Source organism: Synechococcus sp. CS-1333 (genome assembly GCF_025128015.1).
Taxonomy (GTDB): domain Bacteria; phylum Cyanobacteriota; class Cyanobacteriia; order PCC-6307; family Cyanobiaceae; genus MW101C3.
Map to the genome: position 1 here is coordinate 1 of NZ_JAHLYO010000018.1, position 100,517 is coordinate 100,517.

Below are 100,517 nucleotides of genomic sequence, written 5' to 3' on the forward strand. Positions count from 1 at the left end.
AGGATAAAACTTTTCATTCCTACCAAGTTTTGCGTTGATCGAGCTTGTCATCTGATGATGATGAATCGAGAGAAGCAAAACACTGAAAGCCACCCGAAAGGGTGGCTTTTTTGTTGGTTGCGTGTTGGCTGGATGATGGATTGCTGGATTGGTGCAGCGGTTTGAAGGGGTGTGGGTTGTGATGGAGTGTGCTCAATGGTTGGAGGCTGTACTGAAGGGGTGTTGGTGGCTGAATGGCTTGTTGGGTGAATTGCTGAATCGCTGGTTTGTTGGATTGATGAATTGCGGGAAGGATGAAATGATTGGTCAGCGATGACGCTTGGGGTGAATCAAGGGGGAATCACGGGGGATCAAGGAGCGATGAGCACCTTGTCGACCTTGGTGTCAGGATGCCCGATAGAGCACATCTCTGAACGGCTGGAATGCTGTGCTACTGGTCGTGATTAGGTGGCTGTCCGGACGCTGCTAGGCAAGGATGGCGGCGAAAGACTGAACGACTGGATAGGCGCCGGCCTCACGGGACGGATTGCCAGGGCGGTCGCTGAGGAGGGGCTGCATGCCTGCTGCGTTGGCGGCGTGGAGTTCTTCGATGACATCGCTGATGAACAACATGTGGGCGGGCTTCGCTTCAAGTTGGTTGGCGATTGCGGCGTAGCTGTCAGCTTGCTGCTTGGTGCCTATGCGGGTATCAAACCAAGTCGAGAAGAGCGGCTGAAGATTGCCGGCAGTGCTGTGTGAATACAGCAACTGTTGGGCTTTCACCGACCCTGAGGAGTATACACCCAGTTCTATTCCCATGAGTTTCCACCGCCGAAGTGCAGGCGGGACGTCTTCAAACAAGGGGGCGCAGAGGTGGCCGTCTTGATAGCCGCGTTCCCAGATGAGGCCTTGGAGATCCTTCAGTGGAGTTAGTTTCTTGTCATTGCGGATCAGCCACTTCAGGTAGGGCCGCAGCTGCTTGGCGGGTGAACCCTTGCCCTCCATGCGTGCAGAAATGAGAAGACGACGAGCTTCGTCATCTTTTTCCTCCTCCCATGCTTCCTCAATGGATTGCAGCAGCTGCTGGACTTTGGGGTTATTAGCTTCATTGCCAAGAAAGCTGTCCAGCTGGTCTGCGGCATAGGGGAAAAGCGTGTCTTTGACGAAATCGAAGGGACAGGTGGTGCCTTCGATGTCGAGAAGAATGTGGCTGATGGCCACTCCGGCTGGGATGAGGGATGGCATGGTTAACGTTTCGGATTGAGGTATTTTGCCTCTGTCGCGGGAGAGTGTGGGGCTTGTTGATCCATGAGTCTGCTGGATGAACGTGATCGGTGAGTCGCCTCTGCCAGTGGCCTCATGTTGGAGTCGGGGAATATGCACTGCCACCGCGGCGGAAGCGGCGGGGCGAATGTGTCATGGCCGCGATGCCGAGAGAGCAAGCTTCGCGGCAGCCGCGCTGGCTCGGAGAGAGCCATGGCCAGGCCGCTTATGGGGAGGAGAACGACAGCCACTTATAGGCAGGACATCGACAGCCACTACTTCTAGGGAGGACGCCGACAGCCACTCAAAGCGGGTGCCGCGGCAGCAGGATCGATGGCTCTGGCATCCATTACAAGAGGGTGTAGATGAGGCTCTGAGCGCCTGCATGAATTGGGTAGCTGTCAGCGGATTTCAAGGTTGAGGAGCCTGGACTGGTAGCTCCGCCGCTGCTGGTTGCAGAGACTTGAGCAGGAGATCTCGCCACGTCTGATCAAGCAGGAACTCAAGAATTTCCACGTGCCGTTGGGCTGTGAACAGATTGCTGCCCCAGGCATAGAGCCCATGGCCGCCGACCAGCAGGCCATGGGGGGCGTCGTTGAGCAAAGGGGAGGCAAGGTCACTGAGCCGACGCAGATCCTGGTCGTTCGGTACCACTGGGAGCACCACACGGCTGTGATGGGTGGTGATGCCCTCAAGACCCTTCATCATCTCGAGTCCTTCAAATACAACCCCTGCAGGGCAAATTTCGTTTGGTTGTTGGCTCTGGAGAGCCAGGCGCGAGAGCAGGGTTGCCGCCGGTGAATGGGTGTGGAGCACCGCACCCGCGCCACAGGTCTGCACGATCTCCAGGTGCAAGAGCGTCTCTGCGCTGGCCCGTCCGTTGCCCTCCACCACAGCGCCTGCTTCGTTCACCTGCACCAGGTCGGCGCCACGAACAGAACCTTTGTGGATCCCGCTGGGGGCCATGAGTAGGCGCAGAGGATCCCTGTTCAGCACGCTACTGAAATTGCCACCGGTGCCATCACACCAGCCGCGGCGATGAAGGTCCCGGATCAGGCTTGCCAGGGCCTCAGCGGTTGTGGGTGGATCGAAAGGCATCGGCAGATCGCAGCACTTCAATGCTGGCAGGACGGGCACCAGTGGGTTCCTCGCCCACCCAGCCGCTCCCGTTGGATTGGTGTTCCGCACGTCCGGCAGGGCTGGCCGCCGCGTCGGTACACCCAGGCCATGCCGCCGTAGTTGCCATTGGTGCCGCTGAGATCTCTGAAATCGCTGAAGGTGGTGCCTCCCGCTCCGATGCTCGTTTGCAGCACCTGCACCACGGCCTGGTGGAGCCGGCGGAGCTGCGCCACTCCAAGCCTGCCACTGGGGGTGTGCGGATCGATGCCCGCGGTGAACAGAGATTCATCGGCATAGATATTGCCGATGCCGGCCACCAGCGCCTGATCCAGCAGCGCGTTCTTGATCGGCCGCTGCGACCCTTTCAAGCGTTGCTGCAGATAGGTGACGTTGAACGCCGGACTGAACGGTTCAGGACCGAGCCGGCTGAGGCCGTGCATCACCTGGCTGGGCTCGCTGCCCGCAGGAATCCACCACATCTGGCCGAAGCTGCGCGTGTCCACGAAGCGCAGTTCGTGACCCTGGAAGTCGTGGAACCGCACGCGCGTGTGGCTGCATGGTTCGCGCTCGTGATCAAGCCACTGAAACTGGCCTGTCATGCGCAGGTGCACACCCCACCGGCCGGCGGGCTCGCCATCGCGGCTGAGGCTGGCCAACAGATACTTGCCACGGCGCTGCCACAGACCCACCAGGGTGCCTTCAAGGGCACGACAGAACGCTTCGGGGTCGGCGGGATGGGCCACAGCCCTTGCTCTCAGCACACTGACGCGCTCCACCGTGAAGCCCGCCAACTGTCGCTCGAGGCCGAGACGCACGGTTTCGACTTCAGGCAGCTCCGGCAAGACGGTTTCTGGCGCGTTGCTTCAGGCTCCCATGCCGACCTGCCGAGCCCACAGGTGCGGGGCTGCCTCTGGGGTTGCCCGCGTCGAGGGGGAGTAGGCGGCCAGAGGAACGCCCACGCACAGAACAGCCCAAGGCTGTAGGGGGACTGATGGATCGAGCTGAAGAATCAAGCCCGAGATGGCAGTGACGTCTCTGATCTGCTGTTGTGCAGCTGGAGAATGGTGGATAGACCACTCAAGCCAGCTGCTGGATAGGGGCGGCCCCAGCAGTGGGGCCCGACGTGTTGGATTGGCCTGGGAAGCAATCGCCTGTAGATCAGACCGTGTGTGGGGGCAGCCCTGCAGATGCTGGATGTGCCCCCGGGATTGGGCTTCAGGCCTTCTCGAGCTCGGCTTCGGAGAAGTTGTTGGTATTGATGCCGCCTTCCGAACCGCTGAATCCGGTGTAGTTCACTTTCTCGAAGCGCACCACCACGGGGTAGCGGATGCCGGAGGTGTCGATCGACGCCACGGTGCCGACGTCGTTGAACCAATAGGACTCGGGTCGCTTGATGCGCACTTTGTCGCCGCGGGAGATGGCCATCGCTGCGCTGGAGAAGGTTGATTGCCAGTCGGAAGATACCCGAGGCCGGCGGGCCCAAAGGTGCCCGTGTCATGAATCGTCGTCGCCGGAGCAGGGCCGCCATGGGGGCGGGCGGAGCGTGGCACGATCGGCTGCTGCCGCCCCGCTGTTGTTGGAGCCTCCCATCCTCGATCTCGAGCTCCCAGATCCCCAGCGCGACGACATCAGCACGATGGAGTTCCTGGCGCGGCTGGAGGAAGCATGGGGGGTGTGCGACCGCTTCGACCTGCAGACGGAGATCTGGCGGGGACGCATCCTGCGCGCTGTGCGCGACCGCGAGGTTCGCGGCGGTGAGGGCCGGGGTACCGGCTTCCTGCAATGGCTCAGGGAGCGAGAGATCAGCAAGACCCGGGCCTATGGCCTGATCCAGCTGGCGGAGTCTGCCGAAAGCCTGGTGGGTGATGGGCCGCTGGAGCAAAGCAGCGTCAACAACTTCTCGAAGCGCGCCTTCCTCGAAACGGCCCAGGCCGACCCGGAGGTGCAGCTGATGATCAGTGAAGCGGCCAATGAGGGGCAGCAGATCACCCGCAAGCAGGTGCGGCGCCTCTCTGATGAATTCACAGCGGCCACGAGCCCGCTGCTGCCGGAGGAGATCCGCCAGCGCACCCAGGAGAACCTGCTGCCCCCGCGGGCCGTTGCACCACTGGTGAAGGAGCTGGCCAAGCTGCCCGAGGCCCAGCAGGACGATCTGCGCCAGGCGCTGCGGGATGAACCCGAGCTCGACCGGGTCAGGGACGTGACCAGCACGGCCCGCTGGCTGAGCAAGGCGGCCGAGGCCGGGGCTGCGGTGCGCGCCTTTCAGCAAGGGGAGCTGCAACTGGAGAAAGCCCTGCAGGAGGCTCAGCGGCTCGACGCTCTTGGTTTGCTGGCCGATGCGGTGGGGCAGGCGCAACAGCTCGAAAGTGCCGTGCTGAAGCTGCACACCAGCTGGCGACGGCTGGGGGGATTGCAGGAGCGCCTCTGGGTGGAGAGCGGCAGCAGCACGCCCCACCTGCGGGCCATGCTGACCGTTCTCCAGAGCCTGAGCGGAAGCACCCTGCGGGTGTCGTTGGGGGAGCTGGCCGGCGGCAAACGGGTGCGGCTGCAGCTGGTGGAGGAGAGCCCCGACCAGCTGGACGCACCGCCCTTGCCATGAGCCTGCCTGGCCACCAGATCTGGGGCCGCTAAGGTCGGGCCGCACCAGGGCTGTGGTCGGTTTGGCGATGGAAGCGCTCGAGGATTCCCTGGAGCGTCATTTCGGCTGGTCGCGCTTCCGGCCCGGTCAGCGCCCGGTGGTGGAGGCCCTCCTGGCGGGGCGCGACTGTCTGGCGGTGCTGCCCACCGGTGGCGGGAAGTCGCTCTGTTTTCAGCTGCCCGCCCTGGTGCGGCAGGGCCTGGTGCTGGTGGTGTCGCCGCTGGTGGCCCTGATGCAGGACCAGGTGGCGCAGCTGCAGCGCCGCGGCATCCCGGCCGCCTGCCTGCACCAGGGGCTCGATGCCGGGTCGCGGCGGCAGCTTCTGCATCGCCTCGCCGACAATCGCCTGCGCCTGCTCTACTTGGCACCGGAGCGGCTGCAGGCGGAAGCCACCCGCGCCCTACTGGAGGACGTGCTGGAGCAGGGCCGGCTGGTGGCGCTGGCGGTGGACGAGGCCCACTGCATCAGCGCCTGGGGCCATGATTTCCGCCCGGATTACCGCCGCCTCGGGCAGCTGCGCAGCCTCTGTCCCGGTGTGCCCCTGGTGGCGCTGAGCGCCACGGCCGCGCCGCGGGTCCGCGCCGACATCATCCGGCTGCTGCAGCTGCGGCGCCCCCTTGTGCAGGTGCGCTCCGCCCGGCGCTCGAACCTCGTGTACGCCATGCAGCGGCGCCCGCCGGATCCGCTGCCGCTGGTGCTCGACACGGTGGCGGCGGCGTCTGGAGCCGTGCTGATCTATGCCCGCACACGGCGGTCGGTGGAGCACTGGGCGGCGCGGCTTTCGGCTGCCGGGGTGGAGGCGATCGCATATCACGCCGGCATGGACCCTGAGAGTCGCCTGCTGGCGCTCGAACACTTCCAGCACCATCCACGGCCGGTGCTGGTGGCCACGGTGGCCTTCGGCATGGGTGTGGACCGCCCGGATGTGGGCCTGGTGCTGCATCTGGATCTGCCTGCCAGCGCGGAGGGGTACCTGCAGGAGTCGGGGCGGGCGGGGCGTGATGGCCAGCCCGCCCGCTGCCTGGTGCTCTTTGATCCGATGGACCGGCGCTCGCTGGGCTGGGCGATGCGCGCCTCCGGCCGGCAGCTGGCGCCGGAGCAGCAGGAGCAGGAGAAGTTGCGGCTGGAACTGGCCCAGCAGCAGCTGCGGCGCATGGAGGCGGTGGCGGAGGGGACGGGCTGCCGCGAGCAGGCCTTGCTGGAGGCCGTGGGCGAGCTGGTGCCCCCCTGTGGTCGCTGCGACCGTTGCCACAGCCGTGGGGTGTCGATCGACTGGTCGGCGCACGCGGCGCAGGTGCTGACCCTGCTGCAGGAGCGCCGGGGCCTGGATCTCCCCCGGCTGGCCGATGACCTGGCCGATCATTCCGGTGCCGAGGACACCGCCGCTGCGGAGGGAGAGCGCTGGGGTTGGCTGGCGCGCCGGCTGGTGCAGGAGGAGCTGATCAGCGAAAGCGACGACGGCAGCCAGCGGCTCTGGATCCGGGAGGCCGGACGCCGCTATCTGCAGGAGCCATGGCCGTTGCGCTGGGCGGCATGAGCGGCAGGCGGGCCGGCACGCGTGGGCTGGACGGGGCTCAGCCGCCGCCGACCCTGCAGAGGTCTCTCACCAATTGCTGTTCAAACTCGCTCTGCGGGGCATCCCAGCTCTTCCAGGCGCCGGCTTCGCCGGTGGCATTCAGCTTGCCGGCCGTGCAGTTGACCGCCAGGAAAATCGATTGGCCGGCGCTGTTCAGGGCCGGGGCCACCATGCTGCCGCCCAAAGGCTGCCAGTTGGCGAAGTCAACCTGAAGCGGGCCGTAGGTGCGCCATTCCGGCGGTTTGGGGCCGGCCGATCTGGCCGCAGTGGCCGCCGGTTTGGGACGGGGGGCGGGTGCTGCCGCAGCCGCTGGCCTGGGTTGGGGGGCTGCTGCTGCTGGGGCCGGGCGGGTGGCAGCGGGCGCGGGTTGGGTGGCGGCTGCCGCTGCCGGCCTGGGCTGGACTGCTGTAGCCGTGGCAGCAGGTGCGGGGCGCACGGGCGCCGGCTGGGCTGCGGGTGCCGGTTTGGGTTGGGCTGTCGCTGTCGGCGCCGGCCTGGCGGCCACTGGTGCCGGTTTGGGTTGTGGCGCTGCTGGTGCCGGGCGCGCAGGTGCGGGTTTGGCAGCTGCGGGCTTGGCCGGCGCGGGCTTGGCGGCGGCGCGGGCGGGTGCGGGTGTGCTGGCGCGCAGCACCAGGCGGCTGCCGGCCTGGATCTCGTCGGGCTGGCTGAGCTTGTTGAGCGCCATCAGCCGCGACATCGGCACCCCGTAGCGATCGGCGATGCCGGAGAGGGTTTCACCTGGTTGGACGGTGTGTTCGCGGGCGTTCCTGTTCACCGCTGCGGGACGGGCGGCGGCGGGGGCGCCGGGCACCACCAGGCGGGTGCCCTCGGCCACCATGTCCGGGTCGCGGATGCCGTTGAGCTCGATCAGGCGCTGCACCGTGGTGCCCAGCCGGTCGGCGATCTCGGAGAGGGTTTCGCCCGGCTTCACGGTGTAGCTGCCGCGCCCGCCAGCGGAAGAGCCGGCGCCGGAACTGGCTCCACCGGGCACGGTGAGGCGGGTGCCGGCCGTGACCAGATCCGGATCCTTGATGCCGTTCAGCTGCATCAGGCGGTTGAGGGACACGCCATAGCGCTCGGCGATCTCCGAGAGCGTCTCCCCGGGCTTCACCACGTGCTGGGCGGCCAGTCCCGGCAACGGGAGCAGCAGGGCGAGGGCCAGGGCGACGATGGCGCGGCGCATGGGCAACGGTCAGCTGGATGAACCTTAAGGAGAACCCTCTGGCGCGCCAGTCCCCCGGCGCCAAATCGTTGGTCCGGTTCAGCCCATCAGCCGCTTGATCAGGCCGAGACGGTCGCCGTAGGGGGGATAGCGCAGCGGCACATCGAAGCGGAACGGGCGCCGCAGCACGCTGCGCAGGTGCGAGAAGGTGTCGAAGCCCGACTGGCCGTGGTAGCGGCCCATGCCGCTGGGGCCGACGCCACCGAATGGAAGCTCGGGCACCCCCACCTGCATCACCACGTCGTTGAAGCAGACGCCCCCCGAACTGGTGCCTGCCAGCACCTGCTCCTGGGCGGCGGCACTGCTGCTGAACAGATAGAGCGCCAGCGGCTTGGCTCCACGCCGCACCCGGGTGATTGCCTCATCCAGCGAAGCCACAGGCAGCACCGGCAGCAGGGGACCGAACAGCTCCTCCTGCATCAGCGGATCGTCGGCCGCATCGACCGCCAGCAGAGTGGGGGCGATGCGCAGGCGCTCCGGATCGATCTGGCCGCCGGCCAGCAGCTGCCCCCGCTGCCTGGCGCCCTCCAGCAGGCCGCACAGCCGCTCGAACTGCGGGCGGTTGACGATGCGGGCCAGATCCGGCGACGCCAGCGGGTCGTCGCCGTAGCAGCGCGTGATCTCCCGCGTCAGCCGCTCCACCAGCGCCGGCCGCACTGAGTCTTCCACCAGCAGATGGTCGGGGGCGATGCAGGTCTGACCGGCGTTGAGCCCCTTGCCCCAGATCAGGCGACGGGCAGTGGTGTCGAGGTCGGCGTCGGCCAGCACGATGGCCGGGCTCTTGCCGCCCAGCTCCAGGGTGACCGGGGTGAGGTGACGCGCGGCCGCCTCCATCACCAGCCGGCCCACCCGGCCGCCGCCAGTGAAGAAAATGTGATCGAAGCGCAGCTGGAGCAGCGCGCTGGCCACAGCTCCGTCTCCTTCCACCACCTGCACCACATCGGGCTCCAGGTGGCGCGCCACCAGCTGGGCGATCAGGGCCGAGGTGTGCGGGGCCTGCTCCGACGGCTTCAGCACGGCGCTGTTGCCCGCTGCCAGAGCACTCACCAGCGGCTGGAGGGTGAGCGAGAAGGGGTAATTCCAGGGGCCGATGATCAGCACGCAGCCGAGCGGCTCAGGCATCAGCCGGGCCTGGCCCGGCCTCTGGCTGAGCGGCACCGGCACTGGCCGGGGCGCCATCCAGCGCCGCAGCTGGCGCTGGCAGAGGCGCAGCTCCTGACGGACGGCCACCACTTCGAAATAGGCCTCCACCGGAGGCTTGCCCAGGTCGGCGGCGAGCGCCGCAAGGATCGCCTCCTCCGCACCATCGAGCAGTGCCGTGAGCCGCGCGAGCTGCTCGCGACGCCAGGCCAGCGGGCGGGTGAGCCCCTGGCTGACCGGCTCACGCAGGCTGTCCACGGCGGGCATGGCCACGGCGGGCATGTCCGCCATGGGCATGGCGGTGGAGGCGGTCATGGGAGCGGGCGAGCGAGAGTAGCTCCAGCATGGCGGCTGCTACCCGGCCACGGGGCCGGCTGGAGCGGGTGTGGGAGCGGCTGGCGGCCACACCTCCAGCGCGATGGTGAGGGCGAGAAGGATGGAACAGCAACTCGATCTCCTGCAGTCAACGCCGCCGGCCGGCACCCCTCAGACGGTGACGCGGGAGGGACTGGCGTTGCGCTACTGGCCCTTGTGGCTGGCGGATGCGGCGTCCTGGCTGGTTCAGCTGCGGACCGACGTGCCCTGGCGCCAGGAGCACATCACCCTGTTCGGCCGCACCCATCCGATTCCGCGGCTCACCTGCTGGATGGGCGATCCCGGTTGCCACTACGCCTACAGCGGTGTTCACCAGGCGATCGAGCCCTGGACCGCCTCGCTGCGGCAGCTGCGCCGGCAGGTGGAGGCCGCCGCCGGTTGCCGCTTCAACTCCCTGCTGCTCAATCACTACCGCGACGGCAACGACAAGCTGGATTGGCATGCGGACGACGAGCCCGAACTTGATCCCGATCAACCGATTGCCTCCCTCAGCCTCGGGGCGGCGCGCAGTTTTCGGCTCAAGCCCCGGCAACCTTCCGCAGATGCAGAGTCACCGCTGAGCTTTGAACTGGGCGAAGGCGATCTGCTGGTGATGGATCCACCCACGCAACAGCACTGGTTGCATCAGGTGCCCCAGCGACGGCGGGTCGCACGTGACCGCATCAATCTCACCTTCCGCGTGATTCGAAGGGGAGCGATTGCACAGCGGTGATCTCGATCGGGGGGTGTGGTTGCAAGGGTGTTGAGCTGAGTCTTTGGCAGGGACTTCGTGAGTGAGTGCGCCTAGGCATTCGACAGCATTTCAATCAACGCCATTGCGGATCGATGGTTGCCCTCTGTGACAAGCAGGCAGGAACCACCACGGATACCTGGCAACGCCAGCAGCGGGCCATCCTCCCCAAGCGATCCGGCCCCAACTCCGCCCGTCGCCCCCACTGGGACGATCCTCCTGCTCCTCTGCGGTTGCAGTGCAAGCGTCGCCATCATGTTGGGGCAGTGGCCTGATGCTGTTCCGGGGTGTACTCAACGCGTGCAGAGACGCAGGGTGCGGTGGGCCGGTGTTGCGCAATCGGTTATGGCTGAACACAGCGTGCTGCAGTTGGGGGATCCGCGTCTTCGGCCGAGGCGGTCAGCCGCGCCGACGGCTACAGCCCCAGCTTGCGCCGCCCCTGCCACATGCCCACGCCGTAGCCGATCGCAGGTAGCAGCAGTGCAGGGCGCAAGGGCAACAGCAGCAGCAGGGCGATCCCCACCAGCCAGGGCAGCAGCAGCAGGCTGCCGAAGGCCAGCTGGCTCAGCCGCGAACGGCGAGCCAGGCTGCCCGAGCGCTGAACCAGCCGAGGCACGCCCTTGCCCAGGCCAAAGCCCAGCAGCGCGGTGAGAACGGTGAGCAGGATCGCGCCCATGGCGGGGTGGCAGCCGTTGAGAGTTTGCCGCCCGGGCGCTCCCGGCGATGGGGACCGCCTGGCCACACCTTGCCAAGGGGATCTGCAGCCCGAAGGTCCAAGTGAATGGCCGGAAAGGGTTGGGAGGAAGCCCTTGACGAGACTTGAACTCGTGACCTCTCCCTTACCAAGGGAGTGCTCTACCGCTGAGCTACAAGGGCATGTGGAAGGTGGGCCGGGTTGGATTTGAACCAACGTAGGCAGAGCCAGCGGATTTACAGTCCGCCCCCATTAACCACTCGGGCACCGACCCGCTCCACCCGAGAAACTTACCAGTCGACCTTCCCCATGCAGCTGCTCGTGCTTCACGGCCCCAACCTCAACCTGCTGGGGCGCCGTGAGCCTGGGCTTTACGGGGTCAGCACCCTGGAAGCCATCAACGCGGCGCTGACGGCCCAGGCAGCGGCGCAGGGGGTGGACCTGGCCTGTTTTCAGAGCAACCACGAGGGTGCCCTCGTGGACCGCATCCACGAGGCAGCCGGCGTCTGCGACGGCATCGTCATTAACGCCGGTGCCTACACCCACACGTCGATCGCCATCCGTGACGCGCTGCTGGGGGTGGCGTTGCCCTTCGTGGAGGTGCACCTCAGCAACGTCCACGCCCGCGAGCCGTTCCGGCACCACTCCACCCTGGCCGACCGGGCGGTGGGCGTGGTCTGTGGCTTCGGGCCCGCCAGCTACAGCCTCGGCCTCGACGGCCTGGTGGCCCACCTGCGCGCCCAGGAGCCGGCATGAGCACCACCGCTTCCCTGCCGCTGGCGGCCGGCGTGTCCGTGGCCGCACCTGCCCGGGTGAAATGGCTGACGGCGCCCAGCAGCGACGCCTGGTTGGAGCAGGCCCTGGCCCACCCCGAGCTGCTGTTGATCGACCATGCCCACTGCGAACGCAAGGCGGCGGGCGTGGCGCTGCAGCTGATGTTCCGCTACCCCTCCGACGGGGAGCTGGCCGCGGTGCTCAGCCCCCTGGCCCGTGAGGAGCTCGAACACTTCGAGCGCGTGCAGGCCCTGCTGGAGCGGCGAGGCCATGCCCTGCGCGCCCTGGCAGCCCCGCCCTACGGCGCCGCCCTGGCCGGCCAGGTGCGGCGGGGCGAGCCGCAGCGCATGCTCGACAGCTTCCTGGTGGCCGGCCTGATCGAGGCCCGCAGCCACGAACGCATGGCTCTGCTGGCTGCCCACAGCCCTGATCCGGAGCTGGCGGCCCTCTACGGCGACCTGCTGGCCAGCGAGGCGCGCCACTTCGGGGTCTACTGGGTACTGGCCGAAGCGCGCTTCAGCCGCGAAGCCACAGTGGAGCGGCTGGAGCAGCTGGCGCTGGCGGAGGTTCAGGCCCTCACAGGAGTGTTGGCCGATCCAGGGCTGGTTCGGATGCACTCGGTGGGCGTGGCCTGAGCCTGCTGGGCTGCCGCTTCCGGCTCGCCTCGCCTCAGACCGCGGCCAGCAGTTCGTCGAGCAGGGGGAACCGTTCGGCGATGGCCTCACCGGTGAAGGTGGCCACCCACCCCTCCGGGTTGTCGAAGAAGCGCAGGGCGGCGAAGTGGGGCTCGGGCCCCATGTCAAACCAGTGGGGCGTGCCCGCCGGAACAGAGATCAGGTCGTTGCGCTCACACACCACCTGCAGCACCTCATCACCGAGGTGAAGGCAGAACAGGCCGCGCCCTTCAACGAAGAAGCGCACCTCGTCCTCGCTGTGGGTGTGCTCCGAGAGGAACTTCTGCCGCAGCGCCACCCGATCCGGATGGTCGGGCGTGAGGCGGATCGCATCGACCGTGGGATAGGCGCCGCTGCTCTGCAGTCGGGCGATCTCCTCGGCGTAGAGCGCCAGCAGCGCGTCGGCAGTGGTGGCCTCGCCAGTGGAGGCCCGGGCCGGCCAGCGCTCGAAGCGGATGCCGCGGGCCTCCAGCTCCTGGCGGATCCGGTCGCCGTCGCTGGTGCGCAACGTGGGCGGGCAGGGGGTGGCGTCAGGGGCGGCGTTGCCATCGCTGGGCAGTTGGTGAATGGCAAGCAGAGTCATCGGGGTGCGGCACGGGCGATGGCTCCAGCCTATGGAAGCCCTGCGGGCCGGAGGTGCGGGTGTGTTGCGGCGCCGCCGCAAGGCCTGAGCACGCCACTGGCGCGTGGCCCATGGGCTGAGCCGCTGGCGCCACGGCGTGATGGGATGAACCCCACGGATGTGGTGGCAGCACCCAATGAGCGAGGCCCCCTCGGTGCCCCCAGGCTCCCCCGGTTTTTCCGGTTTTCCCGGCCTGCCAGGCCTTCAAGGCCTGCCCGACCCCACCGGCGCCGCTGCCTTGCCGGGGCTCACGCTGGTGGGTGTGGGTCCGGGCGATCCGGATCTGCTTACCGTGGCGGCGGTGCGGGCAATCGCCGCTGCCGACCTGGTGGCCTACCCGGTGGCCCAGGCGGGTGGGGAGGGAATGGCCGCGGCGATCGCGGCGCCGTGGCTGAATCCGGAGCAGGCCACCTTGCCGCTGGTGTTTCCGATGGTGGCGGAGCCTGAGCCGCGCCGTCAGGCCTGGCGGGCTGCGGCTGAGGCGCTGGCGGCCGCGGTGGCCGCTGGCCGCCGGGTGGTGCTGCTCTGCGAGGGGGATGTGTCGCTCTATGCCAGCGCCTCGTACGTGCTGCTGGCTCTGCGCGATGCCCACCCCGCCTGCCCAGTGCGGCTCATCCCCGGCATCCCCGCCGTGGCAGCGGCGGCGGCCGCAGGCCACTGGCCTCTGGCCCTGCAGGGGCAGGGGCTGCTGGTGCGCCCCACGCCCGATGCGCCCGGGGTGCTCGATACCCTGCTCGACGCCATCGCCCTGGAGCCCCCGCAGGCGCGCACCGGCCTGGCCCTGCTCAAGCTGGGCCACCGCTGGAGCTGGGTGCGGCCCCTGCTGGAACGGCGCGGGCTCCTTGGGGACGCCCTGTTCGCCCAGCGGGTGGGCTGGCCCGATCAGCTGGTGGTGCCGGCCGATGCGGTGCCCTCCGAGCAGCGGCCCTACTTTTCGCTTCTGCTGATCCGATCCGGCTGGCCGTCGGTACTTCCCTAGCGCCGGCGCCCCTCGGCTGTGACAGCCTTTGGCTGGCTTCCCCACCCCCCACCACCTGCTCCATGACCCCGATCGACTGGTTCTCGCTGCTGCATCCGGTGCTGGTCATCCTGTTTGTGTATCCCGTGGTGGGTGCCACGATCCGCCTCGGCCTGCTGGCCCGTGAGCGCCGGCTCAAGATCCACCCACAGCCGCCCACCGTGGGGGTGGAGCACGCCGACCATGGCCGCTGGCTCACCGCCGGCATCGTGGTGGCGGTGCTGATCGCCCTCCTCTATTCCTTCATCAGCAAGTTCGTGGTGCCGGAACCCCCCTTCACTGGCGGGGCCGGACGTCTGGCGCTGCTGCTGCTGGTGAGTGCCGGCACCTTCGCGAGTCTGCTGGGGCTCTGGCGGGCGAAGAAAGCGCCGCTGCGGGCCAGCTTCGCCCTGCTCACCTGGGTGGGCCTGCTGGGCCTCGGCAGCCAGCCGGAGATCTGGCGCCTCAGCGACAACCCGCTCAGCCCTGCCTTCTGGAGCTCCCACTACTGGGCCGGCGTGCTGCTCACGGGCCTGATGCTGTTCTCGCTGGCCTCCAAGGCGGAGATCTTCCGCTCCCTGCGGATGCGTCGCCTGCACATCACCGCCAACGTGCTCGCCTCCGTGCTCTTTGCCGTGATGGCGATCACCGGCACCCGCGACCTGCTGGAAATCCCACTCAGCTGGCAGAAACCGGCGATCTATTCCTGCAACTTCGAGCTGCGCACCTGCCCAGCACCGGCCCAGTCAAGTGTTGACGCTCCTGCCCCGTCAGCCAACACAGCGACGGTGTCAGCCGCTGCCGCTTCCAGCAGTGCCCTGGCCTCCGCAGGGGTGGGCGCGCGCATCAGCTGATGGCGCAGTTGGGCGGCGCCGGCGAAGCCCTGGCAGGTCCAGCCCATGTGCTTGCGGGCGATCTGCAGGCCTTTCGCCCCTCGGTAGGCCACCAGCGCCTGCAGGTGCTCGGCCGCCAGGGCCAGCCGCTCGGCCGGCGAGGGGTCCGGTGGCACCGGCCGGCCGCTCAGGGCCGCGTCGATGCGGCCCACCAGCCAGGGGGCTCCCAGGGTGGCTCGCCCCACCATGACCCCATCGGCGCCGGTGATGGCCAGGCAGCGCAGGGCTTCTTCGGGGGAGGTCACGTCGCCGTTGGCGATCACGGGAATGCGCAGGGCCTGCTTCACCCGGGCGATGGCGGCCCAGTCGGCGCTGCCGGAGAAGCCCTGCTCCCGTGTGCGGCCGTGCAGGGTGAGCGCCTCGGCACCGGCTTCCTGCAGACCGAGGGCGAAAGCCACCGGATCGGCGCTGCTGCCGCACCAGCCCAGCCGCGTCTTCACCGTGACCGGCACGCGCACCGCAGCCGCCACCGCCGCCACGATCTCCGCCGCCAGCGCGGGCTCGCGCAGCAGGCCGCTGCCGCCGCCTTTGCGCGCCACCTTGCGCACCGGGCAGCCCATGTTGATGTCGATCAGGAAGGCGCCCGCCGCCTCCGCCCGCCGGGCGGCCTCGGCCAGGGCCTGGGGACGGTGGTCGAACAGCTGCACCGCGATCGGCCCGCTCTCGCCGGCCAGAGCCTCGAACTTCTCACTGCCGTGGCCCCGCTCCAGGCAGGTGGCGTGCACCATCTCCGTATAGAGGAGGGCGTCGGGAGCCCAACGGCGCACGAAGCCCCGAAAGATCTGGTCGCTCACCCCCGCCAGGGGCGACTGGAACACCCGGCAGCGGAGCTGGCGCGGCTGGCCGCGGCCCTGAAGCTGAAGTGGAAGCGGTGGCAGGGTCATCAGAGGTTCATCTTCCCGCTGCCCAGGGCCGCCCTGACCCGCCGAACAACTGCCTCGTTGACCCGCCCGACGACGGCCTCGCTGACCTGCTGACCCGCCGCCTCGCCATGACTGCCCCCTCCCCCCATCCGCTCAGTCTCCAGTTGCTGCAGCTGATCCTCGACGACCGCACCAGCGACCGCTTCGTCTGCGAACTGGTCTGGCAGCGGCTGGGCTACGCACCCGCTGACGGGCTGGTGGATGGGCTGGCTTTTGAGGCTGACGTCATGGCACAGCCCACCATCGGGGCAGAGGTCACCACCAGCGCCGCACAGGGGCCAGCGCCGTGGCGCGCCACCGCCGCCACACCGGACGACTGGGCCCTGGCCTACCCGCAGGCGCCGCCGCTGATCGCGGAGCGTCCGGCCAGTGTGCGGCTCACCCGCTCGATTGCCGCCGCCCACAAGCAACTGCTCAAACACCAGCTGGGCTTCGCCGGCTACCGCATCGGCGAGCTGTTTCCCCGCCGCACCCGCCGCGCCACGGCGGTGAACTGGCTGCTGGCTCACCTGGCCGAGCGGGGCGAACCGCTGCCGGACACAGGGCCGCTGCCACCGCTGCTGCCGCAGCCGGCCGATCCGGTGGCGGGGCACCCGGGAGATCTGCCGGTGCAGTAGCCGGCGGACCGCCCCCGAGCCATGCAGGCCCCGCCCGTTCAGATCCCCATCGCCACCCCATCGAGCCGGTGATCCACGCCGGCCTCCAGGCTGGTGCAGTGGCCGGAGTCGTCGCGATGGAGGCGCACCATCTGGGCACCCCCCTTGAAACCCACGAAGCCATAGGAATCGCCGAGCTGATGGCCGCGGGCCACCAGCTCGTGGCCCACGTCTGGATTGAACTGCGGATCGATGTGGACCGCACCGCTCTGCATGATCAGCTTGAAGCGCGGGGCATCCACGGCCTGCTGGGGATTCATGCCCAGATCGAGGGCGTTCACCAGGATCTGGGTGAGCCCCTGGGGATGGGCGTTGCCGCCGATCACGCCCATCACGAATTCAGGCAGCCCTTCGCGCAGCACCATCGCCGGCAGGATCGAATGGCGCGGCCGGTGGCCGGGTGCCAGGGCATTGGGATGGCCCGGCTGGCTGGAGAACTGGGCGGCCCGGTTGTTGAGCAGCACGCCCGTGTCGCCCGCCACCAGCCCGGAGCCGAACAGTCCGCTGATGCTGGTCATCAACGACACGGCGTTGCCCTCGCTGTCCACGGCGCACACGTAGCTGGTGTCGCCCGAATGGCCGCCCTGGGGCCGGGTGGCCGGCCGGGCCTGGGCCGTGATGCGGCGGCGGGCGGCGGCCAGTCCGTCCGGGCTGAGCTGCTGCCGCACCAGTTCGAGCATCGATGGGGTGGGCTCCCCCACCCCATCGATCGCCAGCTCAAAGCCGAGGCGGATCGCTTCGATCTCATGGTGCAGCCGCTCCGCCTCGTCCATCGCGGCGAGGGGCAGGCCATCGAGGAGGCCAAGCGCATGCAGAGCCACCACCCCCTGGGAATTGGGTGGCAGGCCCAGCACCTCCCGGCCGCGGTAGCCCACGCTCAGGGGCTCCACCCATTCGGCGCGGTGCTGCTGGGCGGCCACGTCGGCTGTGGTGCTGGGCACACCGCCCGCGCTGATCGTGGTGGCGATCGCCTCGGCCACGGGCCCTTCGTAGAAGCCCTGGCGGCCCTCCCGGGCCACGCGCTCCAGGGAGTCGGCCAGTTGCGGCAGGCGCATCAGCTGGCCCGGCTGCGGGGGGCTGCCATGGGGAAGAAACACCTCGCGAAGCTCCGATGAGGCGCTCTGCCCCAGCATCGCGGCGCCAACGGCCCAGAACCCCGCGATCGATTCGCCCACCGGGTAGCCCTGGCGCGCATAAGCGATCACCGGTTCCCACAGCTCCTGCAGCGACTGGGTGCCGAACCGCTCCAGCAAGGTGCACCAGCCATCCACGGCGCCGGGAATGGTGACCGAGGCCGCGCCGTGCTCCGGCATCAAGGGGCGCGCTCCGATGCGCTCGAGGCTGGCGCCGCTCGGGGCCATGCCGCTGCCATTGAGACCCAGCACCCGCTGGTCCTGTGCCGACCACACCAGCACCATGGTGTCGCCGCCGAGGCCGCTCATCATCGGCTCGGCCAGCGCCAGCATCCCGGCCATGGCTACCGCGGCATCGGCGGCGTTGCCGCCCTGCTCCAGCACCCGCAGGCCCACGCGGGTCACCAGCGGCGAGCTGGAGGTGACCATGGCATGCCCGGCAAACACGGGCGAGCGGCGATGAAGAAAGGCAGGGTTGGCCATGGCAGCGCGCGGCTCTGGCGGTCAGGCCGCAGTCTGGTGTGGGTGGCGCCTCCGCCACAGCGGCTCAACGGTGTTGAAAGGTTCGAACGTGCAAGGTTCCTGCTTCCAGGTCTCGGAGTTGCGGGGTGACGCCGCCAACACTTCTCCAGGCCGGCCACAGCTGAGTCAGCCTGTAAGGTCGAAAAGAGATCGTTGATCGGGATATTACGTTTTGGCGCTACCAGTCGTCGCCGTCATCGGGCGCCCCAACGTGGGCAAATCCACTCTGGTGAACCGGCTGTGCCGCAGCCGGGAGGCAATCGTCCACGACGAGCCCGGTGTCACGCGTGACCGCACCTACCAGGAAGGGTTCTGGGGCGATCGGACCTTCAAGGTGGTCGACACCGGCGGCCTGGTGTTCGACGACGACAGTGAGTTTCTCCCGGAGATCCGCGAACAGGCCAACCTTGCTTTAGCCGAAGCGGTGGTGGCCGTGGTGATCGTCGATGGCCAGGCGGGGGTCACGGCGGCAGATGAATCGATCGCCGAATGGTTGCGCGGCCAGAACCGGCCGGTGCTGCTGGCGGTGAACAAGTGCGAGTCGCCCGATCAGGGCCTGGCGATGGCCGCCGACTTCTGGGGCCTGGGCCTGGGTGAGCCGTTTCCGATCTCGGCCATCCATGGTGCCGGCACCGGCGATCTGCTCGACAAGGTGATCGAATTCCTGCCTCCCGCTGACGCGGAGGAAACGGAGGAGCCGATCCAGCTGGCGATCATCGGCCGGCCGAATGTGGGCAAATCCAGCCTGCTCAATGCCATCTGCGGTGAGCCCCGGGCGATCGTCAGCCCGATCCGCGGCACCACCCGCGACACGATTGACACCACGATCGAGCGGGAGGGTCGTCTCTGGAAACTGCTCGACACCGCCGGCATCCGCCGCCGCCGCAGTGTCAGCTACGGGCCCGAATACTTCGGCATCACCCGCAGCTTCAAGGCGGTGGAGCGCAGCGACGTCTGTGTGCTGGTGATCGACGCACTCGATGGGGTGACCGAACAGGATCAGCGCGTGGCGGGCCGCATCGAGGAAGACGGCCGCGCCTGCGTGATCGTGGTGAACAAGTGGGATGCGATCGAGAAGGATTCGCACACCATGACCGCGATGGAAAAGGATCTGCGGGCCAAGCTCTACTTCCTCGACTGGGCACCGATGCTGTTCACCTCCGCTCTCAACGGTCAGCGGGTGGAGAGCATCTTCTCGCTGGCCCTGCTGGCGGTCGAGCAGCACCGGCGCCGCGTCACCACCTCGGTGGTGAATGAAGTGCTGCAGGAGGCCGTGAGCTGGCGCTCGCCGCCCACCAGCCGCGGTGGCCGCCAGGGCCGGATCTATTACGGCACCCAGGTGGCGGTGCGGCCACCGAGTTTCACCCTGTTCGTGAACGATCCCAAGCTGTTCGGCGACACCTACCGCCGCTACGTGGAGCGGCAGATCCGGCAGGGTCTGGGCTTCGATGGCTCGCCGATCAAGCTGTTCTGGCGCGGCAAGCAGCAGCGCGACGCCGAGAAGGAACAGGCGCGTCAGCAGGCTCGTTCCGCCACCCCGTGAAGCGGCTCCACTTCCTGCAGCACTGAATGGACTGGCTGAAGCAGCTCCCGATCGGCCAGTACGTCGATGGTGACAGCGGCTGGCTGCGCCGCGTCGATGCGCGCCTCAAGCTCGCCTGGACCCTGGCGTTCCTGATCACACCGATCCTGTCCGGCCCCGTCTGGCGGCTGGCGCTGGTGGGGGCGTTGCTGCTGATCACGGCGCTCTGCGGGCTGCCGTGGCGGCTGTGGCGCCGCAACCTGCCTCTCCTGCTCGCCCTCAGCCTGCTGGTGGGGCTGCTCTCTGCCTTGCTGCCGGCCGGTGGCGCGGGCACTGCTCAGCTCTCGCGCGATCCGGCCGAGCTGCGCCTGGCGCCGGCGCCGCCGGGGGCACCGCCGGTCGAACGCAGCGGTGAGCCCTGGGAGGTGCTGCGCTGGGGGCCCGTGCAGCTGGGGCCGCTGCCGCTGGGCCCACTGGTGATCAACCGCCGCTCGGCGGAACTCGGCCTCAACAGCGCCACCCTGCTGTTCACCCTCATCCACAGCGCCAACCTGCTGCTGCTCACCACGCCGCCGGAAGAACTGGTATGGGCGCTCAGCTGGGGCCTCACCCCCCTGGGCCGGCTGGGGCTGCCGGTGGAGCGGCTCGGCTTCATCCTGCTGCTGGCGTTGCGCTTCCTGCCCCTGGTGCAGGAGGAACTGCAGAACCTTCTGCGCTCGATCGCCACCCGGGCACTCAACCTGCGGCGACTGGGCTGGAAGGGAGTGCTGGGGCTGGGGCTGGCGGTGGCGGAACGGCTGCTGGCCAACGTGTTGCTGCGCGCCGAGCAGGGGGCCGATGCGCTGGTGGCCAGGGGCGGCCGCTGGGTGCCGCCGCAGCAGCTGCGGCTGGGGGTGCCCGTGGCCCGACGTCTGAATCTCATGGCCTGCTTGCTGCTGCTCCTGCTGCTTGGGCTGCGGTGGCAGTACGGTGCGCTGTGATTGGTAGCCGAACAAACCATCAGTGAGCGCTGAGTCGAGTACCGAGCGATATCTCAACCATCCCACCTTCGGGCTCCTTTACTGGGTGGCACCGGCCGGAGAGGGCCGCGATCTGTTCGCCACCCTTTACGCCCAGCGGATGTTCTTCCTGGTCACGGCGCAGCCGCGCGGCGCCCATTTCGAGGTGATTCCGCTGATGGATGCCCGCCACTACGCCGAGCAGAACCTGGCGCGGGCCCGGCGTGACCGCAGCGAAAAACTCGGCCACTGGCGCCAGCTGTTCGACCAGACCTTCATCTGAGATGGGCGCTGACGCTCCAGCGGCCCTGGCGTTGCGGTGGCAGGCCCTGCAGGAGCAGCTGCCGTCCGGTTCCCGCCTGCTGGCGGTGAGCAAGGGGCAGCCGGCCGAGCGCATCCGCGACCTGGCCGCGCTCGGGCAGCGCAGCTTCGGCGAAAGCCGCCTGCAGGAGGCCGAGGCCAAGCAGCTGGAGCTGGCGGATCTTCCCCCCCTGGATTGGCACTTCATCGGTCGCCTGCAGGCCAACAAAGCCCGTGGGGTGCTGCGCCACTTCGGCACCATCCACTCGCTCGACAACCTGCCGCTGGCGCTTCGCCTGCAGCGCATCGCCGCCGAGGAGGGCCTGCAGCCGCGGGTGTTCCTGCAGGTGAAGCTGCTGCCCGATCCAACCAAGGCCGGGTTTGAGCCCGAGGAGCTCGACCAGCTCTGGCCCCAGTTGCAGGCGCTGGCGCCGTTGCAGGTGGTCGGCCTGATGACGATCGCGCCGCTTGGGTTGGATGCAGCCGGTAGCCGTGCCCTGTTCAGCTCCTGCGCCGCGCTGGCGGCCCGGCTGGGGGTGCCGGAGCTGTCGATGGGCATGAGCGGCGACTGGCGCGAGGCGGTAGCGGCCGGCAGCACCTGGGTGCGGCTCGGCTCGGTGTTGTTCGGCCCCCGTGGGGCCTGACCGGGGCCCCACGGGGACTTCGGGGCCGCCCCGGGCCTGCGCAACGCGCTTGCCCCGGCCAATCACGGCGGGGGCCTGAGGCCGCCTTCGCTGGGGGCGGTGGGGGCGTTCGCCACCCGGCGGAAGCATGAATCCAGTGATTTCAAGGGTTGCGACCAGTTGCAACTGGGAGCGTGGGACGCTATTCAGGTACTGACCTCACGAAGGAACCAAAGGTGTCGTTGTTCTCCCGCCTCCGTGCCGTCGTCTCCGGTGACGACTATCTCGATGGCGAGTACGACGAACTTGACTACGACCCCGGTGACGACCAGGCCCAGACCGCCCAGTCGCGCGCCACGCAGGTCGGTAGCAGCAGCGCCCTGGCCCTGTCCTCCCCCTTCGGCTCCGACGACCTCTTCCCCGGCAGCAATGTGATCGGCATGCCGGGCCTGTCGGCAACGGCCGCGGAGGTGACCCTGATGGAGCCCCGCAGCTTCGATGAGATGCCCCGTGCCATCCAGGCCCTGCGTGACCGCAAGACCGTGATCCTCAACCTCACGATGATGGAGCCGGATCAGGCCCAGCGGGCCGTGGATTTCGTGGCAGGCGGCACTTTCGCCATCGACGGCCACCAGGAGCGGGTGGGCGAAAGCATCTTCCTGTTCGCGCCCAGCTGCGTCACGGTCACCACCGCCTCGATGGAGGAGCCCTCCTCTCCCACCATCGTTTCCACCCGCGACACCGGCTCCGATGCCGATGCGGCCCCCAGTCCGGCCTGGGGCCGCTCCGACTTCGCCGTCGGCGGCTGAGCACGTCTCCTGAGCACGTTTCCCGCCACCGCCACCGGTCCATGACCGAGCACGCCGGGGCCTCTGAGCCCCTCCTGTCGGGCCTCGGGATCATTGGCCTGGGGCAGATGGCCCAGGCCTTGCTGCTGCCGCTGCTGGAGCAGGGGGATGTTCGTTCTGCTGCCGTGCGGGCGGTGGTGGCCAGCCCTGCCTCCGCCGAGCGGCTCCAGCAGCAGTTGCAGGTGGCTGTCTCTGCCGCCGCCGATGGGCAGGCGGCTGCGGCCTGGCAGGCGCCGGTGGTGCTGCTGGCCGTCAAGCCGCAACAGCTCGCGGCGGCGGCCACGGCGGCTGCAGATGCGGCGGCGGCAGTTCGAGCGGCACACAGCCGATCAGGGGCGTCCGCCGCGGCATCGGCCACACCCCCAGCTTCTGGTTCAGCAGCCTCCGCCTTCCCAGCAGCGCCCTCAGAGCACGGTGACGCCTTCGCAGCCTCCTCCTCAGAGGACGGCTCCACATCCCAAGGGCACCGCGACGAGTGCCCCCTGCTGATTTCCGTGCTGGCGGGGGTCAGCCTGGCTCGCCTGCAGGCGTCATTTCCCGGCTGGCGCGTGGTGCGGGCGGTGCCGAACACTCCCTGCCTGGTGCGGGCCGGCATCACTGGACTGGCCTGGGGAGAGCAGCTCAGCGATGGGCAACGTCACTGCGTGCGCCAGCTGTTCGGCCGGGTGGGGCAGGTGCTGGAGCTGCCGGAGCCTCAGCTCGATGGGCTGCTGGCGGTGGCCTCCTCCGGGCCGGCCCTGATGGCGGTGGTGATCGAAGCCCTCGCCGATGGCGGCGTGGCCGCCGGCCTGCCGCGGGCGCTGGCTCAGGAGCTGGCGCTCGCCATGACGGGTGGCACCGTGGCGTTGCTGCAGCAGAAGGGCCTGCATCCCGGCCAGCTCAAGGACATGGTGAGCAGCCCGGCCGGCACCACGATCACGGCTCTGCGCCAGCTGGAGCGGGGCTCGGTGCGTTCGGCACTGATCGAGGCGGTGCTGGCGGCCGCTGAACGCAGCCGGGCGCTGGGCTGAAGCGGCGCCCGGTTCTCGGCTCCAGGCTCTCAGCTCCTGCCTCAGGTCGGGGTGTTGGGTTTGTCTGCGCCGATGCGTGGCTCGGTGCCGTCCATGATCCGGGCCAGGTTGCTGCGATGGCGCCACAGCACCAGCACGGTGGTGAGCAGGGCAAGGGCCAGATAGGCGGGCCGCAGCCCGGTGCCGGCGCTCTGGAAGGAGCCCAGCATCAGCAGCGGCAGGCCCACCGCCGCCACCACGCTGGAGAGCGACACGATGCGGGTGAGGGTGAGGGTGACGAGGAACAGCCCGAAGCTGGCCAGCCCCACCGCGGGCACCAGACCGAGCAGCACGCCCAGCCCGGTGGCCACGGCCTTGCCCCCCCGCCAGCCCAGCCACACCGGCCAGATGTGGCCGGCAAGGGCCGCCAGCCCCGCCGCCACCACCCAGGCATCGCCGGCCGCGGAGACGCCGAGTGGCTCCACCACCGCCTTGGCCAGCAGCACGGCGGCCGTTCCCTTCAGCACATCCACCAGGAACACCACCAGCGCCGGGCCCTTGCCCACCTGGCGCAGCACGTTGGTGGCGCCGGTGGAGCCGGAGCCCAGCTGGCGCAGATCGACGCCGGCGCACCATCGCCCCGCCAGCCAGCCGCTGGGGATCGAGCCGAGCAGGTAGCCCGCCAGCAGCACGGACAGGATCAGCAAGGGATTCACAGAAGCTCCTCGTCGATGGCCAGTTCCGCTGGAGTGGCGGCGAAGGCGAGCCAGAGCGGGAACTGCAGCACCGGGACGTCGACCACCTGTTCGGCCGCATCGATCACGATGAACGGCAGCTCGCCGCGCTCCTCGAGCCGGTCGGCGCGCTCGATCAGGGCATCAGGCCGCTCGAACAGCACCACGCCGCTGTTGGGCCCGAAATCTTCACGGCTGAGCCCGAGGCAATCCTGCAGGCCGCGGCGCCATTCCCCCAGCCGCTCCGGCTGGCCGGCCAGCACCAGGGTCTGGAAGCGCTCGCCGTAGAGCTCGCCGAGGATCGCCACCGCCGCCGCCACCGTGAGCGCATTGCGGCTGCGGCTGCCGGCGCTGGCGTGGGCGCCACGCCCGCCCTGATAGAGGAACCACTCCTCCAGCAGAGCCGCGGCAGGGGCTTCCAGGCTGCGGCGCAGTTTCCAGGGATCGGCGTAGAAATCGGGCTGGCCCTGGAAGCGCTCCAGCTGGCTGCGGATCAGGTCTTCGTCCTCGCTGAACAGCCCCGCCGCCGCCGGGGCGGAAGGGGCAGCCGCGGCGGCCACTTCCGCCGGCTGATCCAGTGGCGAGGGCTGCAACACCACCGGCTGCACCACCAGCTCCATCTGCTCGGCCTGGCCGGCCAGATCCTGCAGCGCCACCACCAGGTAGTCCTGGAAGCCCTTCAGGCGCCGGGCGATCGCATCGGCCTGACCATCAAAGCTGCTCACCAGGCTCTTCTGCAGCTGGTTGCGGCGGGTTTCCAGCTCCTGGATCTCCGCCTCCAGTGCCGCGCGCCGCTCCTGCAGCTCCCTGAGGGCGAGCGCCTGCCAGGGCTCGAATGGCTTGGCTACAGGGGCCGGGTCGGCCGCAGGCGAGGGCTCGGCCGCAGGCGGTTCAGGCACGCTCAGGGGCGGCGGGGATTGGTCCGGCGGCACGCTGGGATCGGTCATGGCGAGGTGCTGACGTGCAGCTCCAGTTGTTGGCGCAAGGTGGTGGCATCAAACAACACCGGCAGCAGGTGAATGCTGCGCTGTTCACGGAAATAGAACAGCACCGGCACCGGGTTCCAGAACACGGTCCAGGCGATCCATTCGTCGTAGGGGAAGCGGCGCAACAGCGTGGACTGACGCCACACCAGCAGGGCATCGCCGCTGAACTGCAGGCGCAGCAGCACGGCCTGCAGCAGCAGGAACAGCCCGAACAGCACCACCACGCCGCTGAGCCACAGCGCCCCCGACCACAGCGGCAGCAGGGCCAGGCCAGCCAGCCCGAGCACCACCACCCCCAGCGGCACCCCGTAGCGGGGTGCGAGCACCGTTCCGGCGGCGGGATCGAGCGTGGCGGCGGGGGAGGTCATGGCGGCGGCGGAGAGAGGCGGAGGTTCCATGCTGGGCAGCCGGCGGCCTAAGCGCCAAACAGCAGCTGGGTGAGCAGCACATCCATCAGGCTGACCGTGACCAGAATCATCACCACGGCGCCGGTGGTGCTGGTGCCCACCTCCTTAGGGCCGCCGCGTGTGGTGAGGCCCCAGCCGCAGGCGATCACGGCGATCTGCAGGCCGAACACCACCGCCTTGATCAGCATCGAGGGCAGGTCGCTGGCGGTCATCCAGCTGCGCACGGAATTCCAGAACACGGTGGGCGGGATCGAGAAGAGAAAGGTGCTGCTCACCTGGCCCGACCAGACCCCCACCACGAAGAACACCAGGCACTGCACCGGGGCCATCACCACCATCGCCAGCACCCGCGGCACCACCAGGTACTCCACCGGATCGGTCCGCAGCATGGTGATGGCGTCGATCTGCTCGGTCACCTTCATGGTGCCGATCTGGGCGGCGTAAGAAGTGGCCACCTTCCCGGTGAGCAGGGTGGCGGTGAGCAGCGGTGCGATCTCGCGCGCCAGCCCCACCGAAAGGATGCCTCCCACGGCCACGCTGGCCCCCTGCTTGGTGAGCTCTGCCGCCACCTGGATGTTGAACACGGTTCCTGCAGCTAGCGCCGTGATGAACACGATCAGAAAGCTGCCGGGCCCTGCCTCCAGCAGATGCTCGAACAGGTCGTTGACGTTGATGCGCCCCCTGCCGATCGCCGCCACGGTCTGGCCGCCGATCAGGCAACTGCTGCCGAGGCGGTTGAGCCAGCGCGGTGACTTCATGGCTGGGCCTGAAGCAGGTGGGCGCCACGCTCAGGCCAGCGCCGCATCACGATCAGCCCCAGCACCACCAGCGTGGCGGGGATCAGGCCCATGCACAGGCGGATCGCGATCAGGGCCGTGTCGGGTTGGACGATGCCCCTGGCCGCCACGTAGCCACTCAGGCTCATCAGGTTGCCGAAGAAGAACAACGCCAGGCTGATGCAGATCTTCTGGGTGAACACCATCCAGGCGCTGTAGAGGCCGGCGGGCTTTTCAGGATCGGCGTCGATGGCATCCGGCAGCAGCGCCCAGGGGATCAGGTAGGCGGTGGAGGCGCCCAGACCCACCACCAGGATGGCCACCAGCAGCGCCACCAGCCGCAGCCCGTTCATCCAGGAGCCCACGGGCGAGAGGTCGGGATCGAGGGGGATCAGCAACATGGCGAGCAGGCATCCGCCGATCCAGAGCGCCGTGCCCCGGTGCAGCGCCTGGATGCGACCGTAGCGGTGGGAGAAGCGGTTCCAGATCTGCAGCCCCACGAGAGTGCTGATCTGAAAGGGCAGCAGGATCCAGTTGCTCCAGCTCTCCGGCAGCCGCATCACCACCGGCAGGTAGATGAGGGCGGCGGTCTGCATGATCTGCAGCGCGCACCAGAGCATCAGGTAGAGGCCGAGCACCTTGATGAAGCGACCGTTCTCGCGCACCCGGCGCAGCATGCGGCGGGTGGACCCTTGCTGGCTGTTGGGCCGCTGGCAGTGGCGGGCCGCCGGGGCGATCCCCCAGGCGCAGACCAGGGTGAACACCGCGATGATGCTGCCCGACAGCACGCCCACCTTGAAGTAACTGCCGGGGTCCTGGTGGTTCTGGAGCAGCAGCCCTCCCAGCACGATGCCCACCAGCCCGGCGATGATCGAGCCGGTGAACCGCGCCGTGTTCAGGCGGGTGCGCAGGCCGGTGTCGGTGGTGAGCTCGGCCGCGAGGGCGGAGTAGGGCAGGTTGACGCAGGTGTAAAGGCTGTTGGCCACCACCGAGATGGCCAGGAAGATGCCGAACTTCACCCAGAGGCTTCCGGGCGGAAGCCACCACATCATCGCCATGGCGATCCCGAGCGGAATGGCGCTCCAGAGGATCCAGGGCAGGCGCGGGCCCCAGGGGCTGCGGGTCTTATCGCTGAGCCAGCCCACCACCGGATCGTTGATGGCATCCCAGAGGCGGGCCAGCATCAGCACCAGCCCCGCCATCCAGGCGGGCAGCCCGGCGGCGGCGGTATAGAAGATGAACAGGTAGAAGCCGATCAGCGACGCCGCCATGCCGGTGCCCGCATCGCCGAGGCCATAGGCCACCAACATGCGGCGCTGGAACCCCCTGGGTGCATCGATGGCGTCACTGACGCCGGTGGTGGAGCTCATGGCCGCAGGGTTGGCGGAAGGGACGACCGGATCAGGAACAACGGTCAACGGCCGGTGGCTTCACGCAGGCCATAATGCTTCAGCCGCAAAGGCAGTGGCACCGTGGGCCACACCAGGACGGCAACCGAGTGATACACCTGTATCCCTGCGGGCGTAGTTTAGTGGTAAAACCTCAGCCTTCCAAGCTGATGATGCGGGTTCGATTCCCGCCGCCCGCTTTCTTTTCACCAAGCTTCTTCTCTGTTCGGCAGGCTTCCTGGCTGCTCAGCAGAACGCCGGGCTGTTTTCCCCTTCGTCCGCCATGCCCGGCGATGGGGAAAGGGACGGCGCGGGCGGAGGCAGGGCGGCCAGGGGCGGCGCGGAATTGTTGTCTTTGAAGGTGGCGGCGATGGTGGCGAAGCGATCGGCTACCTGGCGGAAGGCTTCCACGATCACAGGATCGAATTTTCGGCCGACCTGGCTTTCGATGAAGCGGGTGGCTTCCTCATGGGAGAAGGCCTCCTTGTAGAAGCGTTTGGAGATGAGGGCGTCATACACATCGGCCACGGCCATCAGACGGGCGGACAGGGGGATGGCTTCTCCTTGCAGCCCCTCGGGATAGCCGCTGCCGTCCCAGTTCTCATGGTGGTAGTGGGCGATCTCGCGGGCATAGCGCAGAAAGCTGCTGGGGACATCCAGCAGACCTTCTGCTTGCGCAATGATGTGGGAACCCAGCTCCGAATGCTTCTTCATCACCGTGAATTCTTCAGGGGTGAGCTTGCCTGGCTTCAGCAGGATGTGATCAGGAATGCCCACTTTGCCGATGTCATGAAGCGGTGTGGATTTATAGAGCAACTCGATCATCTCTTTGTTTAGCTGGCTGGCGTATGGGGAGTGCCGGTGTAAGTGCTCAGCCAGAATCTTCATGTAGTTCTGGGTGCGGCGCAGGTGCATTCCGGTTTCGCTGTCGCGGGTTTCCGCCAGTGATGCCATCGCCAGGATCGTGACGTCCTGAACCTTCTGGACCTCGCGGGTCTGGCGCTCCACTTCCTCGCGCAGGTAACGGTTGTGATCAGAGAGGAGGTCGCTGGCGCGCTTCAGGGCCACATGGGTGGACACTCTGGCCAGCACGATGTCGGGGGAGAAGGGCTTGGTGATATAATCCACGCAGCCATCAAGAAAGCCTCGCTTCTGATCAACTTCCTGGTTCAGCGCTGTGAGGAAGATCACAGGAATGTCCTGAGTGGCGGGATCAGCCTTGAGCCGTAGGCATACCTCATGGCCATCAAGATCCGGCATCATGATGTCCAACAGAATCAGATCCGGCTGGGGCGTCTGCAGGGCCAACTCCAAGGCAAGTCCGCCACTGGTGGCCAGGCGCACTTTGTACAGCCCACGCAGCAGGCCGTTCATCACCTGCAGGTTTTCCGGCGTGTCATCCACCACCAGCACGGTGGGCTTGCTTTGCCCAAGGCTGTCGGCGAGATGGGTCATGGATCAGGCCTGCAGCAAGGGAGGAACGCGTTGTTGCACGGCCCTGCGCGCCGCCGAGAAATCAAAGCGCATCAGCTCCGCGGCCATGCGCTCAAAGCCCGCCGATCCCAGGGTCGTGATCAGGGCCTCGCGGTGCTGGCTGATGAATTCCAGGGCTTCCCCATCAAAGGCGGCCAGCAGAGCATCGAGCTGCCCCAGCAGGTGCTGCTGCTCCAGGCTCAGCACTGCTGTTGCCGGCCCTTCCTGTGAGGGGGCGGTGCCCTCTGCCGGCTCCATCGCGAAGGCCGCGCGGATGCACGCCATGGTGAGCTGCAGCTGAACCTCAAAGGTCTGCCTGGTGTGGCTGTGGCAGAGCTGCTGGTTGAGTTCGAGCTCCAGCCGCGTGGCGGCCTCCGCCAGGGAGGTGGCCCCCAGATTGGCGGACGCCCCTCTGAGGGAGTGCACGATCAGTGCCGCCTCCTTCAGATTGTTGCTGTTAAGGGCGGCCTCCAGCCGCTGGGCCGCATCCGCCTGGCTGTGCACCAGGCTCTGCAGCAGCTGACAGTAAAGAGCGCGGTTGCCAGCCACCCGCTTGAGCGCTCCGGGCAGATCAAAGCCTTCCAAGGCCAGTCGATTCAGCTGCGGACCTCCCTGTTCCGCACCATTCAGCTCCGAGCTATCCAGTCCCGGATTCTGCGGCCGTGATTCTTCATCGGCTGGCGCGGGCTGGGGGACGGCCGGCTGGGCAGAGGCTGGAGCTGGTTCACCTGGGCCCTGACAGTGGCGGCCGCTCCAGTGGTGCAGCCGTTCGTAGAGGTGGTCCGGATCGATCGGTTTGGTGATGAGGTCCTGCATGCCGATGCGCATGCAACGGTCGCGCTCCTGCCGCATGGCGTGGGCGGTCATGGCGAGCACGGGTAGCTGCTGCCAGCGGGCATCGGCACGGAGGCGACGGGTGCATTCCCAGCCATCCATTTCGGGCATGTTCAGATCCATCAGCACCAGGTCGCAGGGGGGAAACGGCTGCTGCTCCAGCCAGGCCAGAGCCTCCACACCATTGCTGGCGCCGCTCACCTCCACACCGGCCATGGTGAGCAACTCAGAAACGATCTGCTGATTGATCGGGTGATCCTCCACCACCAGTACCTTCAGGCCTTGCAGACCCCACGCCAACTCCTGGCCCTGTGTGGAGGCTGACGCCGCCGCCGCCGATCCCGCGCTGTCGCCGCCATCGAACATGGCAGTGAGATGGTCCATCAGCTCAGAGGAGCGGACCGGCTTGCACAGGATTCCATCCAGCAGCCCCGGAGGGGTGAGCTGGCAGGCGTCTTCGCCGCCGTAGGCCGTGATCAGCAAGATCCTCGGCTGCTGGATCCCCGGGTTGGCGCGGATGTCTGCGGCCACCTGCAGGCCATCCAGCTGATCGCCGAGTTGCCAATCCAGCAGGACCAGGCCATAGGGCTGCTGGTGGGCGTTGGCTTCGTGCACCATGGCCAGGGCTTCGGCGCCGCTGCCAGTGGCATCACAGCGCAGGGGGAGTGGGTGCAGCAGTTGCGTGATCACCTCACGGGCCAAGGGGTTGTCATCCACCACCAGCACGCGCATCTGGCCCAGGGCCTCCGGCAACGCCTGCGGAGTGGCGCAAGCACCGAGACGAAAACGGCAGCGGGCAGTGAAACAGGACCCCTCACCAGGCACGCTGTTCACCGCGATGGAGCCGTCCATCAGCTCCAGCAACCGCTGGCAGATGCTCAGGCCCAGGCCGGTGCCGCCGTACCGGCGCGTGGTGGACAGCTCTGCCTGGGTGAAGGGCTGGAACAGGTTGCCCATCTGGGCTTCGGTCATGCCGATGCCGGTGTCCTGCACGCGGAACACCAGCTCCACCTCCAGCTGCTGAGGTTGCTGTTCGCCGACGCTCACCTGCAGCTGGATCTGGCCCTGCTCAGTGAACTTGGCGGCATTGGAGAGCAGGTTGAGCAGCACCTGGTTGAGGCGCAGCGGATCGCCGTTGAGGCAGGTGGGTACGTCGTCGTCGACGCGGAAGAGGAGTTCGACGCCCTTGGCGAAGATCATGTCGGCGATCAGGGTGGCCACATCGGAGAGCACCGCATCGAGCTGAAAATCGACGGCCTCAAGCGTGACTTTGCCGGCCTCGATCTTGGAGAAATCAAGGATGTCGTTGATGATCCCCAGTAACCCCTGGCCTGCGTTGCTGATTTTCTGCAGGTAGTCGCGCTGGTGCGGGTTGAGCCCCGTTCGCAGCGCCAGATGCGACAAGCCGATGATCGCGTTCATGGGTGTGCGCAACTCATGGCTCATGCGCGAGAGGAACTCGCTCTTAGCCCTGTTCGCCTCCTCCGCCTCCTGGCGCGCCTGCTCCAGCTGGATTTTCTGGGCGCGCAGGCGGGTGATGTCTTCCCCGGAGCCCAGAAGAGCGATCGGTTGGCCCTCAGCGCCATCAAGCAGGCTCAGGTGCCAACGCATCAAGCGGGTGCCGCGTTGGTTGGTGCAGACGCGGTACTCCAACGCTCCCTCTGGGGGAAGCCTGGAGGCGGCCGCCTCGTTGAGCCAGCGGCGCAGCAAGGGCTGATCCGCGGGATCCACCACATCGGTGAGCCAGTTGAGGCCGCTCCAGGAATCGGAGGCGATGCCGATCAGCGCACAGCCGTTGCTGTTGAGCAGGGTGACGCGGCCCTCGAAATCAAGCGCCAGCAGGGTGGTCTGCGCCGTCTGGATGTAAGCGTGCAGTTGCTCCTTGGTGTTGCGCAGGTTGCTGGTGCGCTCCTTGATGCGCAGGGCCAGCGCATTGATGGTGCTGGCCAGGGAGGCGATCTCATCGTGGCCTCTCACCACCACCGGGGTGAGGCTGGCTTCATCGGCAGGATCGAACCCCTGAATCGCCTGGTGCAGCTTCTGGATCGGACCTGCAAGGCGCCGGCCGAGCGCCACGCCGGCCATCGTCACCAGGATGGCGGTGGTCGCCAGCAACATGAGCAACTGCTGGGTGAGCAACTGGCTGTCGAGCCGTGGTTCTGCCTCGGGGATGGTGACGAGCACCGCCACATCGCTCTGCGGGATCTGCCGCCAGGCACCGAGCTTCAATGTGCCGCTGCCGGTGCGCAGGTAGCCGGCCCCGCCGTTGCCCAGTTGGCGCTCCGAAAACGTCAGACCACCGCTCAAAGAAGGTTGGTAGCTCAGAGCCTCGGAGTCCTTGGTGGCCTGCCCCATCGGCACGGAGAGGAACTGCCACCCGTCGCCCCGGCGTTGTTCGATCACCAGATCCGCCTCAGCGCCGTGACTCAGTCGCTCATAACGCCTGTTGATCACCTCGCGGAAGGAGGCGGCCTCCAACCGCCCCACCAGCAGCAGATTCTGATTGGCGTGGTCCTTGAGCGGCACGGCCATCCAGGTGGCTGGTTCCTCCGTGCAGGGATCCTGCTTGAGGGGCAGCACCGTCAGGTGGCTCCAGGTTCCCATTCCTTCCACCAGCTTGTTGAGGCCGCAGTTACGCAGGAGCGGACCCGCCAGCGACTTGCCGATCAGGGCGAGATTCACCGCTGCGCCGATGACCCGGCCTGAGCCGCGATCGATCAGCAGCAGTTCTTCAAAACTGAGCCGGGAAGCCTGCTGTGCCAAAATCCGCTGGGGCGGGACGGGCTGCCGATGGAGTTCCATAGCCAACGCATCAAGCTCGAGGCCCTTGCTGGTGAGTATGGCCTGCAACTGCTCCACCTTGCCGTTGGCCATCTGCTCGGTGGCATCCAGGTGGTGGCTGAGGATGCGCTCCCGGTAGGCGCTGAGCGCCACCACCTGGGAGAACAGCATCGGGGTGAGACCCACACCAAGCAGCAGCACGGTGAGCCGGCTGGAGAGCGTGAGGGTGCCAAACCGCTCACGCCAGGTCTGGACGGTGCGGACCGGCCGTGTCATTTCAGAGCGAGATCAATCGGCTCCGTGCTCACCCTCGGCAGGGGCACGCGGCCACGGATCAAACCCAGCTGCTTCTGCACGGCGAGCACGAAGGCCAGGTTGCGTTCGAGCTTGCCGCCGGGCAACAGCATGGGCCGCTGCTCCGAGAGTGAGAGATAGAGAAGGCCTTTTTCCCATTCGCGAAACACCTCAACTCTCACACCCTGTCGCTTGGCCATGATTTCCTGCGCTTCGGGATCGCGATCCGCCAGATCGTGGGCCTGCTGCCACGCCCGCACTAGGCGCCCTAGCACTTTCACGTTGGTGCGGTAGTACTGCGGATCCACCACAAGCACATCAAAAATTTCACCGGGAATCTCTGCACTTGTGAAGGCCGTGACGGCCTCGCCGCCGTCCAGGACCGCATCACTGAAGGGAGGGTAGAAGGCCGCCCCGTCGATCTGCCCGCTGACGAGACGGCGCCCCATGTCGGCCAGGGGCACAGCCACGATGCGTACATCGGCGAGGCTCATGCCATGACGGGCCAGGGCCCGGCTCAATACAAATGGGCCGAGGGTGCTGGGGGTGACGGCCACGCGCTTGCCCCGCAGGGCCGCGATCGTGCCGAGCGAGCGGCGCACGGCCACTTTGTCGCCACCACGGGATTCATCAAGGATCAGCACCACCACCGGGCAGCGTTTTGGCTGGCGGCTGCAGATGTCCACGGCTTCCACCGTGGTGAGCTGGGCGATCGGGAAACGGCCCTCTTCAAAGGCCTTGACAATCTCAGGCGGATCGGGAAAGCCCAGGGTGTCGATCAGAAGCCCCGCCTTCTGATCCAGCTGCTTTTCGTGGGCGAGGTGGAAGTACTGAAAGCCAGCCCAACTGGCAATTGGAATGGTGACGCGATCCGCTGCCTGGCAGCCGGTCACGCCGATGGCAAGGGCTGCAAGTGCCGAGAGCACTCGACGCAGGAACACGATTTGAGTCACTTATAGACTTAAACCTATTCGGACCCTGCTTGAAAAGCTGTTCATCCATCGTGAAAAGAGTGAGCTGAGGCAGAGGCCAGCCCAGCGCCCATAGGCTCAATCGCAGTGTGCGCTTCCCCGATGGCTCCCGACTCCTTCCAGTACGAGCCACTCGAGCGCTTCGGCGAGGGGCTTACCACCCGCCGGCCCTGGAACACGGCGGCCCTGGCCGGGGTGGAACTGCTCAATGGCCGCGTGGCCATGCTCGGCTTCGCGGCGGCCCTGATCGGTGAGGCGATCACCGGCCTGGGGCCCGCCGGCCAGTTGCTGGCGCTGCTGCGCTGGTATCTGCGCTGAGGCGCGTCAGCCGTCCTGGCGCACCCGCTTCACGGCCAGGCCCGCCTCGGTGGCGGTGACCCCAGCCAGCAGCACCAGACCCAGCAGCCCCACCAGCTGGTTCTGAGCTTCTGCAGCCGCCTCGGCGTCCTGCGCCAGTACGGCCCCGGCCACGAACCAGGCGGTGGCCAGCGCCGAGGTGATCCAGTAGGCCTTCCAGCGGCGCTGGTAGAGGTAGCCGGCGCCCAGCCCCGGCACCACGTTCAGCACCACCGCCACCCAGCCGGCGGAGGCGGCCAGGATCTGCTCACGGGTGGGGGCCATGGGAGGGGAAGTGAATGAACCCACTCTGGCGCTTGTGGAGGGGAGTGGGGATCTAGAGGTGATGGGAGTGGTGCAGTCGTGCGGGGTTCGGCGAACGGGGTTCCGCCACTTTCAGCCAGAAGGATCTCCTGGTGATGCGCAAGCCCTGCTTTGCGACTTCGCTTTGGATCCTGCTGCTGTGATTGCCAGCTCTAAGGGAAAATGCCTGGTGATCCGTTGCGTTGACTGAATAGGTTGGCTGGATTGGTGATGCTGGCCAGGGCTTTCGAAGAGCAGTGCAGAAAGCGCCTCACTGGACCTGGGGCTCCTATTCATGGCAATAGCTACTCGCACGACTAACTCGACGGCTTTCCTTTCTTCGGCTTTGGCTCAGGTATCACCTTCCACCAGACCGATACGCCTACTTTGCGGCGCTCCAGCATGAAGCCAGGGCGAGGGCTATGGCTGGTGCTCCAGCTGGAAACAGTGCTGCGAGATAGGCCGAGCAGGTGAGCCAGTTCATCGCTGGTGATCCAGGCTCCCAGCTTGGCCGCTTCAGCTAAGCCACGGGCGACCGCCAGGGGATTCGACCTGGGCGTCGGCTGTATGGCTGCCACCAAGGCGGCTAGGGCCAGGATGCTTTCGCTGCTAGCTGTTGCTGGCGGCAACGTTAGGGCTTTACGCTGATCATTGGTGCCTTTTGATGCCATCACTGACAGGGCCTCAATGCTCACACTGGTGGTAGCTTCTGGCTGTACTGAGGCCATGAAATTGGAGAGGGTGCAGCCCTTCCTCTGTAAGTGCTGGTGCAGCTGATCGCCCAGGCGGATGAGATCACCGGGCCACACCGTACGTGTGCTCGATTCCCTGATCAGATCGACCCCCAAGGCGGAAGCACGGGATTTGACGGCCTTTCGGCTAATCCCCCAGCGGCTGCAGCAGTCGTCGAGAGGGAGATCAACACTGGCTTCGCTTGTCACTGATGGCACTAGCTGACATTATTGATAACTCCATCATGCCGGTCCGCGGGAGGTTCGCCATCGACCGGGGATCTATCAGGCGCTTGCTGCAAAGGACGAGCAGCCAGCTGGACGTCACTGCATGGATTCGATCAGCAAGTAGGAGCAATCATCCAACCAAGTGGCACTAGCACAGGCAGAAGAGGAAGGCACTCTATGCGGAGCAGACAACTGCCTGATTGACGAGAACGGGCATGAGGCGCCATCGCACAGGCTTGATCTGCGCAGCCATTGATTGGCACTGCAGCGATCAAGCTGACCTCGGCTAGCCGAAATGAATTGAACCCGTCAACGAAGATGCGGATTCCTTCCCGTTCAGCGGGGGACGGGACAGCCCTTGGGCCCTAACTCTTCGGCAAGATGCTGCTTGGCTGATTCCATGGCGGCACTGGGGATATCGGATCTTTGCGTGAAAATCTCGGTTAACCAATCAGTGGCGTCGTTGCGGGAGAGCAAACCGATATCCAACAGCGCACATACCGTGATACCGCTTCCGACAAGAAAGCCATACCAGTAACTTTGCTTGTCCCGAATGTCGGCGCGAACATGAAGTGGCAGCAACATGCTCGATGTCGCGACTAAGCTGATCGTTACTCGCTTTAGGTTTCTGGTCAGGTTGGCTGAGTCCAAGGCGACCCAAATCATCTGCTCTTTGGCTGCCAGAGTAGGCGGCTGGATTCTGCAGTTGCCACTTGCCCCGCCAGCGACCAGGCTGTACCACTGAGGCGCCAAGATTTAGCTCTTGTCTGTCGGATGTAGCGCCTCACACCACGCCTGCCATCCTTCTGTGGGTTGCAGCACAAAGGCGCAACTGCCCATCCTTTCACCGATCAGATGGCAGCGCCGGCAGCGGGCGTTCCAGCCGGTTGGGGATGCCCTTCACGCCACCGGGCAGGGTTTTGCGGGAACGGGGGCCGCTCCAGGAGGCGAGGTAGATCCGCGCCTCGTCGCCCAGTTGGCGCAGGTCGGAGAAGTTGGCATTGATCACCTGGGCCCCCGAGCCTTCGCCCGTCTCCAGGTTCAGGGCCCATTGGCCGTCGGTGGGGGTGGCGCTGGCCGGCTGGCCGAAGAAGAAGCGGGTGCCCTCCACCTTTGCGCCGTCGAGATTGGCGCCGCACAGATTGGTGCCGGCCAGATTCGCCTCGCTCAGATCGCAGTTGCTCAGGTTGGTGCCGCGCAGGTCGGCGCCGTTGAAATCAATGCCGCGCAGGTCGGTGTCGGAGAGGTCCACGCCCCGCAGCACCTGGTGCAGGTTGATCACCGGCACTCCCGCGAGCCGGTCTTCCTCGTAGTTGCCTTCGCCATCGAGGATGGCCCGCCCGAGGCGGTGGTCGCGCCGCAGGGGCGTGAGCAGGCGGGCGTGGGAGAGGAAGCGCAGGATGCGGGCCTTGCCCTGGCTTTCGATGCTGCCAAGCACCGCCGCCAGCCGCCCCTCCGCCAGCATCCGCTCCAACGGCCAGTCCTCCAGCAGTCCGTCTTCATCGCTGATCAGCTCGGAGATGCCCTGGATGAAGCTGTCGATCGTCTGCCCCTGGGTGATCCGGTTCTGCTGGGTGGTGAGCCGTTGATCCACCTGGAACTGGCGCCAGGCGATCACCAGGGCCACGAACGCCACCAGGATCTGCCCGAAGGCGCCGATCACCCCCTCCCCGATGGCGCCGATCGCCTCCCAGTCACCGCTGCGGTAGACCCGCACCAACGGATCCCACCAGCCGAACAGCACCGACAGCACCACCAGCGCCAGCACCAGCGTCAGCAGCGCCACGGTCTGAACCGTGGCCTCGTCGTCGAGGCGGGCGCGCAGCTGGCTCCATAGAGGAGGCGCCAATCGCACCAGCGCCAACACCAGGCTCACCAGCGCCGCCGCCAGGGCCAGCCAGGAGAAGCCCAGCACCAGGGCCAGCAGGGTGATCCCCGCGGCGATCAGCAGCTGCAACGCCGGCAGATCTCTCACGCCCGCCCAGAAGGCATGGCTGTGGAAGGGCATCGCTGGGCGTTCATCAGCCGGCGGGGTCATCGGATCAGGCCGACTGGAAGTAGAAGCCGGCCGCCAGGATCAGGTAGGCCGCCAGCAGCAGCACGCCTTCCAGCCAGTCGGAGCGACCATCGATGGTTACCAGGTTGCTCACCACCACCGCCGTGATCACCGCCACCAACTCGTAGACATCAAAGCTCAGAGGCAGGGGGTGGCCCAGCAGGGGGCCGATCAGCACCAGCGCCGGCACTACCAGCAGTGCCACCAGCAGGGTGGACCCCAGCGCCACCGACACTGACAGATCCATCTTGTTCTTGCGGGCCATCGAAACGGCCGTGAGGTATTCGGCCGTGCCCCCCAGCAGCGGCAGCAGCACCACCCCCGTGAACAGGGCGGAGAGGCCGAAGCCTTCGGTGACGGTTTCGATCACGCCCACGAACAGCTCCGACTCGTAGGCCAGGGCGACGGTGGCCGCCACCAGCACCGTCAGCCACACCCACGGATTCGGGGCATGGGGCTGGTCTTCGCCCAGATCCGCCTCCGCCACCTCATAGAGGCCACGGTGCGTTCGCAGCGAGAACAGCAGGGTGAGGGCGTACACGCCCAGCAGCACCCAGGCCACGAAGGCCCCGAACGGTTCGGTGCTCTCCGCCTCCTGGCCGCCCGAGAGCACCGCCAGGCTTGGAATCAGGATCGCCAGCACCGCCAGGGTCATGGCGGAGCCGTTCACCCGGGCCACCACCGGCTTGAACTCCTGCTCCTGCCGTCCGATGCCCCCCACCAACATCGAGAGGCCAAGCGCCAGCAGCAGGTTGGCCATCACCGTGCCGGTGATGCTGGCCTTGACGATGTCCACCAGGCCGGCCTTGAGCGCCACCAGGGCGATGATCAGCTCGGTGGCGTTGCCGAACACGGCATTGAGCAGGGCCCCGATCGAGGGGCCGAACACCAGCGAGAGCTCTTCGGTGGCGGTGCTCAGCCAGATAGCCAGGGGCAGAATCGCCACCGCCGAGGTGACGAACACCGCCAAGTCACCCCAGTGCAGTGCTTCCGCCGCGATCGAGACCGGCACCATCGCCAGCAACCCGATCGAGGCAACCCGGCGGATGGTCATGGGGACAGCGCTCAAGCGGGCAGACAGAAGTTAGGTGGAGGTTGGTGCTGCCGCGCTCCAGGCCTGGGTGCGCTCACCCAGGCACTTCGCAGCGATGCGCTTCCCGCCTGCGCCGGTTCAGGCCATGGCCACCAGGGGGCGAGCCTCCTGGCGGCGTTCCCCTGAGGCGGCAGCCGCCTTGCGCAATTGCTCGCAGAGCCGATCCGGATCGGCGATGGCTTGGATGCCCCGGCCGGCGGTGGCGAGCAGCTGGGGGTTGGCGCAGAGGTTTTCGAGCATCTCGGCCAGGAAGATGTCCGGGTTCTGCACCAGCCCCGCCGCGATGCGCCCGCAGTGGCCGCCAATGCTCCAGCGGATCACACCTGCCGGATCGGTGACCAGCACCGCCGGGCGGTGCGCCAGCCGCTCCTTGATGCGCTCGGGATCACGGCTGAAGAATAAGGCCTCCGCCTCCTGCGACGTGCAGCGGATCAAGGCGGCGGCTTCCGCCAGCGGCTGGAAGCGCCGCAGCACCTCCGCCGTGGGCCCCGCTTCAGGGGGCAGACCCCAGTGCTCCGCCTGCCAGTTCACATCCAGCGCCACCAGCACGCTGCTGGGTGCCGTGCGGTTGAGCACCATGCGCAGCACCTGGTGCTGGCTGGCGCCGAGCAGGGCGTCGCTGGTGATCAGCAGCCAGAACGATTCGTTGATCTCCGGCAGCATCGCTTCGGTGAGGCCGGCCGGCGTGTGGCCGCCCGGGCCGGGAGCGTCCTGGTTGCTGGTGTCTTCGTTGCCGGAGTCTTCGTGGCGGGCCTGTGGGGTGTGAGCGTCTGCGGTGGGGGTCTCCTCTGCGTCATGGAGCGCCTGGGAGAAGGCCACCACTTCGGTGTGGGCGTGAGGACGTTGGGGTGTGGTGAGGGTCATGGCTGGGTGTGGGTGAAGGGAGGGGAATGTGTTCGTGGCGTTGGCGGCTGGTTGTGCGCCGCGGTCAGTCGTTCTTGCTGGCGAAGCGATGGAAGCGATCAGCCAGGTCGTGAAAGAAGGCATCGCTTTGCTGCAGCAGCGCGTCCCAGTTCTCCTGGCTGCTCTGCTGCAGTTGCTCCAGCTGGGCCGTGGCCTGGTTGCGGGCGTTGCTGAGATCGTCGAGGCGTTGCCGGGTGGTGCTGCGCACGGAGTCGGCCAGGCCGCTCATGCCCTCCTGCAGCTGCTCGATCTGCGCCGACCAGGCCTCGATCTGCACGCGTTTCTTGTTCAGAACCGCTTCCTTGAGTTGAGCATTGGCCCGGTCCTGATCGTTGCGGCTGTCGTTGCTCATCGGTGCATCGTTCAGCTGTGCGTTGTTCATCGGTGCGTTGGTGGTCGTCATGGTGCGTGTCTCCGTGATGGCAACATCGAACGCGCTGCTCCGCTGGCTGCACCGGAAGTGCCGCGGTTCGGCGGAATCGGAGGGGAGATCCTTTCCGCCGTTCAGTGACACCGGCCCCTGTGGGGCTCGGCGCTTGAGGGTCGCAACAGGGCGGGGCCGTTGGTTCAGATGCTCAGGCGATGGTTGTCAGACCATTCGGCGAGCACTGAACGGATGAAAGGGAACGAAGCCTTTGAAACGGCGGAAGCGCTTGGCGCGCTCGTTAGCTTCAACCTATTCGTTGTGGCTGAGACGTCAACATCTCGCTGCTGCGTTGCAGCGCCCGTTTGGCATCGTGGTGCTGTTCAGCCGCACCCCACGCCTGCGCGCCCCGCCGATGCCCCTTCCCGGCCAACCGATCCTGCTGCTCGGCGGCTTTCTGATCAGCGCCGAGGCCTATGCGCCGATGGTGGCGCGGCTGCAGCAGCTGAGCGGTCAGCCCGTGCAGCTGGTGGCGGTGGGCAAGCCCGAATGGCTGCTGACCGTGTTCGCCTTCGCCTGGGCGCGCATCCTCGATCGGGTCGCCGCCGCCGCTGCGGACCTGGCGCAGCAATCCCCCACCGGCAGGATCACCCTGATCGGCCACAGCTCCGGCGGCATCATGCTGCGGCTCTTCCTCGATCACGCCCCCTTCCAGGGCCGCTCCTACGACGGCAAGGCCCTTGCCGACACGCTCGTGATGCTGGGCAGTCCCCACACCGCCCTCAAGGCCACGGTGCTGCGTGAGCTGGTGCAGCAGCGCCTGCCCGGTTCGCCCTTCGCCGATCGGGTGCAGTACGTGTCGGTGGCGGGAGATCTGGATCTGGCCACCGCCAGCCCGCTGGCCCAGCGCCTGGCCCCCACCGCTTACCGCAACAGCACCGGTGATGCCGCCGATCGCGGCGACGGTCTGGTGCCGGTGGCCTCCGCCCTGCTGGCCGGCTCCACCCCGCTGGTGCTGGCGGGAGTGGCCCATGGCGGTGCCTTCGGGCCGTGCTGGTACGGCAGCCCGGAGGCGGTGGAGCGCTGGTGGGAGCTGGCTCAGCCCGCCGCCTCCAGCAGCTCCGCCAGCGGCACGAAGCTGTAGCCGCGCCGGCGCAGCGCCGGAACGATCCAGCGCAGGCTGGCCTGGGTGCGCGGGCTCAGCTCCGGTGTGTCGTGCAGCACCAGGATGCCGCCGGGGTGGGCGTTGAGCCGCACGAAGGCCTGCACGAACCACAGCGGTGGCTGATAGGTGTCCCAGGGAAAGATCGAGCCCAGCACCAGCCGGTAGCCCCGCTCCGCCAGCCAGCCCAGCATCGCCGCGTGGAACCAACCCCGCCCCGGGCGGCACCAGCGCCAGCGCAGCGTCTGCGGCGCCGCAGCCCGCTCCACCCCCGCTTCGGTGTCACCCAGCTGGCCCAGGAACGCCGCCTGATCGAGCCCGGCGGAGCGCACATCGCGCCAGAGGTGGTTGCCGATGGCATGCCCCTGCTCCAGGGCCCGACGGGGAAAGTGCGGGTCGTTGGGCAGATGGGAGCCGATCAGGAAAAAGGTGGCCGGCACCTCCAGCTCCCGCAGCAGCTCCAGCAGCGCCTGTGAGCCGGCGCCACTGGGCCCGTCATCGATCGTGAGCGCCAGCCGCCGCTGCCGGCCCGCGCCACAGAACACCACCGCCGGGTTGAGCGGCGCCAGCAGCGTGCGGATCACCAGCGACGGCAGCAGCACGATCAGGGCCAGCGTGATCATGGCCAGCGCAATGAGAGCCAGGATCAACAGCCGCTCAACCAAACCCGGTTCTGCCCGAGCGCCGCTGACGTGGCCTGCCGGGCAGGGTCACCGGCCACAGCCACCAGCGGCCCTGGTCGCCGCCGGCCGCCAGCCGCCTGCCGTCGGCGCTCCAGGCCAGGCACTGGGCGGTGCCGGGCAGCTCGAGGCTGTCGGGGCGCCACTGGCGCAGCGCCCCATCCCAGAGCCGCACCCGGCGGCCGGCAGCCATTGCCAGCAGCAGCCCTCTGGGCTGCCAGGCCGCCGCATCCAGCCAGCCGGCGCCGAGCGGTTGCGGCGCGAAGGCGATCGGCCGCACCCCGGAGCCGCCCAGTTCCCACAGCAACAGCTCGCCGGCCTGGCCCACCGCCATCAGGAACTGCCCGTCGGCGCTGAAGCCGATCGCATCGAGGCTGGTGTCGCTCAGGCCCTGCAGCAGCTCTTCGCAGCCGGCGCGGAAATCAAGCAGCAGCAGTTCGCCGCCGGCCGTGGCGATCGCCAGAAACTCGCCATCCGCCGACCAGCTCAGCGCCGTGATCGCCTGCTGCAGCTCCCCGCAGAGCCGCTCCCGCAACAGGGGCTGCGTTGAGGTCATGGCGCGTTGCCGCTCAGGCCACGCAGGCGGTGAAGCCCGCCCGCAGGCCCTCGGCATCGAGATCGCGCCCGATGACCACGAATTCGGTGCAGCGCCGCTCGCCTTCTTTCCAGGGGCGATCGAAATCGCCATCCAGCAGCATGTGCACCGCCTGGAACACATAGCGCTCCTCCTTGCCTTCCAGCTGGATGATGCCTTTCATCCGGAACAGATCGGGTCCCCGCTCGGCCACCAGATCCGACAGCCAGGTGCCCAGCTTGTCGAGATCCATCGGCCGCTCCTCCACGAACGCCACCGAGCCCACGGCGTCGTCGTGCGCGTGGGCATGCTCCTCGGCCAGCAAGCCGGGATCGAGGCTCAGGGCCCGCTCCAGCTCGAACGCCCCCACGCCGAGAAGCTGATCGATCGGGGCATCGGCGTTGCGGGTGGTGAGCAGCCGCGCCATCGGGTTGATCGCCCGCACCCGTTGCTCGATCGCCTGGCGTTCGGCCTCCTCCACCAGATCCGCCTTGTTGAGCAGCAGCACATCGGCGAAGGCCAGCTGTTCCTGCACCTCCTCCGCCTCCCAGTGCTGCTGCACGTGCACCAGATCCACCAGGGTGATCACGGCATCAAGCCGCAGCTCATCCCGCAGGTCTTCGTCCACGAAGAAGGTCTGGATGACGGGGGCGGGATCGGCTAGGCCGGTGGTTTCGATCACTAGGTGATCGAAGCGATCCCGCCGTTTCATCAGATTGCCGATGATGCGGATCAGATCGCCACGCACGGTGCAGCAGATGCACCCATTGTTCATCTCGAAGATCTCTTCGTCGGCATCGATCACGAGCTGATTGTCGATGCCCACCTCACCGAATTCGTTCACGATCACCGCCACCTTGAGGCCGTGTTCGTGGGTGAGGATCCGGTTCGGCAGGGTGGTTTTGCCGGCGCCGAGATAACCGGTGAGCACGGTCACCGGCTGGCGATCGGCCGCTGGAACGACGCTGGTGAAGGCCAAGGCGAGGGCGGGGGCGCGGCGGGTACCGCAGAGCCCCATCAGAGTGAGAATCGTTGTCGTTGTAGCAGTGGTGCTGCCGCCTGGGTGGGGATGGCTGACCTGGTGATCGCCGGCGGCGGACCAGCGCCCGTGGCGCACCCGCCATCCGCATAACTCAGAGCGCCTTCCCGTTCAGCAGGTGGGGCGCGAGCATCAGCATCAGGCTGCGGCTCTCCAGCGGCGCGCCGTCGTGCATCCAGCGGCTGGGCTCATGGGGGATGTCCTGACCGGCCGGCAGGGCCGTGTCGATCACCCGCAGCCAGCCTTCCGGCGCCGTGGGCAGCTCGAAGTGCATGGGCTTGCTGTAGGCGTTCAGCCCGCACCAGAGCAGGGGACCGTGGGCGTGGTCGTGCAGGCTCCAGGCCAGCGTGTGCGACCAGCTGGCCCAGTCGGGTTGCTGCAGCGCCACGCCGTGCCACTCCCGCCACAGGTGATCGCCGGGCAGGCCGGCCCCCTGGACCCCTTCGGCGTAGGGGGTTTCCGGGTTCAGCAGGCTGAACAGATGGGTGCGCAGGTGCACCAGCCGTTGCAGGAAGAGCCTGAGGCCGAGGTCTTCGCCATCGGGGCGCCAGTTCATCCAGCCGAGTGGATTGTTCTGGCACCAGGTGTTGTTGTTGCCCCCCTGGCTGCGGCGCACTTCATCCCCCATCAGCAGCATCGGCACGCCCGGGGCCAGCAGCAGGGTGGCGAGCAGGTTGCGCAGCTGGCGGTTGCGCAGATCGTTCACCCCGTGGTCGGTGGTGGGACCCTCCACACCGTGGTTCCAGCTGTTGTTGTGGTTGTCGCCGTCGCGGTTGTCTTCGCCGTTGGCGAGGTTGTGCTTGCCGTTGTAACTGACCAGATCCGCCAGGGTGAAGCCGTCGTGGGCGGTGATGAAGGTGATGCTGCGCCCCACCGCCGGCGGGCGACCGCCGTAGAGATCGGGGCTGCCGGACAGGCGCTGGGCCATCGCCCAGCAGCAGCTCTCGTCGCCCTTCCAGAAGCGGCGCACGTCGTCGCGGAAGCGTCCGTTCCAGGTGCCCATGCGCCGCGCCGGGAAATCGTGGAGGCGGTAGAGGCCGCCGCAATCCCACGGCTCGCTCACCATCTTCAGATCGCTCAGCCGCGGATCCGCCTCCAGTTCCTCGAACAGGGGCGGCTGGTCGAGCGGCGCCAGGTTCTCGCCGCGCGACAGGGCGATGCCCAGGTCGAAGCGGAAGCCATCGATGCCGAGTTCCAGCGCCCAGCAGCGCAGCGCTTCCATCATCAGCTGCCGCACCAGCGGGCGGTTGGCCGCCACCGTGTTGCCGCAGCCGGTCACATCGAGGTAGTCACCGTCGGGGTTCTGGTGGTAGTAGAGGCGATCGGCGAAGCCGCGCCAGCTGAGCGTGGGGCCATCCTGGTTGCCTTCGCTGGTGTGGTTCAGCACCACATCGAGCACTACCTCCAGGCCGGCTTGGTGGCAGGCCAGCACCAGCGCCCGCACCTGGTCGCGGGCCTGCAGCGGGTCGTCGCCCAGCAGGTAGCCGTGATGGGGGGCCATCCAGCTGATCGGGCTGTAGCCCCAGTAGTTGTGGCGGCCGGGCGGGGCATCCTGCGGGTCGAAGGCCATCACCGGCAGCAGCTCCAGGGTGGTGACCCCGAGGCTCTTCAGATAGGGGATGGTGTCGATCAGGCCCAGCAGGCTGCCGCGCCGCTCCGGTGCCACCGGGCTGCTCTCGCCCTGGCTGAAGCCGGCCACGTGCAGCTCATAAACAACGGTGCGCTGCCAGCTGTGGCGCGGGCGGGGCGCGGCGTTGAAGTCGAACAGGTCGCGTTCCGTGACCACCCCCTTCAGGCAGGAGGCGGTGTTGGGCGCGGTGCCGGTGGCGTCGGCGCGGCGGTACCGCGACCAGCCGCTGATCGCCCGCGCGCAGGGATCGAGCAGCACCTTGGAAGGGTTGAAGCCGTGTGCCCCCGGCTGCAGCGGCCCGTACACGCGATAGCCATAGCAGCAGCCGATGCCCACCCCCACCACTTCCACATGCCAGTGATCGCCGGAGCGATGGCGGGCATCGAGCGGAATGATGCGGAAGGGTTCGGGCGCGTCGCCGTCGGCGAAGAGCAGCAGCTCCACCCGGGTGGCCAGCGGTGCCACCACTGAGAAGTTCACTCCCCGCACGGTGACGGCGGCGCCGAGGGGCCAGGGGTGTCCCAGGTGGGTCGAGGACACGGGCTGTGAAGTGCTGCGGTTCAAGCTAGTCGTGTGTTGCCCCTCTGGTGCGGATGTCGGCGTTCTTGCCCGCGGCGTTGGAGGAGGGGCGGCCGCCGCAGCAGGTGCTGCCCGGGCTGTGGGTGTTTCCCCCCAACCGCGACACCCAGGGGGGCACCGCCTGGCTGCTGGCATTGCCACAGCGCCCGCCCGTGCTGATCGATTGCCCGGCGCTGACGGCGGCGAACCTGGCGGCGCTGGCGGGGCCGCCGGGTGTGATCGTGCTCACCGGCCGCGCCGGCCACGGCCGCTGCCACCGCCTGCAGGAGGCGATCGGCTGGCCGGTGCTGGTACAGGAGCAGGAGGCCTACCTGCTGCCAGGGCTGCCGGAGCTGCGGCCCTTCGGCGCCGCCCATGACCTTGCTGACGACCTGCGGCTGCTGTGGACCCCGGGCCCCTCACCCGGGGCCTGCGTGCTGCATGCCACCGGCGCCCACGACCTGCTGTTCTGCGGACGGCTGCTGGTGCCGCTCGCCCCCGGGCGCCTGGGGCCGCTGCCCACCGCCCACACGTTCCACTGGCCGCGGCAGCAGCGCAGCCTGGAGCGCCTGCAGCACTGGTTGCCGGCGGGGTCGCCCCGCTGGATCGCCACCGGTGCCGGCCTGGGTGCCCTGCGCGGCGAGAAGTTGGTGCCCGGCACCGCTCCAGCGGCACAATGAGAGGTGATCAAGGGCGGCCAATCGGGAAAAACCTTGGCCAAGCAAGCGGTTTCGGTTGCCCAGGTCGCCCTTCCCCCATACGATTAGCCCGCCAGATGATCCGGCCGAGTGTCCAGCCGTTGGTTGGTCTCCGTGGTCGGTTCGTTTTCACCGCATGGCGGGAACGGCTTCTTCCGCTCCGCCCCACTCCCGCCCCTCTCCAGTTTTCTGCCCCCAGATTCCCGCCCAATGAACAAAGCTGACCTCGTCAACCTCGTTGCGGCTCGCACCGAGCTCACCAAGACCGAAGTGTCGAAGGTCGTCGACGCCGCCATCGAAACCATCATTGATTCGGTGGTCGAAGGCAAAAAGGTATCCATCCTCGGCTTCGGTTCCTTTGAAGCCCGTGAGCGTTCCGCCCGTCAGGGTCTGAACCCCAAGACCGGCGAGAAAATCGCCATCCCCGCCAAGCGCGTGCCCGCCTTCACGGCCGGCAAGCAGTTCAAGGATCAGGTTCAGGGCTGATTCCTCCCGCCTCCACCGGTCTGCCCTCTCACCTTCAGGGGCTGATCACAACGGGAGAGCAACAGCGAAGCCGCCACCACCGCGGGCGCTTCGCTCCGTCTCCCACGGGCCCCCTGCACCGCGGCAATCTGCGCACCGCCCTCGTGGCCTGGCTGGAAGCCCGGCTTCAGGGGGGTGAGCTCCTGCTCCGCATCGATGATCTCGACACCCCGCGCAACCGCGCCGGTGCCGAAGAGGCGATCCTGGCCGACCTCCGCTGGCTGGGCCTTCACTGGGATGGCCCGCCGGTGCGCCAGAGCGAGCGCACCGGCCTCTACGCCACGGCGCTCTCCGCTCTGCGCCGCCGGGGTTTGCTCTATCCCTGCCGCTGCAGCCGCCGCTTGCTGGCGGATGTGTCTGCGCCGCAGGGGGCGGTGTCGGTGTATCCGGGCTTCTGCCGCACGCGCACCCACGGCTGGGGCGTGGAGAACGGCCGCCTGCCCAGCTGGCGCCTACGTCTTCAGGACGCTCCGCTCTGTTGGCCGGAGGCGATCGCCGCTCCCGGCCGGCTTGAGGCGGCGCGCCAGGTGGGGGATGTGGTGCTGCGCCGCGCAGATGGCTTCCTGGCGTATCACCTGGCCACCGCCGTCGATGAGCTGGCGCTGGGCATCACCACGGTGGTGCGCGGCGAAGACCTCTGGGCTGCGACGGCGCCGCAGGTGGCCGTGATGCAGTGCCTCGGTGCCACGCCCCCGACCTACTGGCATGTGCCGCTGTGGCGCGATGCCCGCGGCGAACGGCTGGCCAAGCGATCGGGAGCGGAGGGGGTGGCGGGGCTGCGCGCGCAGGGGCTCGATGCGGCGGCGGTGATCGGCCTGCTGGCCGCCAGCCTGGGCCTGGTGCCGGCGGGAAGCCGCCTGAGTGCCGCGGAGTTGCTGCAGAACCTGAGCAACGAGGCGTTGAAACGGCGTTTATGCGGGAAGGCTTAAGGAAGTGGCGTCAATCCGGGGGGGCGGGCCGTCCACACTGAAATCAACACGAAAACGGGGATTGATGGGCGAACCCACACAGGCGGGCCTGCCAAAGGCGGTGCTGCCGTCAGCGCGGCGAGAGGTGGAGGCGCAGCGATGCCCGCGTTGCGGCGGCAGTGGCGTGCTGCGCCTCAGCGACCAGAAATTCCGCACCTGCCTGGATTGCCTCGGCCAGGGCCGACTGCCCCAGTTCAGCGTCGAGCCCTCGCTGGAGTACAGGCTGCGCCGTCAGGACGCCCGGGCGCTCAACGCCGACCCGCTGTCTTCTGGCGCCAGATGAAGAAAGCGGCAGTGGCCACCACAACGGCCAACGGCGCTGCGGTGAGCAGGAGCAGGATGACGGCGGTCCAATCGGTATACATCGCTGCAGGACGAACGTTGATCCATCATTCCAGCCGCCCTGCCACGCGGCGGTCGCAGGCCGTTGTGATGGCTGCTACCCGCCGCCTGGGCCGGACGGCGCTGCTGCTCGGTCTGGGCGCCGGCCTGCTCCTGCCCGCCGCCGTCCGGGCTGATGTGCGCTTCGACGACTGCGTGACCGGCAGCGACGGGAGCGTCACCTGCGACACCCGGCCGGAGGGCAACACCTTGATGGATGACGAAGCCGCCCGCTTCGGTCTGCTTGACGGCGGCGATCCGGGCTGGCCTGAGTTCGACCCGGCGGGCGATGGTGGCATGGGCGATGGCTTCGGCGACGGCTACTGGCCCTGAGCCGCAGCCGGCTTTCCGGGAAGGGCAGAACGCAAGGGTTGAAACCCAGCGCCACCCCCAGGCCCGCGCCCCTTGCCTGGCGCTCAGCAGATGCGCGGCAGCTGCTCGCCCCGGCCCAGAGCCAGGCGCCGCTGCACGCCATAGGCGTTGCGCAGCAGCACTGTCCCCCTGGCGATGGCGGGCAACAGGCGGTTGCCAGCCCCGGACTCGCTGTCTCCAGGCATCCCGGCGTCAGCCACCGCGCCGATGATCGCGGCCTCGGGCTGGAAGCCCTGCAGCACGGCCAGGGCCTGCGCCGCCTCAGCGGCGGGCAGGAACAGCACCAACCGCCCTTCGTTGGCCATCGCCAGCGGATCCAGGCCCAACAGCTCGCAGGCGCTCGCCACCGCCGGCGCGATCGGCACCGCCTCCTCTTCGATCTGCAGGAGAAGGCCTGTGTCGCGGGCGATCTCAAACAGGGCGCTGGCCAGCCCACCGCGGGTGAGATCCCGCAGGGCGTGCACCTCCAGCCCCTGCCCCAGCAGCGCCTGCACTGATGGCAGCAGCGAGGCCAGGTCGCTGCAGAGCTCCGTGCGGAAGCCCAGTTCGTGGCGTGCCGCCAGGATCGCCACCCCATGGCGTCCCAGATCGCCGCTCACCAGGATGGCGTCGCCCGGCCGCACCGCCGGCGGGCCGATGGCCGGACCCGGCCCCAGGCTGCCCACACCGCTGGTGGTGATGTACAGGCCGTCGCCCTTGCCCCGTTCCACCACCTTGGTGTCGCCGGTCAGCACCGGCACACCGCAGGCGGCGGCGGCCGTGCGGATCGAGGCGACCACCTGCCGCAGTGTGCCCATCGCCAGGCCTTCCTCCAGGATCAGGGCCAGGCTGAGCGCCAGCGGCCGGGCCCCCACCATGGCCAGATCGTTCACGGTGCCGATCACCGCCAGCCGGCCGATGTCGCCGCCGGGGAAGATCAGCGGCCGCACCACGTAGGCATCGGTGCTGAAGGCCAGCGGACCCGGGCCGGCCTTGAACGTGGCCGCGTCATGCAACACCCCATCGCCCGGCCCGAAGGCCGGCACCAGCAGCTCGGCGATCAGCTGCTGGCTGAGGCTGCCGCCGCCGCCATGACCCAGCTGCACCCGCTCAATGGCCTCGCTGTCGTCGGGGCTGGCGCTGGCCATGGGTCAGGGCTCCGCCTTGTCGGACAGGCTGCTGGCCTCCACCGCCCGGGCCAGGGGCCTGGCTGCTGCAGAGCTTTCCGCCCGATCGCCGTGGTGCCAGTAGGCGGCACACGCCCCTTCCGATGACACCATCGGCGCTCCGAGCGGGCGCTCCGGCGTGCAGGTGCGGCCGAAAGCCGGACAGGCGGTGGGCCGGGCCAGACCCTGCAGCACCTGGCCGCTGATGCAGGCCGCGGCAGCATCGGGCCCAGGCCGATGCTCGGTGGCCTGGCTGGGCAGCCGGGCGGCGTCGAGGGCGGCGTAGGGGGGGCGCAGCCGCAGGCCGCTGGCGGGAAACAGGCCGAGGCCACGCCACAACTGATCCACCGGCTCGAACACCCGGGCGATCAGGGCCCGGGCTGCCGCGTTGCCCTGCGGGCGGCAGGCACGGCCATAGGCGTTCTCCACCCGGCCCTCGCTCCGCTCCAGCTGTCGCACGCAGCGCAGCAGCCCCTCCAGCAGATCCACCGGCTCGAAGCCCGTGACCACCACCGGCACATGGAAGCGGGCACTCAGCGGCTCCAGCTCCTCGCTGCCCATCACCGCGCAGACATGGCCGGCGGCCAGGAAGCCTTGCACGCGGTTGTGCGGGGAGGCCAGCAGGGCCTCCATCGCCGGAGCAATCCGCACGTGGCCCACCAGCAGCGCCAGGTTGCTGCTGCCACAGCACCAGGCCTGATGGGCCAGCAGCGCCGTGGCCGGTGCGGTGGTTTCAAAGCCCACCGCGAAGAACACCACCTGCTGCCCTGGGGAATCGCGGGCGATCGCCAGCGCATCGAGGGGCGAGGTGACGACCCGGACGCAGGCCCCCGCCGCCCGCAGATCCAGCAGGCTGCGGCCATCGGAACCGGGTACCCGCAGCATGTCCCCGTAGGAGCAGAGGATCACCCCCGGGCGGGCTGCCAGCTCCAGGGCGCGATCGATCGTGGCCGCCGGGGTGACGCACACCGGGCAGCCGGGGCCGTGGATCAGCTCCAACCCCTCGGGCAGCAGCCGGTCGAGGCCGTGGCGCAGCAGCGCGTGGGTCTGCCCGCCGCAGACCTCCATCAGGGTCCAGGGGCGGCTGATGGCCTGCTGCAACTGCCCCACCAGCTGCTGCACCGCCTCCGGCTGGCGGTAGGGGGCGAGTGGGTTCACCCGGCCCCGGGCGCCGGCAGGGCGGCCAGCTGGCGGTAGTGCTCCCAGCGGGCGTCCACCTGCTGCTGGGCCAGCAGCGCCAGGCGCTCTGCCTGCTCCGGATCGCTGTCGCTGAGGCTGCGAAAGCGGTTCTCGCGGGCCATCGCTTCAGCCACCGGCAGCGAGGGGGTGCGGCAATCGAGCACCAGGGGATTCAGGCCCGCAGCGCTGCGGCGCGGGTCGTGGCGGTAGAGCAGCCAGCGGCCCGACTCCACGGCCTGCCGTTGCTGGCTCATGCCCTTGGCCATGTCGATGCCGTGGGCGATGCAGTGGGAGTAGGCCAGGATCAGCGAAGGCCCCGCAAACGATTCGGCCTCCAGGAAGGCCCGCAGGGTGTGCTCGTCGCGGGCGCCCATCGCCACGCTGGCCACGTAGACGTTGCCATAGCTCATCGCCATCAGGCCCAGATCCTTCTTGGCGGTGCGCTTGCCGCCACTGGCGAACTTGGCGACGGCACCGATCGGGGTGGCCTTCGACATCTGCCCGCCGGTGTTGGAGTAGAGCTCGGTGTCAAGCACCAGCAGGTTCACGTCCTGGCCGCTGGCGAGCACCTGGTCGATGCCGCCCGCGTCGATGTCGTAGGCCCAGCCGTCGCCGCCGATCATCCACACGCTGCGCTTGGTCAGATCGTCGGCCAGGGCGAGCAGCGCCTCGATCTCCGCCTGCCGCTCCGGCGCCTGCTGCACCTGCCCCAGCCGCCCGCGCAGCTCCACAACCCGCTGCCGCTGCTCGAAGATCCCCGTTTCCCCGCTCTGATCCGCCTGGATCAGAGCCTCTGCCAGCTCCGGCGGCACCGGCGCCTCGCTGCCCCCGTCGCCGGGTTCGGCCAGGCGACGCAGCAGGCGCACGGCGGTGGTGTGCCGCTGGTCGTAGGCCACGCGGAAGCCCAGCCCGAACTCGGCGTTGTCTTCGAACAGGGAGTTGGACCAGGCCGGCCCGCGGCCCTCGCCGTTGCAGCTCCAGGGGGTGGTGGGCAGGTTGCCGCCATAGATCGACGAGCAGCCGGTGGCGTTGGCCACCACCATCCGGTCGCCGAACAGCTGGGTGGCGAGTTTGATGTAGGGGGTTTCGCCGCAGCCGGCGCAGGCGCCGGAAAATTCGAACAGCGGCTCCTGCAGCTGCTGCTGGCCGATGTGGCGCAGGTTCAGCTGGCTGCGCTCGGTGTCGGGTAGCTGCAGGAAGAACTCCCAGGCGCCGCGGGCCTGCTCGCGCAGGGGGCGCTGCGGCGCCATGTTGATGGCCTTGTGGCTGGGCGTGTCCCGCTCGCGTGCCGGGCAGACCTCCACGCAGAGGGCGCAGCCGGTGCAGTCCTCAACCGCCACCTGCAGGGTGAAGCGGTTGGCGCTGCCGTGCGGTTCGCGGGCCGGCGCGCTCAGGAAGCCCGGCGGTGCCGCCGCCAGCGCGGCTGGCTCCACCACCTTGGCGCGGATCACTGCATGGGGGCACACCATCACGCATTTGCCGCACTGCACGCACAGCTGCTCCTCCCAGACCGGCACGCTGTCGGCAATGTTGCGCTTTTCCCAACGGGCGGTGCCGCAGGGGTAGGTGCCATCGGCGGGCAGGGCGCTGACCGGCAGCTGATCGCCCTGGCGGGCCAGCTGGGGCACGATCACGCTGCGCACGAAGGCGGGGGCGGCGGCGAAGCGATCGGCCTCCGGCTCGGGCGGGCCGGCTGGGTCCTCCGCCGGAATCGGCACCGGCAGCAGCCGTGCCAGGGCGGCATCGACGGCCTGCAGGTTGCGCTGCACCACCGACTCTCCCTTGTGGCCGTAGCTGTGGCGGATCGCGGCGCGGATCGCCTCCAGCGCCTGCTCCAGCGGCATCACCCCGGCGAGCGAGAAGAAGCAGGTCTGCATCACGGTGTTGATGCGTTCGCCCAGCTCGAAGTCGCGCGCAATCGCGGCGGCATGGATGGCGAACACGCGCAGCTGCCTGGCGCGGATCCGGGCGCGCACCGCCGCTGGCAGCAGCTCCCAGATCTGTCCGGCCTCCCAGGGGCTGTTCAGCAGCAGGGTGGCGCCGGGGCGCGCCGTGCTCAGCAGGTCGAAGCGGCTGAGGAAATCCCACTGGTGGCAAGCCACCAGATCGGCCCGCCCCACCAGGTGGGTGGCGTGGATCGGTCGAGGCCCGAAGCGCAGATGCGACTCCGTGACCGAACCGGATTTCTTCGAGTCGTAGACGAAGTAGCCCTGGGCGTGCAGGTCTGTTCCCTCGCCGATGATCTTGATCGTGTTCTTGCTGGCGCCCACGCTGCCGTCGGCGCCGAGCCCGTAGATCACGGCCTGGAACTCCCCCTCCGTTTCGGCGCGGAAGCTGGTGTCCACCGGCAGGGAACGGTGGGTGAGGTCGTCCTCGATGCCGACGCTGAAGGAATGGGGCGCCGCGTGGCCGCGCAGGGCCTCCAGCACCGCCTTCACCATCGCCGGGTTGAACTCCTTCGAGGCCAGGCCGTAGCGCCCGCCCACCACCCGGGGCTGCGGTCTGGCGTCGGTGGCGGCGGTCCGCCCCCAGCAGCGCCGCACCGCATCGCTCACATCGAGGTACAGCGGGTCGCCGCCGGCGCCCGGTTCCTTGCAGCGATCCAGCACGGCGATCGCGCGCACGCTGGCCGGCAGCGCCGCCACCAGCCGCTCGGCGCTGAACGGCCGGTAGAGCCGCACCTTCAGCACCCCCACCCGCTCGCCGCTGGCGATGAGGGCATCGACCGTGAGCTGGGCCGTCTCGCAGCCTGAGCCCATCAGCACCAGCACCCGCTCCGCCAGCGGATCGCCGTGATACTCGAACAGCCGGTAGGCGCGCCCGGTGAGTGCGGCGAAGCGGTCCATCGCCTGCTGCACCAGCGCCGGGGCGGCGTCGTGGAAGGGGTTGGCCGCTTCACGGGCCTGAAAGGCCACATCAGGGTTGTGGCTGGTGCCACGGATCACGGGATGGTCGGGGCTCAGCCCCCGGGCCCGGTGGGCGGCGATCAGCCCCACCGGAATCAGGGCGGCCAGGGTGGCATCGGAGAGCGGCACCACCGTGTGCAGTTCGTGGGAGGTGCGGAAGCCGTCGAAGAAATGCAGGAAGGGCAGGCGCGTGTTCAAGCTGGCCAGGGTGGCGATGGCGGCGAAGTCGCCGGCCTCCTGCACCGACGCCGAGCAGAGCAGGGCGCAGCCGCTGCCGCGGGTGGCCATCACGTCGCTGTGGTCCCCGAAGATCGACAGCGCCTGACCCGCCAGGGCCCGGGCAGCCACGTGCACCACCGTGCTGGTGAGTTCACCGGCGATCTTGTAGAGGTTGGGCAGCATCAGCAGCAGCCCCTGTGACGCCGTGAAGGTGGTGGCGAGCGCTCCGGCCTGCAGGGCGCCATGCAGCACACCGGCGGCCCCCCCCTCGCTCTGCATCTCCACCACGGTGGGCACGCTGCCCCAGAGGTTGGGGCGGCCGGCCGCGGCCCAGCCATCGGCCCATTCCCCCATCGGCGTGGCCGGGGTGATCGGGTAGATCGCCATCACCTCGTTCAGCCGGTAGGCCACGCGCGCCACGGCTTCATTGCCATCGACGGTGACGCTGCCATCAGTGCGGGGCAGGCTCATGACTCCACCACCACGCTGAGCGCGAAACCCACGTGCACAAGCAGCAGATCGCCGGGGCGGGCCTCCGGCACACAGGCCAGGCTCACCTCCCGCTGCACGCCGGAGAACTCCACCACGCCCACCCGCCAGAGCGCGTCGTCGTCGCTGTCTTCGCCGTCGCCGCCAGCGTGCTGCGCGAGGTCGGCCGGGCGGCGGTGCTCGATCCGGATCAGCTCACCCGGCACAGCCAGACACATCACGCACCTCCGCCGCCAGCGGCGGCCTCCGCAGGGTCTGCTTCTCCTCTATAGAGCGAGAAACGGCGCCTGAACCCCCGGCTCTGTGCCTTCCTCACATGCCGACCAGGCCAGCGCCAGCAGCTGGCCGAGGGCGAGGCCGCCGTCGTTGCAGGGCACCCGCTGGGGCCACACCGCTTCAACGCCGGCGTCCGCCAGCGCCGCCACGGCCAGCTCCAGCAGCAGGCGGTTCTGGAAGCAGCCGCCGCTCAGCAGCAGGCGCTGCAGTTGCAGTCGCTGCGCCAGCTCCACCAGCAGGGCCGCCAGGGCGCGGTGAAAGGCCAGCGCGATCGACGGCACGGGGCGGCCGCGGGCGAGGTCGTCGAGCACGGAAGTCAGCAGGGGGTGCCAGTCGAGCAGCCACGGTGCGGCCACGCCGCTGGCAGCGGCAGCAGGTGCTGCGGCGCAGATGGGGAGGCTGTAGGCCGGCCAGCCTGGCGGTTCCGGTGCATCGCGCGCGGCCTCGGCCGCCACCTGCAGCCGCAGTGCCCCCTGCCCTTCGAAGCTGCAGCGCTGCACCAGGCCGAGCAGCGAGGCGAGGGCGTCGAACAGGCGGCCCATGCTCGTGCAGAGCGGCGCCTTCAGGCCTGTCTCCATGAGGCGCTCCAGCAGTTGCTGCTCCCCGTCGCCGAAGGCGGCCCGGGTGGCCGGCGGGGTGTGGGCCTGGCTGTCCGCCCCGAAGGCGGCGACCAGCAGCCCGAGTGCGGCGCGGCGCGGTTCCCGCAGGGCCCGTTCGCCGCCGGGCAGGGGGAAGGGCCGCAGCCGCGCCAGGTGCGTGAAGCCGAGAGCGGCGCCCGCCCGCGGGGGCTCCAGCCGCAGGCACTCGCTGCCCCAGAGCAGACCGTCGGGGCCGAAGCCGGCGCCATCCCAGGCCACGCCTGTGGCCGGCAGCGGCAGACCGTGCTCCGCCAGGCAGGCCAGCAGGTGGGCGTGATGGTGCTGCACGGCGAGCACCGGAAGACCGCCCCAGGCTTCCGCCAGCTCGCGGCCGAGGCGGTGCGCGCTGTAGCCGGGGTGCAGGTCGACGGCGAGCCGCGCCGGGCGCAGCTGCTGGCGTTCCAGCCAGCTGAGCAGGCTGCCGGTCAGCCGCCGTTCGCCGGCCAGCGTGCCGAGATCGCCGAGATGGGGCCCCAGCAGTGCCTGCCTGCCCTGGCCGATGGCGATGGCACTTTTCACCTGGCCGCCCATGGCCAGCAGCACGTTGGCCGGTGGCGGCGTCGGATCCGGCAACGCGATGGCGGTGGGTGCGGTGCCACGTGCCTGGCGCAGCACCATCACTGTTCCGGCCACCACCTGGGCCACGCCGTCGTCGACGGGGTTGGCGATCGGCCGGTTGTGGCTGAGCAGACCATCGGCGAGGTCCGTGAGCAGGTCCAGCCCATCGGCCTCGCTGAAGCCCAGCGGTTCGCCCGAGCGGTTGCCGCTCGTGCATACAAGCGGCTCCCCCACCGCCTCCAGCAGCAGGGCGTGCAGGGGCGAGGCCGGCAGCATCACCCCCAGCCAGGGGGTGTGGGGGGCGACCCCGTCGGCGAGGGGGGCGGCGCGCCGCCGCAGCAGCACGATCGGTGCCGCCGGCCCCACCAGCAGCCGCGCCTCCGCCGCCGACACCTGGCAATGACGCCGCGCCCAGGCCAGGTGGGGAACCAGCACGGCAAAGGGTTGCTCAGGGCGCCCTTTGCGGCGCCGAAGCTCAGCGACGGCCACCGCTGAAGCAGCCCGCACCAGCAGCTGAAAGCCCCCCACCCCCTGCAGGGCCACCACCTGGTCGCACTGCAACGCCGCCGCCGCTGCCGCCAGCGCGGCGGCGCCAGGCTCGCAGTCGCTGCCGATCCCGCCGGCGTCCCGCTGCCGCCAGCTCAGCTGCGGTCCGCAGGCGGGGCAGCCGATCGTCTGGGCGTGAAAGCGGCGGTCGCCCGGATCGTGAAACTCATGGCGGCAGGCGGCGCAGAGTTCAAATCCGGCCAGGGTGGTGTGGGCCCGCTCGAACGGCAGGGCGCGCAGCAGGCTGTAGCGCGGCCCGCAATGGGCGCAGCTGTTGAAGGCATACCCATAGTGGCGGTTGCGTGGATCACGCAGCTCGGCGCGGCAGGCGCCGCAGGGGGCCAGATCGGCCGGAACCAGGCCCGTGAGCGCGCTGGTGGGGTCGGAGCCACAGGCGGAATCCGGGTGCGGCCCGCTGGCGGGGGCTGCCGGCAGGATCCTGAACACGTCCGGCTCTTCCCCCAGCATCTCGCGCTGCTCCTCTCTCGGCGCCCCCGCAGGCGCAGCCAGGGGCGCCAACCAGCGACGCGCCAGGCGGTCGATGCGGCTGTGCGGCGGGCGGCGGGTCTCCAGCGCCTGCAGGAAGGCCTCCAGCGCGGCGGCGCTCCCCTCCACTTCGATCGACACCCCGCCTGGGGTGTTGGTGACCCAGCCGGCCAGTTGCTGCTGCGACGCCAGCCGATGCACGAACGGCCGGAAGCCCACGCCTTGCACGACCCCCTCAATGTCGAGCCTCAGGCGCCGCCGGGGGGCGCCGCTCATGCGCAGGCCGGGACTGCACCCTGGCGCTGGTGCTCCAGCCAGTGCAGCAGCGCCTCGAGGCCGGCACCGGTGCGGGCCGAGAGTTCGAAGAGGCGGGCGTGGGGCGCCACCACTGCCAGGTGGGCCAGAGCGACGGCGCGATCGAAGCCCACGGCCGCGGCGAGGTCCGTTTTGTTGATCACCACCGCATCGGCGGAGTGGAACAGGGCCGGGTACTTGAGTGGCTTGTCTTCCCCTTCGGTCACCGAGAGCACGGCGATCCGCAGCTGTTCGCCCAGATCGAAGGCGGTGGGGCACACCAGGTTGCCCACGTTCTCGATCAGCAGCAGCTCCATGCCGCCGCTGTCGAGCTGATCGAAGGCTCCCGCCACCAGCGACGCTTCCAGGTGGCACAGGTCGCCCGTCTGGATCTGCACGGCGCGGGCGCCGGCGGCCTGCAGGCGGCGGGCGTCATTGTCGGTGGCGAGATCGCCCACGATCACCCCCACCGGGCCGTGCCGCCACCGGGGTGCGACAGCTTCGAGCAGGGCGGTCTTTCCGGCGCCGGGAGCCGAGAGCACATTCACCACCAGCAGGCCGGCGGCCGCGAAGCGCTCGCGGTTGCGCGCGGCGTTGCTGTCGTTGCGCTCCAGCAGGTTGTGGCGCAGCAGCAGGCTTCGCGGCGCGGAGGCTGCCGTCACGCTGGTCATCGGCTGGCCGCAGGAGCAGTGGGAGCACATGGCGCAGCCGGCGGCGATGGTTCCAGTCTGGAGAGACGGCCGCAGCCCGGCCCACCGGCGTAGCCCTTCCTCACCGTGGACCGGCGCCGGGCAAGAGGGCTGCTGCTTGACGAGGCAGAAGCTGCTGCACCCAAACGGCCCTGCTCGATCAACTGCGCACTGCCATCACTCAACCAGCAGCGCACTGCTCCCGTTCCAGCAATAGCGCACGATTCAGCCAGTCAGCGCTTCTGGCTGGCGGCTCTCAGGCTTTCCTCGAACTTGATCGCCGGCAGAAACAACGCGTATTCCCACCCTTCTCCAGCAGACCGATCCTTTTTGGCGATGACATCCTGGCGCGGCGAGCCTTTGCCTTCTGCGCCCGCATAGCGCTCCACAGCATGAAAGACCACCGCTCTGGCATAGGCATAAGCGAGCAGGTAGAGGGCGAACGCGCCAAGCAGAACGGCCGGAAGCTTTCTGAGCTGAGACATAAAGAGAAGGGGTTTGGCGGTGTGCTCTCGGTGAGTATCACGCCCGATCCGTGGGAATGGCACGAGGAACAATGCCGAGGAGGCGGTGGGGCGGCAGTGCGGCAGAGGAAATGCATTGGCTCGCTCCAATTGTCGTATAGAGCGCTTCGGAGTCGGGGAGGTTGTCTGGCTGGTGACGTTCTTGCCCGCTGAACGTTCTGACTGTTCAGCACTTGAGGCTGCCAAAACCTTTGCCCATGTCAGGGCTTCAATCAGGCCAGCTTATCCCCCATTCAAGCCCTTCGCTGTTGAGGAAGCTTCGGCTTCCATGGTTTCATTGCTGCTGCAGTCTGCAACTATGCGCTGTCTTGTGGCTGGCGCGGAGTCGTGGGTGAAAGGAAAAATTCAGCGCCTATGCCGAGCAATCGTTCGCTCTGATCAACCTTCTGTGTCGACCAATTGTTTCTATCGTGATGCCGCTTCATTGCAGGGGGCTTCGTCGGGCTCGGCCAGGGCTGCTTCACCCCACCCTGCTCCTGTTGCACTACCGCCAAGTCCCAAGAAACCCCCCCCCCGCCTCCCGATCCCTGCGCTCCGATCCCTGAGCGCAGCCGGCGCCAAGACCCTCCTTAAACTCCACCAGCTGTTGAGTGATCCAGTGAATGGGTTCCTTGGCCTCGAGCGGCCCTGGTTGTCGGAGCGGCTGGTGGCCTGGCCGATCCTCGCCAGCCGCGAGCTGCTGCGGGAGTCGGCACTGAGCGTGCGGGTGTTCGGCCTGCCGGTCCTGCTGGTGCGGGGTGCGATGGGCGGGTGTCAGCCCACATCGATGCCTGCCCCCACCGGCTCGTGTCATTTTCCTGTGCGGGCACGCCGGCGCAGGTGAAGGGTTCGGTCGTGCGCTGCCCTTACCACTTCCAGGAGTTCGATCAGGACGGCCGCTGCGTGCGCACCCTCCATGGCGAGGCCGGCTCGGCCGAGCATCTGGTGTCCCTGCCGCTGCGGGAGTGGGGGGGATCCCTCTGGCTGCCGGCGGGGCGCAGCCTGTTCGAAGCGGCCGATCCCGCCGCCTGGCAGACGCCCGAGGTGGAGGCCGCCCTGCAGGGGGCGCGGTTGCCGGGGGAATTTGAAGCTGAGCTGCTCCAGCCGTACCGATCCCCTGCCCCTGTTCCACTACCGCTACCCGGTGGGCCCCTGGGAGATCGCCCGGCTGCCGCCTGAGAGCCTGGCTGAGCGGTGCGGGTAGTGATCCGGCGCGGCGTGGGGCTCCCCATCGGCTCCGCGCCAGAGCACCAGCGCTTCTCCCAGCAGCTCCACCGCCACCGGCGCGTCGCCCAGCTGATCCAGCGGCAGCACCGGGTACCAGAACGGACGCAGCAGGGCGGGATCCAGCGGCATGGCGGAGTAGCTCACAGGCATGGGAGGGGCACGGCAGCACGCCTGGGCGCCATCCTTGCCGGCTCCCAGGGATCTGGCACGGCGGTTCTGGCGATTCCTCACGACACCTCCAGCCCGATCAGCTCCAGCTCCCGGCCTGCGGACAGTTCCAACACCAGGATGGCCCCCGCAGCGATGCCACCGGCCATCACCACCTCAAAGGCGAAACGCAGCGCGTCGGGATCCACCCCGGCCCGTTGCCCCACCCGCAGGCGCAGCCCATGAATCCGCGCGGCCCCTTCGGCCGCGGCGGCCGCCAGGGCGATCCGGTGCACCTCCTCCATCAGCGCCAGTTCATGCATCGCCGCACCAGCGCCGCACCGCCGCCAGGGCCTCGGGCAGCAGGGCGGCGGTGGCCTGCGTGAGGTGGCTGCCCAGCCCGCAGCGGTGCGCGCGCACCAGCAGTTGCCAGGCCGGGGGGGTGCGGCCATAGAGCTGGCCGGCCAGCTGCAGCAGCGCGCCGGGGCTGGCGTGATGGCTGAAGGGCGGGCCCCCGGCCGCCGTTGCTGCGGCATCAGCCGCCAACCGCTCCAGCCGCCAGCCCGGCGGCGGACAGGCCGGCGCCAGCGCGGCATCCACGAACAGCACCCGGCGGGCCTCCGCCAGCAGCGGTGCCAGTTCCGGGGTGAGCTGCCGGGTGGCCAGCACGGTGAGCTGCCGCTGGTGCCAGCCCTGCACCGCAGCGGCGATGGCCAGGCCCACGCCGTCGTCCTGCCGCAGATCATTGCCCCAGCCGATCAGCAGATCGCGCCGCTGTGGTGCCGGCCCGCCCGGGGCGGCGCTCACGGCCGCCACCGCTCCCGCAGCAGTTCCCCGCCGGGGCCGAGCAGCTGCACGTGCAGCGGCATTTCGCCGGCGGCATGGGTGGAGCACGACAGGCAGGGATCGAAGCAGCGGATGCCCGCCTCCACCCGGTTGAGCAGGGCCTCGGCGATCTCCGGCAGGGCGGTTTCAGCCCCGCCTTCCGCACCGGCGCTGGGGCCTGCCTGGATGTGGTGGCGCGCGATCTGGGTGATCGTGCGGTTCATCGCCCGGTTGTTCTGGCCGGTGGCGATGACCAGGTTCACTGCCTCGATCAGGCCGTCGCCATCCACCCGGTAGTGGTGGAACAAGGTGCCGCGCGGCGCCTCGCTCACCCCCACCGCCTCGAAGGCATTGAGGTGGGCGCGGGCGCGCACATGGGGGTCGCAGAGGGCGGGATCATCGAGCAGGGCTTCGATCGCCTCCAGCGCCGCGAGGATCTCGATCAAGCGGGCTAGGTGGTAGTGGAAGGAGCTGGTCACCACCCGCCCGCCGCGCTGGCGCAGCTCCAGCAGTTCGATGTCGGCGCCGGCGGTGCCGATGTGATCGCACACGTTCAGCCGCGCCAGCGGCCCCACCCTGTAGCTGCCCGCCTCCGGCCCCAGCGGCTTGTAGTAGGGGAATTTCAGGTAGGTCCACGGTTCCACCGCCTCGGCCAGCAGCGCGTCGAACGGCCCGGCACCCAGGCCATCGGCTGGCAGATCACCGCCCAGCGGCGTGCCGTCGCCATCGATCAGGCGCAGGCCGCCGCCGTAGTGCTCCCAAGCGCCGTTCGCCCCCACCAGCGCCATGAACAGGGAGGGAAAATCCCCGAACACAGCAGCTTCCGCCGCCAGCGGCCCATCCAGCAGGCGTTTGAACAGGGCTAGGGCCGCGCGGGTGGTGGCGAAGGCCTCGGGCAGTCCCGCACGGATCGCGTCGCGGTCGGTGGTGCTGAGGGGCGCGCGCACCCCACCGGCCACCGCCCAGGCCGGATGGATCTTGCGCCCGCCCAGCCGTTCGATCACCGTCTGGCCGAACTGACGCAGCCGGATGCCGCCGCGGGCCAGCTCAGGATCGGCGGCGATCAGGCCGAACACGTTGCGTCGCGCCGGATCGCAGTCCCAGCCGAGCAGGAAATCCGGGCTGCTCAGGTGAAAGAACGACAGCGCGTGCGACTGGATGATCTGGGCCAGGTTCATTAACCGCCGCAACCGCTCGGCCGCCGGCGGGATCGTCACCGCCAGCAGCTGGTCGCCCGCCTTCGCAGAAGCCAGCAGGTGGCTCACCGGACAAATGCCGCAGATGCGTGCCGTGAGCGCCGGCATTTCCGTGAACGGCCGCCCGGCGCAGAAGGCCTCGAAGCCGCGGAATTCGGCCACATGAAAACGGGCGGCCGCCACGCTGCCGCTGGCATCGAGGTGGATCGTGATCTTGGCGTGGCCTTCGATGCGGGTGACCGGATCGATCAGGATCGTGCGTGGTGTCCCTGCCGGTGGGGTGGGGCTCAGGTCCATGGGTCAGCCGAAGCGGATCAGCTCCGCCCCCTCCATCACTGGCGTCTCGCCGCGCAGTAGCGCCTCCAGCACGGCGCGGATGCGCGCGGCTGGTGGCGGGCAGCCGGGCAGATACACGTCCACCGGCACCACCGCCTGCACCGGCAGCACCTGCTCCAGCAGCTCCGGCACGATCCCCGGGGCGTGGGGCAGGCAGCCGCTGCCGTCCGACAGCTGCAGATAGGCCCGCTCCAGCACGGTGTCAGCGCCGGGATGGGAATTGCGCAGGCCAGGCACGTTGCTGGTGATGGCGCAGTCGCCGAACGCCACCAGCACACGCGTGCGCTGCCGCACCTGCCGGATCAGCGCCAGGTTGTCGCTGGTGCCCACACCCCCCTCCACCAGGGCCACATCCACGTGCTCCGGGTAGATCTTCACGTCGGAGGCGATCGGCGAGAACACCACCTCCACCATGGTGGCCAGCTCGATCAGCCATTCGTCCAGATCGAGAAACGACATGTGGCAGCCCGAGCAGCCCGTCAACCACACGGTGGCGAGACGCAGTTTCATGGCGCCGTCCCCGCACGATGGGCTCGCAGGATCACGGCCAGCCGCCAGGCCTCCTCGTGTTTCTCCTCGGCGCCGTCGCCCTTGTGGAACAGGGCGCCGGTGGGGCAGGCCATCACGCATTTGCCGCAGTCGGTGCAGGCGTCCACCGCGCCCCAGGGCTGATTGAGCCCGGCGACGATCCGGCAGTGCTCACCCCGCCAGCCCACGTCCCACACATGGGCCCCCTCCACCTCATCGCACACACGCACGCAGCGGGTGCAGAGGATGCATCGGTTGTGGTCGAGCCCGAAGCGGTGGTGGGAGAGATCCACCGAGCGCTGGGGGTGGCGGTAAGGCAGGTGGGCGTGGTCCATGCCCACCTCCACCGCCAGGTCCTGCAGTTCGCAGTGGCCGTTGGCCACGCACACGGCACACACGTGGTTGCCCTCGGTGAACAGCAGCTCGATCACGGTGCGCCGGTGATCGCGCAGGCGTGGCGTGGCGCTGTGCACCACCTGCCCTTCCGCCACGGCGGTGACGCAGGCGGGCTGCAGCCTGTCGCTGCCGGCGATCTCCACCAGGCAGAGGCGGCAGGCCGCCACCGGGCTCAGGCCCTCCAGGTGGCAGAGGGTGGGGATGGTGATCCCCGCCTGTTGCGCCGCCTGCAGCACGGTGGTGCCGGCGGCGGCGGCCACCGCCTGGCCGTCGATCGTGAGCGTGCAGACGCTCATGGGGCTCCTCCGGCGGTGGTGGGCACCGTGGCGGGGCTGGATCGCAGACGCGCCTCGTACTCGCCGCGAAAGAAGCGCAGCGTGCTGAGCACCGGCTTGGGGGCGCTCTGGCCCAGCCCGCACAGGCTGGTGTCCCTCACCATGTGGCACAGCGCCTCCAGCTGGCTCAGGTCGGCGGCTGTGGCCTCGCCGGCCAGGTGCTTCTGCAGCAGCCCGTGCAGCTGCACGGTGCCGGCGCGGCAGGGCACGCACTTGCCGCAGGATTCCTCGCGGCAGAAGGCCATGAAGAAGGCCGCCAGAGCCACCATGTCGGTGGCGTGGTCGAGCACCACCATGCCGCCGGAGCCCATGATCGTGCCCAGCGCCTGCAGGCTCTCGTAATCCACCGGGGTGTCGAGATGGGCGGCGGGCACACAGCCGCCAGAGGGGCCGCCGGTCTGCACCGCCTTGATGCCTGCCCCGTCCGGGGTGCCCTCGCCCATCTCCACCACGATCGTGGCCAGGCTGGTGCCCATCGGCACCTCCACCAGCCCGCCGCGGCGCACGTTGCCGGTGAGGCTGAACACTTTGGTGCCCGTGCTGCCGGCCGTGCCGATGGCGGTGAACCAGTCGGCGCCTTCCCGCAGGATCGGCACCACGTTGGCGAAGGTCTCCACGTTGTTGATCAGCGTCGGCAGGCTGCCCACCCCCCGTTCAGCGGGGTAGGGGGGGCGGGGGCGGGGCGTGCCGCGTCCACCTTCGATCGAGCGGATCAGTGCCGTTTCCTCGCCGCACACATAAGCCCCGGCGCCCACCCGCAGCTCCACCGTGAAGCTGAAGCAGGTGCCAAAGAGCTGCTGGCCGAGCCGTTGCCACTGGTGGGCCTGCTCGATCGCCCGGCGCAGACGGGCAATCGCCAGCTGGTATTCGGCGCGCACGTAGATGAACCCCTGATCTGCTCCCACCGCATGGGCCGCGATCGCCATTCCTTCCAGCACGCGGTGGGGGTCGCCTTCCAGCACACTGCGGTCCATGAAGGCGCCGGGGTCGCCTTCATCGGCATTGCACACCACCACCTTGTGCTCGCCCGGCATGGCGGCCACCGTGGCCCACTTCAGCCCGGTGGGGTAGCCGGCGCCGCCGCGCCCGCGCAGGCCGCTGCGGCGCAGCGTGTCCACCACCTTGGCCGGGCTGAGGGTCTGCACCACGCGGCAGAGCTGGGTGTAGGCACCGCAGGCGATCGCCGCCTCGATCCGCTCCGGGTCGATCCGGCCGCAGTGCTCCAGCACGATGCGCCGCTGCCGCGCAAAGAAGGGGGCGCCGGTGTCGAGCCGTTCGCCGTGGGCCGGCTGCCAGCGGAGCGGTCCGTCCTGTTCGGGTGCCGCCACCTGCGAGCGCCGGGCCAGGGCGACGATCAGCCCGTCGGCCTCAGCCGCCTCGACGCCGCTGAACAGGGCGCCCTCAGGGTCCACCGCCAGCAGCGGGCCCTGGCTGCACGGGCCCAGGCAGCCCACAGGGGTGATCGCAATCCGTTGCTCAAGGCCGCGGCGGACCACGGCCGCTTCCAGCGCCTCGCGCAATGGGCCCGCCCCGCTCACCAGACAGCCGGCAGCGCTGCAACAGCGCACTTGCTGCATCGCCTCACCGCCGGGGCTGATGGCGCTCATGGCGTCAGCGCTTGCAGGGCCGTAAGGGCACGGGCCGGGCTCTGCTGCGGCAATGCCACGCCATCGATCACCAGCACCGGAGCGGCGCCACAGGTGCCCAGGCAGCGCACGCCCTCCAGGCTCACCAGTCCGTCGCCGCTGCGTCCACCGAGGCGAAGCCCTAGGGCGCCCTCCAGGGCCGCCACCAGCGCAGACGCGCCGTTCACTTCACAAGCCGTACCGGTGCACACCACGCAGCTGTGCCGCGCCGGGGGCTGGAAGCGGAACAGGTGGTAGAAGCTGGCGGTGCCGAACACCTGGCTGTCCGGCAACGCCAGGCTGCGGGCCACATGGCGCAGCAGCGGCTCGCTGAGGTGGCCATAGATCTCCTGCGCCCCGTTCAGCACCTCGATCAGGCCACCGGCGCTGTGGTGATGGCGACGCAGCAGCGGCTCCAGCGCGGCGAACGGCACCGGGGGCTGGTCGACTTGCCCTGAACCGGGTTCGAGCCGGTTGCCCTCAGGCCCGGGTGCTGGGCGCATGGAACCACCGCTCCGCCGGCTTCAACGTAGGCAGCCCCGGCCCGGTGGCCCGCGGCTGGGGGATTTCTTCGCGAACAGCGCGCAAGGGCGCCCACTAGCTTGAAGCCAGCGCTCACCTCTCCTTCTGAATTCCGGCCTGCACCGTTCCCTGTACCTGCTGGGACCGATCTTCATTGTTTCCTTTCACATCGGTTGCCTGCTGCTGCTGGTCACGGGCCTGAGCCTCGGAGCCCTGCTCTGGGCGGTGGGGCTGTATCTGGTGCGCATGCTGGCGATCACGTCGGTGTATCACCGCCTGCTGGTGCACCGCAGCTACCGCGCCCCGCGTGCCGTGCTCTGGATCGGCTGCGCCGTGGCGGCTTCCGCCGGACAGATGGGCCCGAGCTGGTGGAAGGCCCACCACCTGCAGCACCACCGCCACGTGGACACCGCCGCCGACCCCCACACCCCCCTGATGCCGCTCCATGGCTGGCGGGGGCTGTGGAATTCCCAGGCCGGCTGGCTGCTGCGCTCGAGCTTCTTCCCCGATGAGCTGCCGGCGGACGTGGAAGCGGATCCGGTGCTGCGCCGCCTCGATCGGCTCCATTCCTTGCCACTGCTGGCCCTCGCCGGGCTGTCTTATCTGGTGGGTGGCTGGATGTATCTGGGCGCCTTCTTCCTCAGCACCACCGTGCTGTTCCACGGCGTGGCCACGGTGAATTCGGTGGCGCATGTGTGGGGCGATCAGCCCTTCCGCACCGACGACCACAGCCGCAACAACGCCCTGGTGGCACTGATCACGCTCGGTGAGGGCTGGCACAACCTGCATCACGCCTTCCCCTTCGCGGTGCGTCAGGGCTACACCGTGCGCGACGGCCAGCTGCGGCTGCGGCCCGACCCCACCTTCCGCTTCATCCGGCTGCTGCAACGCTTCGGCCTCGCCGACCAGCTGCGCCAGCCCTCCGACGACACCCTGCTGCAGCGGGCCAGCGGTGGCACTCCGCTAGCCGTTGCGCCGTAAGCGCGACAAACCGCTCACCCTTGCCCCCTGAGCTCAGGAGTGGCCGAACGGCAGGAAAAACGGGCCGTGCTGGATTCGAACCAGCGACCGTGCGATTAGAAGTCGCATGCTCTATCCAACTGAGCTAACGGCCCACCGGCACAGCCTAAGGTGGTCTGCTGTGAAACCTTCCCAATGGCGTCCACCCGGCTCAGCGACGCTCATCGGCAGGAGCTCGTCGCCCGCTATCAGCAGGGGGACACTGCCCAGGCGCTGGCCGCTGCCTTTGGCTGCAGCGCCGCCACCGCCACCCGGGTGGTGAAGGCCGCCATCGGCGCCGAGCGCTACGAGCAGATCAAGCTGGAGCGCGGCAAGGGGCCGGCAATGCGCAGGGCCGCCATTGCTCACACGCTCGACGCCACCGCGATCCCCGCCGGGCCCCTGTTTGAGCAGGCCGAGGTCCAGGCTGAAGGGCCCGCCGCAGAGCCTGCCGCCAGCGGCGACGCCCCAGACCAGGCCGCCGCCACTGGCGGGGTTGCGGACGACGGGGATGTCCTTCCCCAAGCCTCAGACACTGCGGAGCCCGGCAGTGAGCCCCTTGCTCCCTTCGGCTCCGGATTTGCCCCTGCCACCCTTGGCGATCCCGCCGGGCAGGATCCGGCCGCCGACGGCGATGACGACGACGATGCCCAGGTGCTGGCGATCGACGATGCGGATGATTTCGGCGATGACGCCGACGACAACGATGCCGACAGCGACAGCGAAGACGCTGACGATGAGCCCGACCTGTTCACGCCCGTGCCGGTCGGCGAAACCATGCTCGACCGCCCTGCCGCCACCTGCCTGCCGTTCGAGGCGGCGCCCCTGCCTGACAGCCTCTACATGCTGGTCGACAAAACCGTGGAGCTGCAGGACCGGCCCCTCAGCGACTTCCCCGAACTCGGCCTGCTGCCGGAAGAGGAATCCCGGCGCCGCGCCCTGGTGGTGTTCAGCAACCCACGCCAGGCCAAACGCCACTGCGGCCGCACCCAGCGGGTGATCCAGGTGCCTGACAGCCAGGTGATCCGCCGCACCGCCCCCTACCTGCTGCGCAAGGGCATCACCCGTGTGGTGCTCGAAGGGGCGCTTTACTCCCTGCCCGGATCCTGATCATCGCCCGGCATCAGCAGTGCTGTGGCGGCCCCGCCGCTGATCACGCCCACCACCAGCGCCAGGCCCACCAGAAAGCCGCTGGGTAGCGGGGCGCTGCGGCCGAAGCCGAGCCGCAGCTGGGGCCGGTCGTTGAGGTTCTGCCCGCCTAGGCACAGCACCACAAGCAGCAGCAGGCCGCCGGCCACACTGCCGGCCAGGAGTCGAAGGCGCACCAGCATGGCGGCGGCGGTGGTTGAAGGGGTCGCCCCCTGAGTGTGACGCGCCGGCGGCCTGCGGGTCAGCAGCGCTCAGGCGTGCGAACTCCCTTCGTGGTCGCCACTGGCGCTGTCGTGGTGCAGCAGGGCGTAGAGGTCGCGGCGGCTGTGACCGGTGCGTTCCGCCAGGTTGCGGGCGGCTTCCCGCTTGCTGAGCCCACCCCCCAGCAGGGCCTCCAGCTCGGCCCGTAGCGCAGCCTCGTTCCAGGCGGGTTGCGCCGCTGGGGGCGCGCCGCCCAGCACCAAGGTGCACTCCCCAAGCGGCGGCACCCGGCGGAAGTGCTCCAGGGCGGCGGCCACCGTGGGCCCCACCTGCTGCTCATGCCGCTTGGTGAGCTCCCGTGCCACCCGCAGCGGGCGATCGCCCAGCAGCTCCAGCAGATCTTCCAGCAGGGCGATCAGCCGGTGGGGTGCCTCGAACAGCACCAAGGTGCGCGGCTCGGCCGCCAGTTCCTGAAGCTGACGCCGGCGTTGGCTGGGCTTGGCGGCCAGAAAACCCTCGAAGCAGAAGCGGCCGCTGGGCAGGCCGCTGCTCACCAGCGCGGTGGTGACGGCGCAGGGGCCAGGAATGCACACCACCTCCAGCCCCGCCTGCCGCGCGGCGGCCACCAGCGGTTCGCCGGGATCGGAAATGCCTGGCAGACCGGCGTCGCTGATCACTGCCAGCCGCTCACCGCGCTGCAGCGCCTCCAACAGTTCGGGCAGGCGGGTGGCCTGGTTGTGCTGGTGAAAGCTCAGCAGCGGCCGGCGAATGCCAAGCCGCGCCAGCAACTGACCGCTGTGGCGGGTGTCTTCACAGGCGATGCGATCGACCTGCTCCAGCACCAACCGGGCCCGGGGGGAGAGATCAGCGAGGTTGCCGATCGGAGTACCCACCAGATAGAGCACGCCGGCGGCCGGTTCGGCACCAAGCGCGCCCCTTGAGGATGCCGCCTTTGCCTCAGGTGCGCCGAGAGGAAGGGCTCCCAGGGGAGGCTCTCCTCGGTGAATGTCTCCTGGAGGAAGCGCTCCGGCCGGGAGCTCTTCATCACCCGATGGTGCGGCCATGGCTGGCGGTGGATTGGGGGCAGTGGGCTGCCAGGGGCAGCCCCGTTGACCTCAGACCGCCACCGGTTCCTGGGAAACGCCGCGCAGGGTGAGGTTGATGCGGCCGCGGTTGTCGATCTCACGCACGCGCACGGTGACGGGATCACCCACCTTCACCACGTCTTCGACCTTCTCCACCCGGGCTTCCGAGAGCTGGGAGATGTGGATCATGCCTTCCTTGCCGGGAAGGATCTCCACGAAGGCGCCGATCGGGATGATGCGGGTGACGGTGCCACTGAACTGCTCCCCTTCGCTGATGCGACGGGTGAGACCCTCCACGATGCGCTGGGCCTCCTCGGCGGCGGCACCGTCGTGGCTGGCGATCGTGACGATGCCGCCGTCCTCGATGTCGATCTTGGTGTTGGTGCGCTCGGTGATGCCCTTGATGGTGCGGCCGCCAGGACCGATCACGGTGCCGATCAGCTCGGGATCGATGCGGAAGCTGAGCAGGCGCGGCGCATGGGGCGACATGGTGTCGCGGGGCTTCTCGATCGCCTCCAGCATCTTCTCGAGGATGTGCAGACGGGCGGGACGGGCCTGGTTCACGGCGTCGGCCACGGTGGTCACCGCCAGACCGGTGATCTTCATGTCCATCTGCAGGGCGGTGATTCCCTTCTCGGTGCCGGCCACCTTGAAGTCCATGTCGCCGAGGAAATCCTCGATGCCCTGGATGTCGGTGAGGATCCGCACCTCATCGCCTTCCTTGATCAGGCCCATGGCGGCGCCGCTCACGGGAGCCTGCAGCGGCACGCCGGCATCCATCAGCGCCAGGGTGCTGCCGCACACCGAGCCCATCGAGGTGGAGCCGTTGGAGCTGAGGCACTCCGACACCACCCGCAGCACGTACGGGAATTTCTCTTTCGGGGGAAGCACGGGGGTGATGGCCCGCTCCGCCAGGGCGCCATGGCCGATCTCGCGGCGACCGGGGGAGCGCATCGGCCGGGTCTCGCCCACCGAATAGGGGGGGAAGTTGTAGTGGTGCAGGTAGGTCTTCTCGCTCGACGGGTTGAGGTCGTCGAGCTCCTGGGCATCGCTGGGGGTGCCGAGGGTGGCGCAGGAGAGCACCTGGGTGAGCCCACGCTGGAACAGGCCCGAGCCATGCACCCGCTTGGGCAGCACACCCACAGCGGCGGTGATGGGGCGCACCTCGTCGAGGTTGCGGCCATCCACCCGCTTGCCTTCGCTGAGAATCTGGGCGCGCATCAGCTTCTTGGTGATGCCCTTGTAGGTGTTGCCCAGGGCCTTGCCGGCGGCGGCCATGCGGATCGGGTCGTCCTCGCTGAGGGCGCCGATCTTGACGGCCACCTCGGCCTTGATGGCATCGAGCTGGGCATCGCGCTCCGCCTTGGTGAGCGTGAACTGCTTGAGCACCTCACCGATCCCCTTGCCGCATTCCTGCTCGAGGAAGGCCGGCAGGGCGGGATCTTCCACCTTCGGCTCGGGGATCACCTGCTCGATGCCGAGGTCGCTCAGCAGGGTGAGCTGGGCCTTGATCAGTTCACCCACCGCTTCGTAGCCGAAGTCGATGGCCTCGATCACATCCTGTTCGGGAAGCTGGTTGGCACCCGCTTCCACCATCACCACACCTGCCGGTGTGCCGGCCACCACTAGATCCAGGTCGCTGCGCTCGATCTCGCGGAAGCTGGGGTTGAGCACGAAATCGTCGCCCAGCAGGCCCACGCGCACGGCCGCCATCGGGCCATAGAAGGGCATGCGGGCCAGCAGGGTGGCGATCGAAGCGCCGGTGACCGCCAGCACATCGGGCGGTACCCGCTCATCCAGCGAGAGGGTGGTGGCCACCACCTGAATGTCGTCGCGCAGCCAGGAGGGGAACAGGGGCCGCAGCGGGCGGTCGATCAGGCGGGTGGTGAGGATGGCCCGCTCGGGGGGGCGTGCTTCCCGGCGAAAGAAGCTGCCGGGGATGCGCCCGGCGGCATACAGCCGTTCTTCGTAATCGCAGGTGAGGGGCAGGAAATCGATGCCTTCGCGGCCTTTGGCGCGGGTGGCCGTGACCAGCACGGACGTATCACCGCATTCAATCAACACCGATCCCCCAGCTTGGGGGGCATACAGCCCTGTGGTCAGCCGGATCTCCCGACCATCGAAGGAGACCGACTGAATTTTTCCTGGCACGTCGTCTTATGTCCGTTTTGTTGTCGAAAGGCAGTCTCGCATCCGGCCCTCCCTTAACCCCGTGGAGCGGTGGTGCAGGAGAGCCGGCGCAGGTTCAGCGGCTCACCAGCTGGACTTGGTGACACCCGGCAGCAGGCCCTTGTGGGCGCGCTCGCGCAGCTGGTTGCGGCACAGGCCGAAATCGCGGTAATAGCCGCGGGGCTTGCCGGTGGCCCAGCAGCGGTTACGCACCCGGTTGGGGGCGCTGTTGCGGGGCAGGCCCTGGATCTGGCGGTGAATCTCCAGCCGTTCCATGGGATCGGCGGCGGCTTCAAACGCGGCCTTCAGAGCGGCGCGCTTGACAGCGAAACGAGCCACGATTTTTTTGCGCTTCACGTCGCGCGCGATCATCGACTTCTTCGCCATGCGGCTGCTTTGCTGTTGCGGATGAGGATCAACCCTACCCTGCGGCAGGAACGGTGCGTCTGCCGCCCGGTCCGTGGTCGGGATGGCTGGGGCAGAGATCAGCCATCGGGCAGCTGCCGCAGCCGGGGTTGCGGGCGCGGCACACGGCGCGGCCATGGAAGATCAGCCGGATCGAGAGGTTTTCCCACTCCGGTTGCGGAAACAGCTTCATCAAGTCGGGCTCGATCTTCACCGGTTCGCTCTGGCGGGTGAGGCCGAGCCGGTTGCTGAGGCGCCGCACATGGGTGTCCACCGTGACGCCGGCATGAATGCCGAAGGCATGGGCCAGCACCACGTTGGCCGTCTTGCGGGCCACGCCCGGCAGCTCCAGCAGCTCCGGCATCGAGGCCGGCACCTGGCCGCCGTGGCGTTCCAGCAGCAATCGGGAGGCGGCCACGATGTTTTTGGCCTTGTTGCGGAAGAAGCCGGTGGATTTCACATAGGGCTCCACCGCGTCGCTGTCCACGGCTGCAGCGGCGGCCGCGTCGGGGAAGCGCTCGAACAAGGCCGGCGTCACCTTGTTGACCCGCTCGTCGGTGCACTGGGCCGAGAGCATGGTGGCCACCAGCAGCTCCCAGGGGGTGCGCCAGTCGAGCGAGCAGGTGGCCTCCGGGTAAAGCGTGGCCAGGCGCTCCAGGATCAGTGGCGCCCGCTGGCGGGCGGTGGGGAAGCGGGGCACGTCAGCGGCCCAGCAGCTGCTGCACCGCGGAGAGCTGGCTGGTGTCCTTGACGATCAGCACCAGGCTGAGGCCTACCAGCAGCAGGAAGCCCGACTGCATGAAGGCCAGCTGCAGGCGCTGCGGCAGCGGCCGGCCGCGCAGGCCCTCCAGCAGCAGCAGCACGAACTGGCCGCCATCGAGCAGGGGCAGCGGCAGGGCGTTGAGCACGGCCAGGTTGATCGAGATCAGCGCCGTGAACAGAAAGAGGCTGCCGCCACCGTCGCGGGCGAGGGAGGCGCCCATCTCCACGATCTTCACCGGCCCCGATACCTGGGGTGCCGTCTCGCCGAAGTGGGTGACGAGGGAAACGAAGCCATCCACGGTGCGGCGGATCAGCTTGAGGCAGGTGCGGTTGGCATGGCCGATCACCTCCAGCGGACTGCGGGCAGGCCGGAAGGCCTCGCTGCCGCTGGGTTGCAGTTGGGCGCCGATGCGGCCGATGCCGTTCTGGGCATCGGGCGTGAGCGTGAGCTTCACGGTGCTGCCGGCGCGTTCAGCCACCAGCTGCAGCGAGCGCTGTGGAGCGGCCTTGATGTCGGCCACCAGGCCCTCCACGGCGCTCTGGCCGCCGCCCAGGGAGGTGCCCGCCAGGCTGAGAATGCGGTCGCCGGGGCGCAGGCCGGAGGCTGCCGCCGGCAGGCCGGGTTGCACCGCCGCCACCACCACACCGGGGGTGGCGCTGAAGCCGGCGGGGATGCCCACCACGGCCCCCTGGGCCACCAGCACGGCCCAGGCCAGCAGCAGGTTGGCCAGCACGCCGGCGGCGATCACCAGGGCCCGCTGCGGCAGCGGGCGGTTGCGCAGCAGATCCGGATCGTCGGCCGGGATGTCGCTGTCCTCGTCGTCGTCGGGAAAGGCCACGTAGCCGCCGAGGGGGATGGCCCGCAGGGCGAACTGCACGCCACGGCGCCGCCGCTCCAGCAGCACCGGGCCGAAGCCGATCGAGAAGCCGCTGACCCTGATCCCCTGCCAGGTGGCTGCGAAGAAGTGCCCCGCTTCGTGGACGACGATCAGGCCGGCAAGGATGGCCAGGGCCGCGAGCACACCCATTCCGTTGGCTTCAGGCAATTTGTCCATTGTGCGGGGTGCGCCGGGCTGCGTGCGTGCCGGAAACCCCTCCCCCAGCTCCTCCCACACCCTGATGGCTTGCTGCGCCAGCCCACCCACAACAGGGTGGCTTCGGGCTCGCGGACCCAGGAACACACTGCGTTGCAGGAGATCTTATGAAATGGTGAGAGATCCCCCAGAGCTTTGCTAGAGTTTTTCGACTGAGTGGGTCGTCCCGGGATGCCTGGTAGGAATTCGCGCCGCGGCGTGCGTACTGTCACCCCCCCCCCATGCTCGGGTTCTCAAGGCCCGATTGCTGTTTCATCTCCTCAGTGGCTCCGCCCGGGCGGACAGGCAAACGGGCTCCGTCATGGTGGCGGGGATGCTTGTCGTCCTGGCGCTGCTGGTGGGTTCGCTGGGTCTGGTGGCGGTGGTCACCGGCTCCAACCTGGCGTCATTGGGCAGTGGTGAAAGCCGTGATGCCCAGCAGGTGGCGGAGGCAGGCGCCGATCAGATCATTGCCACCTTCAACCAACCGGAAAACCGCCAACTGCTGGTGGCGGGGAGCACGCCTCCCAACCAATGGACCACAACCAACGCGGCCCTGCAGAGCCCCTGCATCTCCACCAGCAATGAGCGCCCTGGCGTCAACGGCTTTCCTTCTGCCAGAGCCGTTGGCCTGGCCAATGGCCAGTTCCGCAACCTTGAAGACCTTGCCCAGGTGAACCAGGGCAATCGTCGCTTTGCCCTTCAGTCGATCCGTTATTCCGCGGGCAATCAGGGCGCTCTGGATCGTCGATCGGTGTTTCGAACGTTCGCAGCCAATGGCACAGCCTTAAGCCAGGACGGAATCATCCCCGCAGGAACCAGCTTCAACGCTTTGCTGAACCTGGATGATCCCGACGGCAGTGGTGCACTCCGGCCGGGCACGAACACAGGATTCATTGCGGTCACTGTGGAGGGGCGGGTGTACCGGCCGGATGGCACTTTCTCTTCTTCAACCATCACCAAGGAATTTGAGGTGGTGCCGAAGTGCTGTGGCGGTTCGTTCGGAACCAATGCCTCCGGTGGATCCACCTCCGGTGCTTCTGCGGCTGGTGATCTGGGGGCCGATAGCCGGTTCTGCGGCATTGAATTCGGCATCATCACCGGCATCAACGGTGGCAGGTTTTTCTCCCAGCTGGCCAACGACCGCTATACCCGTAGAAACACGAACAATCAGGTGGTCAACATTGGATCGATCCTGGGCATCATTGCCGCTCCCACCCACACCTGGGACCGAACCACGGATCAGGTGGTCGGCGGCCGGCAGGTTGGCTTTCGCATGGTTCCCAACACCAGAGACACAGTGAATGATTTGATGCCAGGCGTGCCGGCTGGCAATCTTGCTGCTTTTGGTGTGCCAAGCGGTGCGCCCAACCCCTGCCCGATCAGCTGGGGCGATGCGGCATCGATCGCTGGTCGCGCGGCCTCCTGCATCCCGGTGGTGCCGCTTTTCCTCTCGGCGGGTCTCCCCAGCATCACGAGTAAATACACCTACAACTGGACGGCCGGTGACTACCCCGACACGGTCAGCAAGCAGACGGTGAACTCTGCCAGCCTTGGCGGTTATCCCCAGATCCGGGCGGACTCGGTTGCTGATAACACTGTCAATGTGTGGATTCGTGGCAACGGTGCCACTGGCCTTGGCCAGGTAACGCCGGGCCCCTTCCTGGAGTACTGCAACACGAAGTATCTGGCTGGTAACGCTTGTGCCTCTGTGTTTAGTGGCTCAACCGTTCACACCTGGGCTGTGATTTCAAGGCCAGGTCCCGTGAATGGCGGAATCGGCGATGATTTTGCTTCCAACAGCTTTTCTGGCCGCACATTAGGCAGCACGCCACGCTGGCCCACCGAATGGGTGGAGCGTGACACATCAAACGGTGCGCTCCCCCTCACCTCAGGGGATCTGACCATTTCCGGCGGCCAGGTTACCTTCCAGGATGTTGGTGGTGATTTCGGCACCACCTTCACCAATGCACCGGCCTTGGCCCGTGCCGTGAATCTTTTCGGCTTGGCAACTCCCTGGCTGGAGTTCACCTTTGCCCGCACAGGATCAGGCAGTTTTTCGACCATCTCGGCGCTGCGTTTGGATTATAGTTTTGCGTCAGGCATTACCACTGACGAGCTCATCAACACGGATGCCGGTTGGGTGCAGCTAGCTACAGTGAGGGCGGACGGCAATGTTGCTCACTCAGGCGGTGCCACAGGCAGCAACTGTGTGCTTTCGGGATCCACATACACCTGCCGGATCGCTTTCCCGCCGGCGGCACTGACGCCTGCAGCAGATAACACCTCAACCAATCGCTTCAGCCATTTTGTGAAGTTCAGGCTGCGGGCCAACAGCGACTTCAATACAGGCACGAACCGAATCAACACGGTAACCCTGGATACCGTTGCCATCAAGAGCTCCTCTGCTGGGCTCGATCCGCAGTACCGCAACACGTGTGAATACAGCTCAAGTTTTCCGGCAACCTCGAATTTCACAGGCGGATTCCATTGCCTCGGCCCAAGTGTGGACATGATCAATCTTGGTAATGTGCTCTGGATTGACACAACTGATCACTCCACTACCTTCTATTACAACAGAACGGAAGATACGCGCGGCATCAACGGCAACGATCCATTGATCAATCTGATCGGTGGTGCAACGATGGCCAACGTGATCTGCTCAAGGGCCAATCCCCTTACAACAGCTCCCGTTGAAAACTGCAAAACCCTGGTGCCTGAAAATGCGTTCAATCCAGTGGGCGAGTATGATCGCTTCAATATGTTTGGGCGGGATACTGCCCCTGCGAACAACTGCACAGATCTGAATCTCAGCAACCAGCCCTGCAATCAAATCATCGCCATCGGTGCCGATTCCAGCGCCAGCGCTGCAAATCGTTCGCGCATTGCAGGAGCATGGTTCTATTTCCCCTGGGGCCTGTTCTCCTTTGCTGTGAATGGGTGCGACACCATTCCTGCCATTCCCGCTGCAGAGTTTGCCGGCGATGACAGCTGGAACTTTGGCGGAAGGCTCTGGGCCCGCACGATCTACGCCTGCGGACAAAACCACTTCAGGGTTCCGCCTTCGGCATCCACCGACCTCACGCAATTGGTGGGCGCTTCCAACTCCGCGGATCTCACGTTCATTCGCTGGGATGGAATCGACTGGGTGGCGCGTTCCTCAACGGCTGCACGCAAAGGATCCCTGGATTGAGCTGATGCGCAACCCACTCAATCACAGAGGCCATCACAACAGCCATGGCCCTTCCTCTGCAGCACAGGGATCCGCCATCGTGGAGGTGTTGGTTTTCACCGTGATGATCACGATTGTGTTGGTCTCCACGGGTGCCATCTTCAATGGCATCAGCCGCAGAACCGTTTCCACGCGGCAGCAGGTGGTGATGCAATCGAGCATCGACGACAATCTGCGCGAAATCAAGACATTGGCCCGCCGATTCACCTGCTGTTCTGCCGTTTGCTCAACGACCCCCCCCACCACCTTCGGGGTGGTGTCAGGGGTGACCCAGCCCTGTGCCACCAACAATCCGTTGGACGATCGCTACTACTTCCCTCAGGTTGATCTCGCCTCCACCACCGCAAACTTTCCGAGTACCACCACCCCTTCTGAGCCCCTCGCTGTGGAGCAACTCTGTGCGGCGAACAACAACACAGCCTTCCTCACACCCTTTCAAACGGCTGTGAATGCCATTCCGCAGCCTGCTAACGCCACCCGCACCACATCCATCCAACCCGAGCGCATCTTGAGGGTCACCTTCACGGATAACAACCTCAGCAACCGCGTTGTTCGTGTTGAAAATATCATCCCCCAGATGGCGTATTTCTGCCCATGAAGTTCAACGTTGCTCGCTCCCACCGGAAATCCCGTAGGCAGGCTTTCACGCTCACCGAGCTGATGATCACCGTGGCAGTGATCGGCGTCATCGCCTTGGGGGGTGTGTATGCCTCCTCCCAGGTGATCGCCCGCCGGGATTTTGCCAACACAGCCGCCGTCGAGTTGGTTGGCTGGTTGGAGGCCATTTCGGCACGCTCAGGTTCCGTTGGGCCATGCCGCGTGCAATTCACAACGGGCAATGCGCTGGCACCAGGAGACACGTTTGCTTCCCTCCAGACAGGCGATGCCAGATGCACCCCAGAGGCCAATCTGAGGCTCCCCTCCGTCTACGGTGATCGCACCTACGACGTTGCCGTGACCTACACCCCCGTGGGCACAACATCGTTGGCATTCACTCCTCGGGGTGGAGTTGTGGCCGGCAATGTGGAAGCCACCGTGAAGATTGCTGTAAGCAATCAATTGCCCTTGCGTTGTGTAAGGATTTCATTCGGCTCGATCAGCACCGGCATCAACAACACCACAGGGAATGTGGCTCAAACCTGCACCGTTTGGGAGCGCACATGATCAGATCTGCCGCCGCCAAACCCAGGCAAGCCAGTGGCTTCACCCTGGTTGAACTGCTTGTCGGAGCGGTGCTTTCCATTCTCGCGATGGGATCTGTGGCCATCCTCGCTGTCCAGCAGATCCGCATCGCTGACAATGTCTATGCGACCAGCACCATCGATCGAAGCTTCAGGCGCGTATCCGATCTGTTGAAAGTGGAGGTGGGTGAAGCCTGCCTGCTGCGCGGTGGGGCCAATCCACGCACAACAGCCACCCTGCCCGATACCCCCTGCAAACCTCAGAATCCTTCTGTGTGCGCGCCAGCTGCCGCCGCTGCGGATCTCCGTCTGCTGGTTCCGGTTCAGGCCCCAGGTTCTAACGCCATCACGTATACCGTGCTCAGGTATTACCTCAACGGATCCGATTTGCTACGCGATGGCCCCCAGGTGGGAGCCAATGGCCTGCTAACGGCAACAGCAGCCACCGGCAGCCTGGTTCTTACCAACGTTTCCGCTTTCTCAGCCACCGTTTCAGCCGATTGCACCTGGGTGAGGTTGAACGTAGGGCTCACCGTGCCGGGTTCTGCAAACGTGGTCACACGCACGCTGGATCTCTATTCTGGAGCCTCCCTGAGCATTCACTGAATTGGCTCAAGCTGGCTGGGATCACGGCTATCACTCTTCAAGTTCTTATACGAGTGTTTTTTACCGGGAGCTTACGCCAAGTTGGCTTGATTTTGCAGCCTTGCTCAAGGGCCACTTGCCGCCCAGAGAATCTGAAGGTGAGCCCTTTATCTTTCTCGATCTTGGTTGCGGCACAGGATTCTCTCTGGTGTTGCTGGCCGCGCTCTATCCAGAAGGCCGCTTTTTTGGGGTGGATTTCCATCCTGATCATGTGGCCCACGGCCTGGATCTGGCCCGCCGCGCCGGGCTGAAGAACTTGGAGATCATCGAAGCAGATTTTCTGGACCTGGCGGCTCCAGGTGCGCTCTTTCCTTGGTCTGTTGGAGGCTGCCATTACGTGCTAGCCCATGGCATCGCCACCTGGGTCACCGAGCCCGTTCAGCAGGCCCTGCTGGCTGTGGCGGCCGCTTCCTTGCGTTCTGGCGGGTTGTTTTACTGCTCTTACAACACCTACCCCGGCTGGCTGGCAAGGAGCAGTTTTCAACAGCTTCTTACGCTCGAGGTTTCTGCAGCGCACCAGGGGGGCAAAGGGCTCCACTTCCATGAGGCAGCGCGCATGCTCACCCAACTGCTTGGCGATGAATCGCAACCCTCCCAGCTGGGCGCCTCGTATCCAAACCTGAGAAGAGAGCTGCAATCCGTTGAGTTTGCACCTGTCGACTATCTCTTTGGTGAGTATGCCAATGCGGGTTGGTCCCCGCTGTATTTCACCCAGATGAGTGCGCGCTGCAAGCAGCACAAGTTGTCTTTCCTGGGTTCGGCCACCTATTCCGAATCCTTCATCGAGCTCCTGCCAGCTCCAATGCGCGACGTGGTGATGAAGGAGCCAAGACCAGAGGCCCGTGAATTGCTGGCTGATCTTGCCACCAACAAGGCGTTCCGCAGGGATCTCTTCACCAAGGGCCATGTGCGGCTCACGCCACAGGAATGGAGCCAGCGCCTCGGCACGATGTCGTTTCATCTGCTGCAGCCGCCGGAGGGCTGGTTGTCGCAGCCGCCCGAGGCCCTGCGCTTCAGAGCCTGCTTTGGTGAGATCCAGGGAGATCCGCAGGCTTATGGACCCGTTCTCTCCGCCCTCTCGGCCTCACCAGCATCGGTTGACTCCCTCTTGCCCATCTGCCAGCAACCGCACGGTGAGCTCGTCGTGATGCTTGCGCTCTTGCTTGAAGCTGGAGCGATCGGCTTGGATCGTGGGCCCGCCGGTGCCAAGGCTGCTGCGCAGGTTCAGCGCCTCAATCTGCTGCTGCTGGGTCGCATGCAGGAGGGTCGTTCCTACACGCAGCTGGCCTTGCCTGCAGTGGGTTCCGCCGTTCCCTTTTCCGTGCTTGAGGCCTTGATCTACCGGGCCCAGCGCGAACAGCTTCAGGAGCCCATGCTCAGCAGCTGTGTGCTGCTGGGGCTCAAGGATCTCGATGTGCAGTTGCTTGGCCGTGATCATCAGGTGGTTGTGGAAGCACCCGCTCAGATCGCGAGGATCCAGGAGATCGCTGCCGTGGTGATGGGCAGCAAAGTGCCCCTGCTCCACCGTTTGGGTGGCGTGCCAACCGCGCCGCTCACGGCTTCCCGATCCACTCGGAGCCGAAGTAAGGCACCAACGCGTAAGGAATCCTGACGCTGCCGTCACTCTGCTGGCCCGCCTCCAGGAGCGCGGCCATGGTGCGGCCCACGGCCAGGCCGCTGCCATTGAGGGTGTGCAGCAGGCGTGTGTGCTTGCCCTCCCGGTAGCGGATCGAGGCGCGGCGCGCCTGGAAATCACCGCAGGTGCTGCAGCTGGAGATCTCCCGGTAGGTGCCTGCACCCGCCAGCCATACTTCCAGGTCGTAGGTGCGGGCGGCCGAAAAGCCCAGATCGCCACTGCACAGTTCCAGGCGCCGGTAAGGCAGTTCCAGGGCTTCCAGGATCGCCTCGGCATCCCGGGTGAGCTGCTCGTGGGCCTGTTCGGATTGCTCGGGCAGGCAAAACCAGTAGAGCTCCACCTTGTTGAACTGGTGCAGGCGGATCAGTCCACGCGTGTCACGGCCGTAGGAGCCGGCCTCCCGGCGGAAGCAGGGCGTGTAAGCCGCATACTTGAGCGGTAATTGCTCGGCGTTGATCACCTCGCTGCGATGCAGGGAGGTGATGGGCACTTCAGCCGTGGGAGTGAGCCAGAGGTCGTCCTCTGCGCAGCGGAAGCTTTCCTCGGCGAACTTCGGCAGCTGGCCGGAGCCGGTGAGGCTGGCCGTGTTCACCAGGATCGGCGGCAACACTTCGGTGTAACCCCTGGAGGAGTGGCGATCCAGCATGAAGCTGATCAGCGCCCGCTCCAGCCGCGCACCCTGGCCCATCAGCGTCACAAAGCGGCTCTGGGCAATCCGCACCGAGCGTTCGGTGTCAACGATGCCGAGCCGTTCGGCAATCTGCCAGTGCTCTTCGAGCTGCTCTCCCACGGCGGGTAGCCGCGGGGTGCCCCAGCGCTTCAGCTCCACGTTGTCGGCCTCGCTGCGGCCCGTGGGGCAGAGGGGCGAGGGCAGGTTGGGCAGCACCATCAGCTGCTGCATCAATTGCGCTTCGAGGCCTTTCTCCTGCTCCTCGATGTCCCCCACCCGCTGCTTGATCTGCGCTCCCTGCCGGCGCAGCTCCTTCACCTCTTCGCCGCCGGGGGCGGCGCCGGCCTTGATCAGCTCTCCCACCTCACGGCCGATGCGGTTGCCTTCCGCTTGCAACTCACTGCGCTGCTGTTCCAGATCACGCGTCTCAAGGGCGAGCTGGTGGCAGCCGTCAAGATCAGCCACCGCGCCCCGGCGGTTCAGGCCTTCGGCGATCTGCGCAGGGTTGTCGCGCAGGAGGCGCTGATCCAGCACGGAGGGGATTGCAGATGGGGCGCAGGTTAGTTCTGCGCGGTCCCCCGCTCAGAGCACCTGCACCACTTCGCTCACCTCGGGAATCGATTCGCGCAGCTTGCGCTCGATGCCCATCTTGAGCGTCATGGTGCTGCTGGGGCAGGAGCCGCAGGCGCCCTGCAGGCGCACCTTCACGATCGGCCCGTCGATTTCCACGATTTCCACGTTGCCGCCATCGGCCATCAGATAAGGGCGCAGCTCATCGAGCACACGCTCCACGTTCTCGACCGTGAGGGCACGGGGATCGGCAGCCGGTGCGTCAGCTGTGGGGGCGGTGGTTTCGCTGGACATGGATCGGGTTCAAGGATGGGTCCAGCTTAGGCAGGGCAGCCGAAGGCAGGGCTGTTCGGCACGGCCGGCTTGCTGCTCCGGCGACGCAGGGGCCGCTTTCTAAGATTCGGACACTTCCTCTGAACGGGCTGACCCGCTGCGATGACCGACGTTCCCGTTCAGCGGATCCGCAACTTCTGCATCATTGCCCACATCGACCACGGCAAATCCACCCTGGCCGACCGCCTGCTGCAGGAAACCGGAACGGTGGCGGAGCGCGACATGCAGGCCCAGTTCCTCGACAACATGGAGCTGGAGCGGGAACGGGGCATCACGATCAAGCTGCAGGCGGCGCGGATGGAGTTCCGGGCGGCCGATGGCGAGCTCTACATCCTCAACCTGATCGACACCCCAGGGCACGTCGACTTCTCCTACGAGGTGAGCCGCAGCCTGCAGGCCTGCGAAGGGGCCCTGCTGGTGGTGGATGCCAGCCAGGGGGTGGAGGCCCAGACCCTGGCCAACGTGTACCTGGCCCTGGAGAACGATCTCGAGATCATCCCGGTGCTCAACAAGATCGACCTGCCCGGCGCCGATCCCGCGCGGATCAAGGAGGAGATCGAGGCGATCATCGGCCTCGACACCTCCAAGGCGATCGACTGCTCCGCCAAGACCGGCCTGGGCGTGCCCGACATCCTGCAGGCCGTGGTGGACCGGGTGCCGGCGCCGGCCGACCGGGTGAGCGAGCCGCTGCGGGCGTTGATCTTCGACTCCTACTACGACCCCTACCGGGGCGTGATCGTGTACTTCCGGGTGATCAGCGGCGTGATCGCCCGCAAGGACAAGGTGCTGCTGATGGCCAGCGGCAAGACGGTGGAGCTCGATGAAGTGGGCGTGATGGCGCCCGACCAGCGGCAGGTGGACAGCCTGCACGCGGGCGAGGTGGGCTACATGGCGGCCTCGATCAAGGCGGTGGCGGATGCCCGCGTGGGAGACACGATCACCCTGGCGGCCAATCCAGCCGCCGAGCCGCTGCCGGGTTACGCCGAAGCCAAGCCGATGGTGTTCTGCGGCCTCTTCCCCACCGATGCCGATCAATACCCAGATCTGCGCGAAGCGCTCGACAAGCTGCAGCTCTCCGATGCGGCTTTGAAATACGAGCCGGAAACCAGCAGCGCCATGGGCTTCGGCTTCCGCTGCGGCTTCCTGGGGCTGCTGCACATGGAGATCGTGCAGGAGCGCCTCGAGCGCGAATACGACCTCGACCTGATCGTGACGGCGCCATCGGTGATCTATCAGGTGAACATGATCGACGGCAGTGTCCAGATGGTGGACAATCCCGCCACCCTGCCCGACCCGCAGAAACGGGAATCGATCGAGGAGCCCTATGTGAAGCTGGAGATCTACACCCCCAACAGCTTCAATGGCGCCCTGATGGAGCTGTGCCAGGAGCGCCGCGGTGAGTTCATCGACATGAAATACATCACCACCGATCGGGTCACCTTGCACTACGAGATGCCCCTGGCTGAGGTGGTGACGGATTTCTTCGATGTGATGAAGAGCCGCACCAAGGGCTACGCCTCGATGGAATACAGCCTGATCGGCTACCGCAAGAACGAGCTGGTGCGCCTTGACGTGTTGATCAACAGTGAGAAGGCCGATCCGCTCACCACGATCGTGCATCGCGACAAGGCCTACAACGTAGGCAAGGGGCTGGTGGAGAAGCTCAAGGAGCTGATCCCACGCCAGCAGTTCAAGATTCCGATCCAGGCCTCGATCGGCAGCCGCATCATCGCCAGCGAAAGCATCAGCGCCATCCGCAAGGATGTGCTCGCCAAGTGCTACGGCGGTGACATCTCCCGCAAGAAGAAGCTGCTCAAGAAGCAGGCCAAGGGCAAGAAACGCATGAAGGCCATGGGCCGCGTCGACGTGCCCCAGGAGGCCTTCATGGCGGTGCTCAAGCTCAATCAGTAGCTCAGGCCAGCACCCCAAGGCGGCGCAGGGCTGGCAGCCCGGTGGTCTGCAGATCAACAGCCACCGTTTGCAAGGCCTCCAGCTGGGCGGCTGGATCCTCGAGCGGCTGGCCTTCGGCATCTCTGATGGTGCCCCCCAGCGCGGCCAAGCCGGCCTGCACGCACACCGCCAGCAGTTCCCCCTCCATGCCCTGCTCCAGGCCCTGAACCACCATGGCCTGGATCGAGCTGAAGCCCACGCCGTTGCCAATCAGTGGGCTGGCCAGGTAAGCGAGCGGGGCGCCTTCCAGCAGCAGCTCGATCACCGCCGCATTGAATGGTTGGCAGCTGGCAAGGGCCGCTTCGCAGGCGGGCCCTCGGTGCAGACCGAGGCGGTTGGCATGGAGGAGCAGGGCCGTCAGCCGGATGGCTTCCTCCGGTGGCAGGTTGGCGCTGGCTGCGAGGTCTTCCAGGCTGCAGGGGCCGGCCTCGGCCAGCCAGGCCTCCATGCCGGCGCAGGAGGCCTGGCTGGCAGTGAGGGTGCCGAAGCTGGTGGGGAACAGATAGTCGTTGATGGGAGGCGCCGCCTGGAGCGCCACGCTCACCCTGCCGAGGGCCTGCTGGCGCTGGGCTTCATTGAGGTGAAGCTGGCCGTTCACGAAGATGTCGCGGCGGAAGGATTTGTTGCTGCCCAGATCCAACAGCGTTTCACGCACCAGCGGATCCTGCTCAGCCATCACCACGGCCTGCAGCTGCGTAGGCACAAGATCAGCGAAGAGTTCCGGCAGGGTGGCGCTGGCCAGGGGGCGGAGCTTATGGGCCATCAGGCGCTGGTGCATGTCGGCCACATACACCGGCTGCCAGCCGTCGTTGGCGTACTCCTGCGAGAGATAGCGCTGATCCTTGCTTGGCGCTTTTTCCATTTCCGCCCGCAGCGTGGGCAGTGCCAGCCCCAGAACGGCAGGCTCGTTTGCAGGGCCCACCAGGGTGAGCATGCGCTGGCTGGCGCGTTGCAGGGCGCCCTTTACATCGCCGCCCGCCCCTTGCTGGCGCTCCACCTTCACCAGCTGATGAAAGGCCTGGAGCGGCAGCCAGCCTGGATAGGTGTTGTAAGAGCAGTAAAAAAGGCCGCCGGGCCTCAGTGCCGCCGCGGCCACTGCAAACAGTGCCTGCTGTACCGGTTCGATCACCCAGGTGGCGATGCCATGGGCGGCCACATAGTGGAACTGGGCTGCTCCTCCTGGTGTGGTGGCCCCCGCTGCGGCGGGGCGCAGCGGGGAGGGATCGTGCTGGAGATCAAGAAAATCGGCCTCCAGGAAGGTGATGTTGGCGAGCCCCAGGCGGCGGGCCAGCCACTGGCCGTGGGCAATGTGATCGGGCAGGAAATCCACGCCGGTGAACTCCCCTTCGGGGTAGAGGGCCGCCAGGATGCAGAGCCCAAAGCCCATGCCGCAGCCGAGATCCAGATAGCTGAAGGGCTCGCCCTCCACCGAGCGGGGCGGGCGGTGCCCTTTCACCAGCGCAGCGAAATCGAGCCAGTTCGGCGCCATCTCCCGGTAGTACCCGATGGTGTAGTAATCGCTGGAGTAGTAGCCGTGATCCCAGCCCATTCGGTGGCGCCCGGTTGCGTGATTGTTGGGTAGCGGGCGAAGCCTACCGGGTGTTTTCTGCGCTGCCGGGGAGCAAATGAGCCACGGCCGGGAACACTCCCAGGGTCGTGATCATCCATGCCCATGGAGCCGAGGAGAACACGCTGCGGCAGACGGCAACTGACGCTGCAACGGGCCCAGCGGCCCGCGCCCTCGCAGGGCTTTCTGATGCCGTTCAGCTTTGCCGCCTCGCTGGTGCTGCTGCTCAGCGGTCTGTCGGTGCAGACGGCCGCGCTGCAGGCGCGGGCAAGGCTGGAGGCCGACCTCAAGCGCGATCGGGCCGAAGATGCCCTGGCGTCCGCCGCCCAGCAGGTGGTGGCCCAGCTCAGCGGGCCGTTCGCCTGCCTGCTCCACCTGCCCTCGGAGAGCTGGTCGGGGCAGGTGTGCGCTGAAGGTGTCACAACCTCTGCGCTCGTGACCGGCTCGGTGGCGGGGCTCCGCTATCGGGTGGTGGCCTGGCGACCCGCCGCTGCTGCGGAGCCGGCCCAGCTGCTGCTGCAGCTCGTCGGCGAGCAGGGTGCCCATGGAATGCAACGTCGTTTTGCCGTGAGCCTGGCCGAGGAGGCCGGCGCGGCTCCGATCAGCACCGTGCGGGGCATGGGGCTGTGACGCTCACTGAAGGGATCATGGCTGTGGCGGTGTTCAGCCTTTCCGCCACCAGCTCGGTGCGGCTATGGGGCTCCAGTGCCGTCTGGAGCCAGGCCGCCGCCGCACGCGAGGCCTTGGTCAGCGGCATCGAGGCGGATCTGCTGCGACGCACCCACCACCTGCGGGCAAGCGTGGCGCGCGACCAGCCCGCTCCCGCCTCTTGCGAAGTGGCGGCGGCATGGATGGTCTCCCGCCTGGCGAGCGGCGCCTCATCCCTGCCGCAGGGCGTGCACAAGCAGCTGGAGCTGGTTCCGGATGGCGGTGCCGTGTGGCTCATCTACACCGCTGCCGCAGGGCAGCTGGAGCGGCGGCGGTTGTTCACTGCCGCAGCCCATGGCCTTTGCCCGGTGGTTCCCGAGCTGCCAGCGATGACGGATCTGGAGGTGGGGGCATGACCCCGCGACGGCCGCAGGCCGGGTACACGGTGCTGGAGGGGGTGATCACGGCGCTCATCCTCGCTGTGCTGGCGGCGCTGGCCCTGCGCGACAGCGGCGAAACGCTGGCCCGCCAGCGGCTGGAGGCGGCGACCCGGCGGATCGCCCTGGCGATCGAGCACGGCCGTGCGGCTGCTGAGGCCAGCGGCCAACCCTGTGCTCTGGAGCTGGGCGAGCAGGGCTGGCAGGCGCCCATGGGCGGCGAGCTGCCCGGTTGCGCGCAGCCCATCACGGGCCTCGATGACGGTGGGCAAGAGGCCGGTGTGGAGCTGAGCCACAACCTGCCCGACGCCCTGCGCTTCAGCAGCACCGGGCTGGTGCTCGATGGGGGAACGGTGGTGCTGAGCAGCGAGGGCACGGAGTTGCGTCGCTGCCTGGTGATTGCCCTTCCCCTGGGGTTCGTGCGCCTTGGCCGTTATGTGGGCCCGGGTCAGGCCCCTCCTGACAGTGCCTCCTGCGGCCCCGACCCCACGCTTTGAGCCCAATGACGCTGCGTTTGACTGTCGCCTGCACCCGCCGCCCTGCCGCGACCCGCTGGGGGTTCGGGCTGGTGGAGATGCTGCTGGCGATGACCCTGGGCCTGGGCTTCTGCGGGGTGGTGATCCAGGCCCTGGTGGGAGAAGGTCGCCATGCCCAGCAGTTCACCCGTGCGCTGCGCGAACGCGGCAACCAACAGCGGGCGCTGGCGTTGATCCGCAGCGATCTTGTGCGGGCCCTCTCAATTGCCGACGACCCTGCCAAGGGCACCAGCCGTTGTGGCCTGGCTGGACGTACCGCAGTGTTGCGCCTGCACACGCCCGAGGGCACGATTGATTACAGCGTGGGAGCCGCGCCGAGCGGCATCTGGCAGGGGAGGGTGCTGGTGCGCTGCGGACCCGCCTACGGCCTCCATGGCCAGGTGAACCCCGGCAGTGTGTTCCAGAGCCGAGTGGTGCTCGACCGCCTTGCTGCTGAGGCCACGCCATGGAAGGGATGCGCCGCCCTGCTGGGAAGACCGGCGGCGCCAGCCGGGGGCCTCCATCCCCACGACCTTGCCGGTTCTTCGCGGTTGCCGTTCTCTGCCTGCCTGGATCGCGAGAGCGAGGTGGTTGGCCTGCGGCTGGAGCAGAGCTTTCCGGGCGGAGCGGGGCGCAGCGAGCAGCGCCTGATCACGCAGGCGGCTGCCGGAGCGGGGTAATTGTTCTAATGTTGCTGCATGATGGGCCACAGCGAGCGGCGCCTGAGCAGGGAGGCGGCGGCGCAAGCGTCGTGATTGATCTAATGTTGGGCCATTAATAACCGGCAAAGCTGTGGAAGGAGTCACCAACAATCCTCTCCACGGTGAGCCTGCTGGCGAGGAGCTTTCCGGCCAGGCGGCACTTCCCCAGCAAGAGCGGTATCTCCCGTTAGACCGCGCCAGTGAGCGCCGCGTCTTGCCGGAGCCATTGAGCGCCATCATCAGCTTCCCGTCCCTGGAGGGCAAGCCCTTTTTCAACGTGGATGTGCTGGATTTGAGCGAAGGTGGCCTGCGCCTTCAGATCGCCCTGCCTCCTGGCCTCAGCCTCGAGAAAGGGCAAGAGGGGGTTATCAGCCTGATTCTTCGGCGTTCAGACCCACCGTGCATTTTCAATTTCACAGTGCGCTGGGTCGAGATCAATTCGCTGATCTCGGTGGCAGGTGTGGCCTTTGAGCAGCCGTTGACCCTGCCGGTCTTGCCCTCAGGGGGCAGCGGCGAAGCGAACCCTGTGGCGAAGCTCACTGAGTAAACACCCTGAGCCCCGGCCCGGTGCACATGCCACTGGGTTCATGGGCCACTCGCTTCAGCGGCAGCCAGTAGCTGCATCGGGAATCAGGTTCACCACCCTTGACATCATCGTGACGCCGTCCACCGAGACCGTATAGGTCCACTGCAACCGGTTGAGGTCGGTGTCGGAGACGGTGGGGCCCGTGCGGGTGAGGGAAACACCCGGCGGTGCGGTGGGCGGCTCCGGGAAGGCAGCAATCATGCGTTCCGCCATGCCCCCCGTCCGGGCAGGCGTCGTGCTGGTTTTCGGCCGCTGCAAGGGCGGCGCTGCCGCAGGCGCCAGAGGTACCGCCGGGAAGGGCCGCCTCGGCACACTCCTCGCCACAGCAGCTGAAGCGACTGTTGAGCTCGCGGATCAAGGCCAGATCCTGAGCGATGAGGCGCTCCAGCTCATCTGCGTTGTCCATGGTGCGACCAGAGCGGTTGTTCGCCATCAACGTGACGGTGGTGCCGCTGACCACGATGGTGATCAGAATGGCTGCCAGCAGAAACTCCATCAGGCTGAAGCCTTCGTTGGCGCTGGCCGCTCCATGGCCTGCCGCGTCAATGAGCCGCTGGCGCCGCATCCGCAGGAGCCGCATCCACAGGAGGGCTGTGGTCATACCGGGCCGAAACGTATGAACCTGAAAGATCGGGAAGAAAAGCGGCAGAAGATGGGCGAAGTTTGGAAATAGATGAGAGTTGGGCGTCGAATGGCTAAAACCTTTCTCAACATAAGCGCGAAAACTTGGTGATGTGTTCAGCTTGATGTGTTCCGGACACGCAAGCCATCGTGTGCTGATGACGTTGCCGGGCCGGCTTGGATACCACCAGAATCCTGGAGTCTTCCTTGCTGAGCGCCATAGCGGGCCCGTAGAGGGACACTTACACTCTCTTCATACTTGGCAGTCAGGCCCGCTCCGGCATGAGACGCCCCTCGCCCGGTCTGCGCGTTGGCTAAGAATCCAGCACCAAGGCGGCGGCGCTCGCGGACCTCGATCCGCCGCCAGCTGCAGATCACAAGCCTGCTCGCCATCCTCGTGGGCTACGCGGTGTTGGTCTTCTCCAACGGGCTGATCGCCAGCAAGGTGCGGCGTGACCGCCACCGCCAGACGGTGTTTGAAGTGCATCAGGCGCTGCTGCGCGCCCCGGTGCCCCGCAATGCGGCCGAGATCCAGGCGCGGCTGGATCAGTTGCTCACTCCAGGACTGCTGATCTGGGTGGAGACGGCCGCCGGAAAGCCCTACAAAGTGACGCAGCGGGAGAACACCTTCGGACTCGGCCCGCTGGGGCCCCTGGCGGCCCAGCTGGCGCTCATCGCGCAGGGGAAGCCCAATGCGATGTCGTTGCGGCTGAGCGGCAACACCTTTCTGCTCTCCACCCAGCCGGTGCGCCTGTCTGGCGGTGGCGCGCTGGTGCGTTACATGGAGGATTTCACCGCCGATGTGAGGCGCCAGATCAGTGCCCAGGACCTGCTGATCGCGGTGGCGGTGTTCACGGCTCTGCTCACCAGTGCGTTGATGCGGCTGGCGTTGGATCGGGGCCTCAGCCCGCTGGGCCGGCTCAGCGCCCGGCTGGAAGACGTGACGTTGCCGAACCAGAGCCTCTCGGCGGAGGGCCTGAAGGTGGACGAGCAACCGCGGGAACTGCAGCAGATCGCCGCCGCCTTCAACGACCTGCTCGACCGGCTGGCCACCTCCTGGGAGCGGCAGACCTCGTTTGCAGATGGCGTGGCTCACGAATTGCGCACGCCGATCACGCTGATCAGTGGGTATGCGCAGCGTCTGCGGCGCCAGATCCCCACCAGCGCCCCGGAGAGCCGGCCTCTGGCTTTGATCGAGAGCGAATCCGCCCGCATGGGACGCCTGGTGACCGACCTGCTCGACATCGCCAGAGACGATGCCGGCCGTCTGGATCTGGCCTTGCGGGAACTGGATCTCGACCAGGAGCTGTTGGAAGCCTATGAACGTCTCACCGTCTACACCACCGGTCGCCTGCGGCTGATCCCCTCAGAGGAGCGGGAGCCGCTGCGGGCCTGGGGTGACGCCGATCGGCTGCAGCAGTGCCTCACCAACCTTGTGGAGAACGCGCTCAAGCACACGCCGGTGGGCTGCCCGATCGAGCTGTTCGCTGCCGGCAGCCAGCGCGAGGTGGTGGTACATGTGCGCGACCACGGCCCGGGGGTGCATCCGGGCGACCGACGCCGCATTTTTGAGCGGTTCGTGCGGGGGGCACCGGCGAGCGGAGTGCCGGCCAACCTGGTGGGCAGCGGCAGTGGCCTGGGGCTCTCGGTGGTGAAGCTGCTGATGGAACGCATGGACGGCAGGGCGCGGGTGGCGGAAACCCCGGGTGGCGGCGCCGATTTTCAGCTGAAGTTGCGGCGCATCAGCCCGCACCTGCCGGAGGACCCTCCTTCAGCATGAAGCCCACACCTCGCACCGTCTGAATCAAGGTGGGCTGGCCCTCCTGCTCAAGCTTGCGACGCAGGTAACGGATGTAGACGTCGAGCAGGTTGTCGTCGCCGAAGTGGTTGTCGCCCCACACGGCCTGCAGGATCGTTTCGCGCTTGAGCACGCGGTTGGGCTCCGAGAGCAGGCAGAGCAGCAGGTCGTACTCACGAACGGTGAGGTTGATCGGGATGCCGTTGCGGGAAACCTCGCGGCTGCCGGTGTCGACGCTGAGGTTGCCGAGGCTCACCACCACGTCGTCGCTGGTGGCTTCCTCGGCGGGGATGGAGCGGCGAAGCAGGGCCCGCACCCGGGCGAGCAGCTCCTCGATCGAAAACGGCTTGGTGACGTAGTCGTCGGCGCCGGAATCGAGCGCCTCCACCCGCTCGCGCACGTCATCGCGGGCGGTGAGCATCAGCACGGGGGTTTTGATGCCGCTGCGGCGGATGCGACGGCACACCTCCACGCCTGAAAAATCAGGCAGGGTCCAGTCGAGCATCACCAGATCGAAGGCCTGGTCGCGAATCAGCGAGAGGGCGTTCTGGCCGCTGTCGGCCTGCTCGAGGCTATAGCCCTCCACCTTCAGCTCCTGGCTGAGAAAGCGGCGCAGTTCGGGATCGTCATCGACGATCAGGACACGATGGTTTTGGGGGTCCACCAGGTCGGTCATCGCAAACAATCCCGTGTTGGTCAGTGTGCCCTGCAAAGGCCTGGCCGGGAGCTCGGCGCTCCACCACGGAAACGTAATGGGTAGCGGCCGCTGCACTTTGCCGCTGACCGGTGGCTCTCACCCCTTCCTCACCCTATACTCAGTGCATCTTCTCAGCCAGAAGCCCTGGAGCTTTGCTGCTGATGCCGATGAGCCGGTAGTGACCCCCCTCTCCTCCCTATCCCTGGGCCTGCGGCTGTTCAACGGGCGGCCAAGTGGGCTGTCGGGGCGCATTGCCCGCTGGGGCCTGGTGGTTGTGCTGGCGTACGCGCTCGTGGCCTTGCTCACGCCGCTGCTGGTTCAGGCGGGGATACTGCCGGATCCAAACGCCGGCCTGGAGAACCCGATCTATGCGGGCCCTTCTCTGGCCCATTGGTGCGGCACCGACCGCCTTGGCCGCGATGTGTGCAGCCGCACCCTGGCAGGCAGCGGCGTGGCCCTGCAGGTGGTGCTGCTGGCGCTGGTGGTGGCGCTCACGATCGGTGTGCCCCTGGGCATGGTGAGCGGCTATCTGGGTGGCCCGATCGATCGGCTGCTGGTGCTGCTGATGGACACGCTCTACACCCTGCCGGTGCTGTTGCTCTCAGTGGTGCTGGCCTTTCTCTTGGGCCGCGGCCTGCCGAATGCGGCAGCGGCGTTGTGTGTGGTGTATGTGCCGCAGTATTTCCGTGTGGTGCGCAACCAAACGGCCCAGGTGAAAGCCGAGCTGTATGTGGAGGCGGCGTGTTCGCTCGGGGCTGGCCCGTTATGGATCCTGCGCCACTATCTGCTGCGCAATGTGATCACCTCGGTGCCGGTGTTGCTCACCCTCAATGCGGCTGATGCGGTGCTGGTGTTGGGCGGGCTTGGATTTCTTGGCCTGGGGTTGCCCGAATCCATTCCCGAGTGGGGCGGTGATCTGCAGCAGGCACTCACTGCCGTGCCCACCGGCATCTGGTGGACGGCGCTTTACCCCGGCCTGGCAATGTTTTTGCTGGTGCTGGGCTTGTCGTTTCTGGGTGAAGGGCTGGAGAGCTGGTTGAGCGGAGAAGCCACCTGATTTCTTCAGTTGCCAACTCCTTTTGGGGGCGCTGAAGGTGTCAGCTGATCCCGGCATATTTGAGGGGCAGGGCACAGCTGAAACTGGGCAGATCGTGGGCCTGCCGGCTGCGTGGCGTGCTGGCAATTTCCGGTGTGTTCCTGTGTGTGAAGATCTCCTCATCAAGCCACCATCCCTCTGAAAAACTCCCCTTTTGGCCAATCCTTTGCTAGGATAAGCGTGGTTATTCACCAGCTCAACGCCCCATCCAGGCCAATGAAACTCTCTTCCAGAACACAGCTTCAGCTGATCCGCTCTCTCAACACCCGCCGCGGTATCGCCAAGGCGTTCACGCTCGTTGAGCTGATGATCGTTGTGGCGATCGTAGGCGTACTGTCCGCCGTGGCCCTGCCCACCTATCTGAACGCCCGTAACGCCGCCGCCGCCGGTGCAGCGGTAGGTGAGGCGATCGGTATTGCCAAAGAGTGCGCTACTGCTGCTGCCTCCGATATTGATACCGGTGTCACCTCAACTTCTGGTAATGTCACAGTGGCATGTGGCATTACTGGAGGCACTGTCATCGGATCTTTTGCTTCCGGTTCTTCCGGTGTCCGCTGCCTCACCGCCACGAGTGCTGCCGCTAACACCAAGGCCACCCTCACCGTAACCAACGCAGGTGGGATCTCCTGCGCCTTTGGTGCTTGATTGCTGCATCACGCAGCTTGTTTACCGAGCCCCTAACGGGGCTTTTTTGTTTCCAAAGTACTGGCGATTCGTTTTGCGATCATGACAGGTTAATGAAGAATTGTCAGTCAAGGCATAAGGTCATTGCGATGACTCTTTCATAGGCCAAATCCTTGTTATTGGCTTTGCCTGCCTTGGTAGTCATTTTCGCATAGAGCCCAATGAGTCTTGCCTCCGGGCCCCATGTTTCTCTGATTCGCTCTCTAGGTACCCACGGTGGCATCGCTAGAGCCTTCACGCTCGTTGAGCTGATGATCGTTGTGGGCGTCATCGGTGTCCTGTCTGCCGCGGTCTTGCCCACTTATCTCAATGCTCGAAGCGCCGCTGCTGCTGGTGCCGCTGTGGGTGAAGCCATCGGCTTTGCCAAAGAGTGCGCCACTGCTGCAGCTTCTGATATAGATACCGGTATCACTACCGGTTCTACGAATATCACCGTAGCTTGCACCACCGTTGGAGGAACCGTCAGTGTTACATTCACCGCTGGGGCATCCGGAATCCAGTGTCTTGCCGATAGCTCTGCTGCAACAGATAACACAGCAACGATCACTATTTCTGATGCGGGTTTGACCACTTGCATCTTTTCTTGACCTTTCTACAGCTCAATTAACAGCGGATTGGCCTGGGCGTGGCTAGTGATCATTTGGCTGAAGGCCGACTCCAGATGTTGGGTAAGATCTTTGCCATCAAAGAGTTGGCTCCCTAATACATCTGCCTGGAGAAGTTGTTTGCTGGCGCGCAGGGCGGGCACTGTGTTGGAGAGCTTGACCAGGGTTGCTGCAAATTCCTCTTCGGTCTCACAGATCCACTCCGGTTTCCCCAATCCGCTCACGATTGAGGCACTCATGCGGGCCGCCATTGTTTGGCCGCGAATGGCCACCAAAGGCACCCCCATGGCGAGTGCGTTGAACGCAGTAGTGGAACTACTCCACGGCGTGGTGTCCAGCGCGATATCAATCTGGTTGTGGCAAAGCATGTGCTCCAGCCAGGTTTTGGTCCATGGCAGGAAGCACACGCGGTTTCTCGCCACGCCCTGCCGCTCAAGTGATTCCAGTATCCGCTCGCGGGCCACCTCAAACACGGTGTTTCTGTCTTTGATCACCAGCGTGGCGGTAGGCACCGCTCGAAGGGCGCAGGCCCAGTGAGCCAGGGTTTCCTCTCTGATCTTTGCTACCTGACCAAACGAGCCCCATACAGGCGCTGCTGATTGTGCTGTTGAGATGGCTAGAGGCGGCTCTGCGTAGGGCATGCAGGCCAGCCAGGGGCGGGTGAGTCGCCAGGGGGTTTCAATGAAAAACGGATCCAATTCATGAGGTAGTAACTCATAATCGGCAAGAATGTAATCGATTGTGGCAAGGCCGGTAGTAGCGTGATATCCGATGTAATGGCACTGAATGGGGGCGCAACGTTGTGACAACAGCTTGAGACTGTTATGTTCGGTGTGGCCAGAGGTTTCGATCAGAATGTCATAGCTTCTTGAGCGAAGGAGCTCTCGTGCGGCTTCCTCGTCCTTCCCCTGCAAGTTGATGAAAGCACTAGCTTTGCTGGCCAGTTCAATCGTGCCAGATTCCTTCCTTTGGCTTGGAACAATGAGCTCCACTTCCAGGGTTTCTCGGTTGTAATAGGAGAGGAACGAATCCAGAAAGGTGCTCACCACATGGTGCCCAATCTCGGCAGAAAGAATGCCGATCCTTGGTTTGCTGCATTGTTGTGTGGCCTTGGAACTCGAGACGGCTTGATTGCTTACCTTGGATGTTCTTCTCTTTAATCGTGCTGCTTTCGATGCGTCTTTGGGGGTTGCAGCAGCCTCCTGGGCAAGTATGCCCCAGTATGCTTCCGAGGCACTCAATACTTCATTTCGATACCTTGTGCCGCCAATGGAGTAGGAGAAGAGCAGGCCTTCCCATCCTTCTGGATGGGTTGTGTTCAGGGAAATGGCTTGCTTGAACATCCCAATGGCTTCGTCCAGAAGGCCCTGATCTCGCTTGTAGATGGCGAGATTCACGAGTGCATCGGCAAACTCCGGGTTCAAAGTTACGGCGCTCTGCATGCTCCGCTCTGCCTCCACAAGGTTGCCAGTATTTCTAAATGCATTGCCTCTGGTAAAGTAGGCGTTGAAGTTTTCAGGCTCCAGCTTCAACACTTCGTCGCAGGCCGCAATTGTCTGAGTCATGTCACCAAGTTCCATCAGGCAACAGGCCTGCTCTAGCCATAGCTGAGCACAATTCGGCGAAGCAGATAGACAAACAGCGTTGGCAAGTGCCGCCTGCTCAAACAACCTGACTTCCCGCAGTGCGATGCTAAGACAGATGGCGGTGCTGGAATCACTGGGTTCTACCTCCAGCCTGCCTTGATAGGCCGCAATTACATTTGGGTAGAGCTTATTGTTGAGGCGTGCTGTATCAAGGAGTAGTGCAGGCTCGCTGGAGGTCAAGCTGAAATATCGCTTAAAGCAGATGAAGGCTCCCCACGCTCTTCCCAGTGAATAGAAAGAAACACCCTGATTGCGCAAGGCTAACTTGAGCTGCGGGTTGCAAGCGAGCGCTTTTCGGTACGATCTGATTGCTTCTATGGGATTGTTGGCATCTTGCTGGTAGACGATGCCGATGTTAAAGAAACCATTGGCGTGGTGGGGATCTACTCTGATGCTCTTGTGCAGGAGCTCCAACCCTTCTTGCTTTCTGCCGTTTAACCGGCAGAGATTGCCGAGGTTGCAATACACGCTGGCATCGCTGAAGCCTTCTGCAATCAGCTGGCGGTAGATCTGCTCGGCTTCCTCGTAATGCCCGCCCTGGCACAGCTCCAGGGCAGTGGCTTTGGAGGCCAACCAGCTCTCTTGACAACTGCCTTCCTCCGGCTGGATCTCTGGGCTGGCATCGCCTGAGCCTGATGGGTGGCTGTTGCCAGAGACATGATCGTGATGTTGATCCACCGCCATTGAAAGGGTGTCTGCCTGACTGGAACTGGGCCTAGTTTTGCACGGCAAAGTGAGGTGTCCATTGCTCAATGTCATTTCCTGTCAGGGTTTTGCGCCACCAGCCGCCGTTGGAGGAACAGTTGAGGTGTGAAACTGCCACATGTTTCATCGGCCCTGAGTCTGCACATCCCAAGACTGCTGAACAGCCACTGGTTCTCTCCACACTATGTCTGGATGGCAGTCATGGACACCCATGCCGCAAGATCTTGTAGATGGGATGTTCTGCCCTCCGTTGATCTGAGCTGAATTGATCTTGCCTCAAACTGTTGTCAGAGCCTTTGCCTGGCCTACTTTTCCTGAGTCTTTTGCCTGCCACGAGGGTTGATATCTAAGTGGATTCACCGACCACTGAATTCCCTGCTGAGCGAACCAGCCCATTGCCCGGGCCGGGCATTCAAGGGGCCACGCTTTCTGGCCGTTGGAAAGGACCTCTGCATAAGCCAGGCGCGTGGCGTCGTGGGCCGTGGTCTCCAGTCTGCCCTGACTGGAGACCAGCGAGAGCCGCCTTGACGCCGGTCAGCAGTGCCCCTGTCGCCGTCAGGTTTGAGGCGATCTGGTTGTTCTGGATCGAGCGGGGAGGTTCGGGTCCTCACGTTTGCAGCGGCCAGCTTCTTCTGCCAAGCAGGCGCCATTGACGAATACACAACCTCTGAATCCAGCGCGCACATCTATCTGGTCCAGCTCTTGGCAGAACCGTGCGGTTCGAAGTGGGAGTTCACCGGCCCCAGCTCTTTGATGAAACTGGCCGTCATGGCCTGCATCTCGCCAATAACCTACTCAATGCTGTTCGGTTGGTGCCGTATTGCCAAAGACTTGCCGCCATTGGCGGTGGGGCCTGGGACGCTTGGCTCGCAGCTGCGCGTCGTGCCGCAGCTGCGAATAAACTTTTGGGTTGTGATTCTCTCCTCTCATCACTGCTCTTCTGGCCGCAGCAGATGGTGAGAAGAGTTGTTAATTCCCTGGTGAGTGTTTTGTGACCAACGCAGCCGCCGTTGTCTCAGGGAGAACTGGCATAGATCCTGCCAAGACATGCTGATTCCAGAAAGTCAAAATCAATCAATACTGATCTCCATCCTTATAGTGGCCTTGCGCTGCATGTCGAACCCATGACTTCAATCCCTCTGTGATCCCTGGCCGATCGTAATGGGGTCCAACTATTTTCCCTCTCAAAAGGTTGAATGGACAGGGCTCATCTTTGGGCGAATTGAATAGTTGGTGCCTTGCTATTGCGGACTGCTGAGACTTAACTGTTGATTTCCAAAGAGTAGCGAGCCCAAGTATGGCTCGCAAAAGCCTGCGTCAAAGCGCTGATCTAGCTCGGCAAGCAACAGAGCAACCAAGTCCACAGAGTTGTAGAGCTCGTGCAAGAGGAAGCTCGCGGCTTTGAGTTGCCGCGTGTTCCAGTCGCTGAGGTGTCTAAAGTCTCGAACATAGATGGCGTCTCCCCACAGGTTTTGGCTGATCGCTTGAAGCGGTGCGTCTGTAATTCTCAATGGCATAAATGGCCTTCCTATCATGTAGGAGAAGCGATGAAAGACGAATCCTTGTGAGCGCAGAAAGGTGTCCACTTCGGCCATGAGAGGCTGGCCCTCGTAGAGTTCCACGAACTCAACCTCACATTGAACCACTGAGACACTGCGCAAGACATCTTGTGCATTCTGGAGAATCATCAGCTCGGCTCCCTGGGTATCTATCTTGATGAAATCTGCACCATGTGCTTCGCTGATGGCATCGAGGCGATGTGTTTGTACGGCTTCTTCTCTGACAACCTGCATCAATGAGCCAAGGGCTGGAAACAGATCAACTGTTGATCTGGCTGGTTTGAACAGAGAGGTTGTCATCGGTTCATTGGTGATGTACAACGTATGCTCATTTCCATCACCCAATGCCCATGGAAAATACAGCATGGCCGCTCCATTCGCTTTCGCTCCTGCATTCAGCTGATCACATGAGTCTTGTAAAGGCTCAAACCCGAGTACTTCTGCGCATCCAATGTGTGCCCATTTCTCCCAGCAAGGGAAACCACCACCCTTTATTGTCAAAGCGCCTACATCAATACAGCGCAGCCGTTGCTCCAGGCCTAGAAACTGAAACCAGGCAAGAGTGGATGCACTGGATTCATCAGGTTGTTCCGAAGCGCTGCTTGACGGCGTGGTTGTTTGCTCAAGTAGAGAATCGGTGGTATATGAGTCTGATGGGCCAAAGCGCTTTTGTACTAATTCAATTCGCTTCTGGATAGCCTGGTGGTCAAATCCGAGGCGCGATAACCGTTCCAGGTTTGGGGCTGCCGATGCACCTGTGAAAAAGCCAGAATAGCTTCCGAATTGTTCTACTGCTGACAAGCCAGCAGCTTCAAGCCAGGCATTGAGCTCGTTGGCGGGATCCACCGTGTCAAAATGTGGGTCGGGACAGAGAAAAGGTTCATCCCGCAAAGCATCTTTTCCCCTTTTGATCTCTGTAAGCATCTTGCTCAAAGATTGCATTGCTTGTTGGCGTTGTCCAAGTGCCAACGCCACTCTTGCAAGGCTTGCCCAGCGCGTGACAGTGCCCCTGATTTGGCATTCTTCATGAAGCAAGGCAAAGCTTCGAGTGAGCGCGCCATAGCGCCTGGCAATCGGTTCGCTGCCATCCTGCGAGATTCTCCATGCCGCCAGTGCTTGGCGAATCGTTGCCTGTTCAGGCTGATCAACCGTTGCAAGCCACTGCTGCCAAAGCCTCTGAACGTAAGGTTGCTCTTTTCCGCCACGGCTCCATGACTCATGCTCATCCACCTGATAAGCCTCGCAGATTTCCCTGTCCTCAACAAGCTTCCCGGCGGCAGCTAACAGCTTGATCCGGTCGGGTTTTGCTGCGAATAGATTGAGTAGGTATCCATCAACGCCATTGGTGGGATCAAAGGGAGCCAAAGCATCCAGCCCTGGAATGAGATAGAAGCACTGGTAGCCAATCTCCTGGAATCGGTCAACAAGATCAAGATGCAGTTCGATTCCAGCCTTCACTTCAAACATCACCAACGGTGAGAGATCCTCAAAGAAGCGCATTCCGCCAAGAATGATGCGCTCCTCCTCTCCTTCAGCATCAATCTTCAGTACATCCACCTCGGACCAGCCGAATTGTTCCAGGCAGGCATCCAGTGTGGTCACTGGCACCTCCTCTCCGGGCCCTGCTTCCGAAGCAGCGCCGCTTGAATCCAAGCTGGCCAGGCTGTTGAGCTCAGACTGCCCTGGCATCTGCAACCAGGCGGTGCCTTGCCGATTGGAAAGGGCCTGTTGCCTTACCTTCAGCCAGTTGATGCGATTGGCTGATGCACTTTCAGCAAGCAACTCTGCTGTGCTTGTGGCTGGCTCAAAGGCCCACACCTGCCCGGATGAACCCACTTTCTTTGCTAAAGACAGGGCGTAGACCCCGTAATTTGCCCCGATATCCACCACTGTATCGCCAGGCTTAACCAGCGCACGTAAAAACTTGATTTCATCTTCAAACCAGTCGCCCTGTTCCTGAAGCACATAAGACGTGATGTTGTCCAAAGAGTCAGGTACTACAACCTTGGTGCCATCCACCAGTTCAAGCATGATGGTGGGCGCCTGGTTTGCCATGAGTGGTGTTGTTCGCTAGTTGACCAAGCTACAGAATGATTTGGTCAAAAACCAAGTTTTATCGGGTTTCCATTGCTACCGAGGCTGAATGAACCCCGCTGATCTGCCTTCCCGGTTTTGACGGCACGCCAACGTGCTTCTCGGAAGCAGCCACACACTAAAGGTATGTGCCTGCAAGCTGGACTTTGTTGCTGTCCCTGATACTTCAAGCCCAATTGCGGGCTAATAACTCGCGGTATGCAGATCGGAACCCACGATGCAGCTCGTTGCCAGGAGGCGTTCCACATGTTGAGTATTCCTCCTGGTGTTTCAATGGCAGGTCACCACATGAACCTCCGGTGCGGCTGTCGAATCGACTCCTAACTGTGTTGCCTCTTTGGTTCTGCGTGGCGAGCTTTCCCGCCTGGCTGTTGACTGGCTCGGCCTGACTGTTCATGCCCCACTCGGTACGACGCCACTGGCTTGCGGTAAGCGAGCGAAGAAAGACACTGGACTCTGACTCGACCGAAATCCTACATTCGTGCTATCTGCCATGACAACGCTCACCTGTGCGACCGTGGCACCCGCTTATCTCCAGTCAACGACAAGTGAGTGGCTGTCGATTGATTGCCTCAAAGCGGTTCTTCCAGGTTTCCCACATTTCTGCTGAAGCTCCGAGCGCTTGAACTCTGTATTAATGGCTTCATCAATTGCAGCATGGAGGATGGTTGGTTTTCTTCTGGCACAACCTATGGGTTGATGATGACCAACCCAGCCCTCTATGAACAGTTCACGGCCTTTGACTGCATCCTCATCTATCAGCTGGATTCCCTTGTGGTTCGTCATGATCTGCAGGCGTGGTCTGCCTAGGCTTATGACCTCTGCAGTTCTTCCTGTCTGATGTGGATGGCTTTTACTGGACAGATTCGGCCCCTGACATCGTTAACCCCGGGCGGGAAGAACAGGGTTTGGTCTCAGTGTAGACCTCATGGGGAGTTTTGCTTCCCAATGCGCTGTGTGGTCTTACATGACCATACC

General features: G+C 66.5%; 98 protein-coding genes, 4 tRNA genes and 2 pseudogenes. 44 read left to right on the plus strand and 60 right to left on the minus strand.

Translation table 11 applies throughout. From position 1 onward, the window contains the following. Positions 1-465: 465 nt before the first annotated feature. The 4 genes from mtnC to KQ303_RS08090 form a co-directional block, all read right to left on the minus strand. Positions 466-1,200, minus strand: a complete 735-nt coding sequence (gene mtnC, locus KQ303_RS08075) for an acireductone synthase (protein ID WP_259729895.1) — start codon at positions 1,198-1,200, stop codon at positions 466-468. Positions 1,201-1,653: 453 nt separating this feature from the next. Beyond that, positions 1,654-2,340: a methylthioribulose 1-phosphate dehydratase gene (mtnB, locus tag KQ303_RS08080; RefSeq protein ID WP_259729896.1), complete on the minus strand. Its 687-nt coding sequence runs from the start codon at positions 2,338-2,340 to the stop codon at positions 1,654-1,656. A gap of 17 nt (positions 2,341-2,357) precedes the next feature. Beyond that, positions 2,358-3,203 carry a DNA-formamidopyrimidine glycosylase gene (locus KQ303_RS08085; protein WP_259729897.1) on the minus strand — a complete coding sequence of 282 codons (846 nt, stop codon included), beginning with the start codon at positions 3,201-3,203 and terminating at the stop codon, positions 2,358-2,360. Positions 3,204-3,576: 373 nt separating this feature from the next. Further along, positions 3,577-3,786 (minus strand): photosystem I reaction center subunit IV, encoded by a 210-nt coding sequence (locus tag KQ303_RS08090; protein WP_094510007.1) that lies wholly within the window; start codon positions 3,784-3,786, stop codon positions 3,577-3,579. A 211-nt stretch (positions 3,787-3,997) separates the two neighbouring features. Between KQ303_RS08090 and KQ303_RS08095 the strand changes: the two genes are divergently transcribed. Both KQ303_RS08095 and KQ303_RS08100 read left to right on the plus strand, forming a co-directional pair. Beyond that, entirely contained in the window at positions 3,998-4,960 is a 963-nt protein-coding gene (locus KQ303_RS08095) for a hypothetical protein (protein ID WP_233132729.1), read from the plus strand. Between the two features lie 67 nt (positions 4,961-5,027). Beyond that, the gene (locus KQ303_RS08100; RefSeq protein ID WP_259729898.1) at positions 5,028-6,536 is read left to right on the plus strand and encodes an ATP-dependent DNA helicase RecQ; all 1,509 of its coding nucleotides are present in this window, start codon (positions 5,028-5,030) and stop codon (positions 6,534-6,536) included. A gap of 37 nt (positions 6,537-6,573) precedes the next feature. Here KQ303_RS08100 and KQ303_RS08105 read toward each other — a convergent pair whose 3' ends face one another. Both KQ303_RS08105 and KQ303_RS08110 read right to left on the minus strand, forming a co-directional pair. Continuing rightward, positions 6,574-7,758: a LysM peptidoglycan-binding domain-containing protein gene (locus KQ303_RS08105; RefSeq protein WP_259729899.1), complete on the minus strand. Its 1,185-nt coding sequence runs from the start codon at positions 7,756-7,758 to the stop codon at positions 6,574-6,576. Between the two features lie 78 nt (positions 7,759-7,836). Then, positions 7,837-9,252, minus strand: a complete 1,416-nt coding sequence (locus tag KQ303_RS08110; RefSeq protein ID WP_399233241.1) for an aldehyde dehydrogenase family protein — start codon at positions 9,250-9,252, stop codon at positions 7,837-7,839. 121 nt (positions 9,253-9,373) lie between these two features. On the opposite strand from KQ303_RS08110, the gene KQ303_RS08115 reads away from it, so the two are divergent. Beyond that, the gene (locus KQ303_RS08115; RefSeq protein WP_259729900.1) at positions 9,374-10,024 is read left to right on the plus strand and encodes an alpha-ketoglutarate-dependent dioxygenase AlkB; all 651 of its coding nucleotides are present in this window, start codon (positions 9,374-9,376) and stop codon (positions 10,022-10,024) included. Between the two features lie 433 nt (positions 10,025-10,457). Here the strand turns inward: KQ303_RS08115 and KQ303_RS08120 are convergent, their stop codons facing one another. The 3 genes from KQ303_RS08120 to KQ303_RS08130 all read right to left on the minus strand — a co-directional run bounded on the left by KQ303_RS08120 (position 10,458) and on the right by KQ303_RS08130 (position 11,010). Further along, positions 10,458-10,718 (minus strand): hypothetical protein, encoded by a 261-nt coding sequence (locus tag KQ303_RS08120; RefSeq protein ID WP_094510017.1) that lies wholly within the window; start codon positions 10,716-10,718, stop codon positions 10,458-10,460. Positions 10,719-10,846: 128 nt separating this feature from the next. Further along, a tRNA-Thr gene (locus KQ303_RS08125) sits at positions 10,847-10,918 on the minus strand. Positions 10,919-10,928: 10 nt separating this feature from the next. Further along, a tRNA-Tyr gene (locus tag KQ303_RS08130) sits at positions 10,929-11,010 on the minus strand. Between the two features lie 35 nt (positions 11,011-11,045). Between KQ303_RS08130 and aroQ the strand changes: the two genes are divergently transcribed. Beyond that, a complete protein-coding gene (gene aroQ, locus KQ303_RS08135; RefSeq protein WP_259729901.1) occupies positions 11,046-11,492 on the plus strand; it encodes a type II 3-dehydroquinate dehydratase in 447 nt (148 codons plus the stop codon). Further along, positions 11,489-12,145 carry a tRNA-(ms[2]io[6]A)-hydroxylase gene (locus tag KQ303_RS08140; RefSeq protein WP_259729902.1) on the plus strand — a complete coding sequence of 219 codons (657 nt, stop codon included), beginning with the start codon at positions 11,489-11,491 and terminating at the stop codon, positions 12,143-12,145. The genes aroQ and KQ303_RS08140 overlap by 4 nt, the downstream gene beginning before the upstream one ends. 34 nt (positions 12,146-12,179) lie before the next feature. On the opposite strand, the gene KQ303_RS08145 is transcribed toward KQ303_RS08140, so the two are convergent. Continuing rightward, positions 12,180-12,767, minus strand: coding sequence for an acireductone dioxygenase (locus tag KQ303_RS08145; RefSeq protein ID WP_259729903.1), 588 nt, complete (start codon positions 12,765-12,767; stop codon positions 12,180-12,182). 295 nt (positions 12,768-13,062) lie between these two features. Between KQ303_RS08145 and KQ303_RS08150 the strand changes: the two genes are divergently transcribed. Next, positions 13,063-13,785, plus strand: coding sequence for a precorrin-2 C(20)-methyltransferase (locus KQ303_RS08150; protein WP_259729975.1), 723 nt, complete (start codon positions 13,063-13,065; stop codon positions 13,783-13,785). Between the two features lie 62 nt (positions 13,786-13,847). Continuing rightward, a pseudogene (locus tag KQ303_RS08155) lies at positions 13,848-14,465 on the plus strand (DUF4079 domain-containing protein); the annotation flags it as partial. A gap of 38 nt (positions 14,466-14,503) precedes the next feature. Here the strand turns inward: KQ303_RS08155 and dusB are convergent. Beyond that, complete coding sequence (dusB, locus tag KQ303_RS08160) at positions 14,504-15,580, minus strand: tRNA dihydrouridine synthase DusB (RefSeq protein ID WP_255099994.1); 1,077 nt, start codon at positions 15,578-15,580, stop codon at positions 14,504-14,506. Positions 15,581-15,687: 107 nt separating this feature from the next. On the opposite strand from dusB, the gene KQ303_RS08165 reads away from it, so the two are divergent. Beyond that, a complete protein-coding gene (locus tag KQ303_RS08165) occupies positions 15,688-16,236 on the plus strand; it encodes a DUF1823 family protein (RefSeq protein ID WP_259729904.1) in 549 nt (182 codons plus the stop codon). A 38-nt stretch (positions 16,237-16,274) separates the two neighbouring features. Here the strand turns inward: KQ303_RS08165 and KQ303_RS08170 are convergent, their stop codons facing one another. Then, on the minus strand, positions 16,275-17,891 hold the full coding sequence (locus KQ303_RS08170) for a gamma-glutamyltransferase family protein (protein WP_259729905.1): 1,617 nt from the start codon (positions 17,889-17,891) through the stop codon (positions 16,275-16,277). A 211-nt stretch (positions 17,892-18,102) separates the two neighbouring features. Here KQ303_RS08170 and der point away from each other — a divergent pair, with 211 nt between their 5' ends. The 6 genes from der (at position 18,103) to KQ303_RS08200 (ending at position 23,231) form a co-directional block, all read left to right on the plus strand. Continuing rightward, a complete protein-coding gene (gene der / locus KQ303_RS08175) occupies positions 18,103-19,473 on the plus strand; it encodes a ribosome biogenesis GTPase Der (protein ID WP_259729906.1) in 1,371 nt (456 codons plus the stop codon). A 26-nt stretch (positions 19,474-19,499) separates the two neighbouring features. Then, positions 19,500-20,432 carry an energy-coupling factor transporter transmembrane protein EcfT gene (locus KQ303_RS08180; protein ID WP_259729907.1) on the plus strand — a complete coding sequence of 311 codons (933 nt, stop codon included), beginning with the start codon at positions 19,500-19,502 and terminating at the stop codon, positions 20,430-20,432. Positions 20,433-20,454: 22 nt separating this feature from the next. Then, entirely contained in the window at positions 20,455-20,733 is a 279-nt protein-coding gene (locus KQ303_RS08185) for a PipX family protein (RefSeq protein ID WP_094510037.1), read from the plus strand. Position 20,734: 1 nt separating this feature from the next. Next, positions 20,735-21,394, plus strand: coding sequence for a YggS family pyridoxal phosphate-dependent enzyme (locus tag KQ303_RS08190; protein ID WP_259729908.1), 660 nt, complete (start codon positions 20,735-20,737; stop codon positions 21,392-21,394). 215 nt (positions 21,395-21,609) lie between these two features. Further along, positions 21,610-22,182 carry a cell division protein SepF gene (locus tag KQ303_RS08195; RefSeq protein ID WP_259729909.1) on the plus strand — a complete coding sequence of 191 codons (573 nt, stop codon included), beginning with the start codon at positions 21,610-21,612 and terminating at the stop codon, positions 22,180-22,182. 41 nt (positions 22,183-22,223) lie between these two features. Continuing rightward, the gene (locus KQ303_RS08200) at positions 22,224-23,231 is read left to right on the plus strand and encodes a pyrroline-5-carboxylate reductase (protein ID WP_259729910.1); all 1,008 of its coding nucleotides are present in this window, start codon (positions 22,224-22,226) and stop codon (positions 23,229-23,231) included. A 41-nt stretch (positions 23,232-23,272) separates the two neighbouring features. On the opposite strand, the gene plsY is transcribed toward KQ303_RS08200, so the two are convergent. From plsY to KQ303_RS08225, 5 genes are read right to left on the minus strand one after another with little or no spacing between them, the layout of a single operon-like run. Next, positions 23,273-23,926 (minus strand): glycerol-3-phosphate 1-O-acyltransferase PlsY, encoded by a 654-nt coding sequence (plsY, locus tag KQ303_RS08205; RefSeq protein ID WP_255140542.1) that lies wholly within the window; start codon positions 23,924-23,926, stop codon positions 23,273-23,275. Next, entirely contained in the window at positions 23,923-24,891 is a 969-nt protein-coding gene (locus KQ303_RS08210) for a DUF3086 domain-containing protein (protein ID WP_259729911.1), read from the minus strand. The genes plsY and KQ303_RS08210 overlap by 4 nt, the downstream gene beginning before the upstream one ends. Further along, complete coding sequence (locus tag KQ303_RS08215) at positions 24,888-25,328, minus strand: DUF3119 family protein (protein WP_259729912.1); 441 nt, start codon at positions 25,326-25,328, stop codon at positions 24,888-24,890. Before KQ303_RS08215 ends, KQ303_RS08210 begins: the two co-directional genes overlap by 4 nt. Positions 25,329-25,345: 17 nt before the next feature. Next, positions 25,346-26,095: an ABC transporter permease gene (locus KQ303_RS08220; protein WP_259729913.1), complete on the minus strand. Its 750-nt coding sequence runs from the start codon at positions 26,093-26,095 to the stop codon at positions 25,346-25,348. Then, positions 26,092-27,483, minus strand: coding sequence for an MFS transporter (locus KQ303_RS08225; protein WP_259729914.1), 1,392 nt, complete (start codon positions 27,481-27,483; stop codon positions 26,092-26,094). The genes KQ303_RS08220 and KQ303_RS08225 overlap by 4 nt, the downstream gene beginning before the upstream one ends. A gap of 147 nt (positions 27,484-27,630) precedes the next feature. On the opposite strand from KQ303_RS08225, the gene KQ303_RS08230 reads away from it, so the two are divergent. Then, positions 27,631-27,701, plus strand: a tRNA-Gly gene (locus KQ303_RS08230). Between the two features lie 46 nt (positions 27,702-27,747). Here the strand turns inward: KQ303_RS08230 and KQ303_RS08235 are convergent. From KQ303_RS08235 to KQ303_RS08245, 3 genes are read right to left on the minus strand one after another with little or no spacing between them, the layout of a single operon-like run. Beyond that, complete coding sequence (locus KQ303_RS08235; protein WP_259729915.1) at positions 27,748-28,956, minus strand: two-component system response regulator; 1,209 nt, start codon at positions 28,954-28,956, stop codon at positions 27,748-27,750. A 3-nt stretch (positions 28,957-28,959) separates the two neighbouring features. After that, positions 28,960-32,865, minus strand: a complete 3,906-nt coding sequence (locus KQ303_RS08240; protein ID WP_259729916.1) for a response regulator — start codon at positions 32,863-32,865, stop codon at positions 28,960-28,962. Beyond that, positions 32,862-33,824, minus strand: coding sequence for an ABC transporter substrate-binding protein (locus KQ303_RS08245; RefSeq protein WP_259729917.1), 963 nt, complete (start codon positions 33,822-33,824; stop codon positions 32,862-32,864). Before KQ303_RS08245 ends, KQ303_RS08240 begins: the two co-directional genes overlap by 4 nt. A 132-nt stretch (positions 33,825-33,956) precedes the next feature. Between KQ303_RS08245 and KQ303_RS08250 the strand changes: the two genes are divergently transcribed. Next, complete coding sequence (locus KQ303_RS08250) at positions 33,957-34,172, plus strand: chlorophyll a/b-binding protein (protein ID WP_094510060.1); 216 nt, start codon at positions 33,957-33,959, stop codon at positions 34,170-34,172. Positions 34,173-34,178: 6 nt separating this feature from the next. Here KQ303_RS08250 and KQ303_RS08255 read toward each other — a convergent pair whose 3' ends face one another. The 7 genes from KQ303_RS08255 to KQ303_RS08285 form a co-directional block, all read right to left on the minus strand. Beyond that, on the minus strand, positions 34,179-34,475 hold the full coding sequence (locus KQ303_RS08255; protein ID WP_255099979.1) for a hypothetical protein: 297 nt from the start codon (positions 34,473-34,475) through the stop codon (positions 34,179-34,181). A gap of 335 nt (positions 34,476-34,810) precedes the next feature. Then, positions 34,811-35,341, minus strand: a complete 531-nt coding sequence (locus KQ303_RS08260) for a hypothetical protein (RefSeq protein WP_259729918.1) — start codon at positions 35,339-35,341, stop codon at positions 34,811-34,813. Positions 35,342-35,788: 447 nt separating this feature from the next. Next, on the minus strand, positions 35,789-36,103 hold the full coding sequence (locus KQ303_RS08265; protein WP_259729919.1) for a hypothetical protein: 315 nt from the start codon (positions 36,101-36,103) through the stop codon (positions 35,789-35,791). Positions 36,104-36,296: 193 nt separating this feature from the next. Beyond that, a complete protein-coding gene (locus KQ303_RS08270; RefSeq protein WP_255140534.1) occupies positions 36,297-37,490 on the minus strand; it encodes a pentapeptide repeat-containing protein in 1,194 nt (397 codons plus the stop codon). A gap of 4 nt (positions 37,491-37,494) precedes the next feature. Beyond that, entirely contained in the window at positions 37,495-38,562 is a 1,068-nt protein-coding gene (gene cax, locus KQ303_RS08275) for a calcium/proton exchanger (protein ID WP_259729920.1), read from the minus strand. A gap of 117 nt (positions 38,563-38,679) precedes the next feature. Next, the gene (locus KQ303_RS08280; protein ID WP_259729921.1) at positions 38,680-39,465 is read right to left on the minus strand and encodes a fructokinase; all 786 of its coding nucleotides are present in this window, start codon (positions 39,463-39,465) and stop codon (positions 38,680-38,682) included. A gap of 64 nt (positions 39,466-39,529) precedes the next feature. Then, positions 39,530-39,907, minus strand: coding sequence for a hypothetical protein (locus tag KQ303_RS08285; RefSeq protein ID WP_259729922.1), 378 nt, complete (start codon positions 39,905-39,907; stop codon positions 39,530-39,532). A 376-nt stretch (positions 39,908-40,283) separates the two neighbouring features. On the opposite strand from KQ303_RS08285, the gene KQ303_RS08290 reads away from it, so the two are divergent. Next, positions 40,284-41,012 (plus strand): triacylglycerol lipase, encoded by a 729-nt coding sequence (locus tag KQ303_RS08290; protein WP_259729976.1) that lies wholly within the window; start codon positions 40,284-40,286, stop codon positions 41,010-41,012. Here KQ303_RS08290 and KQ303_RS08295 read toward each other — a convergent pair. The 4 genes from KQ303_RS08295 to KQ303_RS08310 all read right to left on the minus strand — a co-directional run bounded on the left by KQ303_RS08295 (position 40,967) and on the right by KQ303_RS08310 (position 45,493). Beyond that, positions 40,967-41,680, minus strand: a complete 714-nt coding sequence (locus tag KQ303_RS08295) for a polysaccharide deacetylase family protein (RefSeq protein ID WP_259729923.1) — start codon at positions 41,678-41,680, stop codon at positions 40,967-40,969. The two genes, KQ303_RS08290 and KQ303_RS08295, sit on opposite strands and share 46 nt — an antisense overlap. 7 nt (positions 41,681-41,687) lie before the next feature. Continuing rightward, positions 41,688-42,266, minus strand: a complete 579-nt coding sequence (locus KQ303_RS08300) for a WD40 repeat domain-containing protein (RefSeq protein WP_259729924.1) — start codon at positions 42,264-42,266, stop codon at positions 41,688-41,690. A 13-nt stretch (positions 42,267-42,279) separates the two neighbouring features. Beyond that, a complete protein-coding gene (locus tag KQ303_RS08305; protein WP_259729925.1) occupies positions 42,280-43,302 on the minus strand; it encodes a GTP-binding protein in 1,023 nt (340 codons plus the stop codon). A 115-nt stretch (positions 43,303-43,417) separates the two neighbouring features. Next, a complete protein-coding gene (locus tag KQ303_RS08310) occupies positions 43,418-45,493 on the minus strand; it encodes a glycogen-debranching protein (RefSeq protein ID WP_259729926.1) in 2,076 nt (691 codons plus the stop codon). A gap of 53 nt (positions 45,494-45,546) precedes the next feature. Here KQ303_RS08310 and KQ303_RS08315 point away from each other — a divergent pair, with 53 nt between their 5' ends. The 5 genes from KQ303_RS08315 to KQ303_RS08335 all read left to right on the plus strand — a co-directional run bounded on the left by KQ303_RS08315 (position 45,547) and on the right by KQ303_RS08335 (position 48,416). Beyond that, positions 45,547-46,191 carry an MBL fold metallo-hydrolase gene (locus tag KQ303_RS08315; RefSeq protein ID WP_259729927.1) on the plus strand — a complete coding sequence of 215 codons (645 nt, stop codon included), beginning with the start codon at positions 45,547-45,549 and terminating at the stop codon, positions 46,189-46,191. Positions 46,192-46,419: 228 nt separating this feature from the next. Then, positions 46,420-46,695: an HU family DNA-binding protein gene (locus KQ303_RS08320; protein WP_094510083.1), complete on the plus strand. Its 276-nt coding sequence runs from the start codon at positions 46,420-46,422 to the stop codon at positions 46,693-46,695. Continuing rightward, on the plus strand, positions 46,695-47,663 hold the full coding sequence (gene gluQRS / locus KQ303_RS08325) for a tRNA glutamyl-Q(34) synthetase GluQRS (protein WP_399233278.1): 969 nt from the start codon (positions 46,695-46,697) through the stop codon (positions 47,661-47,663). The genes KQ303_RS08320 and gluQRS overlap by 1 nt, the downstream gene beginning before the upstream one ends. A 64-nt stretch (positions 47,664-47,727) precedes the next feature. Beyond that, positions 47,728-47,985: a hypothetical protein gene (locus KQ303_RS08330; RefSeq protein ID WP_259729928.1), complete on the plus strand. Its 258-nt coding sequence runs from the start codon at positions 47,728-47,730 to the stop codon at positions 47,983-47,985. A 149-nt stretch (positions 47,986-48,134) separates the two neighbouring features. After that, positions 48,135-48,416, plus strand: coding sequence for a hypothetical protein (locus KQ303_RS08335; RefSeq protein WP_094510088.1), 282 nt, complete (start codon positions 48,135-48,137; stop codon positions 48,414-48,416). An 83-nt stretch (positions 48,417-48,499) separates the two neighbouring features. Here the strand turns inward: KQ303_RS08335 and hypE are convergent, their stop codons facing one another. The 7 genes from hypE to KQ303_RS08370 all read right to left on the minus strand — a co-directional run bounded on the left by hypE (position 48,500) and on the right by KQ303_RS08370 (position 58,437). After that, positions 48,500-49,582, minus strand: a complete 1,083-nt coding sequence (gene hypE / locus KQ303_RS08340) for a hydrogenase expression/formation protein HypE (RefSeq protein ID WP_259729929.1) — start codon at positions 49,580-49,582, stop codon at positions 48,500-48,502. Between the two features lie 3 nt (positions 49,583-49,585). Then, positions 49,586-50,758, minus strand: coding sequence for a hydrogenase formation protein HypD (gene hypD / locus KQ303_RS08345; RefSeq protein ID WP_259729930.1), 1,173 nt, complete (start codon positions 50,756-50,758; stop codon positions 49,586-49,588). Then, positions 50,755-54,375: a pyruvate:ferredoxin (flavodoxin) oxidoreductase gene (nifJ, locus tag KQ303_RS08350; protein ID WP_259729931.1), complete on the minus strand. Its 3,621-nt coding sequence runs from the start codon at positions 54,373-54,375 to the stop codon at positions 50,755-50,757. Before nifJ ends, hypD begins: the two co-directional genes overlap by 4 nt. Continuing rightward, positions 54,372-54,611 (minus strand): HypC/HybG/HupF family hydrogenase formation chaperone, encoded by a 240-nt coding sequence (locus KQ303_RS08355; RefSeq protein WP_259729932.1) that lies wholly within the window; start codon positions 54,609-54,611, stop codon positions 54,372-54,374. The genes nifJ and KQ303_RS08355 overlap by 4 nt, the downstream gene beginning before the upstream one ends. 48 nt (positions 54,612-54,659) lie before the next feature. Further along, the gene (gene hypF, locus KQ303_RS08360) at positions 54,660-57,173 is read right to left on the minus strand and encodes a carbamoyltransferase HypF (RefSeq protein ID WP_259729933.1); all 2,514 of its coding nucleotides are present in this window, start codon (positions 57,171-57,173) and stop codon (positions 54,660-54,662) included. Then, entirely contained in the window at positions 57,170-57,862 is a 693-nt protein-coding gene (hypB, locus tag KQ303_RS08365) for a hydrogenase nickel incorporation protein HypB (RefSeq protein WP_259729934.1), read from the minus strand. Before hypB ends, hypF begins: the two co-directional genes overlap by 4 nt. A gap of 251 nt (positions 57,863-58,113) precedes the next feature. Further along, positions 58,114-58,437 (minus strand): hypothetical protein, encoded by a 324-nt coding sequence (locus KQ303_RS08370; RefSeq protein WP_259729935.1) that lies wholly within the window; start codon positions 58,435-58,437, stop codon positions 58,114-58,116. A gap of 553 nt (positions 58,438-58,990) precedes the next feature. Between KQ303_RS08370 and KQ303_RS08375 the strand changes: the two genes are divergently transcribed. Continuing rightward, a complete protein-coding gene (locus tag KQ303_RS08375; RefSeq protein ID WP_259729936.1) occupies positions 58,991-59,227 on the plus strand; it encodes a hypothetical protein in 237 nt (78 codons plus the stop codon). Next, positions 59,191-59,562 carry a hypothetical protein gene (locus KQ303_RS08380; protein WP_259729937.1) on the plus strand — a complete coding sequence of 124 codons (372 nt, stop codon included), beginning with the start codon at positions 59,191-59,193 and terminating at the stop codon, positions 59,560-59,562. Before KQ303_RS08375 ends, KQ303_RS08380 begins: the two co-directional genes overlap by 37 nt. On the opposite strand, the gene KQ303_RS08385 is transcribed toward KQ303_RS08380, so the two are convergent. The 8 genes from KQ303_RS08385 to KQ303_RS08420 form a co-directional block, all read right to left on the minus strand. After that, positions 59,521-59,760 (minus strand): Rieske 2Fe-2S domain-containing protein, encoded by a 240-nt coding sequence (locus KQ303_RS08385; protein ID WP_259729938.1) that lies wholly within the window; start codon positions 59,758-59,760, stop codon positions 59,521-59,523. The genes KQ303_RS08380 and KQ303_RS08385 overlap by 42 nt on opposite strands. Positions 59,761-59,837: 77 nt before the next feature. Next, the gene (locus KQ303_RS08390) at positions 59,838-60,080 is read right to left on the minus strand and encodes a hydrogenase maturation nickel metallochaperone HypA (protein ID WP_259729939.1); all 243 of its coding nucleotides are present in this window, start codon (positions 60,078-60,080) and stop codon (positions 59,838-59,840) included. Beyond that, on the minus strand, positions 60,073-60,564 hold the full coding sequence (locus KQ303_RS08395) for a hydrogenase maturation protease (protein WP_259729940.1): 492 nt from the start codon (positions 60,562-60,564) through the stop codon (positions 60,073-60,075). Before KQ303_RS08395 ends, KQ303_RS08390 begins: the two co-directional genes overlap by 8 nt. Then, positions 60,561-62,075: a Ni/Fe hydrogenase subunit alpha gene (locus KQ303_RS08400; protein ID WP_259729941.1), complete on the minus strand. Its 1,515-nt coding sequence runs from the start codon at positions 62,073-62,075 to the stop codon at positions 60,561-60,563. Before KQ303_RS08400 ends, KQ303_RS08395 begins: the two co-directional genes overlap by 4 nt. Before the next feature lie 3 nt (positions 62,076-62,078). Then, a complete protein-coding gene (locus KQ303_RS08405; RefSeq protein WP_259729942.1) occupies positions 62,079-62,624 on the minus strand; it encodes an oxidoreductase in 546 nt (181 codons plus the stop codon). After that, complete coding sequence (gene hoxU, locus KQ303_RS08410; RefSeq protein WP_259729943.1) at positions 62,621-63,334, minus strand: bidirectional hydrogenase complex protein HoxU; 714 nt, start codon at positions 63,332-63,334, stop codon at positions 62,621-62,623. Before hoxU ends, KQ303_RS08405 begins: the two co-directional genes overlap by 4 nt. Beyond that, positions 63,331-64,980, minus strand: coding sequence for a NuoF family protein (locus KQ303_RS08415; protein WP_259729944.1), 1,650 nt, complete (start codon positions 64,978-64,980; stop codon positions 63,331-63,333). The genes hoxU and KQ303_RS08415 overlap by 4 nt, the downstream gene beginning before the upstream one ends. Continuing rightward, positions 64,977-65,501, minus strand: coding sequence for an NAD(P)H-dependent oxidoreductase subunit E (locus KQ303_RS08420; protein WP_259729945.1), 525 nt, complete (start codon positions 65,499-65,501; stop codon positions 64,977-64,979). The genes KQ303_RS08415 and KQ303_RS08420 overlap by 4 nt, the downstream gene beginning before the upstream one ends. 244 nt (positions 65,502-65,745) lie before the next feature. Between KQ303_RS08420 and KQ303_RS08425 the strand changes: the two genes are divergently transcribed. Then, a complete protein-coding gene (locus KQ303_RS08425) occupies positions 65,746-66,501 on the plus strand; it encodes an acyl-CoA desaturase (RefSeq protein WP_259729946.1) in 756 nt (251 codons plus the stop codon). A gap of 60 nt (positions 66,502-66,561) precedes the next feature. On the opposite strand, the gene KQ303_RS08430 is transcribed toward KQ303_RS08425, so the two are convergent. Then, a tRNA-Arg gene (locus KQ303_RS08430) sits at positions 66,562-66,635 on the minus strand. A gap of 40 nt (positions 66,636-66,675) precedes the next feature. Between KQ303_RS08430 and KQ303_RS08435 the strand changes: the two genes are divergently transcribed. Further along, positions 66,676-67,629, plus strand: a complete 954-nt coding sequence (locus tag KQ303_RS08435; RefSeq protein ID WP_259729947.1) for a hypothetical protein — start codon at positions 66,676-66,678, stop codon at positions 67,627-67,629. Here the strand turns inward: KQ303_RS08435 and KQ303_RS08440 are convergent. The 6 genes from KQ303_RS08440 to rseP form a co-directional block, all read right to left on the minus strand. After that, positions 67,608-67,850, minus strand: a complete 243-nt coding sequence (locus KQ303_RS08440) for a hypothetical protein (protein ID WP_094510144.1) — start codon at positions 67,848-67,850, stop codon at positions 67,608-67,610. The two genes, KQ303_RS08435 and KQ303_RS08440, sit on opposite strands and share 22 nt — an antisense overlap. 69 nt (positions 67,851-67,919) lie before the next feature. Next, positions 67,920-68,774 (minus strand): 16S rRNA (cytidine(1402)-2'-O)-methyltransferase, encoded by an 855-nt coding sequence (gene rsmI, locus KQ303_RS08445; protein ID WP_259729948.1) that lies wholly within the window; start codon positions 68,772-68,774, stop codon positions 67,920-67,922. 210 nt (positions 68,775-68,984) lie between these two features. Then, positions 68,985-71,105, minus strand: coding sequence for a polyribonucleotide nucleotidyltransferase (locus KQ303_RS08450; protein ID WP_259729949.1), 2,121 nt, complete (start codon positions 71,103-71,105; stop codon positions 68,985-68,987). A 102-nt stretch (positions 71,106-71,207) separates the two neighbouring features. Beyond that, positions 71,208-71,510 (minus strand): 30S ribosomal protein S14, encoded by a 303-nt coding sequence (rpsN, locus tag KQ303_RS08455; RefSeq protein ID WP_094510152.1) that lies wholly within the window; start codon positions 71,508-71,510, stop codon positions 71,208-71,210. 34 nt (positions 71,511-71,544) lie between these two features. After that, positions 71,545-72,228, minus strand: coding sequence for an endonuclease III (gene nth, locus KQ303_RS08460; protein WP_255140488.1), 684 nt, complete (start codon positions 72,226-72,228; stop codon positions 71,545-71,547). A 1-nt stretch (position 72,229) separates the two neighbouring features. After that, positions 72,230-73,318 (minus strand): RIP metalloprotease RseP, encoded by a 1,089-nt coding sequence (rseP, locus tag KQ303_RS08465; protein WP_259729978.1) that lies wholly within the window; start codon positions 73,316-73,318, stop codon positions 72,230-72,232. A 379-nt stretch (positions 73,319-73,697) separates the two neighbouring features. On the opposite strand from rseP, the gene KQ303_RS08470 reads away from it, so the two are divergent. The 6 genes and pseudogenes from KQ303_RS08470 (at position 73,698) to KQ303_RS08495 (ending at position 80,033) form a co-directional block, all read left to right on the plus strand. Next, positions 73,698-76,556, plus strand: a complete 2,859-nt coding sequence (locus KQ303_RS08470) for a hypothetical protein (RefSeq protein WP_259729950.1) — start codon at positions 73,698-73,700, stop codon at positions 76,554-76,556. A gap of 4 nt (positions 76,557-76,560) precedes the next feature. Then, a complete protein-coding gene (locus KQ303_RS08475) occupies positions 76,561-77,193 on the plus strand; it encodes a hypothetical protein (RefSeq protein WP_259729951.1) in 633 nt (210 codons plus the stop codon). After that, on the plus strand, positions 77,190-77,759 hold the full coding sequence (locus tag KQ303_RS08480; RefSeq protein ID WP_259729952.1) for a Tfp pilus assembly protein FimT/FimU: 570 nt from the start codon (positions 77,190-77,192) through the stop codon (positions 77,757-77,759). The genes KQ303_RS08475 and KQ303_RS08480 overlap by 4 nt, the downstream gene beginning before the upstream one ends. Then, a complete protein-coding gene (locus tag KQ303_RS08485; protein WP_259729953.1) occupies positions 77,756-78,382 on the plus strand; it encodes a hypothetical protein in 627 nt (208 codons plus the stop codon). The genes KQ303_RS08480 and KQ303_RS08485 overlap by 4 nt, the downstream gene beginning before the upstream one ends. Positions 78,383-78,569: 187 nt before the next feature. Beyond that, positions 78,570-78,800: pseudogene (locus KQ303_RS14770) on the plus strand (hypothetical protein); the annotation flags it as partial. A gap of 177 nt (positions 78,801-78,977) precedes the next feature. Next, complete coding sequence (locus KQ303_RS08495) at positions 78,978-80,033, plus strand: methyltransferase regulatory domain-containing protein (RefSeq protein ID WP_259729955.1); 1,056 nt, start codon at positions 78,978-78,980, stop codon at positions 80,031-80,033. Here the strand turns inward: KQ303_RS08495 and serS are convergent. Both serS and KQ303_RS08505 read right to left on the minus strand, forming a co-directional pair. Beyond that, positions 79,975-81,261, minus strand: coding sequence for a serine--tRNA ligase (serS, locus tag KQ303_RS08500; protein ID WP_259729956.1), 1,287 nt, complete (start codon positions 81,259-81,261; stop codon positions 79,975-79,977). The genes KQ303_RS08495 and serS overlap by 59 nt on opposite strands. A gap of 48 nt (positions 81,262-81,309) precedes the next feature. Continuing rightward, positions 81,310-81,591 (minus strand): NifU family protein, encoded by a 282-nt coding sequence (locus KQ303_RS08505; protein WP_259729957.1) that lies wholly within the window; start codon positions 81,589-81,591, stop codon positions 81,310-81,312. 141 nt (positions 81,592-81,732) lie between these two features. Between KQ303_RS08505 and lepA the strand changes: the two genes are divergently transcribed. Next, the gene (lepA, locus tag KQ303_RS08510; protein ID WP_255099933.1) at positions 81,733-83,541 is read left to right on the plus strand and encodes a translation elongation factor 4; all 1,809 of its coding nucleotides are present in this window, start codon (positions 81,733-81,735) and stop codon (positions 83,539-83,541) included. 1 nt (position 83,542) lies between these two features. Here the strand turns inward: lepA and KQ303_RS08515 are convergent, their stop codons facing one another. Further along, positions 83,543-85,129 carry a methyltransferase regulatory domain-containing protein gene (locus KQ303_RS08515; RefSeq protein ID WP_259729958.1) on the minus strand — a complete coding sequence of 529 codons (1,587 nt, stop codon included), beginning with the start codon at positions 85,127-85,129 and terminating at the stop codon, positions 83,543-83,545. 207 nt (positions 85,130-85,336) lie between these two features. Between KQ303_RS08515 and KQ303_RS08520 the strand changes: the two genes are divergently transcribed. The 5 genes from KQ303_RS08520 (at position 85,337) to KQ303_RS08540 (ending at position 87,995) form a co-directional block, all read left to right on the plus strand. After that, positions 85,337-85,777 (plus strand): hypothetical protein, encoded by a 441-nt coding sequence (locus tag KQ303_RS08520; RefSeq protein WP_259729959.1) that lies wholly within the window; start codon positions 85,337-85,339, stop codon positions 85,775-85,777. A gap of 17 nt (positions 85,778-85,794) precedes the next feature. After that, positions 85,795-86,211: a hypothetical protein gene (locus KQ303_RS08525; protein ID WP_259729960.1), complete on the plus strand. Its 417-nt coding sequence runs from the start codon at positions 85,795-85,797 to the stop codon at positions 86,209-86,211. Next, positions 86,208-86,729: a GspH/FimT family protein gene (locus KQ303_RS08530; protein WP_259729961.1), complete on the plus strand. Its 522-nt coding sequence runs from the start codon at positions 86,208-86,210 to the stop codon at positions 86,727-86,729. The genes KQ303_RS08525 and KQ303_RS08530 overlap by 4 nt, the downstream gene beginning before the upstream one ends. A gap of 5 nt (positions 86,730-86,734) precedes the next feature. Then, on the plus strand, positions 86,735-87,427 hold the full coding sequence (locus KQ303_RS08535; RefSeq protein WP_259729962.1) for a hypothetical protein: 693 nt from the start codon (positions 86,735-86,737) through the stop codon (positions 87,425-87,427). A 112-nt stretch (positions 87,428-87,539) separates the two neighbouring features. Further along, complete coding sequence (locus KQ303_RS08540; RefSeq protein WP_259729963.1) at positions 87,540-87,995, plus strand: PilZ domain-containing protein; 456 nt, start codon at positions 87,540-87,542, stop codon at positions 87,993-87,995. A 54-nt stretch (positions 87,996-88,049) separates the two neighbouring features. Here the strand turns inward: KQ303_RS08540 and KQ303_RS08545 are convergent, their stop codons facing one another. Continuing rightward, the gene (locus KQ303_RS08545; RefSeq protein WP_259729964.1) at positions 88,050-88,247 is read right to left on the minus strand and encodes a hypothetical protein; all 198 of its coding nucleotides are present in this window, start codon (positions 88,245-88,247) and stop codon (positions 88,050-88,052) included. Here KQ303_RS08545 and KQ303_RS08550 point away from each other — a divergent pair. Together KQ303_RS08550 and KQ303_RS08555 are read left to right on the plus strand one after the other, a co-directional pair. Then, positions 88,246-88,707, plus strand: coding sequence for a hypothetical protein (locus tag KQ303_RS08550; RefSeq protein ID WP_259729965.1), 462 nt, complete (start codon positions 88,246-88,248; stop codon positions 88,705-88,707). The two genes, KQ303_RS08545 and KQ303_RS08550, sit on opposite strands and share 2 nt — an antisense overlap. 258 nt (positions 88,708-88,965) lie before the next feature. Then, positions 88,966-90,435, plus strand: a complete 1,470-nt coding sequence (locus KQ303_RS08555; RefSeq protein WP_259729966.1) for a sensor histidine kinase KdpD — start codon at positions 88,966-88,968, stop codon at positions 90,433-90,435. On the opposite strand, the gene KQ303_RS08560 is transcribed toward KQ303_RS08555, so the two are convergent. Beyond that, the gene (locus KQ303_RS08560; RefSeq protein ID WP_259729967.1) at positions 90,398-91,129 is read right to left on the minus strand and encodes a response regulator transcription factor; all 732 of its coding nucleotides are present in this window, start codon (positions 91,127-91,129) and stop codon (positions 90,398-90,400) included. The two genes, KQ303_RS08555 and KQ303_RS08560, sit on opposite strands and share 38 nt — an antisense overlap. A gap of 229 nt (positions 91,130-91,358) precedes the next feature. Here KQ303_RS08560 and KQ303_RS08565 point away from each other — a divergent pair, with 229 nt between their 5' ends. The 3 genes from KQ303_RS08565 (at position 91,359) to KQ303_RS08575 (ending at position 93,517) form a co-directional block, all read left to right on the plus strand. Beyond that, positions 91,359-92,207 carry an ABC transporter permease gene (locus KQ303_RS08565; RefSeq protein ID WP_399233282.1) on the plus strand — a complete coding sequence of 283 codons (849 nt, stop codon included), beginning with the start codon at positions 91,359-91,361 and terminating at the stop codon, positions 92,205-92,207. Positions 92,208-92,462: 255 nt separating this feature from the next. After that, positions 92,463-92,891: a prepilin-type N-terminal cleavage/methylation domain-containing protein gene (locus KQ303_RS08570; protein ID WP_259729969.1), complete on the plus strand. Its 429-nt coding sequence runs from the start codon at positions 92,463-92,465 to the stop codon at positions 92,889-92,891. A gap of 200 nt (positions 92,892-93,091) precedes the next feature. Continuing rightward, entirely contained in the window at positions 93,092-93,517 is a 426-nt protein-coding gene (locus KQ303_RS08575) for a type II secretion system protein (RefSeq protein ID WP_259729970.1), read from the plus strand. Between the two features lie 5 nt (positions 93,518-93,522). Here KQ303_RS08575 and KQ303_RS08580 read toward each other — a convergent pair whose 3' ends face one another. After that, positions 93,523-95,865 carry a tetratricopeptide repeat protein gene (locus KQ303_RS08580; protein ID WP_259729971.1) on the minus strand — a complete coding sequence of 781 codons (2,343 nt, stop codon included), beginning with the start codon at positions 95,863-95,865 and terminating at the stop codon, positions 93,523-93,525. 1,262 nt (positions 95,866-97,127) lie between these two features. Continuing rightward, positions 97,128-99,500 carry an FkbM family methyltransferase gene (locus tag KQ303_RS08585; protein ID WP_259729972.1) on the minus strand — a complete coding sequence of 791 codons (2,373 nt, stop codon included), beginning with the start codon at positions 99,498-99,500 and terminating at the stop codon, positions 97,128-97,130. A gap of 741 nt (positions 99,501-100,241) precedes the next feature. Here KQ303_RS08585 and KQ303_RS14775 point away from each other — a divergent pair. Next, a complete protein-coding gene (locus KQ303_RS14775) occupies positions 100,242-100,349 on the plus strand; it encodes a DUF5672 family protein (RefSeq protein ID WP_399233285.1) in 108 nt (35 codons plus the stop codon). Positions 100,350-100,517: the final 168 nt, after the last annotated feature.

Bases quoted from the DNA above. Each gene is read 5' to 3' on its own strand.
- mtnB (WP_259729896.1), bottom strand. From the start codon at position 2,340: ATGCCTTTCGATCCACCCACAACCGCTGAGGCCCTGGCAAGCCTGATC.
- KQ303_RS08090 (WP_094510007.1), bottom strand. From the start codon at position 3,786: ATGGCCATCTCCCGCGGCGACAAAGTGCGCATCAAGCGACCCGAGTCC.
- KQ303_RS08095 (WP_233132729.1), top strand. From the start codon at position 3,998: ATGGAGTTCCTGGCGCGGCTGGAGGAAGCATGGGGGGTGTGCGACCGC.
- KQ303_RS08100 (WP_259729898.1), top strand. From the start codon at position 5,028: ATGGAAGCGCTCGAGGATTCCCTGGAGCGTCATTTCGGCTGGTCGCGC.
- KQ303_RS08105 (WP_259729899.1), bottom strand. From the start codon at position 7,758: ATGCGCCGCGCCATCGTCGCCCTGGCCCTCGCCCTGCTGCTCCCGTTG.
- KQ303_RS08110 (WP_399233241.1), bottom strand. From the start codon at position 9,252: ATGACCGCCTCCACCGCCATGCCCATGGCGGACATGCCCGCCGTGGCC.
- KQ303_RS08115 (WP_259729900.1), top strand. From the start codon at position 9,374: ATGGAACAGCAACTCGATCTCCTGCAGTCAACGCCGCCGGCCGGCACC.
- KQ303_RS08120 (WP_094510017.1), bottom strand. From the start codon at position 10,718: ATGGGCGCGATCCTGCTCACCGTTCTCACCGCGCTGCTGGGCTTTGGC.
- aroQ (WP_259729901.1), top strand. From the start codon at position 11,046: ATGCAGCTGCTCGTGCTTCACGGCCCCAACCTCAACCTGCTGGGGCGC.
- KQ303_RS08140 (WP_259729902.1), top strand. From the start codon at position 11,489: ATGAGCACCACCGCTTCCCTGCCGCTGGCGGCCGGCGTGTCCGTGGCC.
- KQ303_RS08145 (WP_259729903.1), bottom strand. From the start codon at position 12,767: ATGACTCTGCTTGCCATTCACCAACTGCCCAGCGATGGCAACGCCGCC.
- dusB (WP_255099994.1), bottom strand. From the start codon at position 15,580: ATGACCCTGCCACCGCTTCCACTTCAGCTTCAGGGCCGCGGCCAGCCG.
- KQ303_RS08165 (WP_259729904.1), top strand. From the start codon at position 15,688: ATGACTGCCCCCTCCCCCCATCCGCTCAGTCTCCAGTTGCTGCAGCTG.
- KQ303_RS08170 (WP_259729905.1), bottom strand. From the start codon at position 17,891: ATGGCCAACCCTGCCTTTCTTCATCGCCGCTCGCCCGTGTTTGCCGGG.
- KQ303_RS08180 (WP_259729907.1), top strand. From the start codon at position 19,500: ATGGACTGGCTGAAGCAGCTCCCGATCGGCCAGTACGTCGATGGTGAC.
- KQ303_RS08190 (WP_259729908.1), top strand. From the start codon at position 20,735: ATGGGCGCTGACGCTCCAGCGGCCCTGGCGTTGCGGTGGCAGGCCCTG.
- KQ303_RS08200 (WP_259729910.1), top strand. From the start codon at position 22,224: ATGACCGAGCACGCCGGGGCCTCTGAGCCCCTCCTGTCGGGCCTCGGG.
- KQ303_RS08210 (WP_259729911.1), bottom strand. From the start codon at position 24,891: ATGACCGATCCCAGCGTGCCGCCGGACCAATCCCCGCCGCCCCTGAGC.
- KQ303_RS08215 (WP_259729912.1), bottom strand. From the start codon at position 25,328: ATGGAACCTCCGCCTCTCTCCGCCGCCGCCATGACCTCCCCCGCCGCC.
- KQ303_RS08220 (WP_259729913.1), bottom strand. From the start codon at position 26,095: ATGAAGTCACCGCGCTGGCTCAACCGCCTCGGCAGCAGTTGCCTGATC.
- KQ303_RS08225 (WP_259729914.1), bottom strand. From the start codon at position 27,483: ATGAGCTCCACCACCGGCGTCAGTGACGCCATCGATGCACCCAGGGGG.
- KQ303_RS08235 (WP_259729915.1), bottom strand. From the start codon at position 28,956: ATGACCCATCTCGCCGACAGCCTTGGGCAAAGCAAGCCCACCGTGCTG.
- KQ303_RS08240 (WP_259729916.1), bottom strand. From the start codon at position 32,865: ATGACACGGCCGGTCCGCACCGTCCAGACCTGGCGTGAGCGGTTTGGC.
- KQ303_RS08250 (WP_094510060.1), top strand. From the start codon at position 33,957: ATGGCTCCCGACTCCTTCCAGTACGAGCCACTCGAGCGCTTCGGCGAG.
- KQ303_RS08255 (WP_255099979.1), bottom strand. From the start codon at position 34,475: ATGGCCCCCACCCGTGAGCAGATCCTGGCCGCCTCCGCCGGCTGGGTG.
- KQ303_RS08270 (WP_255140534.1), bottom strand. From the start codon at position 37,490: ATGACCCCGCCGGCTGATGAACGCCCAGCGATGCCCTTCCACAGCCAT.
- cax (WP_259729920.1), bottom strand. From the start codon at position 38,562: ATGACCATCCGCCGGGTTGCCTCGATCGGGTTGCTGGCGATGGTGCCG.
- KQ303_RS08280 (WP_259729921.1), bottom strand. From the start codon at position 39,465: ATGACCCTCACCACACCCCAACGTCCTCACGCCCACACCGAAGTGGTG.
- KQ303_RS08285 (WP_259729922.1), bottom strand. From the start codon at position 39,907: ATGACGACCACCAACGCACCGATGAACAACGCACAGCTGAACGATGCA.
- KQ303_RS08290 (WP_259729976.1), top strand. From the start codon at position 40,284: ATGCCCCTTCCCGGCCAACCGATCCTGCTGCTCGGCGGCTTTCTGATC.
- KQ303_RS08300 (WP_259729924.1), bottom strand. From the start codon at position 42,266: ATGACCTCAACGCAGCCCCTGTTGCGGGAGCGGCTCTGCGGGGAGCTG.
- KQ303_RS08305 (WP_259729925.1), bottom strand. From the start codon at position 43,302: ATGGGGCTCTGCGGTACCCGCCGCGCCCCCGCCCTCGCCTTGGCCTTC.
- KQ303_RS08315 (WP_259729927.1), top strand. From the start codon at position 45,547: ATGTCGGCGTTCTTGCCCGCGGCGTTGGAGGAGGGGCGGCCGCCGCAG.
- KQ303_RS08320 (WP_094510083.1), top strand. From the start codon at position 46,420: ATGAACAAAGCTGACCTCGTCAACCTCGTTGCGGCTCGCACCGAGCTC.
- KQ303_RS08330 (WP_259729928.1), top strand. From the start codon at position 47,728: ATGGGCGAACCCACACAGGCGGGCCTGCCAAAGGCGGTGCTGCCGTCA.
- KQ303_RS08335 (WP_094510088.1), top strand. From the start codon at position 48,135: ATGGCTGCTACCCGCCGCCTGGGCCGGACGGCGCTGCTGCTCGGTCTG.
- hypE (WP_259729929.1), bottom strand. From the start codon at position 49,582: ATGGCCAGCGCCAGCCCCGACGACAGCGAGGCCATTGAGCGGGTGCAG.
- nifJ (WP_259729931.1), bottom strand. From the start codon at position 54,375: ATGAGCCTGCCCCGCACTGATGGCAGCGTCACCGTCGATGGCAATGAA.
- KQ303_RS08355 (WP_259729932.1), bottom strand. From the start codon at position 54,611: ATGTGTCTGGCTGTGCCGGGTGAGCTGATCCGGATCGAGCACCGCCGC.
- hypF (WP_259729933.1), bottom strand. From the start codon at position 57,173: ATGAGCGGCGCCCCCCGGCGGCGCCTGAGGCTCGACATTGAGGGGGTC.
- hypB (WP_259729934.1), bottom strand. From the start codon at position 57,862: ATGACCAGCGTGACGGCAGCCTCCGCGCCGCGAAGCCTGCTGCTGCGC.
- KQ303_RS08385 (WP_259729938.1), bottom strand. From the start codon at position 59,760: ATGCCTGTGAGCTACTCCGCCATGCCGCTGGATCCCGCCCTGCTGCGT.
- KQ303_RS08390 (WP_259729939.1), bottom strand. From the start codon at position 60,080: ATGCATGAACTGGCGCTGATGGAGGAGGTGCACCGGATCGCCCTGGCG.
- KQ303_RS08400 (WP_259729941.1), bottom strand. From the start codon at position 62,075: ATGGACCTGAGCCCCACCCCACCGGCAGGGACACCACGCACGATCCTG.
- KQ303_RS08405 (WP_259729942.1), bottom strand. From the start codon at position 62,624: ATGAAACTGCGTCTCGCCACCGTGTGGTTGACGGGCTGCTCGGGCTGC.
- hoxU (WP_259729943.1), bottom strand. From the start codon at position 63,334: ATGAGCGTCTGCACGCTCACGATCGACGGCCAGGCGGTGGCCGCCGCC.
- KQ303_RS08415 (WP_259729944.1), bottom strand. From the start codon at position 64,980: ATGAGCGCCATCAGCCCCGGCGGTGAGGCGATGCAGCAAGTGCGCTGT.
- KQ303_RS08420 (WP_259729945.1), bottom strand. From the start codon at position 65,501: ATGCGCCCAGCACCCGGGCCTGAGGGCAACCGGCTCGAACCCGGTTCA.
- KQ303_RS08435 (WP_259729947.1), top strand. From the start codon at position 66,676: ATGGCGTCCACCCGGCTCAGCGACGCTCATCGGCAGGAGCTCGTCGCC.
- KQ303_RS08440 (WP_094510144.1), bottom strand. From the start codon at position 67,850: ATGCTGGTGCGCCTTCGACTCCTGGCCGGCAGTGTGGCCGGCGGCCTG.
- rpsN (WP_094510152.1), bottom strand. From the start codon at position 71,510: ATGGCGAAGAAGTCGATGATCGCGCGCGACGTGAAGCGCAAAAAAATC.
- rseP (WP_259729978.1), bottom strand. From the start codon at position 73,318: ATGGGTGTGCTCGCGGCCCTGGCCATCCTTGCCGGCCTGATCGTCGTC.
- KQ303_RS08470 (WP_259729950.1), top strand. From the start codon at position 73,698: ATGCTTGTCGTCCTGGCGCTGCTGGTGGGTTCGCTGGGTCTGGTGGCG.
- KQ303_RS08475 (WP_259729951.1), top strand. From the start codon at position 76,561: ATGCGCAACCCACTCAATCACAGAGGCCATCACAACAGCCATGGCCCT.
- KQ303_RS08480 (WP_259729952.1), top strand. From the start codon at position 77,190: ATGAAGTTCAACGTTGCTCGCTCCCACCGGAAATCCCGTAGGCAGGCT.
- KQ303_RS08485 (WP_259729953.1), top strand. From the start codon at position 77,756: ATGATCAGATCTGCCGCCGCCAAACCCAGGCAAGCCAGTGGCTTCACC.
- KQ303_RS08495 (WP_259729955.1), top strand. From the start codon at position 78,978: ATGCTCACCCAACTGCTTGGCGATGAATCGCAACCCTCCCAGCTGGGC.
- KQ303_RS08505 (WP_259729957.1), bottom strand. From the start codon at position 81,591: ATGTCCAGCGAAACCACCGCCCCCACAGCTGACGCACCGGCTGCCGAT.
- lepA (WP_255099933.1), top strand. From the start codon at position 81,733: ATGACCGACGTTCCCGTTCAGCGGATCCGCAACTTCTGCATCATTGCC.
- KQ303_RS08515 (WP_259729958.1), bottom strand. From the start codon at position 85,129: ATGGGCTGGGATCACGGCTACTACTCCAGCGATTACTACACCATCGGG.
- KQ303_RS08520 (WP_259729959.1), top strand. From the start codon at position 85,337: ATGCCGTTCAGCTTTGCCGCCTCGCTGGTGCTGCTGCTCAGCGGTCTG.
- KQ303_RS08525 (WP_259729960.1), top strand. From the start codon at position 85,795: ATGGCTGTGGCGGTGTTCAGCCTTTCCGCCACCAGCTCGGTGCGGCTA.
- KQ303_RS08530 (WP_259729961.1), top strand. From the start codon at position 86,208: ATGACCCCGCGACGGCCGCAGGCCGGGTACACGGTGCTGGAGGGGGTG.
- KQ303_RS08535 (WP_259729962.1), top strand. From the start codon at position 86,735: ATGACGCTGCGTTTGACTGTCGCCTGCACCCGCCGCCCTGCCGCGACC.
- KQ303_RS08550 (WP_259729965.1), top strand. From the start codon at position 88,246: ATGCCCCCCGTCCGGGCAGGCGTCGTGCTGGTTTTCGGCCGCTGCAAG.
- KQ303_RS08545 (WP_259729964.1), bottom strand. From the start codon at position 88,247: ATGGCGGAACGCATGATTGCTGCCTTCCCGGAGCCGCCCACCGCACCG.
- KQ303_RS08560 (WP_259729967.1), bottom strand. From the start codon at position 91,129: ATGACCGACCTGGTGGACCCCCAAAACCATCGTGTCCTGATCGTCGAT.
- KQ303_RS08570 (WP_259729969.1), top strand. From the start codon at position 92,463: ATGAAACTCTCTTCCAGAACACAGCTTCAGCTGATCCGCTCTCTCAAC.
- KQ303_RS08575 (WP_259729970.1), top strand. From the start codon at position 93,092: ATGAGTCTTGCCTCCGGGCCCCATGTTTCTCTGATTCGCTCTCTAGGT.
- KQ303_RS08580 (WP_259729971.1), bottom strand. From the start codon at position 95,865: ATGGCGGTGGATCAACATCACGATCATGTCTCTGGCAACAGCCACCCA.
- KQ303_RS08585 (WP_259729972.1), bottom strand. From the start codon at position 99,500: ATGGCAAACCAGGCGCCCACCATCATGCTTGAACTGGTGGATGGCACC.
- KQ303_RS14775 (WP_399233285.1), top strand. From the start codon at position 100,242: ATGACCAACCCAGCCCTCTATGAACAGTTCACGGCCTTTGACTGCATC.